Genomic DNA, 88,032 nt, shown 5'->3' on the forward strand with positions numbered 1-88,032 from the left:
CCATCATCGACTCAATCTCCTCTTACGACGAAGATTGAATCAGTGCTTCAGGACTGCTGCAACCCGGACTTTTTCAACACTATCGGTCGGATCGCGAAGTTCCCCGCCGCATTGGCGAACGTCCCGAGATGGCGCATGGTGCCGTTTCGGAACCGGGTGGACGGGGGGCAGGATCGCCAATCAACCTGGGATCATGTTGCAACCAAGTTCGAACGTCGCGTTACTGGCAAGTAGAAACGTCGCATTGGGACGTTTCAGAGGTAGGCGCCAGGTCAGAATTGCGGGTTGACGTGCATCCTGGCGTCGCCGTGAGCGCCCGATCGGGGGCGATCCAGTATGGCACTTCGGCTTTACCAGCTTTGAGAGCCACTTACGCGCGAGCTTCGTTGGCCGGTGTCGGTTGCGGGTGATCCGATATTCGTCCAGCATCGCGACGACATGTGCAATGCGAAGCTTGGCGAAGAGTTTGACAGCGCAGATCAGCGCAAGATGTCCGACAGGCTCTCGGGCTTCTTCTCGCCAAGCGACAGATCAAGGCCCGACAGAAGTTCGACGAGGTGGCTTTGCATCAGGTCGGACGCGTTTTGTGCGTCGTGCTTTTCGATGGCATCGACGAGGGCGTGATGGGCGTGGCTTTCGCAGGTGGTGTCGCGGCGGCGCCAGTAGAGCGCGATGATCAGCGACGACCGCGACAGCAGGTCTTTGACGAAACCGGTCAGGATAGAATGGCCGGCGATTTGGGCGATGCCGACATGGAATTTTGCCGACAGCATGATGGCGTCGCTGTCGCGGCCGGCATGCAGGGCCTCGTGCTCTTTTTCGAGATGAAGCCGCAGTTGCGCGATCTCGGCCGGCTTTGCCACTTCGGCGGCAAGCGCGGCGACCTTGGGCTCGATCAGCGCCCGCGCTTCGAACACCTCGCGCGCTTCCTGCTTGGTCGGCTGGGCGACGAACGCGCCGCGGTTCGGCTCGAGCCGAGCCAAGCGGTCATGCGACAGCGCCTGCAGCGCCGCGCGTATCACCGCGCGGCTCACCGAATAGATCGAGGCGAGTTCGTCCTCGGGTAGTTTTGTGCCCGGTGCGAGGCGGTGGCTGACGATGGCGTCGCGCAGGCCGGCATAGACCGGAAACCAGCGCATCGTCGGCTTGTCGCCATCCCGTGGCTTTGGCCCAAGCAGGTCCATCGTCTCATTGTCCCGGCGGCCGGATCGCTTAGCGGCGCGAACACCGCGTTTCCGGCCGGACATCGAACATCCTGTGTGGGAATGTCAACAATTTTGCACGCATCAGGATACACGGCCGGAGGGCGAAAAGGACGCAAAGATTCCGGCGAAGGATTTTTCGAGTGGAACCTGGTAGCCGCCGCGCTTTGAGGTCGACAGGCCAAGGCCGACGAGGCTCTCACAGAGTTTTACTGCGCAGGCGACGCCGTCGAGCACGGGAAGCCTATGTTCGCGGCTGAGCGCGGCGGCGAGGTCGGCCATGCCGGCGCATCCCAGCACAATCGCTTCGGCCCGGTCGTCGCGGATGGCGCGCTCGATCTCCTCCGAAATTCGTTGGCGGGCGTTGGAGCCGGGCACTTCGAGCTCCAGAACGGGAACGTCGCTGGCCCGCACCCTGGCGCAGCGGCTGGCGAGGCCGTAGCGCACCAGATTGTGCTCGATCGCCGGCACCGAACGCGACAGCGTCGTCACCACGCTGAACTTGCCGGCAATCAGGCTCGCCATGTGAAACGCCGCTTCGCCGATACCGACCACCGGCATCTCGCCGACGCAGCGTACTGCGTCGAGGCCGGTGTCGTCGAAGCAGGCGATGACGCAGGCGCTCGCCGCCGGATGTTTTTGGATCTCGCCGATCATTCCCGGGATGGCGAAGACCTCGTCGAAATAGCCTTCGACGCTCGGCGGCCCGTCCTTCGGATTGACGGCGATGATCCTGGTGCCGGCCGAAGCCGCGCGGCGCGCCGCCTCGCCGATCTTTTCGGTCATGGACGCGGTGGTGTTGGGATTGACGACGAGTACGTCCATTTGCGCTTTCATATTTCGCCGCCGAGATAGAGTTTCTTGACCCGGTCGTCGCCAAGCAGCTCAGCCGAATGTCCGGCCAGCGCGATCTTTCCGGTCGTCAGTGCGTAGGCACGCTGCGAGATGCGCAGCGCCATGCGCGAATTCTGCTCGACCAGCAGAACGCTGACCTTTTCGTCGCGGTTGATCGCGACGATCGAGCGGGCGATGTCCTGAACGAGCTTCGGCGCGACGCCGAGCGAGGGTTCATCGAGCAGCAGAAGCTTCGGTTTGGCCATCAGCGCCCGCCCGATCACCAGCATCTGCTGTTCGCCGCCGCTCATCGTACCCGCCGTCTGGGAATAGCGTTCCTTCAGGCGCGGGAAGCGCCCGAGCACCATGTCCAGCGTCCTTGCGATTTCGGCCTTGTCGGTTCGGGTGAAGGCGCCCATCATCAGATTGTCGCGCACCGTCATGTAGGAAAAGACGCGCCGACCCTCAGGTACCATGGCGATGCCCATCCTGACCAGCTCGTCCGGGCGCGTTCCGTCGATGCGGTGGCCCTGGAAATGAATCTCGCCGCTGCGGACCTTCTTCAGGCCGGTGATGGCGCGCAGGATCGAAGATTTGCCCGCGCCGTTCGCGCCGATCAGCGCTACCGTCTCGCCCTCGTTGACGCTCAGCGACACACCCTTCAGTGCATAGACATGGTCGTAGTAGAGTTCGACGTCCGAGACTTTCAGCAGTTCGCTCATGGCTAAAATCCGATCGTCTCATCTTCGGCGCCGAGATAGGCCTCGATGACCTTTTCGTTCTCCTGGATTTCCTTCGGCGTTCCCTCGGCGATTTTCACACCGAAGTTCAGGACGACGATGCGGTCGGAAATGTTCATGACGGCGGGCATATCGTGCTCGACCAGCAGGACCGTCACGCCGCGCTTTCGCACGCCGCGCACCATCTCCACCGCGCGCACGGTTTCGTCATGGTTCATGCCGGCGAAGGGCTCGTCGAGCAGAAGCACGGTCGGGTTCGTGGCGAGCCCGATGGCAATCCCGAGCGCGCGCAGATGGCCGTGCGGCAGCGTGCTGGCGATCTCATGCCGTTGCGCGCCGAGACCCAGGAAGTCGATGATCTCGTCGGCCGAGCGGCCGAATTCATCCTCGTCGCGCCGTGCGGTATTCGTGCCGAGATAGAAGCCGGCAAGGCTGGCATTGGAACGCAGGTGATGCGCGATTATGACATTGTCGCGCACCGTCATGCCCTTGAAGATCGTCGTCTCCTGGAACGTGCGCACCACGCCCTTCCGGGCGACGATATGCGGCGCCAGGCCTGAAATCCGCTCTCCCCGGAACAGCACTTCGCCCGAGGTCGGATTGAGGAAAGAGGAAATCAGCTTGAACAGCGTCGACTTGCCGGCGCCGTTGGGGCCGATGACGGAAAGGATCTCGCGTTCGCGGACCGCGAAGGAAACATTGTTGACCGCGACCAGCCCGCCGAAGCGTTTGGTCACTGCCTTGATCTGGAGAAGCTCAGTCATGGTCCTAGCCCTGCTTCTTGCCGAACAGCCTGAGGCTGAGCAGGCCGTTGGGAAGGAACAGCATCAGCGCGATCAGCACCGAAGAGAAGATCAGCAACTGGAACTCGCCGGTCTCGAACAGGAAATCCCAGCCGAAATAGAGCACGAAGGTGCCGATCATCGGCCCGAAGACGTGGCCGAGCCCGCCGAGGAAGCAGTTCAGCATGAAGTTCACCGAGTCGGTGACGGTGAAGCTCGACGGATAGATCGATTGCGAGATGGCGACGAACATCGCACCGCCGAGACCGCCGAGGAATGAGGAGATGGCATAGGCGATGACGCGCAAATAGGCGATGTTGACGCCGATCGAGGAGGCCAGTTCCTCGTTCTGCTGCAACGACTGGCAGAGTTTGCCGATGCGCGAATGGACAAGGCGGTAAAGCCCGGCAAAGCACAGCACCATCAGCGCAACCGAGACGAGATAGAAGGCGGGACGCGGATTGGCGAGCGTCGCGAAATCCGGAAGGATGCTCAGCCCGAAGATCGAGATGCCGCCGGGGAGCGGAATGCTGACCATGCCTTTGGCTCCGTTGGTGATCGGCAGTGCCAGCGCGAGCAGCCGCGCCACTTCGGTCAAAACCAGCGTGACCATGGCGAAATAGACGCCGCGAAGCCTGAGGATGGGCAGCCCGATCAGCACGCTTGCAGCGGCGCAGAACAGCCCAGCCAGCGGCAGTGTCAGCCAGAACGACACACCATGCTGGACGACAAGGATGGCCGAAACATAGCCGCCCATAAGCGCGAAGGCGCCCTGGCCGATATTGATGCGGCCGATGTAGAAAGTCACCCACACCCCGGCGCTGGCGATGCTGAGCAGCGCGACCGAAGTCAGCGTGTAGTAGAGGTCGAGCCGACCGGTCGCCTCGATCAGCCAGGGCACGCCGATGAGTACGACCAGCAGGAAGAGAGCGACGCCGAGGATGTTGCGTGTACGCTTCATGTCGATCACCCCCACGGCTTGCCCATGAGCCCGTTCGGGCGGATGCTCAGGAACACCATCAGCGCGGCGAAGATGACGAGATAAGTGACGTCGCCATATTGGCGTAGCACCGTCAGGCCGACCGATTCCATCATGCCGAGGATGAAGCCGCCGGCGATCGCTCCGCTGACCACGCCGGCCCCGCCGATCATCACCATCAAGAACGCCTTGATCGAGATCGGGCCGCCGATGCCCGAATTGACGCCGGTGATGGCGACCAGCAGCCCGCCGACTATGCCGGCAAGCATGGCGCCGAGCGCAAAGCCGATCATCGAATAGCGGTCGACCTCGACGCCCATAAGCTGCGCCGCGACCCGGTCCTGCGCCAGCGCCCGCATGGCGCGTCCCGGTTTGCTGTACTGCATGAAAAGCACGAAGGAGGCGATGAACAGTATGGCGAGTGCGCCGACCAGCAGCCGGTCGTAAGGCATTATGAGGCTGTCGGAGACGAAGACGCCGTTGACGATCTTCGGCACGCCGCGCTGCTTTTCACCGAACAGGAGGAGGATCACGGCGTCGAGGAAGAATGCGACCGCCGCCGCGAGAAGCATCGTACTTTCCTCCCGCACGCTTCGCTTGATCACCGTTCTGAAAAGGAATTTCTCGACCAGCGCTCCAATAACCAGCAGCGTGATCCCGGACGCAACGAGCGCGACGACGAAAGGCATGCCGAGCTGGCCATAGACGGTGTAGGTGATGAAGCCGCCGAGAACGTACATCTGCCCATGGGCAAAGTTAAGCACGTTCATCAGCGCGAAGATCAGGGTCAGACCGAGCGCGATCAAGGCGTATTGCGCGCCAAGATAGAGCCCGTTGGCGATGACTTGTTCCATCAGGATGGTTCCCCGGCCATTCAGAGGCTCAAGACGAATGCACGAGCCTCTGCGGCAATCCGCTTCAGTGCAGTTGCGTCAATCGACTTGAGCGACGAAGAGCGTCTCGAACTTGCCGTCGCGGTATTCCGTGACCACCATCGGGACCGAAAGCTGGCGCTTCTGGCCAAACGACGTCATTCCGACATAGGTCAGCTTGGCATCGCCCTTCAGATAGGGATTGGGCGCCGAGAAAGTGTCGATCGTCTTCTTGAACTCCTCGACATTGTCGATCGCGGCCGGGTTCGCCTTCAGCGTCTCGATGATGTATTCGAGCGCGTAGACCTTGGTGTTGGATTCGTCATTGTATTCACCGAACATTTTCGTATAGCGGTCGACGAACTCCTTCATCATGTCGGACGCGATTTCGGGCGTCGATGCGCCGCCGACTGAGATGAAGCCGTTGGCCAACTCACCCGCGCCCTCTTCCAGCACCTTGGCATCCTGCGCCGTTTCGGTGGAGATCAGACCTTCGTAGCCGAGCTCGCGCGCGGCGCGGATCAGCAGCGGCGCATTGCCGGGCGCGACACCCGAAAGCACCAGCAGGTCCGGTTTTTGCAGAACGATCGGCGTCAGTACCGGTGTGAAATCGCGGGTATCGTTTTGGTAGACGTCCGTGGCAGCCACAACCTCAAGTCCGAGCGCCTTTGCCGCGGCAACACCGCCATCCCGCTGGCTCAGCGGATCGGATTCGTTGGCGGCGACAAAGGCAACTTTTCTCACGCCCCTGTTTTCCATGAGATATTTGTAGATCGCCGGAGCTGACTGGTAGTTGGCGATCATGCCGAGCACAGCGTTGGACGCCGGTGGGGTGTAGAGTTCCTTCGGGAATGCGTAGGGAAAATAGATGATGCCCTTGGATTCTGCCACGGGACGCACCGCCGCCGCGCCATCGTCAACATTCGGACCGACGACATAGTGGATGCCCTCCTGGGCCATCTTCTCCATGCCGGCGATCGCCCGCTTGGGGTCCTTCTGATCGTCGAAGGTGACGATTTTGATGTCATAGGTCTCGTCACCAATCTTCACACCGCCGGTTTCGTTGATCCAGGCGGCGCGCGTCTGCATCGAGCGGACGTTGGATGTGCCCCACGCAGCGGCCGCGCCACTCGTCACGCCGACAAAGCCGATCTTGAGTTCCTTGTTGGCGGCGTGCACCGTGATTGTGCCGCCGGCCATGATTGCCAGCGCAGAGACGGTGCCGAGCGCGGCGAATGTGATTATTGAACGTCTATTGATCATTGTTCTTTCCCCTTTGGAGGCCGCGCATTGTTGCGACAGAACTCGACCGATACGCGGAGTTTTGTGAGTGAGGGCTCAAATCTATTATCTGTCAACAAAACTTTTACAGATTGTTGACAATCTTGTGCGGTCGTAGATGAAGGACGCGGTCCGCAGCATCGCGGCCCTTCCAGAATCACGCTCCGTTCGCTCTGGCTAATATAAGCTTTGTGCCTAGTATTGACTGGGTGCGTAAAATTGTAGTACCGGCGCCGGCCGTCCCGAGTTCATTCCGCCGATGATGCCCACCCGGTCGCCAACGAGAGCAGCTCTCGGGCTCCCGCGACGAACTTCGCAAATGGTGCAGACGGCGCGTGCCGAAAATGCTGGAGCAAGACCGGCTCAGCTCTCGGGTAGTTGGCGCCCGCCCTGATCCTGCCGCATTGAACGCGGAAGGCCAGCTAATGGCTTTTGCCTAGCCCTCCCGCGGCAGTGGACTCTGTTCCGATGTGCCGCTACGTGCGGACGGCTATGTTCGAAGTACCGGCCTGTAACGTCGGAAAAGGAGTGACCCCATTTTTTTGCGTGCAAGATCTTTTCCCATCGCAGCAAGGACTGCTTTTCTGGTCACACTGGCCGGTGTCCTCGTGCTCGCACTCTCACCGGAGTGGCTTTTGCAGAATTTTGGCTTCGGCTTCACCTCTCATGATGACAAGCTCAATCACGCCGCAGCTTTCGTCGTGTTGACGGCTATCGGCAGTCTCGGTTGGCCAGAGCACAGGGCAAGACTGACCATTTTTCTTGCTCTTACCGGCGCCGCGATCGAGATCCTCCAGGGCATGCAAATGATAGGCCGCGACATGGATATGTTCGACTGGTTTGCCGATTGTGTCGGCGTCGCTTGCGGGCTCGCAATTGCAAGCTGGACAAAGAAATTAGTCAGCGGATTCTCCTAGGTCACGACCCGTCAAGCTGGGGCTAATCGGCCGCGTGAAGCATATGCGCGGCGAAGAGGATCTACGTCACGCTTCGCTGCAGGACTTCAGAGAGCATTGAGTAAGGCCGCAGCGATCACTGAGACTATCATCCGCAAGCCGATCTGCGCATAGCAGCCGAGGGGAGTTATGGCCTTCTCTTTTTCATCAGAGCGCGGACTTTAACAATCATCGCGGCATTAGACCTCAATTGAGAGGCATGTATTTTGCGCATGTATCTGTCGGCGATCACCTTGTAACGAAGGGACAATCGCACCACGCGGTCGTACGTTGCGTCTTCTCCCGCGCACAATTGCTGCGCTTTTCTTGCTAAGGTACTCGGGGCGCCAGGCTGGACCGCTAGTTTTGCGGCCCACCCCAAATTACATCTGATTAGCGCGCTCTGTTCGGCCTTGATCATTGGATCGACTGCGGACCTAGCCTGAGAACTAAGAACCACAGATGCGACCAGAACCGCGATAAAAAGCCGCTTCACAGTTGCCCTCAAACGCTGCATAGGCAGCCCAGTGATTAAACATTGACTCCAAGTTTATAGCGCGCCGCCCGTTATGCGCAGCCGCCCACTCCGTTATTTTCGCCCCTGTTTCTGCCGGAAATATGTGATGACTTTGGAGACCATCGCCATCACAACCAGAACTCCGAATAGAATAAGAATCGGAAAATCGGTAGATTGCCGACAAGGTTCGTCATCTGGCGCGCAGTACGACAGGGCGGCCGCGGAATTCATCGTGGTTAGCAGCGCGGAAGTGGAAAGACCGAGTAACTTCATACGCAGGTTTTTGGGAATATCGGCCTGCACCGGTCGGGCCGAGCCCGCGGTGCCGCATTTACTCGCAGCTATGGCGTACCTGATCAGCCACCATGCCCGCGGGACCCAACATAGCCTCGTTGAGCCCGGTGTAGCCATCTGTTTTGTCAACCTCGTTTATAGTGGTGACGGCCGCGGGCTAATGGAGCCGATCGCTGACAATGCCACGGATTCGGGGCGCGCTCTCAACCGGCGCGTGGAAGGGAAAGCCGTGAAATAGTGCGAACGCGAGCAGATTCGGCCATGCGCTGCAGGTATTATAGCCCCGGCTGCCTTAGCCATGGATGATGAGCTTCCGGAGGAATATCCGCTTGTTCGGCAATAGCAGAAGTTCTGTCTATGGTTAATCGGTCCTTAGGCTCATCTACATCGTTCCAGCGCACGTCACGGCGGTCAGCCGCTCCGATACGATCGATGGCTGGCGCGACCGGCGCGGCGACGGCGGCGCTCCGCGCCTCCGGCCTCAACCTCATCGTTAGCGCGATCGTGCATTGGAATACGGTCTATATCGAACGGGCCGTCACCCACTTGCGCAAAATGCACCGCGAGATCCCGGATCATCCGCTCAAGCACGTCTCGCCGCTGAGCTGGGAACACATTAATCTGACCGGCATCTATACCTGGGATACAGAACATCAGATGCGTGAAAGCTTCCGGTCGCTCAGACTTCCGGCTCGGTTACGCCACGCCGCATGACGTTCATGCTCCGTTCAACCTCGTGTCGCTGGGAACTGTTCTTGCTCCGACCCCAGGCTGGGAGGCATGGAAGGATTGGGACGGCCACACGTTCCAGACCAACCGCGCCGCACTCAGCAATGAACGGACAATGCCGCTCTTTCGAGCGGGTCGATGCTGATAGGAAAGGTGGCGCGTGGGCGCCACCATTCTTGCTTTTCTTACGTGAATTACCTATTGTAGGTACTTTAAAAGGAAGTACGGCGATGAAGCAATTCACATTCTCCGACATGAATCGCGTGTCAGGCGAAATCCTCGAAACGGCATTGATCGAGCCGGTGGCCCTGACCAAGCGCGGCAAGGAAAAGCTCGTCATCCTGTCCGCTGCTCAGTACCACCAGCTCGTCGGCCAGCCGCATTCGGTCGCCTATACGATCGAGGACGCACCGGATGAAGTCCACAATGAACTCATGACAGGACTGGATGCCATAATTTCCGGCGACACGCCCGATGCTTAAAGCTGGCGATCTGCTCCGATATTATTACCTATGGGCGCGGGAAGCAGACGCCGGCGAGGAATCCGGACGCAAGGCGAGGCCGGTTTGCATCGTTGTCCGGACGCTAGCAACGCCCAGCCTTGTTTCTCTTTCCGCTGACTTCGCAAAAACCCCACCGGTCGCGCCCGCATCTCGCCATCAGCGAAATCGAATGCCGCCGCGGCGGCCTCGACTATCCGTCATGGCTGATCCTGGACGAATTTAACCGGGTGCCGGTCGATGAAGCCTATGATCTGGTGACGACGACGCCGATCGGCGCGTTCAGCCCCGCATTTGTCCGCAAAATTGCTGGCGTGATCAAAGAGACGGCGGCGCAGCGTCGATTGCGCGGCATCGTTCGCAAATAGCCGTACTGATTTCTTGGCGGGCCTCCGGTCCTTACCCGCATCGAACGGGCCAGCACCGGAGCGCGGGGCGCCCTACGCCCTCTCCTCGCGCCCCACCCTCCCCTTCTGACGGTGTTTTCTCAAGAGGTGGACATTGTTGTCGTTGGCCGCCTGCAATTCCTCGAAATGCTCCCGAGCAGCCCGTCGACCCAACAAACGGGCGATCGACAGGACGGCTCGTTCAACCATATCTCGTGCCGACATGTCAGCCCTGTAATCGTGACTTGCGCTGTCGTTCCCAGGTTTGGCCTCGTCCACCATGGCATGCCCGCTCTTCTGTATAGATCGAGGGCATTGAGCGGCGTGATGATCGGCAAGACAAGTTCAGTTGCCGCGCGGTCGTAGTGTGGCGTGCAAATACTTGAGCACTGCGATTTGGAATTCCCAAGCCAGGCAATTTACGAAAAGCTCGGTCCTCTTGCAATATCGCACGCGATATCCAATATGCCTGCATGAGACTGCTTCTCGATACGGCGACCATGGTGGCTCCCGGGCCCTCGCCTTCTCAGTCAGCACGCGCAGATACATCGCCGATCACATGGACTTCATGGAGCCGCAGAAAATTGGTTCACTTTTTGTTCTTTTCCGAAAACGCGTGGCGAGATATATAGTCTGGCGTGTCCTTTAACTGATTCCTCAGGGAGGCAGCGCGCAGATGACCGTCCAGCCCATCAATACCATGCTGCAGGGGGACAGGATTCTCAATGAACCGACAATCAGCTGCCCAAGCTGCAAGACGGAAATCAAGCTCAATGAGTCGCTCGCGGCCCCTTTGATTGCCGCCACGCGTGAAGAATACGAAATGCGCCTGGCGCAGAGCAAGGCATCGATGGCTGCCAGAGAAGAGGAGCTCAAGCGCCAGCAGGCCGAGATCGTCGCCGCCAAAGAGGACATCGCCAACCAGGTGGCTGGGCAAATTAAGCTTGAGCGTGCCGGAATCGCGGTCGAGGAAGCCCGCAAGGCAAAATTGCTGCTTTCGGTAGACCTGGAGGACAAGGATACGAAGCTTGCCGAGCTGGAGGCGACGTTGAAGGCGCGCGACGAAAAGCTCACCGAGGCCCAGCAGCAACAGGCGGAATTCCTGAAAAAGCAGCGTGCGCTTGACGACGAAAGCCGGGAGATGGCGCTGACCATCGAAAGGAAGATCCAGGAGGGGCTGGACGCCGTTCGCGTCAAGGCGAGGTCGGAAGCGGAAGACGGGCTCAAAATGAAGGTCGCGGAAAAGGAAGAACAGATCGCAGGCATGCAGCGTCAGATTGAGGAGCTGAAGCGCCGTGCGGAACAGGGTTCCCAGCAGCTGCAGGGTGAAGTTCTGGAGCTTCAGCTGGAAGCCGTCATTGCCGGCCGGTTCCCGATGGACGTCATTGAACCGGTTGCCAAGGGTGAGTTCGGCGGAGATGTCCTGCACCGCGTCGTCGGACCGGCCGGCCAGCCATGCGGCGCCATTTTGTGGGAATCGAAACGCACCAAGAACTGGAGCCAGGGTTGGTTGGGGAAGCTCAGGGCTGATCAGCGGGCCGCAAAGGCGGACATTGCGCTTATGATCTCGGAAGCTCTGCCTGCCGGTGTGGAAACCTTCGATCTTCTGGACGGGGTCTATGTCGCCCATCCCAAATGCGCGATGCCGATCGCAATCATGCTGCGACAATCACTCATCGAGCTGGCGAACTCCCGCCTCGCCCAGGACGGCCAAGCCACCAAAATGGAGCAGGTCTATGGCTATCTGACCGGTCCGCGGTTCCGCCATCGCGTCGAGGCCATCGTCGAAAAGTTCTCTGATATGCAGGAGGACCTGGCCAAGGAACGCAAGGCCACAACACGCCTGTGGGCCAAGCGGGAGGCTCAAATACAAGGCGTAATCGAGTCGACCGCGGGGATGTACGGCGACTTGCAAGGCATCGCTGGAAAGGTGATGCAAGAAATTGACGGCTTGGAGGTCCTGGCCATTGAAACATTTCCGCCCGGTGCCGAATAGGCAATCGGTATGCAGCTCAACAGGAAAACGATTGGCAATCTGGAGCGGCTTCCCCAGACATACCCTTCGGACTCCTCGGATAGGGTAAGCAAAAGAAGCCCGCCCACCCGAGGCAATCGTCGTGCCTAGCCGACGGCCTCTTATCTAAGGTCTTGACTCGTTAATCGCCATATGGCTATATAGTCATATGGCAATATATGGACCCACCGGCGACCGTCTGAGCAAGGCATTCTCGGCCCTCTCCGATCCCACGCGACGCGCGATCCTGGCCCGCCTTGCGACGGGCGAAGCCACGGTGTCGGAACTGCTGGCACCATTCGAACGAAGTCAACCCACGATCTCCAAGCATCTCAAGGTGCTGGAGGATGCGGGTTTCATCGAACGCGGACGTGATGCGCAGCGGCGACCGCGCAAGCTGGTGACAACGGCTCTCAAGGATATTGCCGACTGGGTAGAGCCGTTTCGCAGCCAATGGGAAGACAGGCTCGACAATCTGGATCGCCACCTCGAAAAAATGGGCAAAAAGGAGAAGTAGCATGCTGGCAGGGATCGCGAACACCGACCTGATACTCGACCGGGACAAGCACACGATCATTCTGACGCGCGTGCTTGCTGCGCCCTGTGAACAGGTCTTCGAGGCATGGACGCAGCCGGAGCATGTGGCATGCTGGTGGGATCCATCAGGCGAACCGCTCGCACAATGCGAGATCGACCTGCGTCCGGGAGGGGCCTTCAGGTTCGTCAACCGGCATCCCCCTGGCGCCAACCAGTTCGCTGGCGTCTATCGCGAGATCGCACCGCCGCGTCATCTCGTCTTCGAAGCAATGGGGGCGATCGGGCGTGTCATTCTCGACGAGACTGGCGGCAAGACGTTTCTGACGGTGAGGATCGAGTGCGGCTCGGCGGAACGGTTGGAGCAATATCTGAAAATGGGCATCGACACCGGAACGGCCAAGACATTGGACAACCTTGCCGCACATATTGGCGCGATGGCACAACGGACATCCAGCTCTCCGTCAACTGCTCCGAGCAGCGGCGAGTAACATTAGATGCAACAATCAATCTGGACAGCGGCAGATGCGGCTCTGGTGGCGTATGCCATCACCTGCGTCGTTCTATGCCTTAATCTTCTGATGCTCTGGGCTTCCAGCGGGGCGATCCGCGCGAAGGGTGGCGTGGCAATCAATCCGGAGGATGGGGCTCGCTATGGTGTACCCGTGTCAGAAATTGACCCGCCAACTGTCGCGCGGCTCCTGCGCGCACACCGCAATGCCGAGGCCACGATCTATCCATTTCTGCTGCTGGGCCTGCTCTTTGTTTTCACGGGAGGAAAGGCAGCAATTGCAATTCCCATTTTCGCAATTTTTGTAGTCGCCAGGATCGTACATTCGATAGTCTATCTGAAGGCCATGCAGCCTTGGCGCACGATCGCTTTTGCAGTCTCCCTGCTCGCAATCGTTGTCCTGATGGGCGCCGTAGTCCACGATTTGCTCTTTGCCTGAGGTAGAACCGTATGTCAGTACCGAAAGCTCCAATCCTGTCGTTCACGGACGTCGTCGCCATCGAGGCCTGCGTGTCGACTAGCGAAAGACTGACGAGGACGTCTGTTTGGGGTCGAACTTGCCTATTGGGAGAGCGGACATTCGCGGACCGCCACACTGCTATAGTCAATGCTATGGATCGACTCCAGCACCTGGTGCACGCGCGGCGGCCGTGATGATTTTGTCGGGATCGTCGGTCCAGACGAAGGGCTATGACTGCAGCTTGTGGTCGATGACGAAGCGGTTGATAGCGGAAACCAACCTGCCCTCAACACAGGACTGGTGATAGCCGGCGCACCGCCTGTCGTGCTGCCGCCATCGGTGCTCTTCGTTTTCTGAAGCGCTTTTTCGTGGGCTCAATCGTAAGAGCATCGTCAGGGCGACCTGCGGTTTTCCACTATTATGATCGGCTCGTGCCCGAATTTTCTATCAACGTCGCCGCGACTCGAGTATTAGGTTCCGCTTATGGAGCGTCGACACGCCATCCGAAGGATCAGGGACGGACTTTGGGAAGTCTATGACATAGACAATGAAAAGGTTGTCTTGGTGGACAGCGTAGCTCTGACCAATTTGCGGGATGAAGAGGCACTCGATGCGTTGGAGTTGCTAATGGGTGGATTTCTTGTTGCGAGCAGGTTTCCAACGCTCGGTTGATGGTTTCTCCAGGGACATGTTCGCGCGCACGTCAGGCGAAAGCGCCTCAAGCCTCTCATTGTGGGTTCCATCAGAACCGCAGGGCACGAGTTTCCAGCGCCGGTTGCCCTGCGGCGGGAGGTTGGGGTGGCACCAAGCAGGCAGGAAGGACATCGCCATTACGCACCGATTTACGCGGCAAATCTTGGCTCGGGAACTCCCGTCACGCCGAGGCCGGTGATGGCAAAAAGGCTGCCTCGTAAAACTCCGTCGCCCGGAAAGCGCGGCAGCGGCGGCTTGGCCATCGAAGTGACGTACAAGGTGTCGAGCCTGGGCCCGCCGAACATGACGCTGGTGATCTTCTTGACGGGCATGTCGATGATGCGATCAATGCTGCCGTCGGGCGCGTAACGCACCAGCCTGCCGTCATAGACCAGCGCGTTCCAAAGGAATCCTTCCGCATCGACGGTCGAGCCGTCAGCCGCCCCGCCCCGGCTGGTATCGACACGCGTGAAGGTGCGCCGGTTGGTGGCGGCACCGGTTGCGATGTCGTAGTCGTAGGCCCAGATCTCGCCGGTCCAGGTGTCGGCGAAATAAAAGGTGCGGTCGTCCGGGCTCCAGCACGGACCGTTCGAGCAGATGATGCCGGAATCTATTCTGGTAACCGAGAAATCCGGATCGAGCCGGTAGAGTCCGCCGGAGGGTCCCTCTTCCATCGTGTCCATTGAGCCGGCGAAGAAGCGGCCGCGCCGGTCGACCTTGCCGTCATTGAGCCGGTTCATCGGCCTGTCCGGCTCCGGATCGTGAATCGGCGTCACCTCGCCGGTGGCGAAATCAAGCAGATGGAAACCGCGCTGCAGCGATACCACCGCGCCACCTCCGTCCTTGCGCAATGCCATCGAACCGATCTTCATCGGCACGTCCCAGCAACGGATCTCGCTCCCGTCGGCGGTTGCCCGAAACACACGCCCGTCGAAACTGTCGATCCAGTAGAGGCGCTCCTGTTCAACGTCCCACAGCGGTCCCTCGCCCAGCGTGGTCTTCACGTCCACCACGACTTCGATCTTCATGCCGTCCTCCTCTGTTCGAACCTTGCAGAAACCGGTCAGAACGCGACCTGGTCGCCGCCCTTCAATGACAGGATTTCGCGGGCCTCGTCGGGCGTTGCCACTTCCATGCCGAGGCCTTCGACGATCTTGCGGGCGAGCACCACCTGCTCGGCATTCGACTTGGCAAGCCTGCCCCTACCGGCCCAAAGACTGTCTTCGAGCCCAACGCGAATGTTGCCGCCAAGCGCTGCCGATTGTGCCGCGATGCGCAACTGGCTGGCGCCCGCACCCAGCACCGACCAGCGGAACTGGTCGCCGAACAGGCGATCGGCGGTGCGCTTCATATGGGCGACGTCTTCCGGGTGCGTGCCGATGCCGCCGAGCAGGCCGAACACCGACTGCACGAAGAACGGCGGCTTCACCAGCCCGCGATCGGCGAAATGGGAGAGGTTATAGAGATGGGCGATGTCGTAGCACTCGAACTCGAAGCGCGTCCCATTGTCGTAGCAGGTTGCCAGTATGTATTCGATGTCCTTGAACGAGTTGCGGAAGACCAGATCACGCGTCGCTTCCAGATGCGGCTTTTCCCAATCGAACTTGAACGTCTCGTATTTGTCGGCGAGGTGATAGAGCCCGAAATTGATCGAGCCCATGTTGAGCGAGGCGACCTCCGGCTTGAATTGGGCGGCGGGGCGCACACGCTCCTCCACCTTCATGTAAGGACTGCCGCCGGTGGTGATGTTGATGGCGGCATTGGTGCCTTGCTTGACGCGCGGCAGGAAACGCGCGAACGCCTCTGGCGTCTGGTCGGGCTTGCCGGTCTCGGGGTCGCGGGCATGCAGATGCAGGATCGCCGCACCCGCCTCCGCCGCCGCGATCGCCTCGCGCGCGATCTGGTCCGGCGTGATCGGTAGATAAGGCGACATAGTCGGCGTGTGGATCGCCCCCGTCACCGCGCAGGTGATGATGACCTTGCCGCTGGGTTGCTGGGCGCCGGGCTTGCGGCTTGTTTGCGTCATTGTCCAAACTCCTGATCCGACTTTTTCTTGTGCGCCGCCAGCGCCATCAGCCGGCGGTCGCGCCAGACCTGCCGTTCGCCGAGTTCTTCCCGCGGCAGGCGCTTGCGACGCTCGGCCTCGACCGTTTCCATGACCTCGCCGGCCCAGTCGACGCGGCGCAGCATCTGAGGGAAGATGTTGGAATAGATCGCCTGATAGCGCTCGACATAGTCGCGCACACCACCGGGTGCATTGAGGTCGACCGTCTCGAACGGACCCATGAACGACCAGCGCAGCGCCAGCCCGTCGCGCAGGCCAGTGTCGACGTCCTCGACGCTGGCATAGCCGTCGGCGACGAGCCGAAACGCCTCCTCCAACAGCGCGCCTTGCAAGCGGTTCATGATGAAGCCGTCGACCTCGCGCTTCATCACCAGTGGCGCATGGCCCGCCTCGACAAGAAACGCGCGGGTCCTTTCCACCGTTTCGGCGGAGGTCCATGGCGCCGGCACCACCTCCGCTGCCGGGATGAGATAGGGCGGATTGATCGGGTGCACGACGAGGCAGCGATGGCGCCCCTCAAGATGATCGGTGAATCTCGACGGCAACAGCGCCGAGGTGGAACTGGCGATCACCGCCTGCGGACCGGAAAGTGCGTCGATGCGGGAGAACACGTCACGCTTCACCTCGAGGTTTTCCGGCGTGTTCTCCTGGACATGGACGGCATCGGCCAAGGCCTCGCCAAGCTCCTCCACAATGATGATGCGGCCAAGCACGGTATCGACCGCCTGTCCCCGCAGCAGATCGTTGGCGGCAAGGTCGCCGAGCACCCCAGCGATATAGTCGCGCGCACCGCTGGCCGCGGCCGGCGCCTGGTCCCACATGCGCACATCATGGCCGGCACGAGCGAAGCTGATCGCCCACGCTCGCCCGATGAAGCCGCTTCCGACAATTGCTACCTTCGCCATGATCTCCCCCTCAGAGTGTCTCGACGTTGCCGTCGACGCCGAGCGACTGGCCGGAAATGTTGATGCCCGCATCGGAAAGCAGGAAGGCCACCATCGCCGCGACATCGTATGGGCTGGTCATGCGGCGCAGCGAGATGTTCTGCAGATAGCGTTGTGTCATCTCCTCGTTTGAAACGCCGAGCTGCTTTGCCCGGTCGGCAATGACCTTGTCGATGCGCGGCCCTTCGATGATGCCGGGCAAGATGGCATTGACCCTGATCCCATGCGGTCCGAGTTCCTTGGCAAGGCTCTGGGTCAGGCCGACAACGCCGAACTTGGCAGCCGAGTACGGCGTGCGGAACGCGTAGCCATGGCGGCCGGCGGCCGAAGACATCGAGACGATCGAGCCGCCGCCCGCCGCCTTGATCAGCGGCACGGCACGGCGCGCGCACAGGAACTGGCCGGTCAGGCAGATATCTATGCAGCGCCGCCAGTCTGCCGGATCGATCTCATCGACCCCGCCGGTCGGCCCGGCAATGCCGGCATTGTTGATCAGGGCGTCGAGCCCGCCGAGCTTCTCCTTTATGGTCTCGAACAGCCGGTCGACATCGTCGTCGCGTGAAACGTCCGCTTTGACTGCGCCGGCGAGTGTGAGCCTCTCTGGAGCGTCGGCCAGCGCCTCGTCGGAAATGTCGCAGATCACGACACGCGCGCCGAGCCTCGACAGCGTCTCGGCAATGGCAAAGCCGATGCCGCCGGCGCCCGCCGTGACCAGCACGCGTTGGCCTTTGAGCCCGGTCAGGAATTCGTCCGCCGATGCCGGTGCGCTGGAGCTCATTATTCCATTCCTTTCATTGAATCCGCCTTTCGCGCAGCGCCATGACCGCAGCGAGCACCACCAGCCCGAACAGGATCGCCCGCGTTGCATAAGGCAGCGTCGTACCGGCGAGCAGCATCTGCAACGCCGTCAAAAGCAGCACGCCCCCCAGCATTCCGAGATAGTGGCCGCGCCCGCCGGTGATCAGCGCACCGCCGACGACGACTACGGCGATCGAGGGCAGCAGATAGTCGTCACCCATGCCGAGGCTGGCCTGGCCGGAAAAGCCGGTCAGCATGATGCCGACGAGCCCCGCGCAGACCGCCGACAGCACATAGACGAGGATGAGCGTGCGCCCGACCGCGATGCCGGAGAGCTGGGCCGCGCGCAGGCTGTTGCCGATGCCATAAACCCGGCGGCCAAAAGGGGTGCGGCCAAGCAGCAGCACGGCAAAGACGACGAAGGCGATCATGAACAGCACCACCGGCGTCACAACGAATACCTTCCCGGTCATGAACCAGCGCAGCATCGGCGAGGAGAAGCCGGCCGGCGTACCCTGCGAGTAAAGCAGCGCGACGCCTTGCAGAATGCCATTGGTGGCCAGCGTCATCACGATCGGCGAAATTCCGAGGAAGACAATGCCGATGCCGTTGGCAAGACCGATCAGGCAAGCTGTGAGCAGCACCGCCGGCAGCGCATAGGCAAGTGCGCCATCCGAGCCGTTGACCATGCCGGCAAGCAGGATGCCCGAGAGACCGATCGTCCACGGCACCGACAGGTCGAGCCCGCCGGTGAGGATTACGCTGCCTTGCCCAAGCGCCAGGACGGCGAGGAAGCTCGACAGCACGAACAGCGAGTTCCAGTAGGTGACGTTGACGATGGCGCGTCCGAGCCAGATCTGGGTGACGATCACGACGACGGCCAGGCAGACATAGGCCGGCAGCGCATAACGCAGCGTCTCGGCATTGCGAATATGGAAGGCCGGCTGCGGCGCCTGCTGATCGTCGGTGCTGCCACGCGCGATCCTCAGCCGCCGGTCGGTGCGATCGATCTGCGAGGGCAGCATTCCGGCGCGCCATGCGGCCGACCGCGCCCGCAGCGCACGCAGTTGGCGGGCGAGCACGGAGCCATGCGACAGCGAGCCGGCAAGCACGGCAAGGATCAGGATCGTGCCCTCGGCGATCGTCGAATAATAGGCCGAGACGTTGAGTACGAGCAGGATGTTGACGACCATCATCAGGATGTAGGCGCCGAAGACGGTACCAACCGGCCCGCCTTGACCGCCGCCCAGCCTTGTACCGCCGACGACGACCGCCGCGAACATCGACAGCAACAACGGGTTGCCGACTAGCGGATCGCCGCTGCCCGTCTGTGCGCTGATGAAGACGCCGGCGAGCCCGTAGCAGCCGCCGGCTATGACATAGACCAGGAAGCGCACGAGAACGACGCGCACGCCGACTGAAGCGGCCGCGTCCGGATCGCTGCCGACGGCATAAAGCGCCGTCCCGAAGCGTGTGCCTTTTAGCCAGAACCAGCCGAGCAGGACGACGCCGATGGCCACCAGTGGCATCGGTATCCAGCCGGCGATAGCATCACCGAGATAGAAGGCGCCAAGATCGGGCGAGACGAAGCCGCCCGGCTTGTCCATGACCAGCAGTGTTACCCCCTGCAGGATGAACATGGTCGACAGCGTGACGACGATTGGCTGCATGCGCAGGACGGCGATGAAGAAGCCGTTGAAGGCGCCGACCACCATGCCGACCCCAATTCCGGCCAAGGTCCACAGCGCGACACTGGTGCCGGTCGCCATCGGATCCATACCTTTTGCCAGGACGACATTGACCAGCGAGATCACCGCGCCGGCGGACAGGTCGAAACCGCCGGACAGGATGACCACCGTCTGGCCGATCGCCGCCAGCGCCGAGGTGGCGCCGCCGCTGGAGAGAAACGAAATGTCGAAATAGGTGAGCCGCCCGGCACTGACCAGATCGACGATAAGCAGGAGCACCGCAAAGACGATCGCCGCGATGATCGCGCCGCTGTGCCGCGCGAGAAGCCGCGTCAATGTCGCGGCCGGTGCCGCGGCGGGCAAACTCGTCACGCTCATTCCGCCGCCTCCCGGACCAACTCGCCTTGCCCCAGCGCCGGTCGCATGATCGCGCCTTCCGTGATGTGGTTGCCGGCAAGCTCCGCCACCAGGCGACCGTCATAGAGGACGAGCACTCGGTCGCATTGATGGACCAGCTCGGGAATTTCGGTTGAATGCAGAAGGATCGAGCCGCCGGCCGCCACATAGTCGCGCATCGTCACATAGAGCTCGTGCTTGGTGCCGACGTCGATGCCGCGGGTTGGGTCGAAGAGCAGCAGGATGCGGCTCTCGGCGACCAGCCATTTAGCGATGGCGATCTTCTGCTGGTTACCGCCCGAAAACGCCCCCGCCCTCGTCCACATGGCGCGGTGGTCGACCTCGACCGCCGAGAAGGCGGACTGGACGGCCCGCGCCTCCTCGTGCCTGCTGATCAGGCCACATCGGGTAAAACGCGCGACGACCGGCAGCGATACGTTTTGCCGGCCCGAGAGCTTCAGGAACAGGCCTTCGGTCTTGCGGTCCTCCGGCACCAGCCCGATCGCCATGTTGGCCTTGAGCGCATCGGCGGGCGAGCCGAGCCACACTTCGCGCCCGTCGACCAGTATATGGCCGCGCTCGATCTCTGCCATGCCGAAGCAGGCGAGGAACAGGTCGAGCTGGCCCATGCCCTGAAGCCCGGCAATGCCGAGAATCTCGCCCTTGCGCAGGTCGAAACCGACGCCGTCGAGCTTCATGCCGGTCTTGAGATCGCGTACGCCGAGCACCGGCGGACCGAAGACCGCCTCGCTTTCGGGTTTCGGCGGAAAGGTCTGGGCGATGCTGCGACCGATGATCTTTTCGATCACTTCTCCATCCGGGACGTCGGCCACCGGCGCCGTCACGATGTGACGGCCGTTTCTGAGAATGGTCAGCGTGTCGCAGAAGGCCCGCACCTCTCGTATGCGGTGGGTGATGAACACGACCGTCGTGCCGGCGGCCTTAAGTCGCGCGATGATGCCGCCCAGCCACTCGACATCGCCGCCCGACAGCGTCGAGGTCGGTTCGTCGAGCAGGAGGATGCGCGGCTTGCGATAGAGCGCGCGCGCGATTTCGATCTTCTGGCGGACGGCGAGATCGAGGGTCGCGACCTCGGCATCAAGATCGACCGAAAAGCCGAGATCTGAAATGTGCTGGCGCACCGCCCTGCGCGCGCTCGCCCGCCTGATCAGGCCGCTCGGGCCGACAGGCGCGTAGGGCAGCAGCATGTTGTCGAGAACGCTGAGATCGCGCACCAGCGTCATTTCCTGGAAGGCTGTCTGCACGCCTTTGGCGTGCGCGGCGCGCGGCGAACCGAGTGGCGCCGGTTCACCAAGAACGGTGATTTGCCCTTCGTCGGGCCGCACCAGTCCCGACAGCAGCTTGACGAGCGTCGACTTGCCGGCACCGTTTTCGCCGAGCAGCGCGTGCACGCTGCCCGAAACGATCTCAAAGGAGACGCCATCGAGGGCGACCGTCGCACCAAACGCCTTGCGGACGCCCTCTATGCCGACAGCTGTCGATTGCGCTGACATCATGATCCCAGTCCCGGCCTGCACGGGGTGCCTGGGAGGGCCTCCAAAGCACCCCACGCCCCATTCGGAGAGCCTTACTCCTCGGGCTGGCCGACAAGGGCGGCCGCGAGACCGATTTCAGGTGTCTGGTCGGAGAAGATCGAGGCGAACCAGCCGGGGTTGGAGACCAGCGACGGTTTGAAGGCGTTACAGCCAGCCTTCATCTCTGCCCAGGTGCCTTCGTTACAAAGCTTTATCGTGTCGTTGGTGACGACCGGCAGTGGCAGGATCGTCTTCTTGGCAACCTCCTTGCCGTCAAGTGCCTCGACTGCAAGCTTAAGGGCAAGCGCGCCGGAATAGGGCGGCGATGCATAGGAGATACGCGGCGCGCCGAGCGGCGCATAGGGAGAGGCTGCGCCCTCGACCTCCGTGCCCTCCGGCAGCATCTGGATGCGCCCGCCATTGGAGCCCTCGCCGGCGCAAGGCAGCAGTTCGCTGCTCTTCTTGCCGGCCTCGAGCTGCATGGAATTGGCGGTGAAGCAGCCGACCTGCATCCACAGCCCATTTATGTCGTCCCAGCTGCGCGTCGCCAATATCTTGGAAAGTTCGGTGCGGGCCACCGCCTGGCTCCACATACCGACAGCCTCGCCCACGATCTTGATGTCGGGATGCTTGGCAAACACCTCCTTTGCGGCCTTGGTGCGCAGATCGTCGACCGAGGTGCCGGGAACGCCGGTCACTGCGATGATGTTGCCCTTGCCATTGAGCTTCTTGACCAGCCACTCCGCCGTCACGCGGCCAGCCTCTTCCTGATCGATATGGACGTTGTAGGCGCAGGGCTCTGTGATCTCGGCATCGTAGGCAAACACCTTTACCCCCTTGTCGCAGGCGTTCTTCACCACCTGGTTGAGCGCTGTCGGCGAGATCGGGAAGATCACGATGGCTTCGGCACCTGCCTGCACCATCGCGTTGATCTGCTGGATCTGGCGCTGTGCGTTCGGCCCGGCCACCTGAACCTGGAGGTCGACCTTGTCGGCCATGCTCTTGTGCGACGCCATCGCCTTGACCATGTTGGCGGCCTCGGCCTGCCAATCATTGCCGATGAAGCTCATGCTGAGAAATATTTTGTGCTTTCCGGCCGCCTCGGCCGCCGACATCCCAAAGGCGCAAACAGCCATGCCGGCAAGCAGCGCGAGCCGCCGGGCTTTCGATCCGATACCCATTCGAAACTCCTCCCAATTCAGACGACCAAATGCCTCCCAAGGGCACGAAACGTGCTCCTTGTCATTCGACGCAGCTGACCGTATCATGATTTGATCAAAGATCAATGATGAAATGCTAATGGGTAAAAGCCGGATACGCCGGCGCTTGACGCGGCAATCCGAACCTTGCATTCCGGGCACAGGCGCCGGGTAGGACAAGAGCGTCGCCGTTTGGGGAAAGGTAGGCACAGATGGCTGGGGCGGCATTCAGGAAGCCGGGCGTCGAGATTACGCCGCTGTCCAGGGAAACCCTGCAGGACAGGGTCTACCGGCACGTCACCGAGTTGATCCTCGACGGCAGTATCGTTCCAGGTGAAATGGTGACGGTGCAGAGCCTCGCAGACGCTTTCGGCGTCAGCCCGATGCCGGTTCGCGAGGCACTGCGGCGTCTGAGCGCCGCCAACGCATTGATGGTGGTTTCTGGCCGTTCGATCGGTATCCCGGCATTAAGCCGCGCGCGACTCATCGATCTCAGGAACGTCAGGTTTGAGATCGAGGCGATCGCCGCCGCATGGGCGGCCGAGCGAATGGACGATCCCAGCGTGGCGCTGCTGCGCCAGCATCTGGACGCACTCGAACAGGCCAATGCCGCCGGCGACGTCAAATCCTACCTCAGGGCCAACTACGCCTTTCATTTCTCCATCTATCGAGCCGCGGGTTCGGAAAACATGCTCAACATCATCGAGAACCTGTGGCTGCAGATCAGTCCCTATTTCAACATGCTGCACGATTCTGGAAACTATTCGACCGCCAACCAGCACCATCAGCAGATGTTTGCAGCGCTGCGAGACCGCAACGCGGAAGCTGTCCGGGCCGCGGTTCGCGCTGACATCGACGCGGCTTTCACAGTGCTGATCAAACTGCTGAAGTAACATTCAGGTCGCCATAAGCGACATGCCGCCTCCATTGCTGATCAGACTTCCAGTTCTTTTTCCGCCCACTCCGCGAACTCTTCCAACTTGTCGAGCAAGCTCTCGGCTTCGGGTAGTGATTTTGCCCTGATTCCGTATTGAGCTTCGTCCTTCTCATGGAGAATGCTCCGCAACCGGCTGGCCTGCGCTGCAGGAAGGCGATTTCCAAGCGCATCGCGCATGGTTTTCACCACGGCCGCATGATCCGCGCGGTTGATCGTTCCTGCAAATCGGGCAGTGAGCGCACGGCGTATGCTATTGCCGCATTCACGATCTGCGACATAGCCGGATTGCCGATGTTACCCGTTTCAGACATTGCACCTCCAAACGGGCAGCCTTCAAATATGAGCGGGCGATGCGCAATCGCTCCTCGCCAAAGCCTGTCTCGACTACTTTCGTCGCACCTCTTCTGGTCATGCCAACGCCTTCTGGCGAGTTTTTGTTGCGAGTTCGTCCGGGCGTGGACCCAAGACGAGCAGGGCATTTGCTTCGACGCCGCCCCACCAAGGGTCTCCCGTGCTCGACAGCCTCGCCACATCCTGCGAAGTGAGTCCCACCACCGAGGGATTGAAGCCAAGCTCTTCACCGTGGGTCACCAGTGCCTCACGGATCTCTTGGAGCGCGCTTTCTAGCTTTTCGGATGGCGTAACCACTGCGATGTCGAGATCGCTGTCTGGACGGTCTCGCCCCTCGCCACGCTGCCGTAAATCCAGGCCGCGAGTACGTTCGGCCGAACTGCGGAGACCGCCTCAGTGACTAAAGCGCGAATGTTGGAATACCTAAGCGCCTCCTGCTCAAAGAGGGCTTCCAGTGATGTCGCCAGTGGATGGCGATCATTCAACCGATAAAGACGAGCCCTGCCCGTTCCCTCTGAAGATACGATGCCAATCCCCTCCAAGGTTGCGAGAGCAGACCACACGCTTGCCCTCGCAAGCCCGCTACGAGCCGCAAGCACGTCGACTGCCGGATATCAAATCTGATGTTTTGTTTTCTAAACAGATGTCCTGTTATCTGAGCCTTGGCGGCTGCTGCGCCGCAATCACGAATGTATCCGAAAGATGTTGATCGCCACGTTCATCCAGTCCATCGTAGGAGCAAGAGCAAGATGCCGCTCTATCTTATCCATTTCATTATCTTTTTTTTGCTTCAGTCCGTCCAATGCCCGGTCGGAAAGACTGAGTATTTCGTCAGACGGCGCTTACTCAGACATAACCTATTTTACGATTGCGCCGCCGCGACCGAAAGCCATTTGGCCACATCACATCTCTCAATGCACACACAGTGCACACGAAAGCCAACGCAGGGCCAAATCATGAATCGTTAACCGGCGAGGACGGCTTGGCGGTAGGTCGGGTTCATGAGGTCTTTGAGGCGCTTACGCTTGAGCGAGTTTGAAGGCTCGCGACGGAGCATGTTGAGCACCCCGCGGCGGATCATGGCGAGGTTGCGCGCCGAATGGTCTTTACGGACGCGGCTCTCGTCTTTGCCGTGCGACAATCAAGGCAACACGCGCTCTCAACTTGATTGTCGCGCGGCACTGCGTCCCTTGCCCTGTTCGACGCAGATAAGCATGCGTGTCGAGTCGATGTCGTCGATCTTGAGTTGCGCGACTTCGGACACGCGCAGGCCCGCGCCATAGGCGACGCCAAGTGCCGCCTTGTACTTGATGCCTTGATGCTGGATGCGGCTTCGAGCAGCCGCGCCGCTTCCTCCACGCTCAGCACGTCGGGCAGCTTGCGCTGACACCTCATGATCACCAGCGCACGCGCCAGATCCCGACGCTTCAGCGTCACGAGGGACAGGAACGGCAGTGCCGAGACCGCGCCATTGATCGTCGCAGAGCCGACGCCGCTCTCATGCTGATGCAGCTGGAATCGACCGATGTCCTCAGCCGTCGCAGTGTCGGGCGAGCGGCCAAGGAACACAGCGAAGCGCCGGACGTGACGAACGTAGTCCTGCTGGGTATGGGAGCCCAGGCCACGCATGAGCATGTCGTGCTGCATGCGCTGGCGAAGCGGAGAGATTGGTGCATCGGTCGACAGGGTAGCCATGGCGAGTTCCTCTCGCGAAGGCAGAAGTTAAAGGTTCAAATCCTGTCGGGTGCAGCATTGCACAGTTCGCTTGCCGACAACTATTCCTGCTGGAATTGACAGGGCCAATCTTCAGGCCTCGTCAAGCCAGAAGGCAACTCGGTCCGGGCGTCTCCGCAAGCCATGTTGAGCTGCCACTGGGACAGACCCGCCGAATTGGAAAGATCGACGCCCTCGATACGGGTCAGAAAGAAAAAGGCGCGGTCAAAGTCTATCGGCGCGGTGAACGTCGCTCCTCGGAAGTCCGCCCGTGCGAGATTGGCAAACGAGAAGCGGCTGCCGCTGATATCGGCGTCATGGAACTGCGCACGCCCCAATTCTGCCTTTGTGAAATCAACATTGGTCAGATTGGCGCCCTGGAAATTCGAGCGCTGTATTTCCGCGCTCGCAAACACAGCGCCCTGCGCGTCCATACGGCTGAAGTCGGTCCTGTAGGCCTCGATTCTGTCGAACCGGGCGCCTTTGGCGGTCGAGTCGGCCAGGGAAGCACGCACAAGCGTTGCCTTCTCAAGATTTGCCGCAAGGAGATTGCTGTTCCTGAGGTCGGTCGAAGTGAAATCAACACCGAACAGGTTCGCCCCGCTCAGGTCTTGTCCTTCTAGGATGAGAAGCTTCTTGTCACACTCGTGCCAATTGACGCCAGGCGTCGCGGCTGCGTCGCAATTGTGAGCAGCAGTGGCGTTCTGCCAAGCAAACACAGTGCAAACCGCTAGAACCAAGCCGGATGCGCCGTAAGCTCTGGTTCGCCTCAAAGTCATTGTTGCTGGACCTCTGCTACTCGCCGACACTCAACCTTACCACATCTGCTGACACTCGAGCCACCGTGACCACCGCCGTCACAGTTAGCGCATTTCTCATATTCAAGCTTTGATGTTGATCAACCGATCAACCCGCGCGTAGGGCGCGATTTGCGAGCGCCTCCCCATATCATCGGAGGCCAGCAGAGATTCATTTGTCACCGGCCAGGCGCATCATTCCGTAGGTATGCTTGACTAAGCCGAGGAGAGCGGTCGTTCAGGCTGGCGAAGTCCCTCCGCTCTGGACGTTTGTCTCGTTAATTGGGAGCCTGCTCGGATGCTGACCGCCACCGCCGCCGTCCGCTGCCGACAAGCGTGAATCCGCTCGGTTCCGCACCGATCGGTACTTCCCGACGGCGAGGTTGACCCGGCACGGGGTGCTCGTCGCATATCCTAATTCCGCTGTCGCATGAATCCCACGACGTCGCTTAGCGAAGCCGAAGTTGATCTCTGCCATCTCCCAGCTCGAAGCATCAACCCCGCATATTTGTGTCGTAAGCTGACGTGCCGCGAATACGCCTTTTTCGGTTGGCGGGCTTTATGGCGGACGCGCAATCTATTCTTGTATTTTTATCAACGTAAACAATGTCGTATGGCGGAGAGGGAGGGATTCGAACACCGCGCTTGGAAAAGGGTCCCTCTCGCGTGCAGGCCGCTTACTCTGGGCGGCAGAGTGCCCTTCCGCGCTTCGCCAAACCTGCCGTGGGAAATGCCTTGCCGTTTTTTCCGGCGGGGCTTTGATCAGATCGTGACTATTAGTGATTTATGCTGGAACTGGTTGCGGAGGTTAGAGTCGGACCTATTTGCGCCGATTAAGAAGTCCCGTCAGCAAACGAACTCGGTTACAGCACTGTATCGGCGGTATCCCTCTACCGACTCGAGCCGCGACCGTTTCTTAGTCGCGCCTACCGTTTTGCACGCCCTCCTCTGCCCAGGCGTGGCGGAAGGTTGAACCAGTTGGGCGACTGCTAGGTTCCGGACTGGAGGTAAGGTCGCTCGCTGAAAGCACGGCAGGTGGCATGCGGCACATGCGCGACAACGGCGGCGGAGGGTTTGAGAGGGCCGGAGCCCCGACAGCTTTCGGCAGGTCGAACGATATAGTCGAACGGCCGAAATCGGGGCGCAAAGCTGCCATTAAGCACAAAGATAACAAAAAGCATCGGCGATCGGCTGAAGCCGCTCCTTCTCAGTCTGCTGGCGAACCGCGTAACCGGGGCAGATTTCCGGGCGAAGGGGTTTGCAGGCGAGCGCGTTCGTGATTCACCCTATGCGTGACGCTACCACCGACTGATTCGTTTGAAGGCTGTCGCTCGCGGAACTCCGCGGGTTGGTTACTGCGCTGATCGGCGAAGTGCGCGGTCCAAACATGTTCGAAGTGGTCGATCGCAGGGCCGCGTCGCACGGTGCAGAAGGCCATGCATCGTTGATTATGCGCAAACTGCTATCGCGCGCCTAGTCGGAACTCACGCATCGAACAGTACATCACGTCTTCCGTCCCCAGCGCACCGGCGGCCTCCCCACTCGCAATCCAAATAGACGTCTTTCAGCTGTTTGATTGGCATGTCAGCGTGAGCGAACGCAAGGTCCTGAGCGTCAGAAGCCGACAATGAAGCCGGACTGATTGCGATCAGCACGGTGCCGAGCGTCACAGGCGCGAGGGACTTAACAACTGACATGATCATTTTGAGATCCTCCCCAGCTCCCGTCGGTCAACATTCAGTCCTTGGGGTCGCAGGTGTAGTGCCGTTCGAAGGTCCCGTCCGCGCGCCGCGGCTTGTCGAAGCCGATGTAAGGCTCGATCGCGCGCTCGTGGACCAGCCAAAGGGGATCTCGGCCGAGGTGTAGCCACTGCCGGCGGCCAACCGTTTCGGGATCGAGGCCGAAGCGATCCTGGTGCGCTCGATCGTCGTGCCGGCCGCGCCTGCCTCCGCATGACGGATGGCGCGGCTTCGCAAATCGCACATGATTTCGTCACGTGAGATGCCGATGTCGCCAAGGACGTCATCGGGTAAACGGCTCAACTGGTCCGTTGCCGACAAGAGAGCTTTTCGCTCGGCGCGGAGGCGTAACCACCTGCGAAATGGACCAATGGCGGCAGCATGAATTATAACCATGATCAGATCGTCCCTTCATTGATCTGAATTGACCGGTACGGAACGGCGCGAACGGCACTCCGGGCGAGAGCGTCAGCCGTCCGCGAGGCGAATTAGGCGTAGTGGTCGATGGATTGGTTTTGCCGCGGCGTGCCCATACGGCGGGCGGTGGCTGGCCCCGGGCCACGCATGTAATAAAGCTCCGGGCGGTAGCGCGGCGCGACGAATTTGCGAAACCCCGCAGCAAGTTTTGTGACGGGAGCCAAGAATTTCATGACTGTTCCCTTTCCCTTCGCCGGCTTTCACACGAGCCGGCGGGCCTGACGTTGCAACAAGGATATGACAGTCGAACCAGGCTCGGCTGTGGGAATTCCCACACCGGGGAAAACATTGGCGAAATCCGCTCCCAGTTTGCATCCCGGAAAGCGGGGCCTGCGGCCATCAAATTTCCTTGGATAGGGAGTAAGGTGAAGTACACTTGATTGAACAAGAGACCGTTGTGACAGGCTCTCTGGCCTTCATCTCAAGACTTTGCGATGCCGACCTCGCCGCGCTGACCAAACGGTGGCACGAGCGCAGCTATCGACACAACGAGCTAATCATTTCCCACGGCGACACTGGTCGCGATGTCTTCTTCCTGCTGGAAGGACGGGCTCGCGTGACACTGGTTTCAGCGGACGGCAGGGAGATAGCGTATCGCGATGTCGAACCGGGCGACATTTTCGGGGAGCTCGGAGGCATTGACGGGATTGCACGCTCTGCCAGCGTAGTCGCGCTGGAGGCAACCCGCGCTGCACGGCTGTCCGGCACAGCATTCCGGGATATCGTGATGACCCACCCGACTTTTGCCTGGATGCTGCTTGAGCATCTGTCTGCCCAGCTCCGGCGCATGACCGAGCGGGTATTCGAATACAGCACTCTGGTCGTGCGAAAACGGCTGATCGTCGAGCTCCTGCATCGGGCGGAGAAAGCCGCACTCGTGGACGGCGAGGTGTCCATAAGCCCGGCACCGACGCATTCCGAGCTGGCGGCAACGATGAGCACGCACAGGGAAGCGGTCTCGCGCGAAATGAGCGACCTCGCCAAGAGAGGCCTGATCGAAAAGCGCGGCAGCAGGTTATTGCTGCATGACGTCTCGGCACTACGGGCGCTGGTCGACAAGAAGGAATAGCGAAGGCTGTCGCTGCGGCGGGGGGCACCGCACGTTTCATGCTCCTCGGCCGCAAGTGATTATTCCTTCCGGCAAACCGGGCAACCTAGCGTGCCAGCGCGCGGGTCGGGCTTTGATCGCTTCACCCCTTGCAAGAATCATGACTCGGCTTCTTGATGCGGGCACGGCGTTATCCCCAGCCTGCTTGCAGACTTACAAGGGCGGATCGAAGGGGTGAAGCCGCATGGACGTTAAATACCAGATCTTCGTCAGCTCGACCTACGCCGATTTGGTGGACGAAAGACGGTCGGTCATCGAGTCCGTTCTTAACCTCGGGCATATTCCTGTGGGATGGAGGCATTCCAAGCCAGCGACGACACTCAATGGGATTACATCAAGCGGCGCATCGATGACAGCGACTACTACGTACTCATCGTAGCAGAGCGGTACGGCTCAGAGTTGAAGGGTAAGAACTACACCCAGAGGAGTACGAATACGCCGTCGCCCAAGGCGTGTCTACCGGTGGCGTTTTTGCTCGAAGGCGGTGCTCGCAAGACGTGGGCCGCGGAAAAGGTCGAGTTCGATAAAAAGGCCAAACTCGAGAGATTCCGAAAGCTATATGAAAAGAAGCTCGTCAATATTGGCGCAACAAGGACGATTTTGGCGGGTAAGGTTGCGATGGCTATTAGACGTTATGACCGTGGTCTGAGCGGCCGCCCGCCCTTAGTCTTTGCAGCTGTTAAGCAAACGGGGGTTGCTCGGGAGTGCCGAGCCGAGCCCCAAGCGAAGAAAGGACGAGCCATGGAGCAAGATAACGTTTTTTACGTCGGTGTCGATGTGTCGAAAGCCAAGCATGCTGTCGCGATTGCCGAGGGCGGACGCGGTGGAGAGGTCCGGTATTTCTGCGAGGCGTTCCCCGCGCGCCGTCACGGAACGTCGTAGCCGTGAAGCCGAACCGTGCCGGTCCCGTCATCATGAACAAGCGTCACCTCGCCAGTCATCGTGATCGTGTCGCGTTCGGACAGTTTCGCCATCGGCATCGCCCTCGCAAAGGCCGCCGCTGAACTGGACGTGGAAAGCGCCATCATCGACGGTGAGATCGTCGTATTGAACGAGACTGGCCTGTCTGACTTCGGAGCCTTGCGGAAAGCCATCACCCGACGCCAGCACGACCTCTATTCGTCGCCTTCGATCTTCTGCATCTCAATGGTCACGACCTGCGCGACATGGCGCTGGAGGACCGCCGCGAGATCCTTGCCGAGATGATCCCGGACGGTGGCCGTATCCAATTCAGCCAGGCGCTTCCCGGCGAGGCTAAGGCGATCTTCCCACCTGATAGACCAGGCGGGGCTCGAAGGCATGGTGTCGAGGCGCAAGGACAGCAAATACCGGAGCGGCAATTCGACGGCTTGGCTCAAGACCAAAGGCTTACAGCATCGATGAATACGAGTTGCTCGGCGTCGAGCGTGAACCCGGAAAGCCGGCTTTCGCCCTAATGGCCGAGCGTGGCACAGGCCGCTATGTCGGGAGCGACTTTATCACCTTGAACCGGGAGATGCGGGAACGCCTCTGGGAGCGCGTACAGGAGCATTCTGGGCCCGCGCCAAATGATCGGCTAATGCTCATGGACAAGGCCGCCTATCTGGACTTCGTGGTCGAGGTCATCCGCCGATCAACCATATCTCGTGCCGACATGTCAGCCCTGTAATCTTGTCGTTCCCAGGTTTGGCCTCGTCCAGCATGGCATGCCCGCTCTTCTGTGTGTATCGAGGGCATTGAGCGGCGTGATGATCAGCAAGACAAGTTCAGTTGCCGCGCTGTCGTAGTGTGGCGTGCAAATACTTGAGCACTGCGATTTGGAATTCCCAAGCCAGGCAATTTACGAAAAGCTCGGTCCTCTTGCAATATCGCACGCGATATCCAATATGCCTGCATGAGACTGCTTCTCGATACGGCGACCATGGTGGCGGCGATCCGAAGTGACGCTGGCGCCTCGCGCCAACTGTTGGTGGCGGCTTTGGAGCGCCGGCTGACGCTCATCGCTTCGGTGCCGTTGATGATCGAGTACCAGGCGGTCATGACAAGGCCCGAGCACCTTGAGGCTTCCGGCCTGTCGGCTGAGGATGTGAGCGCGTTGCTAGATGCCGTGGCGTCCGTCGCCGAGCCGGCTCGCCTTCTCTTTCTCTGGCGGCCCGCCGTGCGCGACCCTGACGACGACATGGTGCTGGAAGCGGCGGTAAACGGACGGGCGGATGCTATAGTGACGTTCAACCTACGCGACTTCGGCAAGCTGGCCGAGCGCTTCGGTATCATGGTCCTGTCGCCAAGTGAGGCGCGGAGAGGATTGGAGAAAAAGACATGAGAAGAAGCAATTTCGCACTGCGACTTCAGCTCTCGCTTCTGGATGAGGCGCGCAAGGTGGCGGAGAGCGAAGGCGTGCCGCTCAACCAGTTCATTAACGTGGCAGTCGCTGAAAAGCTTTCGGCGCTGCGCACGGAAAGTTACTTTCAGGAACGCGCCGCCCGTGCCGACCTTCCCAAGGCGCTGCATATCCTGAAACGGGCCGGCAAAGGGAAGGCGCCGATCAAGGGCGACGAATTGCCGGAGTAATGTACCCCGAGGGGTAGAGCGGTACCGCTCGTACCGGAGTTTGCCTGCGTCCAAAGCGGCCGCCGGGCCGAAGACTGCCGGTCAAGGCTGGCGCAGCACACGCCACAGCGATGCGGCTCTGGCCTTGACGGGCTGACTTCGGTCCGGCGTTCTCTCGACAAGCAGGCAGTTCCCTCGTCGAACATGATTTCCTTATCGGGAAAAGCCTGGACGAACTCTCTCCGACGCTGCTTCCACTTCGGCAACGGGCGAACCCGCTTGAAGATAGGCGAATACCCGAAACCAGAACCGGTACTCCCGTATCCGCCCATTGCAATACGCCGACACGGCGCACCAGGCGATTGCGGTTGCGGCTGTCTTTCCCCACAGGGCTGTCGCTGCCTCTGCAGCTTCAGGCACGGTCCGTTTCTGCACGGCGGCATCGCGGTTGAAGGCATCCAACAGATTGGGATCGCTCACCGCCCGATGGTGAGACGTGCCCGCCACAAGATACGGTCGTCATCAGCTGCGAACATCCTTTGGCCGAGCAACGGCAGGCAATGACGGTGCGCCGGCTGAAACGAATTTACTATGTCCGCAGCCTCGAATATTACGCCGCCCCGCGCCGTAGCGACCGAGCACTGAAAAAAGCTACACGATAGCGTAATGGTGGATACGCGATTGGAGCTACACATATGACCTTGAACATCCGAAACGACGAGGCTGACAAATTGGCGCGGGAGCTTGCCCGCCTCGACCGCACCAATATCACCGAAGCGGTGATATCCGCTCTCCGTGAGACAATCCGAAACCGGATGCAAAAGGAGCGGCCGCGCGAGACCGCACAGAAGATTCTGGCAAAACATGGCCTGTCTTTCCAACCTGATCGAAAGCCGGTCCCACAAGAAGCCTATCACGACCTGGATCACGATCTGCAGGGCGACGAATAATGTTCGTGGATGCCTGTGCCATCGTGTCGATGATGGCTGGCGAGGACACGGCCGATAGCTATGAAGCCGCCTTGCTGGAAGCGCCCTCCCCCTTCACATCGACGCTCGCCGCGTGGGAGGCGATTATTGTTCTATCCCGGCCGGACCAGCTGAATTGCCCGTACAGCGCCGCCGAGGCGGTCGTGGTCAAATGGCTGGAAGCAGAAGAATCGCGCTTCGCGAGCCAGGATCGCCGCTGCGAGTACTGTCCTATGCCGTCGCGGTTGCCGAAAAACACGGAATTGGCAACGCTACCTCAGCAATTTCGATTGCTTTCACTACGCCTATGCCATGACAATGCGCGCGCCGCTGCTGACGCTCGACGGGCTCTTGCGCGAAACCGAAGTGAAGATCCTGCCACAAAGCACAACGGCCCTTTCCGCGGAAAAAAAGCCATAGCCGGAACGCGCCCCCAGAGCGCGCTGTGTGTATTGGCGATCTGCTGCCGCCGGGCGTGCTCAACATCGTCAACGGCTTTGGTCTCGAGGCGGGCAAGCCACTCGCGTCGTCGCCGCGCATTGCCAAGATCGCCTTTACCGGCGAGACCACGACGGGCCGGCTGATCATGCAATATGCCAGCCAGAACCTTATCCCCGTAACACTGGAATTGGGCGGCAAATCGCCAAACATCTTCTTCAAGGATGTTGTCGCCGAGGACGACGATTTCTTCGACAAGGCGATCGAAGGCTTCGTCATGTTTGCGCTAAACCAGGGCGAGGTCTGTACCTGCCCGAGCCGCGCGCTCATCCATGAATCGATCTACGATACGTTCATGGAACGCGCGCTGAAGCGCGTCGAGGCGATCGTACAGGGCGATCCGCTCGATCCGGCGACGATGATTGGCGCTCAGGCCTCGTCCGAGCAGTTGAGAAGATGACTGGAAACCGGATTAGCCTATGCATGCAAAAAAGTTACGGCGACGCCGGAAGCCCCTGAACTGATCGCGGAAATTGTTGCCGAGCACGGACCAGTGCTGTTCCACCAATCCGGCGGCTGCTGCGACGGGTCTTCGCCGATGTGCTATCCGCGTGCTGGCTTCATCGTCGGCGATCAGGATGTGTTGCTCGGCCACATCGGCGACGCGCCCTTCTATATCGGGGCTTCGCAATTCGAGGTCTGGAAGCACACCGACCTCATCATCGACGTAGTGCCTGGCCGCGGCGGCATGTTCTGCCTCGATAACGGACGGGAGAAGCGATTCCTGACACGGTCGAAGATCTGCGCTGTTCAGATCGGGACGTAGCCTTCCCATCCGACTGCAGCCGATGCTCAGACCGCTACCGAACGCCCGCCTTGCCGGTTTCGAAATATTTGTCGAACTTTGTCGCGATGCTCCTGACAAAGGGCCGGCTTTCCGCAGGCACGACGAAGCGGTCACCATCAAGTTCAAGCAACCGCGCAGGATCTTGGAGGGCCGTGGAACTCGCTCGGACGAGAAGTCTTTGGCCGGCTGCGCACCGATATTCTTCCTTGGCGCATCGAGGGCGATGTCCTAGAGGTTGTCGGCAATACACCGGTTTTCGGCGGCGAAAAGGCGATCACTTACGCCGATGCCGCTCTGGTCCTTCGCGCTTTGTGCGTGAAGCGGCTCCGGAGCGGCGACGTCGGCAACTAACACGTGACGCTGCGTAGGTTCCCGTCAAAGCCGGAGGAGCCGGGCACAAGGGCAGCTCGGCTCCGTATCATCCACCCAGTATGCGTCACGATTTGCCCTGATCGCCTCTATTTGCCGCGCCCGACAAAGCGCTTCAGTCGACCTCACCTCGTCCACTTCGGCAAGACGTGGCGAGCGTCTGCGCGGCCGGCGAATTCATCCAACCCGACCCGCTTGCTGACACTGAAGAAGCAGGGCCAGGTGCCGAAGCGCATGATCCCCGACAAGCCTCGGCTCCTATGGAGCAGCGCGACCCTCCGGCTGCCCGCAACGATCTGGAGCGAGGCCAGCGCGAGCCCGCTGCCGAAAACCACGCCGAACGGCCCCGGGATCGGCGTCAGCGCCGGAATGGCCAGAAATAGGATTGTGAAGCCGATGCCGGTTTGGCGAATCGGGCCTCTCGCCAGGGCGGTTGGAACTCGAAATCACTGAAGGGGTTCTGATCCGCGACCCGACTACTGCGTTGTTCTTCGTCGGCTAAAGTCGTTTGGTGTCAAGATTGCCATGGATGATTTTGGGACGGGGTATGCTTCACTCGCGTCTGGCGCAGAAGTCTGCGGCGCAGGCGAGCGTGCGGGCGTGCAATCAATCGTTCGTCAGATATTTCATCCGCTACTTGGAGACGCGGCGCTCAGCGATGGCGTGGCGTCCGCATCGCTGATATTGTCTCGCCAGACTGTAGGACGGCAGCATACGATGAATAGCGACCCCGAGAATCCCGAGTCCGTTGAACAACTACTCGACGTACCGGACCTCGCCAATGCTTTGGAAAACGAACAGTTCAGAAAATTTCTCGATCAAGTGCCGATTGCGATCGCAGTGTCGGACTTGCGAGGCGACGAACGTGTGGTCTACGCCAATCCCGAATTCGAGAAGCTGTCGGGTGTAAAGGCGGAAGAGCTTGCTCGGGAGGATTGGGCGGTCCTTTCCGCCAGCGGTCTCAATGAGCCGGCGGACCAGTCGCTGACCGAGGCGCTCGCGGACGAGACAGATTTCGTCGGGACGTTTCGGCTTCACCGCGGCGAGGATGAGCCCGCTATCGTGGACGTCTATTCGAATCTCATTCAGGAAGACAATGGCAAAGTCTGTTTTCGCCTCGTTGCCCTTGTCGACGTTTCGGCCCACAGCGAGACTGACACCCGCCAGACCGAGGAGCGTATCCGTGAAAAAGACGTTCAGCTGCGCGAACTACAGCACAGGGTAAAGAACAATTTGCAAATGATTACCGCCCTGATCCGAATGGAAGCTCGAAATGCGGTAGAGCCTGACCAAAAGCGTTTCGACCGCCTGGCAGGCCGCGTCAATGCCCTCGCGATGCTCTACCAAGCACTTTCCGGCGGCGAACCAAAGGACGAGGTCGATCTCGGCGTCTATCTCGGTCAGATCGCCTCGGCAGTCATGACGTCGCATGCTACCGAAGGTATCCGGCTTGATATGAGCGTGGACTCGTACCCGGTTTCGATCAATGTCGCCATGCCGGCGGGACTGGTTGTGAATGAACTGCTGACCAATGCACTGAAGCATGCTTTTCAAGGACGCGAAGGCGGCACGATCACTCTGCACAGCACCGTTGAAGGTGACGGGTGTCGTGTGGTCGTTGCCGATGACGGCATCGGCCTGCCAGCAGGCGAGACATGGCCCAGGCATGGCAAGCTCGGTGCGCTAATCGCGCGCTCGCTTATCGAAAACGCCAATGCGCAATTCCATGTGAGCTCCAGCCCGAATGAGGGCACGAAGGTAACTATCCTGTTCAGGCGGTCCGCCGCCGCCGCTCCGTAGATCGGACCTTGTCCAGACGAACCGCGCTGGTGGCTGGAGAGCGAATTCCAAGACTCTTGCCCGCAGATTTCGACGCGCCTTCTTCGATCGCTGACGGCCGCTAACGTCAGGGGAGCGGGTCCTTCAGCTTGCGGTTTTTGCCTTCGCGGTGAGAGCCGTTCCGCGGCAGCCCTGTTGGATCAGACAGCTTGTGGAGGAGCTTTCGCGTCATTTATTCAGAGCCAGCGCGCCCGTCGACAAGGTCAGTTTCGAGCGCCTGCTGAGTGGTTCGAACGTTCTCAACTATCAGCTTTATTCGGACTCAGCCCGTAGTGTCGTCTGGGGCTCTTACTTCTGGGGTTCCCGGCTGGTGCGCCGGCATTTGAGTTGACGTTGAACGCATTTGGAACCGGCGGAGGGGCCGCAACCATATACGGCGCAGTCCTTGGCAGCCAACCAACGGCGCCCCTGGAAGCTATCTCTCGGCTTTCTCCGGTAGCAATGTCGAATTTCGCTACCGGTATACTTCTTCCAGTTCGTGCAGCACGGGAACGGGCGCGATCTCGCGGCCAAGCTTTAGCGTAACGGCTATCGTACCGGCCAACTGCCTGGTCGCCATGCAGAACATCGATTTTGGATCTGTGGGAACGCTAGGCGCAAATGTCGACGCGACGGGGCAGGTGTCGGTCACGTGCACGCCGGCTACCGCCTGTACTGTCTCCTTGAATGGAGGCACCACCGGCTCCACGCCAACAGCGCGCAAAATGTCGAAAGGCGCGGAAACAGTCACCTATGGCCTATTTAAGGATGTCGCGCGGTTGCAGCCATGGGGTGATGCATCGACCCCGGGAAGCACGGTGCCGGGGACCGGAGACGGTGCGACCCAAAACCTGACCGTCTATGGACGGGTGCCGCCGCAGGCGACACACTGTGGTGGTGACGATCACTTACTGAACATGCCCGGTACCATGTCTTGCGAAATGACCCAAGACGACCCTGTCGGCGCCTCAACGTGCCGAATCTATGGACGGGTGTGCGTGGTGGATAGCCCCGCAGCGCTGCGATCCTGACCAAGAGAAGCCCGCCACCTTGCGGGTGACGGGCCGGCCGCGAGGCCAGGAGAGTGTTGTCAAAGCCTCACGGCCGATTCGACGCTCCCGTTAACGGCGCACTCTCCTCAGCGGCGCGCGATCAGCATGCAAAGCTGACGCAGATCGCTGTCATACGTGCCTTCGCTGCTGAGCACGTCGGCGCAGCGCTTCTTCATGCGAATCAGCTGGCTGCTGGACAGCTGAGCAACAACGCTCGGCGGGGTGCCGGGCGTCCCTGGCGTTCCAGGTGTCCCCGGCGTTCCGGGAGTCCCAGGGGTGCCGGGAACGGCACCGCCACCAACGCCAACGCCGACACCACCTGTGCCACCAACGTTGGCGCCGACCCCCGCTGTAACGCCGCCCGCGCCACCTACATTTGCGCCTGCGCCGGCAGTGACACCACTCCTGCCGCCTATATTAGCGCCTGCCCCAGCGGTCACGCCGTTCGTGCCACCTATGTTGGCGCCAGCACCGGCAGTGACACCACTCCTGCCGCCAATATTAGCGCCGGCACCGGCGGTAATGCCCCTGCTGCCGCCTATGTTAGCACCAGCGCCGGCATTCACTCCGCCGCGCCCACCGATCGAGGCGCCGGCTCCCGCTCTGATGCCGCCACTACCGCCGATCGAAGCGCCGAGACCAGCGTTGATGCCGCCTGGGCCGCCAATTGATGCGCCGGCACCGACGTTAATTCCCGCCGCACTGGAAGGAAATGATAGAGATAAAACAAGTGCACCACCGGCTAAAGCTGTGGCGAAACTCTTGACGAAATTTGCCATGACACTCTCCTTTGATACTTGCCTCATAGTAGCAGTTTCAATGCCCGCTACTTCAGCGATAACGAGCTCAGAGAGTTAGTGGATTGCTAACCCGGAACTATCTTTGAGATTGTCACTTACGATTAGAAAAATATTCTGAAACAATTTGAAATGAATGGAGCGAGTACATTCTCGGCCCAGGCTCTTTCGTATTCGGCGATGAAGTTCACATGAGGGGTGTCACGCGCAGAGGCGCAAGTGTCGAGAACGGCGGGCACAATCGACCTCCTTACGAAGAGGATAACAGTGCCACGCGGCTTCCTACTCCAGAACGAGCACGCCCTCCTCCTTGGCGGCCTCCTGCAGGACTGCACCGCCAGCGTCCACTTCGGTCCCCTCTTGGTCCACTTCATGAGTTCCTCGGCGGCACCCTCGACATGGCTAACCCCGTACCGGATGCCAGGTCCGTCGGTCCTGACGTACACCGGAGGGGAGAACCAATGGGTTGCCATGGGGGGAACTTAGAGCGGCACAGGCCTGCCGACCAACGCAGGTTATAGGGAACGATGTAGGCCCTCGCGGGTTTAGAACTCGCAGCGCTCGGTTCTTCTCTTGGATGTGCAGCCGCTGTTGGGGCCCGTCGCCTTTCTCATGGGCGACGGGCCTCTTGGTTAGAACAGTCCGCTGGTTGCCATTGGGGGGAGTAACGCCCCCTCCTCTTTTGCAGCAGCCGGGAATGCCTTACCAGCCACTTGAGGTGACACCTTATCGGCCAGCGCGGCCGTGCAGATACGTACCGCAACGTTCCACCGATGTCCCCGGTTAGTCCACTTCATGAGTTCCTCGGCCGCACCCTCGACGCGGCTGATCGCGACGCGGACACCTGGGTGGTCGGTCCTGACGTAGACCGGAGGGGAGAACCAATGGCGAGACATAGAGGAAACTTAAAGCGGAACCAGCCTGCCGATCAACCCAGGTTGTAAGGGAACGATGTAGGCCCCTCGCGGGTTTAGGGGTTGCAGCGGGATTCTTCGTGATGTGCAGCCGCTGTTCGGGTCCGTCGCCTTTCTCACGGGCGGCGGACTCCTTTCGCGAAGGCGGTGTTGGCCAGAGAACGTTTACCGCAGTTCAAGTTAGCTAGTTGTCATTGGGAGAGTAATGTCCCCTCCTCCATGGCAGCGGCCAGGAACGCCTTGCAGCACTCCTCAGGCTCCATCTCGTCGAATATCACGGCGTGGCAAACGCGCAACTGCGAGGTCCCAGCAAGGGCCACGCTTGGTCCACTTCATCAGCTCCTCGCCGGCTGTCTCGGCGTTGTTGACGTTGCGGATTTCCCCTGGACGCCCGGTCTTGACGGGGACCGGAGGGTTGAACCAGTGGCGAGCCATGAGAACTCCTATTCAGGAAAGATCATGCCCTCCTCCTTGGCAGCTTCCTCGAACGCGTCACGGGCCTGCTGTGGAGACACCTTGCCGCTGATGGCATCCATACAGGCGCGCTCCGCCTTTTGCCACTTACCACGCTTGGTCCACAAGACGAGTTCCTCGGCCGCAGCCTGAACGTGGTGGACCCCGTAGCGGAAGCCGTCATGCTCCGTCTTGACGTACACCGGAGGTGAGAACCAAAGGATTGCCATAGGCGGAACCTAGGGACGGACTTGCTATGCGGCCAGCTTCCGGTCGGGAGTATTGGTTCTGACGTGGGGGCAACCAGGGAGAGCCATGCGGCTATTCCCGAAGATCGAACGCGACGAACAGGCCAAAGGCTGGTGCAACATCAACAATAAGAGCGACCAGCTCGCAGTCACTTACCACCAGATGTGGCCCGTCGCGGCGCACCGCCGCAATAGTGTCATTGACGGAGACGATTTGGCCCCGACGGGCTTGTAAGATCAGCTCTTCACCAAGCTCGTGGGCAGTCATTTTGCTGGGTCGGCAGTTCGTCCAAATGTTCATACCAGGCCTCCCACCTCAGCGAGAAACCCAAGCCGCTATTCTGTAGGTCCCACAAAAAAATCAATGTTCCGATCGTACGAAGTAAAGGGGCGGAACGTTTGGCAGAATTTCTGAGCGGGGATCGGATAACTGGCTCGCGCGAAGAGCCCCCGACCTGCTAATCAGGGAAAGAGCCTGCCCTCCTCCTTTGCTGCCTCCTCGAACGCGTCACCGGGCCTGCTGTGGGGACACCTTGCCTCTTATGGCATCCACACAGGCGCGCTCCCGCGCTCGGTCCTCGTTTTGCTGGTTTATTTGGCCTGATGAATGCTCGAAACCGCCAGCTTGCCGGCCTTGATCGAGTAGGTGACAACGACCTTTTCACCGACCTTGAGCGTCTCGGCCTCGATCCCTTCCGGCAAGATGAACGTCTTGCCGTCGGACAGCGTGATCGAGTCGCCACTCTTGTCGACGCTTGCGATCGTGCCGGTGGTTGCCTTGGCGAAGGCACCGGTCGAGGATGCAAGGGCCAGTACAATTGCGGTTGCGATAACTGATTTTTTCATGTTCGTTTTTGCCGTTTGGTTTCGTTGCGATGCCGAAAGGGCCCGTTAGGCCCTGAGCGGCAACGGTGACGATCCGGAGCGGTAGGGCTTGCCGGATCATTTCTCTCATTCGAGAGAAGATGGATCGAGCTTAGGCGGCGGAGTTTGCGACAGGATGGCCGCTACTTTACAAATAGGTAAGCCCGCCGCTGCGCACCCCTGAGGTCAAGCCCGAGGGCAGCCCTTTGCGCGACATCCCTCTATCTCTTTGTTTTGACGCAATTCCGGACGGAAAAACCGTTTCACACTTTTCCTGGAATTGCTCTAGAAATCGCGCAGGTGCTCGGCGTCTCGTCCGGACGAAGGCCTGGCCGACAGGACGGCGGCGACGACCGAAGCGGCGACAAGGCCGAGCACGACCCCAAGATAACCCCAGGGGATCGACAGCGCCTCGGGCGGAGGGTCGAACACGCCAGTCAACAGCTTCACCAGCATCCACGCCGTCAGGAACCCCGACAGCAGACCGAATGCGAAACCACCGACGAGGATGAGGAGGCCTTCGCCCCACAGGAAGGCCGCCAATTGCCGGGGCTTGGCGCCGATGGCGCTCAGTATGGCGAAGTTCCTGCGGCGCTCGATGAACCCCAATGCCAGCATCAGGCCGGCGGCGGCAGCCGCCATGACAACAGAAAACCCCAGTTCGATCGTGGTCAGCCCGCCGAGGTCGACCGCCGTCAGGCTCGAGCCGATGAGATGAGCGGCTTGTGCGATGTCGGCAACCTTCAGCGACGGATCGAAGGAAAGCACCGAAACGGCCTGTCGTGCCAGCGCTGACGGATCGGCCTTTGCCCGCATCAGGACGTATTCGGATGCATCCGACCCGGTCATGCGGCCCACGTAGGCGGCGTTGGCGACGAGGAAGGAGTCCTTCGGCGCGGTCGGAAACTCACGCACAACACCAATGAACCTGAAGGCGATGGGATGGTACTGGTGATCCTTTGCATCCATGAGCCGAAGATTGATCGTATCGCCTTGCTGGAGCTGGAAGTCTTGCACGGTCTCTTCCGACACCAGAACACCGTTGGGAGTCAGGGTGAGCTGGTCGAGCATGCTGGCCGCGCTGGCGCCGCTGAAATAGGCATCGGAAAGGCTCGTTGCGCGTTCGATGCGCATGGGGTCGATGCCATAGAGATCCTGCAGGTCGGCGCCGACATAGGCGAAACGGTGCTGCATGGGCTCTGCCGCTGCCGCCTCGGGCAGTGCGGCCAGCGCTGCCAGATGTGTCCCGGCCGGCCTGCCCGATGTGCCGAAGACGGTGACGTCGGAACCATTGGTCAATTCCGCGTCGATGCGCGCCTGTGCGTTGTAGGTGGTGTTGAAGATCGCGGTCGACGTGGCGAAGGAGATCGCCAGCGCGGTCATGGCGATGCCGACGGTCAGGCGTCCCGATTGCCGAGACAGCGCCGCCGATACGACGTTCGCGAGAGGCCCGGCGACTGGCGCGATGATCGCCCGAAGGCCCGCGCCGTTGCGCGCGATGATAGTGCCCGACAGCCGCACGGTCAGCAGCGCCATGCCCAGCCAGAACAGCGCCGGTGCGATGAACGCCTTGTAGTCCACCGAGGTTGCGGCGACGCCTTCGGGTGCCAGCACGATCTGGTATCCGGTGCTCGCCGACTGCCAAAAGAAGAGCCCGGCTGCCGCGAGCAAAAGCATGTCCAGCCATAGGCGCTGCCAGACCGGCGTCCCCGAGCGGCTGACGGCACGCCGCGCGGCACTGACAGTCGCCCAGCGCGCGTCACGCCAGGCAGGAAACAGAAAGGCGACGAAACCGACGAGCAGCCCGAACAAGGCGACAAGAAGCAGTGTCGGACCGCTCGTGCTCGCCGTTACATGCTGGCCCGAAGCGATGCGGCCGAAGAGCAACGCCGCGGCTATGCCAAGCGCGGTTCCGCCGACAGCGGCGATCGCGGCCTCGGCTGCCGACAGGGACAGGATTGTCCTTGTCGTGGCGCCGCGGACGCGCAGCAGCGCCTGCTCCATCCGCCGGCGCGCCGCACCGGACGATGTGACCGCAAAGGTGAGCGCAATGGCCAGCGCAATGCCGGGCAGCCCGAGAAACAGGAACAGCACGGAGGCGTAAAGTGCGTCCTCGCGGACTGCTCCGAGGCGGGAGCCGAGATTGTCGGCGACCAGAGCCTGACCCACGGTCCGCGCCTCGAGGTTGCGCTTTGCACTGGTGACGAATGTATAGGCCGTGACAGGATCGGTGGGCAGCGCCTCATGGGCGAGCCGAACATGCCATTGCAGCCTGGTGGTGTCGGGGCGCATTTTCTGCTGCGGGTCGAACAATTGCTGCCAGTCCTGCCGTGACAGCACAAGCACATTGTCAGGCGGCGCCTGCGGAGCAGCCTGGGGCGGCAGGCCTACCGCCTGGAACAGCGAATCGGCGTCGGGAAGGTCGATCACGCCGGCAACTTTCACTTCTGCCGGGGGCAGCCCGATTCGCTTGATCGACACCGTGTCGCCGGGGCCGACATGTAGGTTGGCCGCCGTCTGCTGGGCAATGAGAACACCGTCGGTCTTGCCGGAAAGCGGCCGGACTTCGGCCGGAAAGGCCCGGGAATAGCCGCTATCGAAGGCGATGACCCGTCCCGGTCCGGTGGTCTGCGTGGTGCCGCCGGTCTGGGCCTCGAAACCGGCGACATCCGCATAGCGGACCTGGTAAACGGCCTTGACCGGCGTGGCTTCGCTCACCGCCTTACCGATCAAGTCCGGATCGGCACCGGAAATCACCTGGACCTGCCAGTCGATCGGCACGGCCGATATGGCGCGAGCCGTCATAGAGGAGCTGGCGCTGGCGAGAAAAAGCGCCATCGCCGCGAGAAGCGCTACGCTGAGCGCGACGCCCGCCATCGAGCCGGCGATACGAACGAAACGACGGGCGAGTATGCCCCGAAGCCAAAGCAAAAGCATCATGCTGTGACGTTCCACGGCCGACCGGTGACCAGCCGGCCGTGATCCATTGTCCAGCGCGTTGCCATGCGAGCCGCGACCGCTTCGTCATGCGTCGCCACGACCAGCGCCACGCCGGTGTCCTCCAGCCGGTCCAGCACGGCGTCGAAGAAGAATTGCGCCGTCCGGCTGTCGAGCTGCCCGGTTGGCTCGTCGGCAAGAACGAGTTTCGGTCCTGTGGCCAGCGCCCGGGCCATGGCAATGCGCTGCGACTGTCCGCCGGACAATTCCTCCGGCAGTTTGTCGCCAAGCTCGCCGAGGCCAAACGATTCCAGCAGTGCTGCCGCGGTTTCATCCGCGGCGCTTTCGCCGGCCAGCACCATTGGCAGGCCGACATTCTGGGCCGCCGTAAGGGCGGGAAACAGGCTGGGCGACTGGAACACGAATCCGACCTGACGCGGCCGCAGTTCCTCGAACGGGCCGAGCCCGGGCCATTCAATGGTGCCGGTCGTCGGTCTGTCCAGCCCGCCAAGAATATGCAGCAGCGTTGTCTTGCCGCTGCCGGAAGGCCCGACCAAGGCAATGCGCGCGCCCGCCGCGATCTCGCAGTCGACATCGCGCAAAACGGTGATCCGGCCGGCGTTCCCATCATGAAAGTCGCGGCCAAGACCTTTGCCGACAACTAGCGTCCTACTCACCCTCGATCCTCCCGTCTCTCAGACGGATGATCCGGTCGGCTCTTTGCGCCAGCGCTTTGCTGTGGGTTGCGAGCAGCGTCACCAGTCCGGCTTCGCGTCTGGCCTCGAACTGCTCGATCAGCCCTGATTCAGTGTCGCGGTCGACCTCCGCGGTCGGCTCATCGGCAACCAGAATGGGGGGATCCGCGGCCAGCGCCACGGCAAGGCCGGCGCGCGCCGTCTCGCCGCCCGAAAGCTCGGTTGGAAATGCATTTCCGCGATGCGACAGGCCGACGCTTTCCAGCAGGGCGCCAATTCGTTTCTCGTCCTGCTTTCCCGCCAGCAGCATCTGCAAACGGATGTTCTGCTCGACGCTCAGGTGGCCAAACAGGTTGCCGGACTGTAGGAGGATGCCGAAATTGGCGGTGCGAATGCGCGTGCGCTCGGCCTCCGATCGTCGGGTCAGGCGCAGGCCGGCCACCTCGACATGACCACCATCCGGCTCGTCCAGCCCGGTTACGCAGGCCAGCAAGGTGGACTTGCCGCTGCCGGACGGCCCGGTCAGGGCGACGATCTCACCGGGCGACATCTGAAAACTTACACCGCGCAGTGCAGCCGTCTCGTCGTCGCCGATGTGATAGAACCGATAGAGTTCGTGCGCGTCCAGCGCGTGCATCTCACTTCCACCGCAACGAGTTGGACATCAACTGCCACTGGTCGACATTGTCGGCGCCCTTTGGCGCATAGAGTTCGAGCGTGACGAGCTTGCCGTCCTTGAAATAGAGGTAGCGCTCATTTTCCAGGCGGACCTGCCTGTTGGTCACCGCGTTCGGTTCGGAGTTGGACGTGTAGACGATGCGGATTGCCGGCCCCGCCGGCAGCTTGACCTGCTTGACCGCCGTCACCCGGATGGCTCGACCGGTGGATTGCAGCTTCGGAACATAGTCCGCCTTGACGCTGTCGACGGTCGGCGCGGCGTCCGCCTTCGCCACGGAGACAACGACGCCGTCGAGCTTGTCGACGAAGCTGGCGCCGTCGGCATGATCCGACCGCGCCCAGCCCTCCGGCACCTTCATGGTGAAACCTTGCGGCGAGGCATAGTCGATGAAGACCTGCGTATCGGGAATGTCCCCAGGAGGGTTCTTTTCCGCGGGGACGACCTTCTCGGCCGCCAACGCCGGCAGATTTCCGAAACCTGGAATGAGCGCGCCGGCAGCGCCTAGACATGCCGCGACAGTAAGCATCGGCAGGATCCGGCTGATTTTTCGATGAGCGGACATCATTTGAGCGGCCTTTCGAGTTGGCACGGCGAATGCACTCACTATCGCGCATCAAGCTTACAGGCATGTCGCCTGGTTCATACGGATTGGTAAGCTTGGAGGGCAGTGCCTAGCCAGCCGACGGTTTTGCAGCCGGAAAACTGACGACGACCGCGAGGCCTGGACGGCGGTCTTCCAGGGCAATGGATGCGCCGTGCAGATCGGCTATGGCGCGCACCAGGCTAAGCCCAAGGCCGCTGCCGGGCGTCGAGCGGCTATTGTCGAGCCGGTAGAGCCGTTGGAATACTTTTTCACGCTCCTCAATCGGAATCCCCGGGCCGTCGTCGCCGACTTTCGCAAGAACGCGGTCGTCCTGCCGGGTCACCGACAATTCGATGACGGTGCCTGCCGGGCAATGCCGCAAGGCGTTCTCCACCAGATTGGCGAACATCTGCGTCAACAATTCCCAATCGCCGTGGATCTGACATTGTGCGCCTTGAAAGATTTTTGCCGTCAGCGACTTTCCGTCATCCTCGGCAACGTCCGCATAGATTTCGGCAATGCTCTCGACGACGCCATTGACGTCCAGATCGATGAAGCGCGCCTTGCGCGCTCCAGCCTCGATCTGGGCGATGCGCAGCAAGGCATCGAACGTCTCATTGATCTGGAGCCCTTCCGCCCGCGCGTCCGCCAAATCATCGGAAACCGCTTCGCCCAAAGCGGTCTTGTCGGCGGCGGCTTCCAAAATCATCTGCAGGCGGTTCAGCGGCGTCTTCAAATCATGCGCGATGTTGGCGCTGACCTGCTTCATGCCTTCGACCAGCGCCGACAGCCGGTCGAGCGCAGCGTTGACCTGGGCGGAAACCCCGTCAATATCGTCGCCGTTGCCAACCAGGGGAATGCGGGCGTCAAGCCGCCCATGCGACACATCGACCATAGTGGCGGCGATACCGTCGAGGCGGCGCTGGACACGCGAGGCCAGCAAGGCGCCGCCGGCCACCGCCAGACCGGTGATGATGAGGGTTCCCCAGCCGAAGCTCATCAGCACAATGCTTTCCAGCTCTTCGGTCTCGGAAAGGCTGAAAGCGACCGTCAGACTGTTTCCGCCAACCGAACCGGACCAGGCCCTATAGACGGTGTCGGCTGGCACGCCGGGCATGGTGGCCTCAAACATCGAGAAGCCGTCGGGAAGGTCCGCCGCGGTAAAGTTGCCGGCAAGATGATTGCCGGCCGGACCGGTCAGCGAGAACAGCTGCTCTTTCTTGGTTGAGAGCGCCGCGTGGCTGTCGACCGTGGCAACCAGATCCTCCAGGTCGCTTTCGGCATAAGTTACCGCCACCACGGAATAGGTCTCTTTGATGGATTCGTCGAGCCGCTGGGCAAGGTCGGCGCTCATCAGCTGATAGACGATGGCGCCCGACAGGATAAAGGCAAGCACGAACAGGAAGCCGAAGGTCAATGCAAGCCGGAAAGGCGTGCTGCGCAGCAGGCTGGGGCCCGATCCATCCCGGTAGAAACGGGATGGGACTCTATCTTCTTGTTTGGCCATGATCTTTTCCAACAACCGGGCCCACTTTTTGGGATCATGGTCTAGATAGGCGCATGCAGACTGTAGCCGGTGTTGCGGACCGTATGGATAAGCTGGGTTTCGAACGGCTTGTCGATCTTGGTCCTCAGCCGGCTGATATGGGTTTCGACGACGCTCGTCTTGGGATCGAAATGGAAATCCCAGACGCGTTCCAGCAGCATGGTCCGGGTGATGACGCGGCCTTCGCCACGCATCAGCACTTCGAGCAGGCTGAATTCCCGCGGCTGCAGGTCGATCACATGCCCCTGCCTGGTGACGCGGCGCATGATCAGATCCATTTCGAGATCGGCGACCCGCAATGCGGTCTTCTGCTCCTGCGCCGGCGGCCGGCGGCCAAGGGCGTTGATGCGGGCGAGCAGCTCGGAAAAGGCGAATGGCTTGACGAGATAGTCGTCGCCGCCGGCCTCCAGTCCTTCGACCCGGTCATCGACGCCACCGACCGAGGTCAAAAAGATCGCCGGCGTTCGCACCCCGGCGGCACGCACCGCCTTGATCATCGACAGGCCGTCCAGGCCGGGGATCATCCGATCCGCTATGATCACGTCATAGGCGTCGCGTGTCGCGGCAAACAGCCCGTCATGCCCGTTGCGCAGCAGATCGCAGACATGCCCGGCTTCGCTCAGTCCCTTGACGACGTAGTCGGCCGTCCGTGGGTCATCCTCAACAAGGAGAAGTCGCATCTCTGTTCCGGTCTGTTGCCGAGGCTTTGTCAGTGCGGCATGCTAGCACCGCCGGCGGTCCGGTTCCTAGAATATCCGCCAGCGCCTGGTGGCTCGTCGTCGTTGCACATGCCCACAGTGTCATCCGACCGGATCGCGCGCAGGAACAAGCATCCTGCGCAGCACGGCGTCTTTCAGAATAAAATGATGGAAGAGTGCCGCACTGGCATGAATGCAGATCAGGACGATGAACACCGGCTTTGCCCAGGCATGGATATCGCCCATCCAGCCCCAGAGATGAAAGGCCAGAAGCCCGGAAACAGGAACAGCGACGAGAAAGCCGTAGAACAGTGCATGCGTTGCGCGTGAGGCGAAAGCCATCCATTTCGGCATTGTCGATTGCGGCTTGGGCGCACCGACAAAGAGGCGGACGGCCAGTCGCACGAACACCAGCAACAGGATCGCCAGGCCGACCCAGTAATGGGCGGACCCCATGGTCTGCTCGTAGGTTGACAGTCGGCGTCCTGCCGCTGCCGCATCGACATAGGTTGTCATGTTTTCCCCGAACAGGAGCTGGAACAGGACAAGCGCCGCTATCGTCCAATGCAGGCTAATTTGGAGGCCGCTATAACCGGATTTCTTGGAGTTCATTCTTCTGTCCATGAGGTGAGCGCGATAGCTGCCCATAGCAACCCACGGCAGGGATCCGTGACGTTTTGGCGCGTTCTCGTCGCGTCAGGCGGGTGTGCAGATGCTTGATTCCTACTCCGATTCAAGCAGGATTTTGTCGGCCTCGTCGGTGTCCTTCTTCAGGCTCATGTAGAGAACCAGGGCGATGATGCAGCCAAGGAAGAGGATGCTGGTCAAGGTGGTGCCAAAGCCTAGGCCGCCATATTCGACCGGCTGCGAGAGCAGGTCGCCGAATGAAGCGCCCAGCGGCCGCGTCAGGATGTAGGCGAGCCAGAAGGCAAGGATGCCGTCCAGTTTGAGAACATAATGGGCAAAGGCGATCAGCGCGATGACGCCGCCAAACAACAGGCCGGTGGTGAGGTAGCCCATGTCGAACTTTTCGGCGACCAGATCGCCTGCCGCGGTGCCCAGCGAGAAGGTGAACAGTATCGCCAACCAGTAGAAGATCTCGCGCCTGGTGGTGAAGATCGTGTGGATGGACAGGGTCCTCTCGCTGGCGTACCAGACCGCGAATGTTGCGGCGAGCGCGATGCTGAATGCAATCGTCGTCGTTTCAAGCCGCACCCCGAAATTGTCGACGAGATTGTCGGTGATCAGCGTGCCGACAACGCTGATCAGCACGACCGCCAGCCAGTAGGCCCATGGCACATAACGTTTCTGCGCGAATTGAAGGATGAGCGCGACAATCAGGATGCCGGTCATGATCAGCGACGTAACGGTGAGCCCGAGGCCGAGATTGACGGCGAGATAGTCGGCCGCCGTCTCGCCCATGGTCACCGCCAAGAGCTTGATCAGCCAGAAATCGACGGTGACATCGGGAACCCGGTTAAGAGCAGGCGCGACCCATCGGGCGGCTGGCGAGAGCATGGCTGTATCCCTGTCGTTGATGGAGAAGGTAGGTCGACTTACTTGCCCAGGATTTTCATGGCCTGAGCGAAGAAGTCGTCGGCGCGCTTGTCGTCGTCGGCGTTGCAGCGCTCGATTCCCTTGGTCTCCAGCTCGGAAACCTTGGTCTTGTCCGTATCGCTGAGTTTCGCCGTTGCTTCTGCTGCCCTCAGATCCTTGAGCGAGGTTTCGCAAGGGGTCGTGGCTGCGGATGCTGATAAAATCGGGTTGGCGATGGCAACTGTACCGAGCGCGAGGGCGAGAACCAGTCTGTTCATGTGATATCTTCCCTATTTGGCGCCGGGGTTCCGGCAGTGTCGATCAAGCTCTGGCCAGTCGACCGGCAGCAGCGACTACCGGCAGCAGCGACCATAGGGAGGCGAGTTCGCCGGCATCTGTCCGGTGGTTTACTTTTTTGTAAGAATTCGAGAAAACCCGTCGATTGCCTCGCCATCAGGCGGCGGAAAGAGTAGCTGGTTACGCGCAACGACACTTCGGCCCACCCATAGACTTGCCAGAGCCGCGGGAAACCAATGACCTACGCCTCCCTCAAACCTTCACCAAAGGCATTCGACCAGCACAAGCGCCTCATCGTTCTCCAGGTAGCGGCCGTCCTGGCCATAGCGCTGCTGCTGTTTGTCAAGCCGTTCCTGAGCGAAGGGTCGAGCGGACACGAGTTCGTCGAACTGCTGGGCGGCCTCCTCATCCTCATTTGTGTCGGTGGCCGTCTGTGGAGCATTCTCTATGTCGGCGGCAGAAAGAACGAAGAGTTGATTTCCGCCGGGCCATTTTCGATGACCCAGAACCCGCTCTACTTCTTCTCAACGATCGGCGCGGTGGGCATTGGGCTGATATATGGATCCGTCGTGGTGGCCGTGGCACTTGGCCTAGCCAGTTTCGTCGTTTTTCGGGTGACGGCGCGCAAGGAAGCTGAATTCCTGCTGGGAAAGTTTGGCCCCGCTTATCTGGCGTATGCGGAGCGAACGCCGCGCTTCTGGCCGAACCCGCTGTTGTTTGCCGACCAGGCCGAACGACAGTTCTCAACGCATGCCTTGAAGCGAACATTCTATGACGGGCTTTATTTCCTCGCCCTTTTTCCGGTGATCGAAACGGTCGAGCATTTAGGAATGGCGGCTTCCTGCCGACACTGTTCACCCTCTATTGATCAATGCATAAATCTGCTGCCATTCGCCCACGCTCGTCGCTATCAACTGGGACAGTAGCGACCGTTTTCGCTAAAGACATAAGAGCATCGACTGATTTTCGGCACTTGGCGCAATACAGACCGGGACTTTGCGATATCGGATGGTCATTTACCGGAAGGGCACTAGCGGGACGGCGGCCAACGGAAAAACCCATCTCCCAACATTGGCCAAAACATTTTCGCCGGACCCCCTTGTAGACGCACTCTTTCGCGATGTGGCTGTCGGCCGTTGAGACGGATTGCATTGAATGCGTATTTTACTTGCTGAAGACAATCGCGAATTGTCGACATGGCTTGCCCGCCTGCTGCGGCGCGATCATTACGTGATCGACTGCGTCTATCGCGGCGACGATGCCGACCTCGCACTCGCCAGTCAGGACTATGCGCTGGTCATCCTCGATCTGGCCTTGCCGCATCTTGATGGCATCGAGATCTTGCGGCGGCTGCGAAGTCGCGGCAGCACAACGCCCGTCATCATTCTCACCGCCAACGATGCCGTATCGAGCCGGGTGCGTGGCCTCGACAGTGGCGCCGACGACTATCTGGTCAAACCGTTCAACGTCGATGAATTCGAGGCGCGCGTCCGCGCGCAGCTGCGGCGTGGTCGGGCAAACTTCGACCCGATGGTGCGGTTCGGCACGCTCGCCTTCGACACGCAGGCACGTGCCTTCACCCTCGGCGAAAGCCCGCTTCATTTGACCGCTCGCGAACATGCCGTGCTTGAAACGCTGATCATGCGCGCCGGTCGGCCGGTCCAGAAGACTATGCTCGCCGAGAGTATCTTCGGCTTCGACGACGAGACAAATCCGAACGCCCTGGAAATCTGCGTTCACCGCGTCAGGAAGAAGCTGGAGGGCAGCGGCATGGCGATCACCACTCTTCGCGGTCTCGGCTACGCCCTGCGAATCGACGATGGCCACTAGAAGCCTCCAGCGTGAACTGCTCGCCTGGCTCGTCGTGCCACTGACGGCCGTCGTCTCGTTCAACGTGTGGACGACCTACAAGAATGCGGAGGAAACCGCCAATCTGATCACCGATCGAACCCTTCTGGCATCGGCTCGGGTAATCGCGGAAAACATTCGCGAAAACGACGGCGTGCTGGAAGCGCCGATCCCGCCGGCTGCGCTGGAAATGTTCGCATCCGATCAGCCCGACCGCGTCGTCTACCGCGTGACGACACCACGTGGCCAAGTCATTGCCGGCTATCCCGATGTCATCGCACCGCCTGGCCAACCCGCCGATCTCAATCCGGTCTATTTCGAAACGACGTTTCGCGACCAGCCTGTCCATGCGGTTGCCATTGCCCAGCCCATGGTCAGCAAGCAGAACCCGGGCAATGCAATGGTGGCGGTCGGTCAGACGTTGAGGGGGCACGACAAGCTGATGACCGGCCTATGGCTCAAGGCGCTGCGCGACCAGGTGCTGCTCGTCGCGGCTGCCGGCCTGCTCGGCGTTTTCGGGCTGCGCCGTGGCTTGGCGCCGATCCTGCGCCTTCGCAACGATGTGATGGAGCGCGATCCGGCGGAACTGAAGCCTTTCGCCGCCGACACTGTCCAGAGCGAATTGCGCCCGCTTGTCGAAGCGCTGAACGAGGCCTTCAACCGCATCCAGCGCCAGATGGCCACGCAGAGGCGCTTCGTCGCCAACGCCGCGCACCAGTTGCGGACGCCGCTGGCGCTGTTGAAGACGCAGGTCAGCGTCGGCCTGCGCGAACGCGATATCGGCACCAAGGATGAAATTCTGGCCGCGGTCGACATGTCTGTCGATGGCATGGCGCGGCTGTCGAACCAGCTTCTTTCACTTGCCCGCGCCGAGCAGGGTAGCTCTTCGCTGATGAAATCCAGCGTCGATTTCAGCGCCGTGGCCAGGGATGCTCTCGAGGGGTTGGCGCAGGCGGCGCTGTCGCGCAACATCGACCTCGGATTCGAGTCCGAGGGAGATGATCTCATCGTGTGGGGACATCCGACCTTGCTTCGCGAACTTGTCGTCAACGTGGTCGACAACGCCCTGCGCTACACCCCACAAGGCGGCTCGGTCACCGCAAGGATCGGCCGCGATGCGAGCTGGATCGTGCTGCAGGTGGAAGATACGGGACCGGGCATTGCCGAAGGCGACAAGGAAAAGGTGTTCGAGCGCTTTTATAGAGGGTCCGAACCGGACAGCGAAGGCACCGGCTTGGGTCTCGCCATCGTGCGCGAGATTGTCTCGTCGCATGACGGCGAGATCGCGCTCGCCAACCGCAAGCCGCTGCCCGGATTGAGCGCCCAAGCCAAGCTGCCCGCCTACCAGGCAGCCCAAGCCTGATTCAGCTTCCCGACTTGGTTCAGGTCATTGCGTCTCGTGCAGGGGCTGCGGACGCCATTTCGCCAGCCGGTCCTCGACCATCGTCATCAGATATTCCGCACCGAGCGCCACCACCATGACGATGACGATCGCGGCATACATGCCGGCCGCGTCAAAGGAGCCCTTGGCGATGTTGATAAGCAGGCCGATGCCGTAGCGCGAGCCGACGAACTCGCCGACGATGGCGCCGATTATGGCAAAGCCGAAGCTGACATGCAGGCTGGCGAAGATCCAGCTCATCGCCGACGGCACGATCACCGAGCGTGTCAATTGCCAGTCGGAAGCGCCAAGGATACGGGCGTTGGCGATCATCGCCCAGTCGGCTTCGCGCACGCCCTGGAAGGCGTTATGAAAGACCACGAAGAAAACCATGACGAAGGCGAGCGCCACTTTCGAGGCCAGCCCCAGGCCCAGGATCATGATGAAGATCGGCGCCAATACCACGCGAGGAATGGAATTGATCACCTTGATGTAGATGGAAAAGATATCCGCGGCCATGCGGTTGCGGCCAAGCGCGACGCCGATGATGATGCCGGTAACCGAACCGGTCACGAAGCCGATAGTGGCTTCCTCCATGGTGACAAAGAGATGGTACCAGAGCGGTCCTTCCGACGTTCCTTCCGTCGTCCATTCGTAGAGCCTGGCCGCGATCGTGCTCGGCATCGCGTAGAAGAACGGATCGATCCAGGCGAGGCGGCCGGCGATTTCCCACAAGGACAGGAAGATGACGAGGATGGCAATCCGCCAGAAGATTACCGTGCGGCGGCGGTGCTTCGCCGCCTTTGCGGCGGCGGCTTCGATTTCGGCGTCAGAGGTTCCTGGCCTGAAGCTTCCGGCGCTGACGTCGATGGCAGCATCAGTCATAATGTTCTCCCTCAGGCGGCGGCCCGCGCATAGCTGGTCTCGACCTCTTCCTTGAGATCGGCCCAGATTGTGCGCGAATAATTGATGAAGCTCTGCTCGTAACGGATATCGGCGACGACGCGCGGCCGCGGCAGATCGATGGTGTAGACCGACTTCACTGTCGCCGGACCAGCAGTCAGCACATAGACCTTGTCGGCCAGGGCGATCGCCTCCTCCAGATCATGGGTGACGAAGACCACCGAGGCCTTGGCCTGCGACCACAGCCGCAGCAGCTCTTCATGCATGAGCACGCGTGTCTGCACGTCGAGTGCGGAGAACGGCTCATCCATGAGCAGAATCTCGGGGCCGTTGATGAAGGTCTGGGCGAGCGCCACGCGCTTGCGCATGCCGCCCGAAAGCTGGTGCGGATAATGCTGCTCGAACCGCGACAGGCCGACGCGCGCCAGCCAGTCGCGCGCCGCGGCCATGGCCGCCGACCTCGGCCTGCCGCGAAACAGCGGGCCCGCCATGACGTTCTCGATCACCGTGCGCCAGGGAAACAGGGCGTCGCTCTGGAAAACGAAGCCGATGCGTGGGTCTATTCCCTTGACTGGGCCGCCCATGACGCGAACCTCGCCGGCGCTTGGGGCTGCTAGACCGGTGATCAGGTTGAGGCTGGTCGACTTTCCGCAGCCGGTCGGGCCGACGACGGCGACGAATTCGCCACGCTCGACTGTCATGGTGAAGTCGCGCAACGCGGTCAGCGATTTGCCGGTGGGGGAGAGGAAGCGGCGGCTGACATTGATCAGCTCGATCGCCGGAACGGTTTTTTCGGCAGCCATGATAAAGATACTCCAAGGCCCAGCGGTCGCCGCGCGGGAGATCGCCGGACGCAGAAACAGGATGGATCCGGCGCGAGGCTCGCGCCGGCGATGTCGGCTATTTCACGTTCTTGACGAACTCGGTGGTGTAGGTCTTCGACAGGTCGATCTGCTTGCCCTGCAGGTCCTTCTTGAAGGCCGAGAGCACGGTTAGCACCGTTTCCGGGCCGCCTTCCGGCATGACGCCGTCGGCGGTGAACATTGCTTTGCCGGCGTCCAGCGCCTTCACATAGCCTTCCTTGTCGCCGACATAGTAGTCCTTCGGCATCTTTTCGGCGATCTCGGCGCCGCTATGGGTGTTGATGAACTTCAGTGTCTTGACGAAGGCATTGGCCAGCTTCTGCACCGTCTCCTTGTGGGCGTCGACCCAGTCCGTTTGCATGTATAGGGAAGCAGCCGGATAGGTGCCGCCGAGCGCGGCTTTGGTACCTTCCATCGTACGCATGTCGACAAGAATGGAAGCTTCGCCGGTCTTCAGAAGCCGGGTGATCGTCGGTTCGGTCGTCATGCCGGCCTGAATCTTGTCCTGCTGCATAGCGGCGATGAAGGTGTTGCCGGCGCCGACCGGAACCGAAGTGAATTCACCGAGCTTCAAGCCGTTCTTGACGGCAAGATATTCCGTCAGGAAGTTTGTCGAGGAGCCGAGGCCAGTCACGCCAAGGCTCATTCCCTTGAAGTCGCCGGGCGATTTGATCTCAGGATGCTTTGTGGAAACGAGTTCGACTTCTCCGGGCGCCTGGCTGAACTGGACAACGGATTCGACGAATTTGCCCTTCGCCTGCAGATCGATGCTGTGGTCGTAGAAACCGACCACCGCCTGCACGGCCCCGGCCAGCATCTCGTTCTCGGCATCGACGCCGGCCGGCTCGTTCAGCAATTCGACATCGAGACTTTCGTCCTTGAAGTAGCCGAGCGCTTCCGCCAGCTTGGCGGGCAGATAGATCTGCTTCTCGTAGCCACCCACCATGATGGAGATCTTATCGTCGGCGCGAGCCGATGGTGCGGACAGGGCTATGGTGGCGACGAGTGCAATTGTAGCGGCTGAATCAAGCAGTGTTCGCTTAGGCGACATGGCCTCTTCCCTTGGTTCGGTTCCCGCGTCCCTCTCTTCTCCCATCGCTTTTGCGACATTGCGAGGACGCGCGGCATAGTTATGGCATCAACCTTTCATCAACCTGTCAAACGGGAACGCGAACGGCTTCAAGGTTTGGAGTTCTGCCGCAGCTGTGCAGCGCGGCGAACGCTGTGCAACAGGATGGCGAGGCAACCAATCAACAGCAGGGCAGCGCCGAGCAGCGGGGGCAGCCCCAGCAGCTTTACAGCCGCCGCGATGACTGCCACCAGAACCAGCGCCAGCAGCGCCAGACTGCCGTCATCGACGAACATGCCAAGGCATTCCTTGGCTGCGAGCCGAATGACGTTCATCGGGCGAGCTCTCCGGTGAGTGTGGGGTAGGTGCTGCGCAGCCAGCGCACCATGGCAAACGACGCCAGCGCGACGATAGCGAAAATGGGGAGCAAAGCGAGATCGGCGCCCGGCCAGTCGGCGCCAATCCCTTCGCCGGTCCAGAAGATGCCGAAGCTGGTCAGCATCAGCCCGACGACGAATTTGAGCGCATTCTCCGGCACCCGCGCCAGCGGCCGGTGGACCGCCAGGCCGATAAGCATCACCAGGAAGAACGCCGCCAGCGCGCCGAGGCCGGCGTAAAGCGTGTGCCCGTGTGCTGCTCCGACGGCAATGACGATGAACACCACCTCGACGCCCTCGAGGAGCACTGCCTTGAACGACGCCAGTCCAGCGAGGTAGTCGGCGCGGCGGTCGTTTGCCTGCTGGTGCAAGGCAGCGGTTTCCCTGGAGAACGCCGCCGCCTCGTCATGTATGGCGATGACGCCAACAGCGCGCAGAATGGCTTTTCGCAGCCAGCGCATGCCGAACAGGATCAGCAGCACCCCGACGACGAACTGCAGCGTGCTGATTGGTACGAGTGCCAACACTGGGCCGAACGCCAGCACCAGGGCCGTCAGCACCGCCAGCGCCAGTGCGGCGCCGGTGAGCGCCGGGCGCCAGCTGCGCGTCAGCCCGACAGCAAGCACGATGGTGAAGGCCTCGACGACCTCGACGAAGGACGCCAGGAATGCCGCCGTGACCGTCGAAAGGATGGGTGTCAGTGTCTGCATGGAGGTTTCTGTCTCGTTTGACCCAATGCTCATCGCAACCTCTAACATCCGGGATGTTGCGACGACCGTTTGAATCCGCCCATCGCGCCGCGATCAACTCGTGAATTCGCCGACCTCAACTAAGGCATGACAGGATCATCCTCAGCCAGCCGCCGCCTTGGACCTCGACGTTTTGATAGCTGCTCGTCTCATTGTTGGCACATAAGGAGCTAGAGAATTCTTGTCGCCAGGTTGTCCAGCCGGGAGTTCTCACGATAGGCCAATCGCACCATAACGGCACCTAAGACGCCCGTCACTGCGCCGCCGATTACGTCGGTGAGGTAGTGGGTCCCAATGTAAATTCTCGACCAACAAATCAGAAATGCCAGCAGGGACAGCACTAACGTCCGGCGCGGCAGAGCTTGCATCGCAAAGGCCGCAACGATTGCGATGGCTGCGGTCGCGTGATCGGATGGGAATGACCAGTCCGCGCTTGGCGCAATCAACAGGTGGGTCACACCGGCATCGTAGGGGCGGATGCGATGCACGAAAAGAAGAATGAACTGGTTGATCGCAAGGCCGAGCAGAAATGCCAGACCGGCCGACAAGGCAGCATGGCGCACATGGTAGCGGTCGACCTTCGCCCACCATTGCAGAACCACAGCCAGCACCATCAGCGGAACGCCGATCTGGCATCGCTTGCGGCGCTGGGCGCATTCTTCGCTTGCCAGCACCAATCCGACGGGCCGCGTGATGTTCATATTTACGCCTTTTGCCAGCGAGGTCCTCTCCGAGTCCACGTCTTGAGCTGCTCAAGGGCTGCCTTGGCATTGTTGCAGCCACGCCTGTCGCCGGTTTCAGTCTTCACGAACACCGGAGGGACGAACCAATGGGTTGCCATTGAGGGATAATTAGAGGGGGTGAGAATGTTTGGAAGGATGTCTGAGCTGGTGATCGACTTTGGCTCGCGCGAAGAGCCACACGACCTGCTAATCAGGAAAAAGCATGCCCTCCTCCTCGGCAGCCTGCTCGAACGCGTGGCGGGCCTGCATTGGGGACACCTTACCGCTCAAGGCATCCACACAGACGCGCACCGCCTCTTGCCACCTAGAGCCACGCTTGGTCCACAAGACGAGTTCCTCAGCCGCAGCCTGAACGTGGTGGACCGCGTAGCGGAAGCCTTTATGTTCCGTCTTAACGTACACAGGGGGTGAGAACCAGAGGATTGCCATGGGTGGAATTTAGCGAACGACGTCTTCTGCAGCCAGCCTCCGGTCGGGGAGCATTTGGTGGAATTCCTGAGGCTGAGCGGATGTTGAAGTAATTGGCCGTCAGCCACCAGCCCTAATCAGCTTCCCCTCCTCCTCGGCGGCAGCCAGGAATGCCTTGCGGGCCTCCTCAGGTTCCATCTCGTCGGCAATAACAGTCACGCAAACGCGCACCGCGAGGTTCCAGTGAGGGCCACGGTTGGTCCACTTCAGGAGTTCATTAGCTGCTGCCACTGCGTTGTTGACGTGGTGTGTCAGGCCGGGACCTTCAGTCCTGACGGGAACCGGAGGGGAGAACCAATGGGTTACCATGGGGTCACTCTTTGCGGACCGATGAAGTCCCCTAAGCAAGTTTTGCTCATCCGACAGCGTTCGTTCTGATGATAAAGTGAGCAGCTTTCGAAGGAAACTGCGGGCAGCTTCTGACCTCTGCATTGTTCTCTCGACTTCAACCATGATTGTATCGACCCAACTTCTGTATTTTGTCGGGAACTAATAAGAGATCAACCGACGATTTCGTGTGGAATGGTGGGCTCAGGAACGTTTGGTAGGAATTTCTGAGCGGGGGATCGGATAACTGGCTAGCGCGAGGACCCCCGTGCCCGCTTCGTTTCCTGCACGGTGCGCGCCCGGCGCGGTGCGGAGCATGCATCAAATTGTTCCTGAAGGCGCGACGGTGAAGCGGCATTCGGAACGACGGCACGATAGCCGCCGTAACCGCCTTCCCGAGCAGTCCCTCGCCTCGGCGGCTTACGTCCGATCCACGCCGTCTGCGAGGGCCGGAATAGCGAGGTCATCGAAGCGGCGCCATCCTACAGCGAGTTCAGCGCGGCCTGAAGGTCAGGCCGCAGCGCGGCGGCTCGATACCGGCCATAGCCGACGTTCACGAGCAGCCCGTCCTCGCACATCCGGGAGAGATGGCATCGTGGGATGGCGATGTCAGTGAGATCGCGTCCGCACCTCGCCGCGCCCTTGCGCCAGAGCAACGGCGCGATCCTGGAGTGACGGCGGCCGCCCGCCTGCAAGGCGTAGCGCTTCTGCGCGGTCACGATCAGGTTTTCGCATTTGATGCCGCTGTGGCGCGTCTCGGCGTAGGGCTACGGCGAATTCGTATTTCTCAAGATGCGATGGATGTCGCGTCTTTCGGCGACATGATTTTGTCGCGGTCACAGGCTTTAGTCAGGCGAATAGGAACGCCCGAGCTGATTTTGCCGCGAATTCGCCCCGATCTTGAAGAGGAGTACTGACACGTATGGTCGCTAGCCGTTTTTGCCAACCCTAAGGAGAAAACGAAGTCGCCGATGATCCAGGACAAACCCACGGTAGGCGTCGTGGTCCCGATGTTTAATGCCGAGCGAACCATTGGTTCTACCCTGATTAGCATCTGCCGTCAGAATTACCAGGCATTGGACATTATCGTGGTAGACGACGGATCGACGGACGAGTCCGCATCAATCGTGGCCTCATATGCCAAGAAGGATCACCGTATACGCCTCATAGCAAATTCGAATGGCGGCGTGGCGAACGCTCGCAACAGCGGTGCGGCTTCCACCAGCGCGGAGTTTCTGGCGTTTGTCGACGCCGACGATCTTTGGGCACCTTCCAAGATCGCACTACAGTTGCGCGCCTTGCAGGAAGGTGGCTCTTCGGCGGGCTTGGCCTATTGTTGGTTCGCGCATATCGACCAGGATGGTCGAGTATTCTCGCTGCGCCATCGGCCCGACGCCGAAGGTCATGTACTCCAGCGCCTGTGCAGACAAAATTTTGTCGGTAACGGCAGTTCGATGCTCGTACGTCGCTCCGCATTCGAGCGAGCGGGACAATTCGATCCGTCCTTGCGGGCCAGGAACGCACAAGGCTGCGAGGATCTTCTAATGTGCCTCAACATTGCGGAAACTTATGAGTTCCGGCTCGTCCCTCAGCACCTTGTCGGCTACCGAATGACGAACCTCAACATGTCAAGCGATGTCATGCAGATGCTTCGCTCGTGTGAAATTGTCCTTGCCGAATTTCGTGAAAAGTATCCGTCATTCGGGCGCGATTTCGATGCCCACTTGGTCGACATGATCCATTGGCTTGCCACAAGAGCTTTCATTGAGGGACGGTTTTTCGCGGCCGGCGAGCTGCTGAGGAGGCTTTTTGTGACGGAGCCGGGCGTTGCGATCTCCCGCCTGCCCAATATGCTGGAAGAATATTGCAGGGCCCGACTGGTTCCTCGATGGCTCAAGATGCGCGTGAGACGAATGCGAAACGACAAGAGCGAATTTCGGCCTCTCTATAGCGAATTGAGCTGGTGAAGATGTCCGACATGCCGAGTCGGCGCGCAAATTTGTTGAGCGCAGAACTGTACAAGCTGTTTGGCCCGGATGGCTGCGCAGGTATCCGCCACGTGGATTTGGATACCCAAGTCAGTCCCGAGGATTGCGATTCTGGAATGATCGTGTTGTGGCGCGGCGGGCTTCCGGTCGGGCATTTGCTCAGAGGGAGCGACGGTGAGTGCCGCACTATGCCGATCACGGCCGCTGCAGGTCCAACGCTTACTCCACCGGTTCTGCCGAGCGCCAGCGTGGTCATATGCACACGCGACAGGCCGAAAGAATTGCGGCGCTGCCTCTCCTCGCTTCCCCAGCAAAGTGTCCCGCCGGCAGAGATCATCGTTGTCGATAACGCATCGACAGGTAGCGAAACGCGCGAGGTAGCACTCGCTGCCGGCGCAATCTACGTCCGCGAGGATCGACCTGGTCTGGACATCGCTCGCAACCGGGGCGCCCAGCGTGCATCCGCGGAAATCGTCGCCTACACTGACGATGACGTCCTGCTTCACCCGCAGTGGCTTGAGCAGCTGATCACGGCGTTCGACAGGCCTTCGACCGGCGCGGTGACAGGCCTTGTACTGCCAGCAGAACTTGCCACCGAAGCACAGCGCTATTTCGAGACGTTCTGGAGCTTCGGGCAAGGCTACAGGCCGCAATTGTTCCGCGCGGCCGACTTTGCCTCTAGCAGGCACGAAGTGTTCCCGGCATGGAAAATCGGTGCCGGTGCAAGCATGGCCTTCCGGCGCGACGTGTTTGACCGCGCGGGGCTGTTTGACGAGCGCCTTGACGTCGGCCAGGCTGGATGTTCGGGCGACTCTGAATATTGGTATCGGCTGCTTGCCAATGGATATGACTGCCGTTACCAGCCAACCTCCGTCGCATTCCATTTCCACAGGCGGACTATGGAAGGCCTGGCCAAGCAAATCTATTTCTACATGCGCGGTCACTCGGCCGCGTTGCTCGTCCAGCATGAGCGGACTGGCGTGAAGGCGAATTTGAAACAGGCTTTCAAATGGAAGCCACTCTGGTACCTCGGCAGGGTCCGCAGAAGGCTGCTTGGATGCAGGAGCGCTGAGGATCGATTCATTTGGCATGAAATCGCCGGCTATGCTTCAGGAATCCTGTTCTACCTCCGAACCAAGCGCGTGTAAGGACGACGTGGCGGACAATCCCTCGGTTTCAATCGTGGTGCCTGCGCGGAACGCGGAGCTGACACTGGCACAAGCACTCGATTGTCTCATCAATCAAGACATTACTGATTGGGAGGCGATCATCGTCGACGATGACTCGAATGATCGTACTGCCGCAATCATCGCCAGTTTTGTTGGGCGCGATGCTCGATTTCGCACGGTGAACTCCTCTGCCCATAGCGCCGCCGGCGCGCGCAATCAGGGGATCTCGTCAGCGCGCGGACGCTGGCTAATGTTCCTGGATGCCGACGATTGGGTAGACGCCAGCTTCCTTGCCAAAATGCTGGCCGCATTGAAAAACGCTCCCGATGCAGTGGCCGCTTATTGCGGTTCTCGGCGCGTGATGCCCGATGGCGCACTCACCCCGTCGAGCATCGCCCCCGAGGTTGCGATCCAACCCTTCGAGACATTCGCGCGCCGGTGCGCCATCCGTACTCACGCGCTGCTGATCGACCGGGCGACGATCGTCGAGTTAGGCGGCTTCGATGTGTCGCTGGCCACCTGTGAGGACTGGGATTTGTGGCAGCGCGTCGCACGTCTCGGGAACCGTTGGGTGATGGTCGACGAGCCGCTCGCCTTCTATCGGGCCAGCCCCAATTCGCTCACCCGAAATTCGACGCAGATGATATCAGATGCGGAGATCGTGATTACCCGCGGCTTTTCTGCCGACCCCAGAGTCAAACACCCAGCGTCTGCACACGCCAAGGGAGCGAACCCGTTGGACGGCCGCGCCGCTTGCGAAGCACTCGCGTGGTTCGCCTTGTGGAACGCTGCGTCGGATTGCGGCAGCGGCGGCGGCTCGATCCCCTCGCGGATCCTGCGCGCGCTCCCGGCCAGATACGAATGGGCGCCTGAGATCGCTAAGGTGGTCTTCGACGGCCTGATGGTAGGAAGTCTATCGACGCCGCAGCAATTGGCCGCCAGATGGGACAGGTTCGGTGGCCCCCTCACCGACTTGGTGATTGAACTCAGCAATCTCTGGAGCGACCCTGCCGCCGGCCGCCGCGTACAATATCATCTTGACCAAATGCTCCTCGACTTCGATGATCTTGCCGCACCGCGCAGGCTGGCGCGAACGCTGGGGATACGCGTCGATGTTCGGCATCCGGGCTCGACCGAACTTCCGGAGGGGATCGATCAATTTTATGTCTACCTAATGATGGAAGGGCAGATCGAAGCTCTCGTGCAGTTCGGTGTACTCGGGAGAGTGACAAGGCGTCATTGGATTGAATTGATCCTGGCTTTCGTGCCCCCTGAGCGGCTTCTAGGCAATCTCTCCGGCCATAGCCGCATGGCGTCCCGCTTCTGGAAGCGTGTCGCGCGGCTTGCGAGGCGATCGCCTGTAGATGCACCGCAAAAGGGCGCCGGTGCCGACAAGTCAAACATGTCTGCAGCCGAGGCATTGTTGTCCATGGCGCGACGCCGGTCTGATCAGGACAGCCATTTCGGCAAACTCGCGGGATTGGCCGCGGAAGCGCAGGCGCTGGTTCGGTCGAGCGCCGAAACTAAAGAGCCTTTTGCAGCGCCGCGCCGTGCACGGGCCGCGGATGGGCGCGACAATGACCGCACATCTTTCTGGAATCGCCATTTTGCGATCGAGGATCCCTGGAACTACGGTTCGCCCTATGAGCAGGAAAAATATGAGCGGCAGCTCGAAATTCTGCCTGCCGGTCCCATCGGACGGGCGCTTGAGCTGGCCTGCGCGGAGGGCCATTTCACGCGGCAGCTGGCGCCGCGCGTGGGCCATTTGATCGCGACCGATATCTCCGCTATTGCCATCGAGCGGGCGCGCGCGCGCTGCAGACACCAGTTGAATATCGAATTCAGGGTACTGGATTTTCTTGCGGATGCACTGCCAGACGGGATGGATTTGATCATCTGCTCGGAAGTGCTCTATTTCCTGGACAATCTCGACGAGTTGCGGCGCGTCGCCTCAAAGATCGTCGAGGCGTTGGCGCCCGGCGGCAGTTTCATCAGCGCGCACGCCTTCGTGCTTCGTGACAATATGGAACGGACAGGCTTCGATTGGGACCACAAGTTCGGCGCGCAACTAATTTCGGAGACGCTGGCCGCGACCGAAGGCCTCGTCCTTGAGCGATCGATCCAGACCGATCTCTATCGCATCGACCGCTTTCGCCGCCTGTCCCCGGCAGAATTTGCGGCGGATCCGACGCTCGACCACCTCCCCATCCGCGCGGCCATCGAGACGGACGTCGCGCGAAACATCGTCTGGGGCGGGGCACGGGCGCTGCGCGGTGAGGTTGCGCGTAGCGAGCGGCGGCAGCGCATTCCCGTTCTCATGTACCACGGCGTCTCCGATGAAGGTCCGGCCGCACTCGCCCGTTTTCGGCTCGCGCCCGCCGCATTCGCCAGCCAAATGGCATGGCTGCGCGCCAATGGCTTTCACGCGATCATGTCAGAGCAGCTCGAATGGTTCATTGCCAACCGTCACCCTTTCGTGGGCCGTCCGGTGCTCATCACCTTCGATGACGGCTTGCAGAACTTTGCCGACCATGCCTGGCCAATCCTGCGGGCCAACGACCTGACGGCCGAAGTCTTCCTGGTAACGGACTTCGTGGGTGAACGTGCACAATGGGATGCCGACAGCGGTCCCCCGGCACCACTCATGGACGCCGAGACCGTGCGACGCCTTGCCGGCGAAGGTGCCTTCTTTGGGAGCCATCTGGCGACGCATCGCGCCATCGATGGCCTTTCGAGCTCCGAGCTGGCCGCTGAGTTGCTGCGCTCGCGTATGTTCGTCGAGCGGTGGACCGGGAGGCCAACGACGGCATTCGCGGCGCCTTTCTCCGTCACGGACCGACGGCTGGGCAGGCTGGCCAAGGAATGCGGCTATCGAATCGGCTTCGGCGGCAGACACGGGCCGGCGGACCTCGATTGCGATCCAATCGACCTTCCACGCATCGAGGTGCGTGGGGACCGTTCGCTCGATGACTTTGTCGCCATGGTAGAGGCGGTGCTCGAATGAACGGCAAACTCGTCAGCGTCATTATCCCCGCTCACAATGCGCAAGATACAATCGACGAGACGCTCCGCAGCGTTCGGTCCCAGTCTCACCGCGCGCTCGAGATTATTGTCGTCGACGACGGCTCGCGCGACCAGACTGTCACCATCGCCCGACACCACATGGAGGTCGACCCTCGCGTGCGGCTGATCCGGCAGGCTAACGCCGGCGTGGCCGCCGCCCGCAATACGGGTTGGCAAGCGGCGCAATCCGATCTGATCGCATTCGTCGATGCCGACGATCTCTGGGCGCCGACCAAGATTGAGCGGCAATTGGCCGCGTTCGATCGGGCAGGCGAGAAAGTGGGGCTCGTCTACTGCTGGTATCGAGTCATCGATGCTCAGAGTGCGGTAACGGATGATCAGCATCGGCCAAACTGGCGGGGCGATGTGCTTGAGCGCCTTTTCCACGGCAATTTCGTTGGCAATGGCAGCGCAGCCTTGGTACACCGGCAGGCCCTGATAGACGCCGACGGTTTCGAGGGTGGGCTGCGCGAGGCCGGCGCGCAGGGTTGTGAAGATATCCTCTTCTATTGTCGCGTTGCCGAAACCTACCACTTCGAAGTCGTCGAAGAGCCGCTGGTGGGATATCGCTATCTACCGGGAAATATGTCGAGCAACATGACCCGCATGCTGCGGTCCTGGATGCTGGTGGTGGACGAGATGCTTGGCCGCCACCCGGATGCGGCAACTACGCTGCGTGAAGGCCTGCATTTCTATTCGGCATGGCTCCTGGAGCGGACGTTGCGCCTGAGGCACCCCCGCTATGTGCTGCCGATCCTGTCATTGCTGCTTCGCCGTCATCCCGCGATCGCCATGCGGATAATCGCCGTGGATTTGCCCCTGATCATAGCGCATTTGGCCAAGCGCGCTGCGACGAAACTGCTGCGCGGTCGCATGCCTGTCCGCCCACGCGTTACCGTGCGCTTCCCGATCGGGGAACTGAAATGAGCAAAGGGAAAGGAGCCATACGCCGCGGTGCGGTCCGTGCTTCGTTGCGCGATCTTTCGCATTTGCTTCGCATCGTTGGCAAGCCGCGCTGGGCGACGCCCGCTCTGCTCGCTGTTGGCTTTCTGTCATCCTTGGCCGAGACGCTCGGCATCACCCTGATCTTGCTGTTCCTCTATTTGGTGTCCAGCCGAATCACGGATGCTGGAAATGGCCTTCAGGGCCGAGCGCTGGGCCTGGCAGTCGCCTGGCTCGGTAGTCCTACCCGGCTCGCCTTCGCGATCCTCCTACTCATCTTCGCTCGTGGAGCGCTGGCGCTGCTGTATTCGTTGATAAGCTCCAGCATCGGCGAACGGATCAGCGAGCGCGTGCGCAACCTCGTCCACGAACAATATCTCACGGTCGCGTTCGGATCCATCCAACAGCACGAGCAATCGCAACTCATGGAGGTGCTCGGGACCGAATCGTGGCTGGTGGCGCAAGCGTATGGCGCAGTGACCCGACTCATCATCAACAGCTGCTCTATTTTCGTGTTCGCCGTCTTTCTCTTCACGATCTCCTGGAAGATCCTGGTGATCGCAGCCCTTGGCTCAATCGCGATCTCGGCGATCTTGCGCATCTTTTCGCGACCCGCGCGGGACCTGGGACATCGGGTGAAGAAAATCCATCAATCGCTCGGCGAGCATATGCTCATGACACTCCAGGCGTTGCGCACCATCCGCGCCTACGGACAGGAGGCGCTACACCAGCGTCGCTTCGTGCAATCGTCGGCGGCCGCGCGCGACGCATCGCTGTCCCTGATTCGCCTTTCGTCCTGGATCGGCCCAGCGACCGAGATCGGCTATCTGGGAATGTTGGGCTCCATCGTCCTGGTCTCCGGGTGGTGGCATATCAGCTTCGAGGTAACGCTGGCCGCTGTGGCCCTCCTCTATCGGCTGCAGCCGCATACGCAGGAGTTCGAGAGCAACCTGCTGTTTCTGGCGCAGATGCAGCCGCAACTGCGCTCGGTGTTGGAGATGGTCCAGTCCGAGGACAAGGAATATCCATCGCAAGGCACCATCGCACTCGGGAATTTGAACGCGAGTATCGTTTTCGAGCACGTGAGCTTTTGCTATGATCAAAATGCGCCGGTGCTCACGGACCTGTCGTTCGATATACCAGCCGGAGAAACCACGGCGCTGATCGGCGCAAGTGGCGCTGGCAAGACGACGATCGTGAACCTCCTCTTACGGCTGTACGAACCGACCTCTGGCGACATCAAGATTGACGGCACCCGGCTGCAGGACATCAGGCGGGACGACTGGCTGTCCAAGATCGCCGTAACGGGTCAGGACGTCGACCTCGTCGAGGGCACGGTGGCAGACAACATCCGCATGGCCAAAGCCGACGCGTCCCAAGAAGAGATCATTGTGGCTGCCCGCAGTGCCGGCGTCGCGTCATTCGTCGAAGACCTCCCCGATCGCTACGATACCTGGATCGGGCAGGAGGGGCTGCGATTTTCCGGCGGCCAGCGACAGCGCATTGGCCTGGCACGAGCTGTATTGCGCAATCCGGACTTCCTGATCCTGGATGAGGCCATGAACGCACTCGATACCGCGCTCGAGGATCAAGTACGGCGTGCGATTGACAGGCAGCTTGGCAAAAGGACAATTTTGCTGATCACGCACCGCATAGAAACGGCGCGTGATGCAGGCAACGTCATTTGGATAGAGAACGGCAGAGTCAACAGCCAAGGACCTGCCTCCGTCGTTGTTCCTCAATACCAAGGTCGCCAGCACGAAATCGTATGTGCCTCTGACGCTGAGGACAAAGGATGATGGCCCTGCTCTATTTTTCTTCAGTTGCCCTCAACGCTGACGCGCGTCCAAACCCGGAGCCTCTCCATCGACTCCGTCCGGCGCCGACAGTGAATCGAGAGCTGGTCGGCCGGTCTTTGCTGCTCTCTCGGCCACGGCAGCGTGGCGGACCTGTCATAATCGGCTACGGTACCAGGCCAGCGCCGTCTCGACGATCCTGTCTATTCCGGATTGCTCAGGCACCCAGCCAAGTTCCCGCTGCGCCTTGTCGGCCGCGGCCACAAGCGCTGGCGGGTCACCTGCCCTGCGCGGACCGTAAACCGCAGGAAGGCGCGATCCCGATGCCCGGCTGACCGCATCCACCAGCTCCTTCACCGTCGTTCCAGCTCCAGTCCCGAGATTGTAGACGTGGACACCCTTGTCGCGCAGCAGCTTCTCCCCTGCCAGGACGTGAGCACGTGCGAGATCGGTGACATGGACATAGTCCCGCACCGCGGTTCCATCGCGGGTATCGAAGTCGATGCCATTGATGGTAAAAATCCGGTCCCGCCTGACAGCCGCCTCAATAGCGAGGGGTATGACGTGTGTTTCCGGTTCATGCCGCTCGCCGACCTCGCCGTCGGGATCGCATCCGGCCGCGTTGAAATACCGGAGCACGACCGCGTCGAGGCCATGGGCATAGGAGAGATTATCCACCATCCGTTCTATGATAAATTTCGACCATCCATAGGGATTGATGGGCGACTGCGGATGCGTTTCGTCAATCGGAGAGCGAACCGGAACTCCATACGATGCGCATGTGCTGGAAAAGATCAGCTTGCCCACGCCGACCTTCAACATCTCCTCGAGTAACACCAGCGACCCGAAACTGTTGTTTCGGTAGTAGAGTCCGGGATTTTCGACTGACTCGCCCACATAGGCGTGGGCGGCGAAATGCGCCACCACATCAGGCCGATATTGTCGTAGAGCCGCCGACACGGCCTCGGCGTCGGAAATGTCGCCTTCGACAATCGGTCCCCATTTAACCGCGTCGCGCCAACCGCGCGAGAGATTATCATACGTGATCACCGACCAACCCGATTCGGCGAATGCCTTGCAACAGTGTGATCCGATATAGCCGGCCCCGCCGGTGACCAAGACGGTCTTCATTCGGCAGCGGCCGGCCGTACATAGCCCGACGAAACCAGGCCTTCAAAATAGGCAATGGTCTTGACAAGGCCGTCCCGCAATGCGGTTCTTGGCTCCCAATTGAGTTCGCGCAACGCGCTCCCGATATCGGGCTGTCGCTGTCTAGGGTCGTCAACGGGCAAAGTCAAAAAACTGATCGACGACCGGCTTCCAGTAAGTTCGATCACCAGATTGGCGAGTTCTAGCATCGTGAATTCGACCGGATTGCCGAGATTGATCGGACCAGTAAGATCGTCAGCCGTCTGCATCATGCGAACCAGACCGTCGATGAGGTCGTCGACATAGCAAAATGAACGTGTCTGCTGGCCAGTGCCGTACACCGTGATCGGTTCGTTCAGCAGGGCTTGGACGATGAAGTTGGAAATGACGCGGCCGTCGTCCGGACGCATCCTAGGGCCATATGTGTTGAAGATGCGCGCTATCTTGATCCGCAGACCGTGCTGTCGCCGATAGTCGAAAAAGAGGGTTTCAGCACATCGTTTGCCCTCGTCGTAACAAGAACGGGGTCCTATTGGGTTTACCCTGCCCCAATAATCCTCGGTCTGCGGGTGAACGTCAGGGTCACCGTAAACTTCGGACGTCGACGCCTGAAGGATCTTCGCGCGAACCCGTTTGGCGAGCCCTAGCATGTTGATCGCCCCGTGGACGCTGGTCTTGGTCGTCTGAACCGGATCGAACTGGTAGTGAACGGGGCTCGCAGGACAGGCAAGATTGTAGATCTCATCAACTTCAACGTAGAGTGGAAACGTCACGTCATGGCGAATGATTTCGAAGGAATGATTGTCGAGCAAATTGGAGACGTTTCTTCGGCTTCCGGTGAAGAAATTATCGACACAGGCAACTTCGTGACCTTCACCAAGCAGTCGCTCGCACAAGAACGATCCCAAAAAGCCCGCGCCTCCAGTCACCAGGATCCGCTTTGCCTGTGGCATTTTCGGGTCTCCAAGACAAATTAGCCAAGCTCACAATCTCGCTTCACCGTAGCCCGATCTACCGGGGTCTGCTTTCAATTTGCGTTACCAACAAGACATTTTTGTCGAAACGCGACCCGTTCCCGATGTCCGCGGCGGAAGAAGGCTGGGTTCGATTCAGATTAGCGGTCGTGGGTCAGTTTGAAATTCCGAGCCGCTTTCCCATCGTTGTTGCCCTTGGGATCGTGTGCGGTCTGCCCGCCGGGCGCGATCATCAGCCTGCCTGTGGCATATTAAGAGCCGCACCTACAGGTCGGACACATGGCGCACCAGCCAGCAACTGCAGAGCGCTCAAATAGAACCCTTGCCAACGGAGAGCCGTCCATACACGGCCCAATTTTGAGCCTCAGGGCGGTGGTGACTGGAACGCGCAGCATGTCGGTCGGCCGACTTGACCGCCTACGCTCTCGAGCCCACCTTCTCGATGGCCCGAAAGATCGCTAGCGCACTGCTCTCGAAATGCTCGCTGTACTGGATCTTGCCGGAGCCGTGCTCAACGAGCTGCCACAGCGCCTGCTTGCGCTGCAGCAGGGGCAAGGAGGTTAGATTGCGACCGTCGAGATGGAGGATATCGAACGCGACGAACACCAGCCGGCTCGGTTCGAGCCAGATCGCAGCTTCCTGCGCAGGTCAATGGGGAGCGCCCTGCTCGCCTGGAACAATGACCTCGCCGTCGATAATGGCAGCCCGGCATGGCAGTTCGGCCGCCAGCGCGATGGGCCAGTATTTCGTGGCCCAGTCACGGCCGTTCTTGCTGTATAGACGCACGCCGCCTTTATCGATGATGATCTGCGTTCGGTAGCCGTCAAGGTTGACCTCCTGAAGCCATCCCTCATCTTCGGGCGGCTCCGTGACCCGAGTCGGGATCTGCGGCGGAATGAACTCCAGCTGGCCGCCGTTCACCTTGGCACGCTTACTCAATGACGCCACCTTTGATCGCGCGGCGGCTGATCGGCACAGACAGCCCGACATCCCCCCAACTTGGACGCCTGCCGCCTGTGCCGAGCCCCCGCCGAGCCATTGCGAGCATCTGCGCACGAGGCCGGATTGTCGTTAGCTTGGCATCCAAATACTTATCCTGGTGTACATATTCGCTGTAGGCGCCGCGCTCCTGCACCTTCTCACTATCGGTGCGGAGCTCCCGCATCGTCCCGGCTGACCTATACTATCTCGGGTTGCCGCAAGCCCACGCAGTCCCTTGGCAAATTTCGGGACCTGGTCAGTCCATCAAAAGCACCACAGCGGGATGCAGCTTCTTCAGATTCGGCAATGATTTCGACTGCCAGGGTATGTCGGGCGTTCCACGCACGACGAGTCGAACATCGGGATGCTTGCGCACCTCGATGGTAAATTTCGCCAGCAGGTTGATGCCGGAAGAGTTGAGAAAGTGAAGGTCCTTCAGATTGAGCGTAATGGAAGCGGGTTTCGAGGCAAGAACACTGGTCGCCAAAGCCGTGATAGGCGCACCGGCCTCGGAACTGGCAAGCCGCATTGCACCGTCGAAGAAAATTTCGCTTCCTTCAGTCCACACACGATAGTCGTCTGTCTTGATTTCCATAGCCTGGCTTCGTTTCTTCTAGTTGTGAATTTGCGAGATCGGAATGGAGGCATATGTCTCCACGCAGATCCGATCGCTTTCGTCGGCGGCGCTGAATATCCAAGCCAGGCGTGCGCCGTAGTCACTCATCAACGTCAGCAATCCAAGTCCGGAGCCTCCTACGTCGGGGTTGGCGGCATTGGCTTCAATTCGCTGTATCAGCAGGTCCATGGGGTCGCCAACCGTGATGTCCGCCAGGAGACTTTGGAACTCAGACGCATCTTCACCATCGACGTCATTCGACACTTTCAGCTTGAAGCACTCCGAATCCATCGACGCCTCGATCAAGATCTCACCCGGTGCGCGAAACTTGACGGCATTTTCGATGAGTTCGTTGACCAGATATCCAATGCTGTGCCGCACTTCCATGTAGTCATTGCGGGACGACCGGAAGCGCAATGCGAAAAGATCGGCGATGAAGTCCGAGGTCGTGGCACAATGACGCCAACTCAAGTCGAGAGGTCCGTCGAACAGCCGCACGCGACTGACGCTCTCCTTCATCCCGATTGCAACGTCAGGGGTCCCGAACAGCGTTGTCATGGCTATGTGTGCCTTATGATCACGAGGGTGATGTCGTCGTGGATCTTCTGGATCCCGATATGGGCCATGAGATCCTCGATGATCCCGGTTTTGATTTCCTCGGCGCTCCCGCCTTGACGTCTTCGTGCGCTCTGGCAGAGGCGCTCGAACCCGAACAGCCTTCTGTCTTGGTCTTCCGCCTCGGTCACACCGTCAGTGTGCAGCACGATCACGTCGCCACTGCCGAACAGGATGTCGCGCGTGGCAATGAACTTCGAGATGTCATTCTCCAGGCCAACCGGCAGACCCAGATCCATCGTATCGATGCGTTCGACGTCCCCGTCCGCACGCACGACGAGAACGTCCTCATGCTGGCCGGATAGCGTTACCCGCTCATCCTCGAAGTCAAGGAAGGCCAGCGAGAGATGCTTTCCGGTGTTCGTCCGCTCGATGTTCTTGTAGATCGCTCTGTTCAGCCGATCCAGAAACTGGTGCGGATCCGCCTCGCTGGTCTCCTGCAGCGCGCGTGCAACAGATTGGACCATCAGCATCAGCACGCCGCTCTCGAGACCATGACCGGTCACGTCGCCGATGCCGATCTTGACCCGTGACCCGTTCTGCAGGACGTCATAATAGTCACCGCCGACCTCGTCGGCCGGCCGCATATAGGCCGCGATCTCCAGCCCCGGAATCGCTTCGAGTTCGAATTGTTTCGGCAGGACCATCATCTGTATCTGCCTGGCGACCGCGAGTTCGGCGCCAAGGCGGACGTTCTCGTCCTGCAGCTTTTCGTTGAGTGCGGAAATCTCCTGATTGGCGTCCCCGAGTTCCCTGGTTCGTTCGTCGACGAGTTGCTCGAGGTTTTCCGTGTGAAAGCTGATCTGCTCGGCCATCCGGTTGAAAGCGATTCCTGCCGCTCCAACCTCGTCGCGCGTCGGAATGTTCACGCGGACTGAATAATCTTTGGACTGGAGCAGCTGGGCGGCGCTGGCAAGTGCCCTGAGGCCCGCGGTGATCCGTTTCGAAATTCCGAGCACGGCCGCAAAAACAATCAGAAGCGAAACGGCGATCGCCGCGATCTGAAACAGCAGGATACGATTGGTTGCGCGAGAAATACTCTCCTGCGCGGCGAACAGGGATGCATAGATCTCCCGTTCGGGAACGACGATCCCGACCGACATCGTTTCGGACTTGATCGGTCCCGAACTCCACAAGTTGGTCGGCTTCAATCTCTTGAGGACAACAATATAGGGAACGTGTTCGCCCTTATTGTCGAGCATGATATGCTGAATGACACCGTCATTGTTCTTGTCTAGAGGTAGTGACGCGATAGCCGGCTGCGTACTTCCCCGCAGAGACCTTTCCAAGCCGGTGACGCCCTGCGTGCCCGCATCGCTCGATGAAGTCAGGCCGATGATCGCCTGGCCCGACGGATTGATCGCCACCACGTTGCCAGTCGACATCGTGAGGAAGCCGAATCCGGTTTCAGCGATCTTCACCCTTTCGACGACTTTCGCGAGCTGATCGAGAGTGATATCTGCTCCCGTCGTACCGGCGATACCGGTGCGATCGCGCGTCCAAAGCGGGTGGAAAAAGCTGACGATCAACTTTCCCGTGATTGCATCGGTGTAAGGCGCCGTCTGGGTAATATCGTCAGGGACCGGACGTGAGGCGGGATCCCTGGCCCATTGCTGCCATGAACCATAGATTCCCGGAAAGAAGAACTCCCAGAATTCCGCCTTGTTGTGACCTGGATAGAGTCGGTCGAAGGTCTGTGCCTGATCCGTATACGGTACCGTCCGGAAGATCGGCCGTTCCTTTGGACCAATATAGTACATCTGCAGTTTGGACGACCCGCTGGCCATGAGAGTCGGCGCGACGAGATCGATCAGAGTACTGTCTTCTATTTCCTGCCGAACGCTGGGCAGCGGACTGTGGTCGGCGCCCAGCAGGTAGCCCCAGACGCTTACCACGGAAGGCGCGCCCGGCAGATTCTGCGCCCAATCGCCCTGCGCGTTGTAGACAACCTTCACGGAGCCGGGCGCCTCATGCGAAAGCGTGGCGCCGACCTGTTGCTGCCTCCTCGGATCGTCGATCTGGGCCTGCAGCACGCCAGCGAGCGCCTTGACGTCCCCGTGAACCCGATCGAGCAGCAGGTCAACGCTCAACGCTGTCGACTCGGCATAGGAACGAATGTATTCCTGGTTTGCGTTCGTCAGGCCCTCACCGACTTCCGAGGTGGCGTCGCGCGACAGCTTTTGAACGTTCCAAAGCGCCAGACCACCGCTCAGCAGGAGGTCGAACAGTACGGCGCCGCCAACGACCAATACGAATTTCGCTCGAAAGGAGCGCAGGCCGAAGCGCGGTGTAGGCTCGTTATCGGCTTTCATTGTGGCCGTCGCCCCGATGCGACCCAGATCGGCCAACCCGCATAACCCTTGGGGTGTAGTGCAGCGAAAATGTGATCCTGGAAGCCCTGCCGGAACCGTGCGACGAACTCCGGTCCGTCACCGCGTCTGCTCGCCATCTCCCCGGCATAGACATCCGCCCAGGCCGCAATGACGTCGGCGAAGTCCTGCGGATCGCCGTCCAGGTTAGTGACCATGAAGGTCTCCACAAGGATGTCTTCGAATCCGGCTTCCACCAGGTATCGCCGACTCTTGGGCCCAAACTCGACGTCCATCTCGAAATGCCCGAACAGCTTCGCCACCTCGTCGTAGGTCCAGCGAATGCTTTCGGCGCGCGGCTCGCCGAGGCAATGCGAATTCTTCTCGTTGGTGATATAGACCCGACCGCCTGGCTTGCATATGCGGTAGAGCTCCTTGAGGATGAGTTCAGGTCGATTGAAGATTTGAAGCGAATGTCGGCAAGTGACCAAGTCGAACTGCGCTTCGTCGAGCAGCATCTCCGACGCATCGCCATAGGTGTACTCGATGCCCCGGATATCGAACTCCCGCATCACTTGTCGAGCATAGTTCAGGCTTGACATGGAGTGGTCGAGGGCGACGATCCGCGATGGCTCGAACTCCTTCTGCGCGAGCACGGCGAAATCACCGATCCCGCAACAGATGTCGGCCATGACGATGCCGGGCCGCATGCCGTGTCGCGGCAAGATTGCGCGCTCGTGGCGCCAAGTCATCTTTGTCTGAGTGCGCAGGATCGGTACGAACCCTCCTTCCTCAAGGAAGCCCTGCCCCGGATAGAATTCGGTGTCATACTCCTTGACCGTTATGTTCGGTTCTATTCCGCTCAGGCGACCGAATTTTCGCGAGGTCCATCCGACGACGCTTGATGTGATGACCACGAATTTGAGATCGGGTCGAGCGCGACAAGCGTCGATGATGATCCTCGATAAGGTGTGAAACGCAGCGTTGTTCATCTGCGTCAGGCGCCTGACATTGACGTAGAGAACGCCGCGCACACGGCCAATCGCATCGCGAAGCAATGCTATCGCGGGCCCAAGCTCATCGATCGCCTGAGGCCGGACCACTCCCGATATGGAGAACTCCTGGTTGTTCGCGTCGTATTGCGCCTTGAAGCGCGGGAGAAGGTCGTAAGGGTTCAATTTTGAAAGCCCTCGAGCGGAAGATCCACGACAAGCTTGATTGCATCGCCGTCGGCCTCCTCGGTCCAGAGTGTCGCGTTGTAGTCGACAGCCAGTTCCAGGAGTACGACCTCGCGGCTAGGCGCGAGATCCCCAGACAAGGAATTGAGGTATCGTTCTCTGGCCTCTATTCCAGCAACTTGCGATACGGCTTCTTCGTAGAATTGGCGCTCCTCCGGCACACAAGGAATTGTCAACTCGATCCTATCCGTCGCGCCATGGCGAGACACCCTGCATGCCAGTTCGCCTTCGGCATGGCGCGTACGAAAGGCGACTTCCAGCAATTCGTTGAAGGCAGAGGAAAAGAGATTTGCATGATGGACCGAGTCTGACCTGTTTTGACTGATCATCCGGGCCATGTATGTCGAGACATAATCGCAATGTTTCCAAGCGGAGACAAAAGCTTTGATCTCCAAGTCGATCTGGATCATCGGCTCAAAAGTCGGCTCGCCAGTCAGATCATGATGAACGGGTCCCATCGGCATCTCACTTGTTCCATCAGTATTGAGGCCTCGCGGGCCTCCGCGAAGAAAAATTTCACCGCGCCCTTGATGAGTCAGTCTCGCACCCACTCGAAGCTATGCACGGTATCTGCCTCGATCGTTCTACAAAACTCGACTTCACCGTTAACAAAGGTGCAAGGCGCTAGAGCGCTCGATTTGCCTCCCTCGCTCGTACCACCCTCAGCGGGGACCGCTTGATGAAATCGCTGATGGCCTCGGCTCCAAGCGGCTTTCCCAGGAAGTTGCCTTGCAGGCAATCGCAATTCTCCTTGATCAGCCACCGTGCCTGTGCCGACGTCTCCACCCCCTCGGCAGTGACATTTATTCCCAGGCCGTGCGCCAGATTCATGATCGATCGCACGATCGTTTGGCTTTTGAGATCGGTCTCCAAGTCCGCAATAAAGTACTGATCGATCTTCAAAGTATCGAAGGGGAAATTCTTAAGGTAGCTTAATGATGAATAGTATGTCCCAAAATCGTCGAGCGAAATTCGTATTCCCAAGACGTTCAGAGTATTTAAGGTGTCGATATTATCGATCGTCTTCTCAAGAAGAACCTGCTCGGTTATCTCGAGTTCAAGTCGGTCAGCCCGGATTCCAACTGAGTCGATGATTTGAGCAACCGTATCCGTTAGCGAACCGCTAAGGAACTGAGCCGGCGACACGTTCACTGCGACCGTCAGCGAGGAAGGCCACGTCAATGCCTGGCGACAGGCTTCCTCGAGCACCCATCGTCCAATCTCGTCCATCAGACCGTCCGCCTCGGCGATCGGTATGAACACGCTGGGTGGAATGATTCCGACCTCGGGGTGCCGCCACCGCAGTAACGCTTCGAATCCGATCACCGACGCGGGAGGTCGAATGAGCGGCTGATACTCAAGATAAAGCTCGCCGCGCTCCAGCGCGGTTCGAAGGCTGCGCCTCAGATTCTCGCGTTGCTCGAGCAAGAGCAGCATCGAACGGTTGAACGTTCGAGCGCAACCGCGTCCATCCGTCTTGGCTGCGTAAAGAGCAATGTCGGCGGCTTTCATCAACTGCTCGCCGTCGGTCCCGTGCTCCGGCCCGAAAGCAATTCCGATACTCGAGCCGACGAAGACGGGAATGCCGTTGATGACAAACGGTTCCTTGAACGCATCGACAAGCGATCCAGCGAGGCGCTCGGCTTCCGCGGGCTGATCCTTTCCCAATTGGATGACAGCGAACTCATCGCCGGCATACCGATACGCAGATTCGCCGTCCTGCAGCGCGTCGCGGATTCGACCTGCCGCGAGTTGAAGAAGCGTATCGCCTGCTCCATGACCGAGCGTGTCGTTGACCGCTTTAAAATCGTCGAGGTCGATTTGCAGCAGGGCGGCTTTCGGCTTTGGTCCGCCGATGGCCGCCAGTGCTTGCTGCAGCCGTTCACCGAATCGCCGCCGATTCTGCAGTCCGGTCAGCACGTCGTGCGTTGCCTGATGGAGCAGAACTACATGCTCCTGCTCTTCCGCCGCGCTCCGCCCGCCGCGTTCCCTTGATTCGATGATTCCCACACCATTTGCAGTGGGGAAGACGAAAACGGACCGGGGCGCTTCGCCTGATGATGACGGCAAGTCGATGCTTGCCGGAGAGCCGCCCTGGAACACACGAAGGAAATCGTCGCGATACCTCGCATTGAGAAAGCTCGGGTAGATCTCCCATACGGCGGCGCCCAGCGCCACCGCGCCTCCGTACACGCCCTTGAGCCTGGTTGCGTAGTGCGTCAGGCGGAAGTCGCGGTCATAGATTGACAAAAGTTCGGTCGTGTTCGCCAAAAGGTCAGCGAGTATCCCATCGCCGGCACGTGGAGCATCGCTCGAGGAAGGCCCCTCACTCTCCGTGCCGACGCCTGATGCCTGTGGGCGCAAGAGCCACCTCCATAGGCGGTGCAAATTCGCGCCCCCAATCTAGGAATAGCATAACTGTCAACCTTAGCAAACTTTCCACTCGCAGTCTTAACAAGTGCCGCATGCAGCGCAGTTGCAATGTATGCTCCGTCGTGACTGGCGACAAATTATCGGTAACGTCGAACAGTCACAGTTCGTTAATAAATCGCGAATTGGCGGGAATCAGCTATGTGATTGATGGCGCGGTGGACGCGACACGAAGATATTGTGCGGCGTGGTCTTCCCCGCCCCGGCAAGCCTGTTTTGGGCCCGCCCCATCAGCATCGCCGATCCTGTACTCAGCTTCCGAGCGCTTTGAGCCAACCTTCAAAGGAAGAGGCTTTCTCCTGTCCGGCAAGCGAAACAGAGTTGGCGGGGCGCGGCAACACCACAGTGCTGCGGCCTTCGCGGGGGCTGTAACCGAATTCCTTGCTGAATGCCCGGCTGAAATTAGCCGCTGAACTAAACCCGAAGGCTTCAGCAATTTCAACAATGCGCCGGCTGTCCGCCGGATCGCTTAGCGCAACATGGGCTGCCAGAAGGCGGCGACTTTGTATGTAATGGAGAACACCACCGCTTGGTTCGAACAACTGATAGAGACGAGAGCGCGAGACGCCGAGCGCCCGGCACATCGAATCCGGTGTCAAATGAGCCGCATCCAGATTGTGGTGGACGTATCGACGCGCTCGCTCCATTAGCGCGACACCCGTCAATTGTTCGACGGCCGCAGCCTGTTCCGCCGGAGGCCCGAGGCAGGCAATAATCATGCTGCGTGTTGCGTGCACGATGCGGGGCAGATCGTCAGCCGTGAGGCTGCGCAGTCTTGCTTCTATGCCATTGACGTAGTCGAGCAAGAGGTTGGCAAAGTTGCCGGACAGAATTGAATTGTTCTTGGCGTCCAGGGTTGCCGCCGCATCGGCGAACAAATCGCGCGGCAAATAGAGAAAGAGACTTTCGGAGTCCGTTGTCCTCCCGCGAAACGGGTAGCCAAGCGATCTGATCTCCAATTTGCCCGGCTGGTTCTCCGCTACGCGGCGATCGACCTCCGTCCACGACCGGCCAGTACGTGGAAAGGCGATATACCAGTGATCGATCGAGCTGGACCGAAGCTTCGCGGCAGAACGCATATAACTATGTGCCGGTGCGCGCTGTTGAACGATCAGCATGCCACCGAGATTCCAAGCCGTGTGGTCCGCGGGAAAGCCATCGTTCAGCGATTTGTCATCCGGCAACCTGACCTCTATCAGCGGCGCCATATGCGCCTGCCAAGCGGCTAATTGATCCTTTGGCGCTAGTTCGAGCGTTGAAAAGGACAGAGGTTCAGACACCGACGCGAGCGACGAAGCGTCCTCATTGTGGGACTGACCTTCGCGTGGCCAACGACGCCGATCGAGGTCCCGCGGCTGCCTCGCAGGGGCCTCGTCTCTCCTCTTAGTGTCCATCGCGTGGTGCCATATCCGAATCGGCTATGCCCCATGCCCCTCTCAATCATGGGATGTACTTCAGGATCTGGCAAGGCTGGTGAACTCGAGTCGACTGAAACGGCAATCAAGCTGGTTTACGGAAGAAATGCATTCCGAGATAAGTTTCTGGATGGGAAGCTAACGACACTCTTCAACTTGGTACGTATAGAATCGGTCGTCGTGAAATTAGTTGAGGAGTCCACCGAAATGACCGCAAAGCTCGACAGCGAAGCTCGTCGCAGGACAATTCTTGATCAATACAGTAAATTTGGTTGCATGCGAACTCCGAAAGAGGCGGCGGAATTCCGGCAAGGATTTCATGTCCCAGAACAAAGCTGGACGTCTAGAGCTCGCGAGTGTGCGCTGATTTTAGGATTATTGAAAGTACCAGTCAGCGAGTCACCTCATTTCAACAAACGCCCCAGCGGTTCATCAGCAAAAAGAGGCCCGCCGCAACCACGGGCAGCGGGCCCTGAAAGGTTCGCACAGATGCTGCGTCCGCGTTTCGCTCGCACCTGCCTCAGCCATATTGATCTGGCTATTTGTGAAAGCGTGTTTGATCAGGTTTGCGCAGATGATCTCATCGACCCTTTAAGCCGGGACGCCGAGGCCTTAGCGGTGGCAATTGTCGCAGTCTTCCGAAACATTACTACCAACGAGCGCGAACTGCTGGAGGACGTTAGGTCTTTTCGTCCCTCAAAGGGCTCAGAGACGGCCCACTAGCTTGGCGGCGTTGGGAGGCGAATTGTTAGCCCTACTTTGGCATAGCCGGATTCGCATCTGTATTGGCCATTGACGCCCGCCAAAGTGTAGCCACAGCGCTTGTGAAGGGGATGGAAATGGGTTTAGCCCAAGACTTGTCTGATGTTGCCCTCACATTCGATTGTCCGGATTGCTCGCATCCGGCGGTAAGGAAGGGCTCTGCGCTAAGAACGATCGCGCACTTCAGATGCAACGGGTGCAACGCCAAGGTGCGGATCACTTATCCGCAGAAGGTAGCGATCTTTGAAAAGCACAAATTAGCCGCCCAAGGGGCAGTGCGATAAACCCCCAACGCTGCGGGCGTGATACCTCTTGGCATGTCCTTGGGCGGTGGCCCGGCATGTTCCCGGAAGCGCTTCCACAGCCGCTCCCGCATCTCGCCCGGCCAGAGCATGCGGCTTGAGCAAGCCGGCGCCATCAAGGTCTTCTCCGACGTCAATTCCGGCAGGAGCATGGACCGGCCGGGCTTGGCCGAGCTACTAGATTATGCCCGCGCTGGCGACACCCTGGCCGTCGTGCGGCTCGACCGGCTCGGACGCTCGCTGGCGGAGCTGCTGGAAACGGTGAAGATGCTGCGGGGGCGACAGATCGACCTTCTCAGCCTTGAGGAGAAGATCGATACGTCCTCGGCGCCGGCGAGTTGATCTTCCACGTGTTCGGCGCCATCGCTCATTTCGAACGACGGCTGATCTCGGAATGCACGAAAGACGGGGTGGCTGCTGCACGGGCGAAAGGGAAACGACCTGGGCGACAACCGCTCGACCTGAATCAAGCTGATCAAGGCCGAGGTATCGCCGGCTGAAGCTGCGCGGCAATTGGGTCTCGGCCGATCGACCGTTTATCGGGAAATGAGACGACTGGGCATCAGTCGGCCAGCGTAGCGAGCATTTCCAACGCTCGCAAACTCTCGCGCTGGGGAACTTCAAGGGCAAATAGTGACCGAAGTCGACCTTCGCCGTCTCGGTCTTTATGGCTTCATAACTGCTCATTCTGGCCATTCGCATTGCCGGCCGCAACATCGAGCGGGCGCGACAGCAGTGGGTCCCTATGGCGCATGGACCATAGCTGCCGGTGGCGAAACCATCTTCCTTCCCTACCTGTCGGGTGGAGTTCCGTCAACGGGAGTGCGAGATCCTTAATAAATCGTTGACGCAATGGCACCTACGGTGCTGCCAGACCTTGCTCAGATGTCACGGACTACCGGGATGATGTCAGTCATCAACATGATCGAAAGCGCAGCGGTAGTCATTCTCGCCGTGCTTTTCCTCGCCTTTCTGGGTGACCGTCTCGAGCGTTCCTTCTGGGCAAAGAGCATCGTCTTCGGGATCGTGTTCGGCGCGACCGGACTGATCAGCATGGCATCGCCGGTCGAATTCGCCCCCGGGTATTTTGCTGATGGGCGCAACGTCGTGATGGCGTTCTCTGGTGATTGCAAGGGCTGGGCGCGTCGACAATTTGCCTCAGGCGGCGTTTGTCCTATCGTCGGATACCATACTCTCGTTGATTGACTCAGTTCGCGATGGAACAGAACGCAAAACTGCACGGCGAAGGCCCGCGAGTGCATTGCTTGCACAGCTAAAGCCGCTCGATGCAAGCGTTGTGAAGATGCGTCTTGAGCCTCGGTCTCAAGAGGAGACTGTTGGCGGACGCGGACGTGTATTTTAGTCGTCGTTCATGTCGCGCTATTTGATGAGCTCCCAGTGCATCTTTGACGTGATCAAGAGGCGTAACCTCACCGCTGAACTTTGGTTAGAATCCGCAGACTCGCGCGGCATCTATGCAGACGATATCTGCATCAGTGCAGTGACGCCCATGACCATCAGATGGCAACTTGAACAAGCGCTCACGGCGGCACGGGCAAAGCCCGAAGCCGCCGTGCATCCCGTGCCGGTGATCAGAGACTTCATCGACCAGGCAAGCAGGCTGTTCGAAGATTTCGCGCGCGATGACCGGATCATTGCGATGGACCATCGGATCGCCGCACGCTGGGGGGATTTGCTTGACATGAGGATCACATATTGACACCCCGACGGTCGGCCATTCGATGTGCCTAGCGCGACAAAGGTTGAGATCGCAACAGCGTTGGTTGGGAGGGGAGATTTCCCATTTGTCTACGTGGACTACCATCAGGATGGGCACGCAGAAATCCCGGGGCTCACGGTAGAAAATCCTGAAGACTTTGTTCGCAAGTGAAATGGCGCAGTCCGCTCCCAATAGATTTCAGATCTTGGCACTGAGCGGTGGGGGCTACGAGGGCTCTTCGGCGCCGAGTTTCTCGCCGCATGCGAGTCAAAGTTCAACGTTCGGTGCAATAACCGCTTCGACATCATTTCTGGAACCTCTATCGGCGCGCTTCTTGCTGCCGGCCTTTCAGCATCCGTTCCAGCGACGACATTGGCGGCAATAATGAAAGACTACGGACCGTCGGTCTTCGCTCGTGGTATCGCCACTGGGGTCAAACGGCTTGTGGTCGCGGCACTCTATAGTCCGGTTCCAATCCTTGAGGCTATTCGTAAGACGCTCGGCAAGCCCGTTGCCGAAACGCTACTCAGCGACTACGAACCTCCGCTCATCATCACGGCCATCAACTACTCCACAGGCGAAACGAGTATCTTCCGTTCCAAAGGCATTGCGGGGAAAGCGGCCAGCGCAGTGAGCATCGAAGATGCCATACTCGCAAGCGCGGCGGCGCCGACTTTTTTTCCGACGAAGAAGATTGGCCCTAGCGAGTACATTGACGGTGGTCTCGTAGCGAACGCACCAGATATCATCGCACTTCTCGACGCTTTGAACTTCTGTCACGCGCGGATGGAGGAGGTCTACCAGCTTTCGATCGGCACCGCGTCACGTCGGCAAGGTTCCGCAGTGCATGATAAATCTCGAGCTCCCGGATCTTTTTCATGGATAGCGCGCCGTGGTCTTATCCAAACAATAATGGCAGCCCAAGAACATTTGGTGCTGTCTCAGATGAGCAGCCTCCTTCGAAATCGATTTCTACGCATTGACGAAGAACCTGCGCAAAACCAGGTCGAAGCCATCAAATCACTGGATCTTGCATCTCCGGCAGCAACAGAAACGCTTCAGCTATTGGCGTCACATCGATCGATCGCAGTAACGGCATAGGAACTGAAGCCGAATATTCGCTCCGTAACTTATGCCAGTCGCGCCAACTTCGGCCTGATTCGCTTTTCCAGGGCGAAGGCTGTCATCAGAAGGCTTTCATCAAGAGAATACAGAAATGCACCAGGTGCCCGGCGACCCAGCGCTCATCGGGTGAGCGTGACGCGAACAGAACCTTGTCCGTATTTCCTGTCCATCTAGAGCCCCACCGATCCACTGCGGCGCCCCGATTGCTTCCGCGCTCCTATTTGCTGCAGGCCGGCTCGCCCGGATGCCCGCAGGACGGCTTCTTGCCTGGCGGCTGCTTCGGCAGTCGTCGCTCTTGCATCTGGGGCTTCGGCTGGGCATGAAACTCCGGCTTCTGCGGCAGGCCTCGCTCTTGCATTTGGGGCTTTGGCGGTGCGTGAAACTCAGACTTCTGCGGCTTGGAGAAAACCTGCAGGTTCGACTTTTCCTGCAGCTTGAGCTGGCGCTGCGGATCCTCGTTCGGCTTGTTGACTTTGAAGTTCCGCTGGACGTTGACTTCCGCGCCGGCGGAACCTCCACCGCCGTTCTGCGGCTTGCGAAACTTCCTGTTCCCGTCGCCCGGCGCCAGATCACTCGGTCCGACAACGGCCTGGCCTGCGGACAGGTCCTTGCGCGTCAGCTTTTTCGGCTTGCCGCCACCCTGGTCGGAAAAGTCAGGTGGATTGTTCTCCTTGAATTTTTCCTGCGCGCTCTGGCCCAGCCGGGCTGGCGCACCGTTGACGGTCGGCAGCTTGCGAAACTTCTTGTTCCCGTTGCCCGGCGCCAGATCACTCGGTCCGACAACGGCCTGGCCTGCAGACAGATCCGTGCGGGTCAGCTTCTTCGGCTTGCCGCCACCCTGGTCGGAGAGGACAGCTGGGTTGTTCTTCTTGAACTTTTCCTGCGCGCTCAGGCTCTGCCCGGCCGGTGCACCGTTGACGGTCGGCAGCTTGCGGAACTTGCCGTTCTTGCCCAGCCCATTGCCGGCTCCGGTCTGCTGACCATTCCCCTGTCCGGTAACGCCAGCGCCGGCATTTCCCGTAGACTGCTGGCTGCCACCCAAGATCCCTCGCTCGCTAAGCAGCTTCTTGGACCTGCTGTTGGGTAAATTCTGCCCGTTGAGCACCGGCGGTTTGCCGTTGACGAGCGGCAGCGCCCTGCCATTCGCTCCCGGCAAAGCATGATCCATTGAGAGCGTCTTCGATAGCGGCTTTGCGCCTCCAGGCTGCTTGCCTTGCGCAGCCCCCTGGCCGAGCTTGCCCAGGGCGGCAGGGTTCCGGTTGGAGAGTGCAGCCTTCTTCTGCAGCAGCGGCGGCAGCGCCACTTTTGCCGTTAGCGCGGCCGCTCCTAGACCCTCGGCAGCGCCTAGCTTTTGGGCGGTAGTAAGGCCGCCCGGCGCGTTACCATTGGCCTGCCCAGCCTCACCGTTGATCTCGTTGTTGATCGTCCTGTTGTTGATGATGGTGGTGTTGTGGATGTTGTTGAAGACGATGTTATCGCGCGGTGGCACAATGTTGCGCGGCGGGTTGACCCATACCGGCACCGGCACGAAGACGGGCACCGGCAACACGAAAATATCGACTGCCGGCCGTGGTGGCGCCAACACAATGAAGTCCGGCGGAGGCGGCGGCAGGAAGATCACTGCGACAGGCGGCGGCGGCTCGAAATGGAAATCGGGATCGCCGAAATAGAGTACGGGCCGATCGACATAGATGATTTCCTCCTCCTCCGGTGGCGGCACATCGTAGGCGTAGACGGTGAAATCCTCCGGCGGCTCCAGCGCTGCATCGAAATGCTCCAGCCGCCGGCGGGCATCCCAGGCGTGCGGACCGTGCGGATAGCGATTGAGGTACGACCAGTAGGCTTCCGGCGTATCCTGGAGCCAGGTTTCGCGCCAAGTGATCGCTTCGCGCCGCGCAGCGATGATGGCACGCACGCGCTTGGCCATTGGATCGTGCGGGAAAGCGCCGACGAAATCCTCGTAACCGCGGAGCGTGTCGTGGTCGAGGGCCGCAACATAGGCGTCGTGGGCGTCGAAGTCGCGGATCTCCCTGGTCCGGTTGGCCCGAGACTCAGCCTCCGAGACCTTGGGCGCGGGCGCATCCGGAGCGCGGTCGAAGAAGACGAAGGGCGCCGTGATCTTTGAGGCGTTCCACGGAACTTCCGCGCCCTGGGTCACCCCGTTGACGCGAAGGCGCGTGCGATCGAAAACATCGTCAAGCGGCAGACCGCCTTCGCGCATCATCTCGGCCAGCGCCTGGGCGTAGGCGCCGTACGGTCCCTTGCCCTCTGGCGCGACGGTTCCCGGAGCGGCATTGAATGCGATAAGCATGTTCGGATCGGGATCGACCAGCGCGAGGCCGCCGGCCAGCGGCTGTTTCATCTGCGGGAATGCATTCGGCCGCGCCGCATCTAGCACGACGATGTTGACCTTGGTCGGCAGTCCGGCCAGCGACTTCGAGACATCTGAGAGCCGCATTCCCTGAAGCGGGACGTCGGTTGGATTGGCGATCTGGGCATCGATTGGCAAGAAATAGTTCTCGCCTTCAAACTGCACGCCACGGCCGGCGAGATAGACGAAGACGACCGCATCGGAACCGGCGGCGGAAACCTTGCCGAGGAAATCGCGCAGCGCGCCACGCAGCGATTCCTGGTCGACATCGCGGGCGCCGACCACATCGAACCCCGCCGCCTGCAAGGTCTGTGCGATCAGGCCGGCATCATTGGCCGGCGTCACGAGCGTGCCCGAAGGATAGGCGGCATTGCCGATGACGAAAGCGAGGCGTTTTTCACCCTGGGCGTGAGCCCCCGTCGCCGAAGCGGCCACGAAAACGACGAGGAGGAAGAGGCAGAGGAATTTCTGGAGCGTCAGCATGACAATCCGCCATCCGTACAAACAATAACGCTGCAGAGACAGAAATCTTCCGCAGACGTTGCAAAACAGAATCTCGCGCCGCTTTGCGGCACAATTTCGTCTAAAAAAAGCGGTTCAGATCGGCGGTATCCAGCAATTGAAAGCGAGACTTCTATCTCGCCGTGCATGAAACAGTCAAAATGGAACTATGAAGGTTCATGGGATTCGGCTCAAGCGTCATAAGACCGCGCGAGCGCGCCACGTGGCGTTGTCAGTCGGCGCTCCGGGACTGGATACCTAAAGCGCGATGAATGCCCGCCCTCGCGTTCTAGACCTCACATGGTCGTTCACGGAAAAGAGCGGGAAGCAGCTGGCAGGCCTTCGGATCGCACCTACTCCGCGCGCGCCCATTGGTGCGACCGCCAGCACATTGGAAACTGCCGCCAGGCAAGCGAGCCGCTGGGGACGCGCAACGATTCTCTGGGCCCGAGTCTCGATCGGTCGGCCGCTACCAGCCATAGCTGAAAGTAGCGCCACCACTGCCATTGCCGTTCTGCGCGACATTGGCGTCGGTGTTTCGGCCGAACTGGAAGATACCGTAGGCGTTCTCATTGCCGTTCTGCTGCAGCGTGGCGGAATGGCCATTGCCCTCCTGCTGGATGATGCCCAGATTGCCGCGACCGTTTTGTCCGATGCCAGCTGCGTTTCGCTGTCCGGACTGACGAATGCTGGCACCATGCAGGCCGCGATACAACGAATAGAAGCGCAGTCCAGTCGCCAGAGCGCGGGCGTCGCGGGCGTTGCCGGGGGCAAATGTCGCCGAAACCCAGCCGCCCGCGTAAGCCGGTGCGGACAACGCCGCCTGGCCGATGCTGCCGGCAACGAGAACGGCGGCAAGAGTTTTGAACATATTGCGGGTCATCTTTGGTCTCCATTTTCCGGCTGCCCAGCCTATGGCCAACCTTCTCATTTGGTGGCTGAACCCTCCTGGAATCCTTCGTTCAGCTGTCGTTCAGTCATTTTTTCTCCCGGCCTGACGCACATAGAAAAAGGGCGCCGATTGCCGACGCCCTTTTCGTAAATCTGGCGATGCGATCAGGTCGCGCCGCCGAGCCGCTCGGCACAGCTGATGCTCTTGCCATCGACCGTGAGCTCGAGCCTAGCATCATAGACGGCGCCCTTCGCGTCAAGGGTGACGGCGCCGAGCGTAGCTGGCTTGCCGGGCGCTGCGCTGAAGGCGCCGTCCTGCTCGATATTGGTGCCGCCGGTGCGAGCGGCACTTTCAACATGGAACGAGTAGGTGCCGCTCACGCTTTTGTCGGCATAGGCGAGCGCCTCCAACGAGACCATGTCGACTTCCGGCGTAGCGCGGATCTCGCAGCGCACCGGCCCGAGGGACTGATCGGCGGTGGCCATGGCCGCCAGCGCGCCGGCCGGGATCAGAACCAGGGCGAGCGCGGCCATGACGCGGCGGGGATGCTTCACGATGTGTGGCATATTCGTCTCCTTGGCTTGGCTAGCGGCGGGCGCGGGGTAGTTAGACGGCCCCCGGGCCGGTGGCGTGGGTTTGGGGCGGGCCGGGCGCCAGCGGAGACAATT

At 60.3% G+C, this 88,032-nt stretch carries 88 protein-coding genes and 10 pseudogenes; 39 read left to right on the forward strand and 59 right to left on the reverse strand.

Features of this window, described 5'->3' with window-relative positions; translation table 11 throughout:
• The coding region (locus tag NKH59_RS23055; protein WP_353023186.1) for a hypothetical protein at positions 1 to 234 on the forward strand (234 nt) is incomplete at its 5' end.
• A gap of 245 nt (positions 235 to 479) precedes the next feature.
• Here the strand turns inward: NKH59_RS23055 and NKH59_RS23060 are convergent.
• From NKH59_RS23060 to NKH59_RS23090, 7 genes are all read right to left on the reverse strand, one after another.
• Positions 480 to 1,184 carry a GntR family transcriptional regulator gene (locus tag NKH59_RS23060; RefSeq protein WP_352474573.1) on the reverse strand — a complete coding sequence of 235 codons (705 nt, stop codon included), beginning with the start codon at positions 1,182 to 1,184 and terminating at the stop codon, positions 480 to 482.
• 102 nt (positions 1,185 to 1,286) lie between these two features.
• Positions 1,287 to 2,027 (reverse strand): aspartate/glutamate racemase family protein, encoded by a 741-nt coding sequence (locus NKH59_RS23065; protein ID WP_352503768.1) that lies wholly within the window; start codon positions 2,025 to 2,027, stop codon positions 1,287 to 1,289.
• Between the two features lie 8 nt (positions 2,028 to 2,035).
• A complete protein-coding gene (locus NKH59_RS23070; RefSeq protein WP_352503769.1) occupies positions 2,036 to 2,758 on the reverse strand; it encodes an ABC transporter ATP-binding protein in 723 nt (240 codons plus the stop codon).
• A 2-nt stretch (positions 2,759 to 2,760) separates the two neighbouring features.
• Positions 2,761 to 3,540: an ABC transporter ATP-binding protein gene (locus NKH59_RS23075; RefSeq protein WP_352474568.1), complete on the reverse strand. Its 780-nt coding sequence runs from the start codon at positions 3,538 to 3,540 to the stop codon at positions 2,761 to 2,763.
• Between the two features lie 4 nt (positions 3,541 to 3,544).
• Positions 3,545 to 4,519, reverse strand: coding sequence for a branched-chain amino acid ABC transporter permease (locus NKH59_RS23080; protein ID WP_352923050.1), 975 nt, complete (start codon positions 4,517 to 4,519; stop codon positions 3,545 to 3,547).
• Positions 4,520 to 4,524: 5 nt separating this feature from the next.
• Positions 4,525 to 5,391: a branched-chain amino acid ABC transporter permease gene (locus NKH59_RS23085; protein WP_352452194.1), complete on the reverse strand. Its 867-nt coding sequence runs from the start codon at positions 5,389 to 5,391 to the stop codon at positions 4,525 to 4,527.
• 78 nt (positions 5,392 to 5,469) lie between these two features.
• Positions 5,470 to 6,672, reverse strand: coding sequence for an ABC transporter substrate-binding protein (locus tag NKH59_RS23090; protein WP_352474565.1), 1,203 nt, complete (start codon positions 6,670 to 6,672; stop codon positions 5,470 to 5,472).
• Positions 6,673 to 7,325: 653 nt separating this feature from the next.
• Here NKH59_RS23090 and NKH59_RS23095 point away from each other — a divergent pair.
• The 8 genes and pseudogenes from NKH59_RS23095 (at position 7,326) to NKH59_RS23130 (ending at position 13,549) form a co-directional block, all read left to right on the forward strand.
• The gene (locus NKH59_RS23095) at positions 7,326 to 7,607 is read left to right on the forward strand and encodes a VanZ family protein (protein ID WP_352503771.1); all 282 of its coding nucleotides are present in this window, start codon (positions 7,326 to 7,328) and stop codon (positions 7,605 to 7,607) included.
• 1,291 nt (positions 7,608 to 8,898) lie between these two features.
• Positions 8,899 to 9,150, forward strand: a pseudogene (locus NKH59_RS23100) (Tn3 family transposase); the annotation flags it as partial.
• Positions 9,151 to 9,395: 245 nt separating this feature from the next.
• Positions 9,396 to 9,647, forward strand: coding sequence for a type II toxin-antitoxin system Phd/YefM family antitoxin (locus NKH59_RS23105; RefSeq protein ID WP_352773274.1), 252 nt, complete (start codon positions 9,396 to 9,398; stop codon positions 9,645 to 9,647).
• Positions 9,648 to 9,766: 119 nt separating this feature from the next.
• On the forward strand, positions 9,767 to 10,033 hold the full coding sequence (locus tag NKH59_RS23110; protein WP_352503773.1) for a hypothetical protein: 267 nt from the start codon (positions 9,767 to 9,769) through the stop codon (positions 10,031 to 10,033).
• 694 nt (positions 10,034 to 10,727) lie between these two features.
• Positions 10,728 to 12,047: a DUF2130 domain-containing protein gene (locus NKH59_RS23115; protein WP_353023188.1), complete on the forward strand. Its 1,320-nt coding sequence runs from the start codon at positions 10,728 to 10,730 to the stop codon at positions 12,045 to 12,047.
• A 187-nt stretch (positions 12,048 to 12,234) separates the two neighbouring features.
• Positions 12,235 to 12,582: an ArsR/SmtB family transcription factor gene (locus NKH59_RS23120; RefSeq protein ID WP_353023190.1), complete on the forward strand. Its 348-nt coding sequence runs from the start codon at positions 12,235 to 12,237 to the stop codon at positions 12,580 to 12,582.
• A 1-nt stretch (position 12,583) separates the two neighbouring features.
• Complete coding sequence (locus tag NKH59_RS23125; RefSeq protein ID WP_352473189.1) at positions 12,584 to 13,090, forward strand: SRPBCC family protein; 507 nt, start codon at positions 12,584 to 12,586, stop codon at positions 13,088 to 13,090.
• A 6-nt stretch (positions 13,091 to 13,096) separates the two neighbouring features.
• Positions 13,097 to 13,549 (forward strand): MAPEG family protein, encoded by a 453-nt coding sequence (locus tag NKH59_RS23130; RefSeq protein ID WP_352473188.1) that lies wholly within the window; start codon positions 13,097 to 13,099, stop codon positions 13,547 to 13,549.
• Positions 13,550 to 14,412: 863 nt separating this feature from the next.
• Here the strand turns inward: NKH59_RS23130 and NKH59_RS23135 are convergent.
• From NKH59_RS23135 to NKH59_RS23165, 7 genes are all read right to left on the reverse strand, one after another.
• On the reverse strand, positions 14,413 to 15,291 hold the full coding sequence (locus NKH59_RS23135; RefSeq protein WP_352980016.1) for an SMP-30/gluconolactonase/LRE family protein: 879 nt from the start codon (positions 15,289 to 15,291) through the stop codon (positions 14,413 to 14,415).
• Positions 15,292 to 15,326: 35 nt separating this feature from the next.
• The gene (gene kce, locus NKH59_RS23140) at positions 15,327 to 16,289 is read right to left on the reverse strand and encodes a 3,5-dioxohexanoate:acetyl-CoA acetone transferase (protein ID WP_352686489.1); all 963 of its coding nucleotides are present in this window, start codon (positions 16,287 to 16,289) and stop codon (positions 15,327 to 15,329) included.
• Entirely contained in the window at positions 16,286 to 17,233 is a 948-nt protein-coding gene (locus NKH59_RS23145) for a 3-hydroxyacyl-CoA dehydrogenase (RefSeq protein ID WP_353023192.1), read from the reverse strand. The genes kce and NKH59_RS23145 overlap by 4 nt, the downstream gene beginning before the upstream one ends.
• A 10-nt stretch (positions 17,234 to 17,243) precedes the next feature.
• Positions 17,244 to 18,050, reverse strand: coding sequence for an SDR family oxidoreductase (locus NKH59_RS23150; RefSeq protein ID WP_353023194.1), 807 nt, complete (start codon positions 18,048 to 18,050; stop codon positions 17,244 to 17,246).
• A 13-nt stretch (positions 18,051 to 18,063) separates the two neighbouring features.
• Complete coding sequence (locus NKH59_RS23155) at positions 18,064 to 20,136, reverse strand: ABC transporter permease (protein WP_353023196.1); 2,073 nt, start codon at positions 20,134 to 20,136, stop codon at positions 18,064 to 18,066.
• On the reverse strand, positions 20,133 to 21,671 hold the full coding sequence (locus NKH59_RS23160; RefSeq protein WP_353023198.1) for a sugar ABC transporter ATP-binding protein: 1,539 nt from the start codon (positions 21,669 to 21,671) through the stop codon (positions 20,133 to 20,135). Before NKH59_RS23160 ends, NKH59_RS23155 begins: the two co-directional genes overlap by 4 nt.
• A gap of 71 nt (positions 21,672 to 21,742) precedes the next feature.
• Positions 21,743 to 22,870 (reverse strand): sugar ABC transporter substrate-binding protein, encoded by a 1,128-nt coding sequence (locus NKH59_RS23165; protein ID WP_352542536.1) that lies wholly within the window; start codon positions 22,868 to 22,870, stop codon positions 21,743 to 21,745.
• A gap of 230 nt (positions 22,871 to 23,100) precedes the next feature.
• Here NKH59_RS23165 and NKH59_RS23170 point away from each other — a divergent pair, with 230 nt between their 5' ends.
• Positions 23,101 to 23,781, forward strand: a complete 681-nt coding sequence (locus NKH59_RS23170) for a GntR family transcriptional regulator (protein ID WP_352473177.1) — start codon at positions 23,101 to 23,103, stop codon at positions 23,779 to 23,781.
• Positions 23,782 to 23,822: 41 nt separating this feature from the next.
• On the opposite strand, the gene NKH59_RS23175 is transcribed toward NKH59_RS23170, so the two are convergent.
• The 7 genes and pseudogenes from NKH59_RS23175 to NKH59_RS23205 all read right to left on the reverse strand — a co-directional run bounded on the left by NKH59_RS23175 (position 23,823) and on the right by NKH59_RS23205 (position 29,075).
• Complete coding sequence (locus tag NKH59_RS23175) at positions 23,823 to 24,002, reverse strand: hypothetical protein (protein ID WP_352542537.1); 180 nt, start codon at positions 24,000 to 24,002, stop codon at positions 23,823 to 23,825.
• Positions 24,003 to 25,335: 1,333 nt separating this feature from the next.
• A complete protein-coding gene (locus NKH59_RS23180) occupies positions 25,336 to 25,566 on the reverse strand; it encodes a tyrosine-type recombinase/integrase (protein WP_352542561.1) in 231 nt (76 codons plus the stop codon).
• Between the two features lie 110 nt (positions 25,567 to 25,676).
• A pseudogene (locus NKH59_RS23185) lies at positions 25,677 to 25,871 on the reverse strand (phage integrase N-terminal SAM-like domain-containing protein); the annotation flags it as partial.
• An 80-nt stretch (positions 25,872 to 25,951) separates the two neighbouring features.
• Positions 25,952 to 26,668 (reverse strand): pentapeptide repeat-containing protein, encoded by a 717-nt coding sequence (locus tag NKH59_RS23190; protein ID WP_352456374.1) that lies wholly within the window; start codon positions 26,666 to 26,668, stop codon positions 25,952 to 25,954.
• Between the two features lie 1,502 nt (positions 26,669 to 28,170).
• The gene (locus tag NKH59_RS23195) at positions 28,171 to 28,389 is read right to left on the reverse strand and encodes a hypothetical protein (protein ID WP_353023200.1); all 219 of its coding nucleotides are present in this window, start codon (positions 28,387 to 28,389) and stop codon (positions 28,171 to 28,173) included.
• Between the two features lie 34 nt (positions 28,390 to 28,423).
• Positions 28,424 to 28,669, reverse strand: coding sequence for a hypothetical protein (locus NKH59_RS23200; protein WP_353023230.1), 246 nt, complete (start codon positions 28,667 to 28,669; stop codon positions 28,424 to 28,426).
• Positions 28,670 to 28,913: 244 nt separating this feature from the next.
• On the reverse strand, positions 28,914 to 29,075 hold the full coding sequence (locus NKH59_RS23205) for a hypothetical protein (RefSeq protein WP_167522729.1): 162 nt from the start codon (positions 29,073 to 29,075) through the stop codon (positions 28,914 to 28,916).
• Between the two features lie 224 nt (positions 29,076 to 29,299).
• Here NKH59_RS23205 and NKH59_RS23210 point away from each other — a divergent pair, with 224 nt between their 5' ends.
• From NKH59_RS23210 to NKH59_RS23235, 6 genes and pseudogenes are all read left to right on the forward strand, one after another.
• Positions 29,300 to 29,971 carry a Crp/Fnr family transcriptional regulator gene (locus NKH59_RS23210; protein WP_029356805.1) on the forward strand — a complete coding sequence of 224 codons (672 nt, stop codon included), beginning with the start codon at positions 29,300 to 29,302 and terminating at the stop codon, positions 29,969 to 29,971.
• A gap of 223 nt (positions 29,972 to 30,194) precedes the next feature.
• A pseudogene (locus tag NKH59_RS23215) lies at positions 30,195 to 30,892 on the forward strand (DUF4062 domain-containing protein).
• 284 nt (positions 30,893 to 31,176) lie between these two features.
• Positions 31,177 to 31,446 carry a hypothetical protein gene (locus tag NKH59_RS23220; protein ID WP_352542933.1) on the forward strand — a complete coding sequence of 90 codons (270 nt, stop codon included), beginning with the start codon at positions 31,177 to 31,179 and terminating at the stop codon, positions 31,444 to 31,446.
• Complete coding sequence (locus tag NKH59_RS23225) at positions 31,401 to 31,658, forward strand: hypothetical protein (protein WP_352816374.1); 258 nt, start codon at positions 31,401 to 31,403, stop codon at positions 31,656 to 31,658. Before NKH59_RS23220 ends, NKH59_RS23225 begins: the two co-directional genes overlap by 46 nt.
• A 225-nt stretch (positions 31,659 to 31,883) precedes the next feature.
• Positions 31,884 to 32,312: a putative toxin-antitoxin system toxin component, PIN family gene (locus NKH59_RS23230; protein WP_353023202.1), complete on the forward strand. Its 429-nt coding sequence runs from the start codon at positions 31,884 to 31,886 to the stop codon at positions 32,310 to 32,312.
• Positions 32,309 to 32,560 carry a hypothetical protein gene (locus tag NKH59_RS23235; RefSeq protein WP_023722511.1) on the forward strand — a complete coding sequence of 84 codons (252 nt, stop codon included), beginning with the start codon at positions 32,309 to 32,311 and terminating at the stop codon, positions 32,558 to 32,560. Before NKH59_RS23230 ends, NKH59_RS23235 begins: the two co-directional genes overlap by 4 nt.
• Positions 32,561 to 32,752: 192 nt before the next feature.
• Here the strand turns inward: NKH59_RS23235 and NKH59_RS33545 are convergent, their stop codons facing one another.
• Positions 32,753 to 33,046: a Y4oE-related protein gene (locus NKH59_RS33545; protein ID WP_502904358.1), complete on the reverse strand. Its 294-nt coding sequence runs from the start codon at positions 33,044 to 33,046 to the stop codon at positions 32,753 to 32,755.
• Between the two features lie 188 nt (positions 33,047 to 33,234).
• Here NKH59_RS33545 and NKH59_RS23240 point away from each other — a divergent pair, with 188 nt between their 5' ends.
• The 4 genes and pseudogenes from NKH59_RS23240 (at position 33,235) to NKH59_RS23255 (ending at position 34,771) form a co-directional block, all read left to right on the forward strand.
• Complete coding sequence (locus NKH59_RS23240) at positions 33,235 to 33,489, forward strand: type II toxin-antitoxin system VapB family antitoxin (RefSeq protein WP_352507621.1); 255 nt, start codon at positions 33,235 to 33,237, stop codon at positions 33,487 to 33,489.
• Between the two features lie 32 nt (positions 33,490 to 33,521).
• A pseudogene (locus NKH59_RS23245) lies at positions 33,522 to 33,590 on the forward strand (type II toxin-antitoxin system VapC family toxin); the annotation flags it as partial.
• A 368-nt stretch (positions 33,591 to 33,958) separates the two neighbouring features.
• Positions 33,959 to 34,402: pseudogene (gene adh / locus NKH59_RS23250) on the forward strand (aldehyde dehydrogenase); the annotation flags it as partial.
• 3 nt (positions 34,403 to 34,405) lie between these two features.
• On the forward strand, positions 34,406 to 34,771 hold the full coding sequence (locus NKH59_RS23255; RefSeq protein ID WP_353023228.1) for a DUF779 domain-containing protein: 366 nt from the start codon (positions 34,406 to 34,408) through the stop codon (positions 34,769 to 34,771).
• A 34-nt stretch (positions 34,772 to 34,805) separates the two neighbouring features.
• Here NKH59_RS23255 and NKH59_RS23260 read toward each other — a convergent pair.
• Together NKH59_RS23260 and NKH59_RS23265 are read right to left on the reverse strand one after the other, a co-directional pair.
• Positions 34,806 to 34,979 (reverse strand): annotated as a pseudogene (locus NKH59_RS23260) (coproporphyrinogen III oxidase); the annotation flags it as partial.
• 448 nt (positions 34,980 to 35,427) lie between these two features.
• Positions 35,428 to 35,565, reverse strand: a pseudogene (locus tag NKH59_RS23265) (exopolysaccharide biosynthesis protein); the annotation flags it as partial.
• A 5-nt stretch (positions 35,566 to 35,570) separates the two neighbouring features.
• Between NKH59_RS23265 and NKH59_RS23270 the strand changes: the two are divergent.
• The 4 genes and pseudogenes from NKH59_RS23270 to NKH59_RS23285 all read left to right on the forward strand — a co-directional run.
• Positions 35,571 to 35,722: pseudogene (locus NKH59_RS23270) on the forward strand (EAL domain-containing protein); the annotation flags it as partial.
• Between the two features lie 156 nt (positions 35,723 to 35,878).
• Positions 35,879 to 36,961: a sensor histidine kinase gene (locus tag NKH59_RS23275; RefSeq protein ID WP_352542777.1), complete on the forward strand. Its 1,083-nt coding sequence runs from the start codon at positions 35,879 to 35,881 to the stop codon at positions 36,959 to 36,961.
• Between the two features lie 190 nt (positions 36,962 to 37,151).
• Entirely contained in the window at positions 37,152 to 37,331 is a 180-nt protein-coding gene (locus NKH59_RS23280; RefSeq protein ID WP_352923077.1) for a spore coat protein U domain-containing protein, read from the forward strand.
• 226 nt (positions 37,332 to 37,557) lie between these two features.
• Positions 37,558 to 38,010: a Csu type fimbrial protein gene (locus tag NKH59_RS23285; RefSeq protein WP_352816331.1), complete on the forward strand. Its 453-nt coding sequence runs from the start codon at positions 37,558 to 37,560 to the stop codon at positions 38,008 to 38,010.
• Positions 38,011 to 38,117: 107 nt separating this feature from the next.
• Here the strand turns inward: NKH59_RS23285 and NKH59_RS23290 are convergent, their stop codons facing one another.
• The 14 genes from NKH59_RS23290 to NKH59_RS23355 form a co-directional block, all read right to left on the reverse strand.
• On the reverse strand, positions 38,118 to 38,810 hold the full coding sequence (locus NKH59_RS23290) for a hypothetical protein (RefSeq protein WP_352542754.1): 693 nt from the start codon (positions 38,808 to 38,810) through the stop codon (positions 38,118 to 38,120).
• 650 nt (positions 38,811 to 39,460) lie between these two features.
• Positions 39,461 to 39,724 (reverse strand): DUF982 domain-containing protein, encoded by a 264-nt coding sequence (locus tag NKH59_RS23295; protein WP_352816329.1) that lies wholly within the window; start codon positions 39,722 to 39,724, stop codon positions 39,461 to 39,463.
• A gap of 461 nt (positions 39,725 to 40,185) precedes the next feature.
• Positions 40,186 to 40,425 carry a DUF982 domain-containing protein gene (locus NKH59_RS23300; RefSeq protein ID WP_352542755.1) on the reverse strand — a complete coding sequence of 80 codons (240 nt, stop codon included), beginning with the start codon at positions 40,423 to 40,425 and terminating at the stop codon, positions 40,186 to 40,188.
• Between the two features lie 91 nt (positions 40,426 to 40,516).
• Positions 40,517 to 40,744, reverse strand: coding sequence for a hypothetical protein (locus NKH59_RS23305; protein ID WP_353023204.1), 228 nt, complete (start codon positions 40,742 to 40,744; stop codon positions 40,517 to 40,519).
• A 290-nt stretch (positions 40,745 to 41,034) separates the two neighbouring features.
• The gene (locus tag NKH59_RS23310) at positions 41,035 to 41,289 is read right to left on the reverse strand and encodes a DUF1344 domain-containing protein (RefSeq protein WP_353023206.1); all 255 of its coding nucleotides are present in this window, start codon (positions 41,287 to 41,289) and stop codon (positions 41,035 to 41,037) included.
• Positions 41,290 to 41,592: 303 nt separating this feature from the next.
• Positions 41,593 to 44,247, reverse strand: a complete 2,655-nt coding sequence (locus tag NKH59_RS23315) for an ABC transporter permease (RefSeq protein ID WP_353023208.1) — start codon at positions 44,245 to 44,247, stop codon at positions 41,593 to 41,595.
• Positions 44,244 to 44,921, reverse strand: coding sequence for an ABC transporter ATP-binding protein (locus NKH59_RS23320; RefSeq protein WP_352542759.1), 678 nt, complete (start codon positions 44,919 to 44,921; stop codon positions 44,244 to 44,246). The genes NKH59_RS23315 and NKH59_RS23320 overlap by 4 nt, the downstream gene beginning before the upstream one ends.
• Positions 44,914 to 45,576: an ABC transporter ATP-binding protein gene (locus NKH59_RS23325; RefSeq protein WP_352816323.1), complete on the reverse strand. Its 663-nt coding sequence runs from the start codon at positions 45,574 to 45,576 to the stop codon at positions 44,914 to 44,916. Before NKH59_RS23325 ends, NKH59_RS23320 begins: the two co-directional genes overlap by 8 nt.
• 1 nt (position 45,577) lies before the next feature.
• Positions 45,578 to 46,144 (reverse strand): hypothetical protein, encoded by a 567-nt coding sequence (locus NKH59_RS23330; RefSeq protein ID WP_352816322.1) that lies wholly within the window; start codon positions 46,142 to 46,144, stop codon positions 45,578 to 45,580.
• A 145-nt stretch (positions 46,145 to 46,289) separates the two neighbouring features.
• On the reverse strand, positions 46,290 to 47,708 hold the full coding sequence (locus NKH59_RS23335) for a HAMP domain-containing sensor histidine kinase (RefSeq protein WP_353023209.1): 1,419 nt from the start codon (positions 47,706 to 47,708) through the stop codon (positions 46,290 to 46,292).
• Between the two features lie 41 nt (positions 47,709 to 47,749).
• Positions 47,750 to 48,427, reverse strand: a complete 678-nt coding sequence (locus NKH59_RS23340) for a winged helix-turn-helix domain-containing protein (RefSeq protein WP_353023210.1) — start codon at positions 48,425 to 48,427, stop codon at positions 47,750 to 47,752.
• 120 nt (positions 48,428 to 48,547) lie between these two features.
• A complete protein-coding gene (locus tag NKH59_RS23345; RefSeq protein WP_352542764.1) occupies positions 48,548 to 49,057 on the reverse strand; it encodes a cytochrome b in 510 nt (169 codons plus the stop codon).
• A gap of 111 nt (positions 49,058 to 49,168) precedes the next feature.
• Positions 49,169 to 49,963, reverse strand: coding sequence for a COG4705 family protein (locus tag NKH59_RS23350; RefSeq protein WP_352542765.1), 795 nt, complete (start codon positions 49,961 to 49,963; stop codon positions 49,169 to 49,171).
• A 38-nt stretch (positions 49,964 to 50,001) separates the two neighbouring features.
• Positions 50,002 to 50,259 carry a hypothetical protein gene (locus NKH59_RS23355; protein WP_352542766.1) on the reverse strand — a complete coding sequence of 86 codons (258 nt, stop codon included), beginning with the start codon at positions 50,257 to 50,259 and terminating at the stop codon, positions 50,002 to 50,004.
• Positions 50,260 to 50,514: 255 nt separating this feature from the next.
• Here NKH59_RS23355 and NKH59_RS23360 point away from each other — a divergent pair, with 255 nt between their 5' ends.
• The 3 genes from NKH59_RS23360 to NKH59_RS23370 all read left to right on the forward strand — a co-directional run bounded on the left by NKH59_RS23360 (position 50,515) and on the right by NKH59_RS23370 (position 53,489).
• Positions 50,515 to 51,204 (forward strand): methyltransferase family protein, encoded by a 690-nt coding sequence (locus NKH59_RS23360; RefSeq protein WP_353023212.1) that lies wholly within the window; start codon positions 50,515 to 50,517, stop codon positions 51,202 to 51,204.
• 229 nt (positions 51,205 to 51,433) lie between these two features.
• A complete protein-coding gene (locus NKH59_RS23365) occupies positions 51,434 to 52,108 on the forward strand; it encodes a response regulator (RefSeq protein ID WP_352542768.1) in 675 nt (224 codons plus the stop codon).
• On the forward strand, positions 52,098 to 53,489 hold the full coding sequence (locus NKH59_RS23370) for a sensor histidine kinase (protein ID WP_352542769.1): 1,392 nt from the start codon (positions 52,098 to 52,100) through the stop codon (positions 53,487 to 53,489). Before NKH59_RS23365 ends, NKH59_RS23370 begins: the two co-directional genes overlap by 11 nt.
• A 24-nt stretch (positions 53,490 to 53,513) precedes the next feature.
• On the opposite strand, the gene NKH59_RS23375 is transcribed toward NKH59_RS23370, so the two are convergent.
• The 8 genes from NKH59_RS23375 to NKH59_RS23410 form a co-directional block, all read right to left on the reverse strand.
• Positions 53,514 to 54,392: an ABC transporter permease gene (locus NKH59_RS23375; protein WP_353023214.1), complete on the reverse strand. Its 879-nt coding sequence runs from the start codon at positions 54,390 to 54,392 to the stop codon at positions 53,514 to 53,516.
• A gap of 11 nt (positions 54,393 to 54,403) precedes the next feature.
• A complete protein-coding gene (locus NKH59_RS23380) occupies positions 54,404 to 55,213 on the reverse strand; it encodes an ABC transporter ATP-binding protein (protein WP_352816312.1) in 810 nt (269 codons plus the stop codon).
• A gap of 97 nt (positions 55,214 to 55,310) precedes the next feature.
• A complete protein-coding gene (locus tag NKH59_RS23385; RefSeq protein WP_352923631.1) occupies positions 55,311 to 56,324 on the reverse strand; it encodes an ABC transporter substrate-binding protein in 1,014 nt (337 codons plus the stop codon).
• Positions 56,325 to 56,452: 128 nt separating this feature from the next.
• Entirely contained in the window at positions 56,453 to 56,677 is a 225-nt protein-coding gene (locus tag NKH59_RS23390; protein ID WP_352542773.1) for a hypothetical protein, read from the reverse strand.
• A complete protein-coding gene (locus tag NKH59_RS23395) occupies positions 56,674 to 57,429 on the reverse strand; it encodes a COG4280 domain-containing protein (protein WP_353023216.1) in 756 nt (251 codons plus the stop codon). The genes NKH59_RS23390 and NKH59_RS23395 overlap by 4 nt, the downstream gene beginning before the upstream one ends.
• A 209-nt stretch (positions 57,430 to 57,638) precedes the next feature.
• Positions 57,639 to 58,169, reverse strand: coding sequence for a phosphatase PAP2 family protein (locus NKH59_RS23400; RefSeq protein ID WP_353023218.1), 531 nt, complete (start codon positions 58,167 to 58,169; stop codon positions 57,639 to 57,641).
• Positions 58,170 to 58,397: 228 nt separating this feature from the next.
• Complete coding sequence (locus NKH59_RS23405; RefSeq protein WP_352542855.1) at positions 58,398 to 58,640, reverse strand: DUF982 domain-containing protein; 243 nt, start codon at positions 58,638 to 58,640, stop codon at positions 58,398 to 58,400.
• 99 nt (positions 58,641 to 58,739) lie between these two features.
• The gene (locus NKH59_RS23410) at positions 58,740 to 59,132 is read right to left on the reverse strand and encodes a DUF982 domain-containing protein (RefSeq protein ID WP_352542854.1); all 393 of its coding nucleotides are present in this window, start codon (positions 59,130 to 59,132) and stop codon (positions 58,740 to 58,742) included.
• 461 nt (positions 59,133 to 59,593) lie between these two features.
• Between NKH59_RS23410 and NKH59_RS23415 the strand changes: the two genes are divergently transcribed.
• From NKH59_RS23415 to NKH59_RS23440, 6 genes are read left to right on the forward strand one after another with little or no spacing between them, the layout of a single operon-like run.
• Positions 59,594 to 59,923 (forward strand): hypothetical protein, encoded by a 330-nt coding sequence (locus NKH59_RS23415; RefSeq protein WP_352816300.1) that lies wholly within the window; start codon positions 59,594 to 59,596, stop codon positions 59,921 to 59,923.
• Positions 59,924 to 59,977: 54 nt separating this feature from the next.
• Complete coding sequence (locus NKH59_RS23420; RefSeq protein ID WP_352980968.1) at positions 59,978 to 60,973, forward strand: glycosyltransferase family 2 protein; 996 nt, start codon at positions 59,978 to 59,980, stop codon at positions 60,971 to 60,973.
• 2 nt (positions 60,974 to 60,975) lie between these two features.
• A complete protein-coding gene (locus tag NKH59_RS23425; protein ID WP_352542858.1) occupies positions 60,976 to 62,142 on the forward strand; it encodes a glycosyltransferase family 2 protein in 1,167 nt (388 codons plus the stop codon).
• Between the two features lie 7 nt (positions 62,143 to 62,149).
• Positions 62,150 to 65,167: a trifunctional glycosyltransferase/class I SAM-dependent methyltransferase/polysaccharide deacetylase gene (locus tag NKH59_RS23430; protein ID WP_353023220.1), complete on the forward strand. Its 3,018-nt coding sequence runs from the start codon at positions 62,150 to 62,152 to the stop codon at positions 65,165 to 65,167.
• Positions 65,164 to 66,153, forward strand: a complete 990-nt coding sequence (locus tag NKH59_RS23435; RefSeq protein ID WP_352980966.1) for a glycosyltransferase family 2 protein — start codon at positions 65,164 to 65,166, stop codon at positions 66,151 to 66,153. The genes NKH59_RS23430 and NKH59_RS23435 overlap by 4 nt, the downstream gene beginning before the upstream one ends.
• Positions 66,150 to 67,967 (forward strand): ABC transporter ATP-binding protein, encoded by a 1,818-nt coding sequence (locus NKH59_RS23440; protein WP_352980965.1) that lies wholly within the window; start codon positions 66,150 to 66,152, stop codon positions 67,965 to 67,967. The genes NKH59_RS23435 and NKH59_RS23440 overlap by 4 nt, the downstream gene beginning before the upstream one ends.
• Positions 67,968 to 68,120: 153 nt before the next feature.
• Here the strand turns inward: NKH59_RS23440 and galE are convergent, their stop codons facing one another.
• From galE to NKH59_RS23490, 10 genes and pseudogenes are all read right to left on the reverse strand, one after another.
• Positions 68,121 to 69,095: a UDP-glucose 4-epimerase GalE gene (gene galE / locus NKH59_RS23445; RefSeq protein ID WP_353023222.1), complete on the reverse strand. Its 975-nt coding sequence runs from the start codon at positions 69,093 to 69,095 to the stop codon at positions 68,121 to 68,123.
• Entirely contained in the window at positions 69,092 to 70,066 is a 975-nt protein-coding gene (locus tag NKH59_RS23450) for a UDP-glucuronic acid decarboxylase family protein (RefSeq protein ID WP_352816292.1), read from the reverse strand. Before NKH59_RS23450 ends, galE begins: the two co-directional genes overlap by 4 nt.
• Before the next feature lie 438 nt (positions 70,067 to 70,504).
• Positions 70,505 to 71,077, reverse strand: a pseudogene (locus tag NKH59_RS23455) (ATP-dependent DNA ligase).
• A gap of 247 nt (positions 71,078 to 71,324) precedes the next feature.
• The gene (locus NKH59_RS23460; RefSeq protein WP_352542257.1) at positions 71,325 to 71,663 is read right to left on the reverse strand and encodes a slr1659 superfamily regulator; all 339 of its coding nucleotides are present in this window, start codon (positions 71,661 to 71,663) and stop codon (positions 71,325 to 71,327) included.
• An 18-nt stretch (positions 71,664 to 71,681) separates the two neighbouring features.
• Positions 71,682 to 72,242 (reverse strand): slr1658 superfamily regulator, encoded by a 561-nt coding sequence (locus tag NKH59_RS23465; protein ID WP_352542258.1) that lies wholly within the window; start codon positions 72,240 to 72,242, stop codon positions 71,682 to 71,684.
• Between the two features lie 2 nt (positions 72,243 to 72,244).
• On the reverse strand, positions 72,245 to 74,611 hold the full coding sequence (locus tag NKH59_RS23470) for a SpoIIE family protein phosphatase (RefSeq protein WP_353023224.1): 2,367 nt from the start codon (positions 74,609 to 74,611) through the stop codon (positions 72,245 to 72,247).
• Positions 74,608 to 75,786 carry a methyltransferase domain-containing protein gene (locus NKH59_RS23475; protein ID WP_352980964.1) on the reverse strand — a complete coding sequence of 393 codons (1,179 nt, stop codon included), beginning with the start codon at positions 75,784 to 75,786 and terminating at the stop codon, positions 74,608 to 74,610. The genes NKH59_RS23470 and NKH59_RS23475 overlap by 4 nt, the downstream gene beginning before the upstream one ends.
• A complete protein-coding gene (locus tag NKH59_RS23480; RefSeq protein WP_502906676.1) occupies positions 75,783 to 76,304 on the reverse strand; it encodes a ubiquinone biosynthesis methyltransferase UbiE in 522 nt (173 codons plus the stop codon). The genes NKH59_RS23475 and NKH59_RS23480 overlap by 4 nt, the downstream gene beginning before the upstream one ends.
• 166 nt (positions 76,305 to 76,470) lie before the next feature.
• On the reverse strand, positions 76,471 to 78,117 hold the full coding sequence (locus tag NKH59_RS23485) for a putative bifunctional diguanylate cyclase/phosphodiesterase (RefSeq protein ID WP_352816285.1): 1,647 nt from the start codon (positions 78,115 to 78,117) through the stop codon (positions 76,471 to 76,473).
• A gap of 410 nt (positions 78,118 to 78,527) precedes the next feature.
• Complete coding sequence (locus NKH59_RS23490; protein WP_502904338.1) at positions 78,528 to 79,670, reverse strand: helix-turn-helix domain-containing protein; 1,143 nt, start codon at positions 79,668 to 79,670, stop codon at positions 78,528 to 78,530.
• 33 nt (positions 79,671 to 79,703) lie between these two features.
• Between NKH59_RS23490 and NKH59_RS23495 the strand changes: the two genes are divergently transcribed.
• The 6 genes and pseudogenes from NKH59_RS23495 (at position 79,704) to NKH59_RS23515 (ending at position 83,576) form a co-directional block, all read left to right on the forward strand.
• Entirely contained in the window at positions 79,704 to 80,414 is a 711-nt protein-coding gene (locus NKH59_RS23495; RefSeq protein ID WP_352980962.1) for a hypothetical protein, read from the forward strand.
• Between the two features lie 431 nt (positions 80,415 to 80,845).
• Positions 80,846 to 81,255: pseudogene (locus NKH59_RS23500) on the forward strand (recombinase family protein).
• Positions 81,230 to 81,334, forward strand: coding sequence for a helix-turn-helix domain-containing protein (locus NKH59_RS33550; RefSeq protein WP_502904342.1), 105 nt, complete (start codon positions 81,230 to 81,232; stop codon positions 81,332 to 81,334). Before NKH59_RS23500 ends, NKH59_RS33550 begins: the two are co-directional and overlap by 26 nt.
• A 324-nt stretch (positions 81,335 to 81,658) precedes the next feature.
• Complete coding sequence (locus NKH59_RS23505) at positions 81,659 to 81,961, forward strand: LytS/YhcK type 5TM receptor domain-containing protein (protein WP_352542265.1); 303 nt, start codon at positions 81,659 to 81,661, stop codon at positions 81,959 to 81,961.
• A gap of 166 nt (positions 81,962 to 82,127) precedes the next feature.
• Positions 82,128 to 82,475 carry a PIN domain-containing protein gene (locus NKH59_RS23510; RefSeq protein WP_352542266.1) on the forward strand — a complete coding sequence of 116 codons (348 nt, stop codon included), beginning with the start codon at positions 82,128 to 82,130 and terminating at the stop codon, positions 82,473 to 82,475.
• Between the two features lie 195 nt (positions 82,476 to 82,670).
• Positions 82,671 to 83,576: a CBASS cGAMP-activated phospholipase gene (locus NKH59_RS23515; protein WP_352542333.1), complete on the forward strand. Its 906-nt coding sequence runs from the start codon at positions 82,671 to 82,673 to the stop codon at positions 83,574 to 83,576.
• Between the two features lie 241 nt (positions 83,577 to 83,817).
• Here NKH59_RS23515 and NKH59_RS23520 read toward each other — a convergent pair whose 3' ends face one another.
• From NKH59_RS23520 to csgH, 3 genes are all read right to left on the reverse strand, one after another.
• On the reverse strand, positions 83,818 to 86,454 hold the full coding sequence (locus NKH59_RS23520) for a caspase family protein (RefSeq protein ID WP_353023226.1): 2,637 nt from the start codon (positions 86,452 to 86,454) through the stop codon (positions 83,818 to 83,820).
• A gap of 487 nt (positions 86,455 to 86,941) precedes the next feature.
• Positions 86,942 to 87,355 (reverse strand): curlin, encoded by a 414-nt coding sequence (locus NKH59_RS23525; RefSeq protein ID WP_352542268.1) that lies wholly within the window; start codon positions 87,353 to 87,355, stop codon positions 86,942 to 86,944.
• A gap of 173 nt (positions 87,356 to 87,528) precedes the next feature.
• A complete protein-coding gene (gene csgH / locus NKH59_RS23530) occupies positions 87,529 to 87,930 on the reverse strand; it encodes a curli-like amyloid fiber formation chaperone CsgH (RefSeq protein WP_352542269.1) in 402 nt (133 codons plus the stop codon).
• Between the last annotated feature and the right edge of the window lie 102 nt (positions 87,931 to 88,032).

The sequence above is a fragment of the Mesorhizobium sp. M0998 genome, from assembly GCF_040318885.1.
GTDB lineage: Bacteria > Pseudomonadota > Alphaproteobacteria > Rhizobiales > Rhizobiaceae > Mesorhizobium.

What these genes read in the sequence shown, in the direction of transcription:
- NKH59_RS23355 (WP_352542766.1), bottom strand. Translation starts at nt 50,259, where the DNA reads ATGAACAGACTGGTTCTCGCCCTCGCGCTCGGTACAGTTGCCATCGCC.
- csgH (WP_352542269.1), bottom strand. Translation starts at nt 87,930, where the DNA reads ATGCCACACATCGTGAAGCATCCCCGCCGCGTCATGGCCGCGCTCGCC.
- NKH59_RS23165 (WP_352542536.1), bottom strand. Translation starts at nt 22,870, where the DNA reads ATGGGTATCGGATCGAAAGCCCGGCGGCTCGCGCTGCTTGCCGGCATG.
- NKH59_RS23330 (WP_352816322.1), bottom strand. Translation starts at nt 46,144, where the DNA reads ATGCTTACTGTCGCGGCATGTCTAGGCGCTGCCGGCGCGCTCATTCCA.
- galE (WP_353023222.1), bottom strand. Translation starts at nt 69,095, where the DNA reads ATGAAGACCGTCTTGGTCACCGGCGGGGCCGGCTATATCGGATCACAC.
- NKH59_RS23065 (WP_352503768.1), bottom strand. Translation starts at nt 2,027, where the DNA reads ATGGACGTACTCGTCGTCAATCCCAACACCACCGCGTCCATGACCGAA.
- NKH59_RS23085 (WP_352452194.1), bottom strand. Translation starts at nt 5,391, where the DNA reads ATGGAACAAGTCATCGCCAACGGGCTCTATCTTGGCGCGCAATACGCC.
- NKH59_RS23365 (WP_352542768.1), top strand. Translation starts at nt 51,434, where the DNA reads ATGCGTATTTTACTTGCTGAAGACAATCGCGAATTGTCGACATGGCTT.
- NKH59_RS23175 (WP_352542537.1), bottom strand. Translation starts at nt 24,002, where the DNA reads ATGCGCGATGCGCTTGGAAATCGCCTTCCTGCAGCGCAGGCCAGCCGG.
- NKH59_RS23135 (WP_352980016.1), bottom strand. Translation starts at nt 15,291, where the DNA reads ATGAAGATCGAAGTCGTGGTGGACGTGAAGACCACGCTGGGCGAGGGA.
- NKH59_RS23240 (WP_352507621.1), top strand. Translation starts at nt 33,235, where the DNA reads ATGACCTTGAACATCCGAAACGACGAGGCTGACAAATTGGCGCGGGAG.
- NKH59_RS23220 (WP_352542933.1), top strand. Translation starts at nt 31,177, where the DNA reads ATGGCGCTGGAGGACCGCCGCGAGATCCTTGCCGAGATGATCCCGGAC.
- NKH59_RS23370 (WP_352542769.1), top strand. Translation starts at nt 52,098, where the DNA reads ATGGCCACTAGAAGCCTCCAGCGTGAACTGCTCGCCTGGCTCGTCGTG.
- NKH59_RS23490 (WP_502904338.1), bottom strand. Translation starts at nt 79,670, where the DNA reads ATGGACACTAAGAGGAGAGACGAGGCCCCTGCGAGGCAGCCGCGGGAC.
- NKH59_RS23440 (WP_352980965.1), top strand. Translation starts at nt 66,150, where the DNA reads ATGAGCAAAGGGAAAGGAGCCATACGCCGCGGTGCGGTCCGTGCTTCG.
- NKH59_RS23375 (WP_353023214.1), bottom strand. Translation starts at nt 54,392, where the DNA reads ATGACTGATGCTGCCATCGACGTCAGCGCCGGAAGCTTCAGGCCAGGA.
- NKH59_RS23170 (WP_352473177.1), top strand. Translation starts at nt 23,101, where the DNA reads ATGGCTGGGGCGGCATTCAGGAAGCCGGGCGTCGAGATTACGCCGCTG.
- NKH59_RS23510 (WP_352542266.1), top strand. Translation starts at nt 82,128, where the DNA reads ATGTCGCGCTATTTGATGAGCTCCCAGTGCATCTTTGACGTGATCAAG.
- NKH59_RS23435 (WP_352980966.1), top strand. Translation starts at nt 65,164, where the DNA reads ATGAACGGCAAACTCGTCAGCGTCATTATCCCCGCTCACAATGCGCAA.
- NKH59_RS23310 (WP_353023206.1), bottom strand. Translation starts at nt 41,289, where the DNA reads ATGAAAAAATCAGTTATCGCAACCGCAATTGTACTGGCCCTTGCATCC.
- NKH59_RS23420 (WP_352980968.1), top strand. Translation starts at nt 59,978, where the DNA reads ATGATCCAGGACAAACCCACGGTAGGCGTCGTGGTCCCGATGTTTAAT.
- NKH59_RS23315 (WP_353023208.1), bottom strand. Translation starts at nt 44,247, where the DNA reads ATGATGCTTTTGCTTTGGCTTCGGGGCATACTCGCCCGTCGTTTCGTT.
- NKH59_RS23340 (WP_353023210.1), bottom strand. Translation starts at nt 48,427, where the DNA reads ATGCGACTTCTCCTTGTTGAGGATGACCCACGGACGGCCGACTACGTC.
- NKH59_RS23080 (WP_352923050.1), bottom strand. Translation starts at nt 4,519, where the DNA reads ATGAAGCGTACACGCAACATCCTCGGCGTCGCTCTCTTCCTGCTGGTC.
- NKH59_RS23150 (WP_353023194.1), bottom strand. Translation starts at nt 18,050, where the DNA reads ATGAGCTCCAGCGCACCGGCATCGGCGGACGAATTCCTGACCGGGCTC.
- NKH59_RS23345 (WP_352542764.1), bottom strand. Translation starts at nt 49,057, where the DNA reads ATGAACTCCAAGAAATCCGGTTATAGCGGCCTCCAAATTAGCCTGCAT.
- NKH59_RS23520 (WP_353023226.1), bottom strand. Translation starts at nt 86,454, where the DNA reads ATGCTGACGCTCCAGAAATTCCTCTGCCTCTTCCTCCTCGTCGTTTTC.
- NKH59_RS23415 (WP_352816300.1), top strand. Translation starts at nt 59,594, where the DNA reads ATGGCATCGTGGGATGGCGATGTCAGTGAGATCGCGTCCGCACCTCGC.
- NKH59_RS23275 (WP_352542777.1), top strand. Translation starts at nt 35,879, where the DNA reads ATGAATAGCGACCCCGAGAATCCCGAGTCCGTTGAACAACTACTCGAC.
- NKH59_RS23120 (WP_353023190.1), top strand. Translation starts at nt 12,235, where the DNA reads ATGGCAATATATGGACCCACCGGCGACCGTCTGAGCAAGGCATTCTCG.
- NKH59_RS23155 (WP_353023196.1), bottom strand. Translation starts at nt 20,136, where the DNA reads ATGAGCGTGACGAGTTTGCCCGCCGCGGCACCGGCCGCGACATTGACG.
- NKH59_RS23335 (WP_353023209.1), bottom strand. Translation starts at nt 47,708, where the DNA reads ATGGCCAAACAAGAAGATAGAGTCCCATCCCGTTTCTACCGGGATGGA.
- NKH59_RS23380 (WP_352816312.1), bottom strand. Translation starts at nt 55,213, where the DNA reads ATGGCTGCCGAAAAAACCGTTCCGGCGATCGAGCTGATCAATGTCAGC.
- NKH59_RS23390 (WP_352542773.1), bottom strand. Translation starts at nt 56,677, where the DNA reads ATGAACGTCATTCGGCTCGCAGCCAAGGAATGCCTTGGCATGTTCGTC.
- NKH59_RS23350 (WP_352542765.1), bottom strand. Translation starts at nt 49,963, where the DNA reads ATGCTCTCGCCAGCCGCCCGATGGGTCGCGCCTGCTCTTAACCGGGTT.
- NKH59_RS23470 (WP_353023224.1), bottom strand. Translation starts at nt 74,611, where the DNA reads ATGAAAGCCGATAACGAGCCTACACCGCGCTTCGGCCTGCGCTCCTTT.
- NKH59_RS23305 (WP_353023204.1), bottom strand. Translation starts at nt 40,744, where the DNA reads ATGAACATTTGGACGAACTGCCGACCCAGCAAAATGACTGCCCACGAG.
- NKH59_RS23125 (WP_352473189.1), top strand. Translation starts at nt 12,584, where the DNA reads ATGCTGGCAGGGATCGCGAACACCGACCTGATACTCGACCGGGACAAG.
- NKH59_RS23525 (WP_352542268.1), bottom strand. Translation starts at nt 87,355, where the DNA reads ATGACCCGCAATATGTTCAAAACTCTTGCCGCCGTTCTCGTTGCCGGC.
- NKH59_RS23400 (WP_353023218.1), bottom strand. Translation starts at nt 58,169, where the DNA reads ATGAACATCACGCGGCCCGTCGGATTGGTGCTGGCAAGCGAAGAATGC.
- NKH59_RS23495 (WP_352980962.1), top strand. Translation starts at nt 79,704, where the DNA reads ATGCCCCTCTCAATCATGGGATGTACTTCAGGATCTGGCAAGGCTGGT.
- NKH59_RS23405 (WP_352542855.1), bottom strand. Translation starts at nt 58,640, where the DNA reads ATGGCAATCCTCTGGTTCTCACCCCCTGTGTACGTTAAGACGGAACAT.
- NKH59_RS23145 (WP_353023192.1), bottom strand. Translation starts at nt 17,233, where the DNA reads ATGGCGAAGGTAGCAATTGTCGGAAGCGGCTTCATCGGGCGAGCGTGG.
- NKH59_RS23480 (WP_502906676.1), bottom strand. Translation starts at nt 76,304, where the DNA reads ATGGGACCCGTTCATCATGATCTGACTGGCGAGCCGACTTTTGAGCCG.
- NKH59_RS23060 (WP_352474573.1), bottom strand. Translation starts at nt 1,184, where the DNA reads ATGGACCTGCTTGGGCCAAAGCCACGGGATGGCGACAAGCCGACGATG.
- NKH59_RS23070 (WP_352503769.1), bottom strand. Translation starts at nt 2,758, where the DNA reads ATGAGCGAACTGCTGAAAGTCTCGGACGTCGAACTCTACTACGACCAT.
- NKH59_RS23105 (WP_352773274.1), top strand. Translation starts at nt 9,396, where the DNA reads ATGAAGCAATTCACATTCTCCGACATGAATCGCGTGTCAGGCGAAATC.
- NKH59_RS23090 (WP_352474565.1), bottom strand. Translation starts at nt 6,672, where the DNA reads ATGATCAATAGACGTTCAATAATCACATTCGCCGCGCTCGGCACCGTC.
- NKH59_RS23300 (WP_352542755.1), bottom strand. Translation starts at nt 40,425, where the DNA reads ATGGCAATCCTTTGGTTCTCACCTCCGGTGTACGTCAAGACGGAGCAT.
- NKH59_RS23205 (WP_167522729.1), bottom strand. Translation starts at nt 29,075, where the DNA reads ATGAAATTCTTGGCTCCCGTCACAAAACTTGCTGCGGGGTTTCGCAAA.
- NKH59_RS23360 (WP_353023212.1), top strand. Translation starts at nt 50,515, where the DNA reads ATGACCTACGCCTCCCTCAAACCTTCACCAAAGGCATTCGACCAGCAC.
- NKH59_RS23385 (WP_352923631.1), bottom strand. Translation starts at nt 56,324, where the DNA reads ATGTCGCCTAAGCGAACACTGCTTGATTCAGCCGCTACAATTGCACTC.
- NKH59_RS23195 (WP_353023200.1), bottom strand. Translation starts at nt 28,389, where the DNA reads ATGATCATGTCAGTTGTTAAGTCCCTCGCGCCTGTGACGCTCGGCACC.
- NKH59_RS23325 (WP_352816323.1), bottom strand. Translation starts at nt 45,576, where the DNA reads ATGCACGCGCTGGACGCGCACGAACTCTATCGGTTCTATCACATCGGC.
- NKH59_RS23130 (WP_352473188.1), top strand. Translation starts at nt 13,097, where the DNA reads ATGCAACAATCAATCTGGACAGCGGCAGATGCGGCTCTGGTGGCGTAT.
- NKH59_RS23465 (WP_352542258.1), bottom strand. Translation starts at nt 72,242, where the DNA reads ATGACAACGCTGTTCGGGACCCCTGACGTTGCAATCGGGATGAAGGAG.
- NKH59_RS23115 (WP_353023188.1), top strand. Translation starts at nt 10,728, where the DNA reads ATGACCGTCCAGCCCATCAATACCATGCTGCAGGGGGACAGGATTCTC.
- NKH59_RS23295 (WP_352816329.1), bottom strand. Translation starts at nt 39,724, where the DNA reads ATGTCTCGCCATTGGTTCTCCCCTCCGGTCTACGTCAGGACCGACCAC.
- NKH59_RS23290 (WP_352542754.1), bottom strand. Translation starts at nt 38,810, where the DNA reads ATGGCAAATTTCGTCAAGAGTTTCGCCACAGCTTTAGCCGGTGGTGCA.
- NKH59_RS23425 (WP_352542858.1), top strand. Translation starts at nt 60,976, where the DNA reads ATGTCCGACATGCCGAGTCGGCGCGCAAATTTGTTGAGCGCAGAACTG.
- NKH59_RS23190 (WP_352456374.1), bottom strand. Translation starts at nt 26,668, where the DNA reads ATGACTTTGAGGCGAACCAGAGCTTACGGCGCATCCGGCTTGGTTCTA.
- NKH59_RS23460 (WP_352542257.1), bottom strand. Translation starts at nt 71,663, where the DNA reads ATGGAAATCAAGACAGACGACTATCGTGTGTGGACTGAAGGAAGCGAA.
- kce (WP_352686489.1), bottom strand. Translation starts at nt 16,289, where the DNA reads ATGACGCAAACAAGCCGCAAGCCCGGCGCCCAGCAACCCAGCGGCAAG.
- NKH59_RS23410 (WP_352542854.1), bottom strand. Translation starts at nt 59,132, where the DNA reads ATGGTTGAAGTCGAGAGAACAATGCAGAGGTCAGAAGCTGCCCGCAGT.
- NKH59_RS23285 (WP_352816331.1), top strand. Translation starts at nt 37,558, where the DNA reads ATGCAGAACATCGATTTTGGATCTGTGGGAACGCTAGGCGCAAATGTC.
- NKH59_RS23075 (WP_352474568.1), bottom strand. Translation starts at nt 3,540, where the DNA reads ATGACTGAGCTTCTCCAGATCAAGGCAGTGACCAAACGCTTCGGCGGG.
- NKH59_RS23505 (WP_352542265.1), top strand. Translation starts at nt 81,659, where the DNA reads ATGATGTCAGTCATCAACATGATCGAAAGCGCAGCGGTAGTCATTCTC.
- NKH59_RS23230 (WP_353023202.1), top strand. Translation starts at nt 31,884, where the DNA reads ATGAGACTGCTTCTCGATACGGCGACCATGGTGGCGGCGATCCGAAGT.
- NKH59_RS23235 (WP_023722511.1), top strand. Translation starts at nt 32,309, where the DNA reads ATGAGAAGAAGCAATTTCGCACTGCGACTTCAGCTCTCGCTTCTGGAT.
- NKH59_RS23450 (WP_352816292.1), bottom strand. Translation starts at nt 70,066, where the DNA reads ATGCCACAGGCAAAGCGGATCCTGGTGACTGGAGGCGCGGGCTTTTTG.
- NKH59_RS23395 (WP_353023216.1), bottom strand. Translation starts at nt 57,429, where the DNA reads ATGCAGACACTGACACCCATCCTTTCGACGGTCACGGCGGCATTCCTG.
- NKH59_RS23160 (WP_353023198.1), bottom strand. Translation starts at nt 21,671, where the DNA reads ATGATGTCAGCGCAATCGACAGCTGTCGGCATAGAGGGCGTCCGCAAG.